We start from the raw sequence: 115,343 nt of genomic DNA on the forward strand, positions 1-115,343 counted from the left end.
CAGGCACCAATTGATCTCTGACCCATCGAGATCCTTGGTTTTCTAAGTTTCGATCCCGTACCTTGTTGAAGGGTGCGGGATTTTTTCTTGCCTGAAGGGTTCGCTTCGCCCTGGCGGCGCGCTGGCAGATCGCGCTGTGCCGGTTTTGATCGGCTTCTGGAAAATCCGCCGGAAATCACGCCTTCGAGCGGCCTCGAAAACGAAAGTGGGTGGCGGGAGTTCTCTCCCGCCACCCACTTTCTGATGCCGGCGAGGGTGCCGACGTGACCGCTATCGGTCTTCTCAGTCCTTGAGGTCGGCCGGGACCTTGCCGCCGTTCTCTTCGAGCTTCTTGATGACCTGCTTGTGCAGCCAGATGTTCATCGAGGCCGAGTCGTTCTTGTCGCCGGTGTAGTGCAGCTCGTCGGCGAGCTGCTGGCGGGCGTGCAGGCTCGAATCGAGATCGAGCAGCTTCATCAGATCGACGATCGAGCTGCGCCAGTTCAGCTTCTGCGAGTTCTTCGCGGCGAGGTCGTTGAGCACGGCCTCGACATCGACCTGTCCGCCCGACGACGTTCCGCCGCTGGTGGGCGTGGAGGCCGGGGCGCTGCCGCCGCCGGAGGACGGCTGGGCCTGCGTCTCGGAGGGCTTGGCGGACGACTCGCTGGCCTTCGCCTCCGACGAGCCGAACGGGTTGAGGATCTTGCTGACGATGCTGCCGAGAAGGCTCATGGCGTAGGGTGTCCTGTCGTCTGTCCCGCGGCGTGGATGCCGCTTTCGGCTGGGTAAACGGCAGGAGGAACGGGGCCGTTCCGTCGCAGGCCGGCAAAGCTTCGTCGCCCGGCGTGCTGCTGCCGTGCGACGCTGGTGTGGAAGCGCGATTGGAAGATGGCGCCCGCTGTGCCATGGGGAACGCCATCCGGCACCCCTGGAACCCGTTTCGATGCGCAATCTGTTCAAGGCCTTCGGCCTGATCGCGGGGCTTCTCGCCCTTCCCGTGCCCTTCGCGGTCCCGCTCGCCGCCCAGACCGTGCCCGTGCGCATCGGCGTCATTCCGGTGATCGGCGCGGCACCCGTCTTCGTCGCCAACGGCGAGGGTTGGCTCAAGGAAGCCGGGCTGGCGCCGGCCTTCACCACCTTCGAATCCGGCCCCAACATGATCCAGGCGCTCGCGTCCGGCACCATCGACGTCTACGTCGCCGGCATCGCGCCGCTCGCCGTCGCCCGCACCAAGGGCATCGACGTGCGGGTCGTGGCCGCCACCGCCATCGAGGAGATGGTGTTCGTGGCAGCCCCCAAGCTCGCCCCCTACTTCGCGTCCGCCCCGAGCAAGGCCGAGGCCTTCAAGCAATTCAAGGCCAAGGAGGGCCGCCCCGCTCGGCTCGCCACGCAGCCGCCGGGCTCGGTGCCGAACACCACCCTCCAGCACTGGCTCTGGCAGGTGGTGAAGGCCGACAAGGCCGATGTCGAGATCGTCGCCATGGGCATCGACGCGACCCAGCAGGCGCTGCTGGCCGGTGCCGTCGACGGCGCCTCGATCCGCGAGCCGGCGCTCACCATCGTCCAGGGCCGCAACCCGAAGATTACGCTGATCGCCACCGGCGGGGAGATGTTCCCCGATCAGCCGGGCACCGTGGTGGCCGTCTACGGCAAGTTCGCCGACGCCAACCCGAAGGCGGTGGAGGGCCTCGTCTCGGCACTGGTCAGGGCAACCGACCTCTTGAAGACCGATCCGGCGCGCGCCGCCCCGCCGGTCGAGGCAGCGCTCGGCAAGGGCATCACCGACGTCGCCACGATCCAGAAGGCGCTCTCCTCGCCGGCCGCGAAGTTCGTCGCCGACCCGCGCACGATCATCGAGGCAACGAAGAAGATGCAGGCCTATCAGGTCTCGATCGGCACCCTCGACAAGGAGGCGCCGACCGACGGCCTGTTCGACGCCAAGCCGTTCGACGCGGTCAAGAAGCCCTGATTTCCACGATCATGACGCCATGACCTCGTTCCGCTCGGCCGCCCTGGCGGTCGTCGGGCTTGCCGCCTTCCTCGCCCTGTGGGAGGCCGCACCCCGGCTCGACCTCATCAACCCGGCCTTCTTGCCGCCGCCCTCTTCCATCCCGGCGGCCTTCGCCCGGGAGATCACCAATGGCGCCTGGCTGACCGCGGTCGTCGAGAGCCTGAGCCACTACGTGGTCGGGCTCGGCGCGGGCGCGCTCGCGGGCGTCGCCCTTGGGCTGGCCACGGGCATGTTCGCTTGGTTCGACAGTCTGACCGCGGGGATCGTGCGGCTGCTGCGCCCCATTCCCGGCCTCGCCTGGGTGCCCTTCGCCATCATCTGGTTCGGCGTCCAGCCCTCGGCCGCCGTGTTCATCATCGCCATCGGCGTGTTCTGGATCGTGTTCTTTGCCACCCAAGGCGCCGTGCGCCACGTCGATCGCGACCTGATCGAGGTGGCCCAGGCCTTCGGTTTCCGCGGACCCCTTGCGCGGCTCACCAAGATCCTCCTGCCCGCCGCCACGCCGGGCATCCTCGTCGGCCTGCGCACGGCGCTGGGACAGGCCTGGATGGCGGTGGTCGCCGCCGAGATCTTCGGCGTGCCCGGCATCGGCGCGCGGATGATGCAGGCCTCCTCGCTCCTCTCCACCGACATCGTGGTGGTCTACATGCTCACCATGGCCGGGCTGTACGGCCTGTTCGATACCGGCTTCGTCGCCCTGCAGGGCTGGCTGCTGCGGTGGCGCGCATGAGTGGTCCCATCATCGACATCCGGGGCTTAAGCCTCGCCTACGAGCGCAACGGACGGCGCACCGAGATCCTGTCCGCCCTCGATCTCGCGGTGCCGCGGGGGCAGTTCCTCGTCATCGTCGGCGAATCGGGCGTCGGCAAATCGACGCTCCTGCGCGTGCTGATCGATCTGGCCAAACCCAGCGGCGGCACGGTCCATCTTGGCACCGATCCCCAGAAAACCCGCACGCCGATGGCGCTGGTGTTCCAGGACGCGCGGCTGCTCCCCTGGCGGCGGGTGATCGACAACGTCGCCTTCGGCCTGGAGCGGCACGGCCTGTCGAAGCCCGAGCGCCGCGAGCGGGCGGCGGCGATGCTCAAGCTCGTTGGGCTGTCCGATTTCGCCGGCCGTTGGCCGCACCAGCTCTCCGGCGGCCAGCGCCAGCGCGTCGCCATCGCCCGCGCCCTCGCGGTCGAGCCCGAGGTGCTGCTGATGGATGAGCCGTTCTCGGCGCTCGACAGCTTCACCCGCGAGGGCCTTCAGGACGAGATCCAGCGCATCAAGGCGCAGACGGGCAAGACGGTGCTGTTCGTCACCCACGACATCGACGAGGCGGTCTACCTCGCCGACCGGGTCGTAGTGCTGGCGGGCAGCCCCGGCCGGATCGCGGCGGATGTCACCCTCGCGCCGCCCCGCCCGCGCCAGCGCCGGGATGCAGCCCTGGTCGAGGCGGCGCGCCACCTGCGGGCGGAACTATCGCGGCGCTCGGCGGAACTGTGAGGGATCCGTCAAGCTTGCCATCTTGACGGTTCTCTGCCTGCGTTGGAACCATCGGCGCTAGGGTGGCGCGTAGGCTAGTACGTTTGGGGCCGGGCGCCTGGGGGATTGCAAGATGGGGTTTTTTCAGGACGCCCTTGTCCGTTTTAACCGGGTGGTGATGTCCTACGCCGGCGATTCCGTTTTCATGCAGGCGGCGGTCTCCGCCGCGGCCAACGTGATCGTCGCCGACGGCGACACCGATGACGAGGAGATCGAGGCGGCTCTCGTCAGCATGCGGGCCAACCCGATCCTTCAGAAATCCTACGACACGCTCACCCTGGAACAGGCGCTGTTCGAAGCACTTGCCCGTGCGGAGCTGCGCGCCGGGCGCCTGGAGAACAGCCAGCACGTCGCGGCCATCGCCGACCGTCCGCTGGAGCAGCGCCAACACGTCTTCCTGATCGCGGCGGACGTGGCCGACAAGGGCGGCATCACCGAGAGCGAGCACGCGGTGCTCGACGAACTGGCCCGGGCGCTCGACGTGGACAAGGCGGCGCTGCTCGTCTGAGTCGCTGCGCGGGAGCGCCCCGCTCTCAACATCGTCCCGAAAGGTGGTCACCGGCTTTCGGAAAAGACGATGCTCGGACCAACCCCTTCTTTCGGACGGCACCGAGCCTATACTTCACGGCTCGGACAGGAGCGCGGCCATGTACAAGGTAACCGGCACAGATCCCGCCGGCCGCACGCTGTCCTTCGCCTGCGGCACGGACGAGCAGGCTCTCGAGAAGACCTGGGAGCTGGCCGGACGCGGCTTTCGCAACATCTCCGTCGCCGACCCGAAGGGACGCGAGATGAGCGCCACCGCCTTCGAACGCTCGCTTGATTTCGACTACGACTGAGCTGACTCGAAGGGCCGATCGAGCTCCAGCACCGAGCGCTTCTATCCGACGGCTTGCTCAACCCACTCCCGCAACCCTAAGTGTCGCCCTCGATAAGAGGGCTCCAGGGATCGCGCGACGTCCGGAGCCCTCCTTCGAGGCCGCTCCGCGGCATCTCAGGATGGGGAAAGAGTTGGATGGCGGGGTCGGGAGACGCCGCTTACGCCGCCCGCTTCTGGTAATCCTTCACATCCGTGAACCGGATCTTCTCCCAGCGCTCCTCCTCGTAGCGGAGTGAGAAGGCGGTGGTGGCCATGAAGACCGGCGCGCCGTCGAGGTCGCTCGCCATGGCCGAGCCGTGGGCGTTCACGAACCGATCGATCTCAACCTCCGATTCCGCCTCGATCCAGCGGCAGACCGAGAACCGCGTCGTCTCGTAGTCGATCGGCAGGCCGTATTCCGCCTGGAGCCGCTCTTTCAGCACGTCGAGCTGCAGCGCGCCGACCACGCCGACGATGGCGGGCGAGCCGTCCTGCGGGATGAAGACCTGCACGACGCCCTCCTCGCCCATCTGTTGGAGCGCTTCCCGCAGCTTCTTGGCCTTCATCGCGTCGGTGAGCTTGATCCGCCGCATGATCTCGGGGGCAAAGCTCGGCACGCCGCGGAAGACGATCTCCTCGCCCTCGGTCAGCGTGTCGCCGATGCGAAGCGTCCCGTGGTTGGGGATGCCGACCACATCGCCGGCATAGGCCTCGTCGGCGATGGCGCGGTCCTGGGCGAAGAAGAATTGCGGCGCCGAGAGCGACATCGGCTTGCCCGTGCGCACCAGCTTGGCCTTCATCCCGCGCCGGAGCTGGCCCGAACAGACCCGCATGAAGGCGATGCGGTCGCGGTGGTTCGGATCCATGTTCGCCTGGATCTTGAACACGAAGCCGGTCATCTTCGGCTCGGACGGCTGCACGGCGCGCTTGTCCGCCTCCTGGCCGCGCGGGGGCGGCGCGAAGCGGGCGAGCCCGTCGATGAGGTCGCGCACGCCGAAATTGCGCAAGGCCGAACCGAAGAAAACCGGGGTCAGGTGTCCCTCGCGAAAAGCTTCGAGATCGAAGGTCTTGAGGCCGCCCTCGGCGAGCTCCACCTCCTCGCGCCACGCATCGGCCGCGCCGTTCTCCGTCAGCAGCGTGTCGAAGAGCGGGTCGCCAAAGCCCGAGACCGGGATCGTGCCGGCATCGTCCGCCGCGTCGAGCCGGCGCACGCGGTTGCCGCCGAGTTCGTAGGTGCCGGCGAAGTTGCGCCCGAGCCCGATCGGCCAGGTCACGGGCGCCACGTCGAGGGCGAGCGTCTTCTCGATCTCGTCGAGCGTCTCGAACGGGTCGCGCGCCTCGCGGTCGAGCTTGTTCACGAAGGTGACGATCGGGATGTCGCGCAGCCGGCACACCTCGAACAGCTTTCGCGTTCTGGCCTCGATGCCCTTGGCGGCGTCGATGACCATCACGGCCGAGTCGACGGCCGTCAGGGTGCGGTAGGTGTCCTCCGAGAAGTCCTCGTGGCCCGGCGTGTCGAGCAGGTTGAAGACGCAATCGCCGTACTCGAAGGTCATCACCGAGGTGACGACCGAGATGCCGCGCTCCTTCTCGATGCCCATCCAGTCGGACCGGGTGGAGACGCGGTTGCGCTTGGCCTTGACCTCGCCCGCGAGCTGGATCGCGCCGCCGAACAGCAGCAGCTTTTCCGTGAGCGTGGTTTTGCCCGCATCCGGGTGCGAGATGATGGCGAAGGTGCGCCGCCGCGCGACCGGATCGGTCTTCGCATCGGCGGATTTGGCGTCTGTTTGCATCAGCATGGCGGGCACCGGCCGCCGCGGGGCGGTCGGCCGCTCGTCTCGAAGGGGGACCGGGCGGTGTTCCGCTCTCTACGCGTTCCGCGCCGCCTACGCAAAGCCGCCTTCCCTACCCTCGCCCGACGAAGGGCATGTTCGTCGCCATCACGGTCATGAACAGCACGTTGGCCGAGAGCGGCAGGCCGGCCATGTAGACGACGGCCTCGGCGACATGCGTCGCCTCCATGTAGGGCTCGGGCCGGATCGAACCGTCGGCCTGCCGCGCGCCCTGCCCGAAGCTTTGCGTCATCTCGGTCTCGGCATTGCCGACATCGATCTGACCGCAGGCGATGCCGAAGGGGCGCCCATCCAGCGCGGTGGCGCGCGTAAGGCCGGTGATGGCGTGTTTCGTGGCGCTGTAGGGCGCCGACATCGGCCGTGGCGCGTAGGCCGCGATCGAAGCCGTTGTTGATGATGCGCCCTCCCCTGGGGTCCTGCTTGCGCATCATCCCGAAGGCGGCGCGGGTGCAGAGGAAGGTGCCCGTGAGGTTGACGTTGACGCTGGCGAGCCAATCCTCGACCGCGATCTCGTCCACCGTCGCGGCGGGGGTGAAGATCCCGGCATTGTTGAACAGCAGGTCGAGCCGCCCGAAGCGCTCGCTCACCGCGGCGAACAGGGCCTCGACGGCACGCGGATCGGACACGTCGGTCGGCACGCATAACGACGGGCCCGGCAGTTCTGCCGCGACCCGCTCCAGCGCCTCGCCCCGCCGTCCGGCGAGCACCAGCCGCCACCCGGCCTGCGCCAATCCCAGCGCCACCGCCCGCCCGATGCCGGAGCCCGCCCCAGTCACGACCGCCACCCGATCACTCATCGCCATTCCTCTGCCGTCCCGCTCCCGCCATCGAGCCTCAGAATAAGCGGTCGCATCGATCCGGTGCAGGGGCGCCGTGCACGCTCGGCCAATCGCAGGAGCCCAAGTGATCCCCTCACAAACGCGCGCCGGTGCGAGGCGGAGGCCTCCAACCCAGTTGCCAGTCCCGCCCGGCCCGTCTAGAGATCCGGCGGCTTGAAGCCGATGGGGCGTCGCCAAGTGGTAAGGCAGCGGTTTTTGGTACCGCCATTCCCAGGTTCGAATCCTGGCGCCCCAGCCAAGTCTCTGCTAAGTCGTTCAATGGCAACGACTTATATCCCGGACATTTTTCTCCGCACTCAGGCGTAACCGTTAGCACCCTGCCATGGCCGGGCAAGGTGCGTCCTCAGAAAAGGCGCGCTGGATGTTCGGCGCCGGCCTGGAGTGTGCCGGATCGAGCCTGAACCGGTCGTGCCGTTTCGCCCATGTCCGGCAGACGAAATCAAAGAGCGTCCGGCCGAACAGGGACTTGAGCCGGCGCCCGTATCTGTAGGCCTCCACGAACATCGCCGGTGATGGCGCACGCCCCGTGGCTGGCTTTGGGGTGCGCCAGCCATCCGGCGGCTGTGAATCGGGCTGTCTCGGGTTCAGATGGGACGACGGTACGGCGGCCGAACCCGATCCTGGCGTTCCGCGGAGGCGACCAGAGCCGCGGCAAGGCCGGCGGCCATCAGATCCTCGGCGAGCCCCCGCGCGAGGCCGAAGGGTGCGCCCGTGCCGGGGCCCCGCGCCGCGCGACCGAGCAGCGTGCCGGCGACGGCGCCCGCGACGCCGGCCAGTGCCCCGGCCTCGGGCGAGGCGCGGCGCCCCGCGAACATCCAACCACCGACTGCGCCGATCGCGAGCCGGACGGCGAATGAAGGAGGAATGCGCCGGTCGGGCGCGAACGGCATCTTGTCCCCGGCCATCTCGGCAAACGCCGCCGTGGTGGCGACAGTCCGCGCAACGGGGCCGGCGGGGATCGCTGCGCTCCGGGTCCGCCCGTCTGCGGCGGCCCAACTCAGCGCGGCGCAGGCCGACATGGTGCGCAACCCGGCCAAGAACCCGATCCCGGCCGAGGTCCCATAGTCCTGCATCGCGCCTGCCCTCCGTCGGATGGAACGCCCATACCGAACGGGCAAGACGGCAGCGCCGGCCGGTGTTCCAACGGACATCACCGGATCGGCGCGGGCGCGCGCGGCCTTGTCGGAGACGTTGCGAAAGGCCGCAGGTGGCGTCGGGAGCCCTCAGTTCGGGCGAGCGTTGACCGGGACTATCATGAATCGCGGTGGTCGAGCCCCCCGGCTCCCAGCCGCGAGCGCGCCGGCCGCTGCGTTCGCCCCGTTCGCCTGCGGCCGGCGCGTCCCCTCATCGCGGGCGCAACTCACTTCGACCGACTGCGGGACCGGTCCGAGGAGTGTGGCGCGGCCGGCATCGATTCCTGGGATTGAACGGGCGCTTCACGTGGCTCGGCACGGTGCGGTTCGGGAAGGGCGAATGCTTCTGCTTCGTCGCACCCGATCCGTACGAAACGTTCGACGGGATCCGCCCACGCATAAGAAGCTTCGACGACGACTAGGAGCTGAAGGCCACCTATGACGAATGGCGCGGTCGCCGCTTGGCCTTCCAGGCGCGCGTCGCTGCGGGCAAACCGGACGCGGTCCGCGCGGGCTGGCAGCGCGATTACATCGCCGGGCGCGATCCGGCCGACCGCGAGGGACCGACATTCCACCGCACCAAGCGGATTTTAGCCCAAGCCCGTCCGGTCGGCGCCGGGCGGAGCCGATGCCGCGCTATGGGACATCGCAGCTTTCGTCGCGCCGCCGCGCCTGAAAACGGGCCCTCGCGCCGCCGCTGCGTTGGTCGCGCACATGCCCGGAACATGAGCATCGAGCGCGCGTTCTCTGCGCACTTCCTGAATAATCGCTCGCCAACAAGGCAACTCAATGCGCGACGTCAACAAGTCGAACGGCACGGCTATGCTTGCGACGTGGAAGCGTAGCGGCAGAACCGCTCCTGCGATGAGCAACGCTGGACTGGCAAAGTCGGCACCCATCACCACGACAAGTCACGCCCCCCACGGTCAGCAAGGCTCGCCGGCCAACCGCGTTTCTCGCACAAGCGATTTTGAGGGCTTCGGATCCTTCTCGAGCTGAGTGGCCGGATACGGGATCTTCGGGTTCGGCTGGCCCCTCCCAGAGGCCCAGGGCGGGGCCGCCGACACCTGAAAGGTACGATGCGGGAATCGCGATGGCGCTGAAGCACTTCTTGCGGATCACCCTGCTGTTCCGCCTGTGAGATCGGGCTCTCCCGTCAGAAGGCTCGTTCCGGTGGTCGCCGCGACGCTCGAATGACCCGTGCCGCCGATCAACAGGCCTCTAAGAGCGCCGTGGCCATCGCCAGCGGCCCGAAGCCCACGGCATGCACGAAAAAAGGGCCGGCGCGCAGCGCCGGCCCTTTTCATATCGTCCAATCGAGGCGGGCGCACGAGTGAGACCCGTGCGCCCGATCCCGAAAAGAGATCAGTCGTTGATGGCGGCGACGACGCCGGCACCGACGGTGCGACCGCCCTCGCGGATGGCGAAGCGCAGCTTCTCTTCCATGGCCACCGGCACGATCAGCACCACGTCCATGGTCACGTTGTCGCCCGGCATCACCATCTCGGTGCCATCAGGCAGCGTGCACACGCCGGTCACGTCCGTCGTGCGGAAGTAGAACTGCGGGCGGTAGTTGGTGAAGAACGGCGTGTGGCGGCCGCCCTCTTCCTTCGTCAGGATGTAGGCCTCGGCCTTGAACTTCGAGTGCGGCTTCACCGAACCCGGCTTGCACACGACCTGGCCGCGCTCCACGTCCTCGCGCTTCGTGCCGCGCAGCAGCACGCCGACGTTGTCGCCCGCCTGGCCCTGGTCGAGCAGCTTGCGGAACATCTCGACGCCGGTCACCGTCGTCGTCGTCGTCGGACGGATGCCGACGATCTCGACCGACTCACCGACCTTGACGATGCCGCGCTCGACGCGACCCGTCACCACCGTGCCGCGGCCCGAGATCGAGAACACGTCCTCGATCGGCATCAGGAACGGCATGTCGATCGGACGCTCCGGCTGCGGGATGTACTCGTCGACCGTCGCCATCAGCGCCAGGACGGCTTCCTTGCCGATCTTGGGCTCCTTGTCCTCGAGCGCCATCAGGGCCGAGCCCTTGGTGATCGGGATGTCGTCGCCGGGGAAGTCGTACTTGGAGAGGAGCTCGCGCACCTCCAGCTCGACCAGCTCCAGGAGCTCCTCGTCATCGACCATGTCGACCTTGTTGAGGAACACCACCAGCGCCGGCACGCCGACCTGACGGGCGAGCAGGATGTGCTCGCGAGTCTGCGGCATCGGGCCATCGGCGGCGGACACGACCAGGATCGCGCCGTCCATCTGGGCGGCACCGGTGATCATGTTCTTCACGTAGTCGGCGTGGCCGGGGCAGTCGACGTGCGCGTAGTGGCGGTTGGTCGTCTCGTACTCGACGTGGGCGGTCGAGATCGTGATGCCGCGCGCCTTCTCTTCCGGCGCCTTGTCGATCTGGTCGTAGGCCGTGAAGGTCGCCCCGCCCGACTCCGCCAGAACCTTCGTGATCGCCGCCGTCAGCGACGTCTTGCCGTGATCCACGTGCCCGATCGTGCCGATGTTGCAGTGCGGCTTGGTACGGGAGAACTTTTCCTTGGCCATCGTGCAATCCTACCGCGGGACCGGCCATAAGCCGGGCGTAAAGGCGCGGACCGATTAGAGGCTTGTGCGACGATGATCAAGCGGCAGGTTTGCCGGCAGGGCGGATCGCGCCGAATGAGGGGTCAGGACGCGGCCTCGCCGACCTGCTCGTAGAGCCGCTGCGCCTCCGGGGCGCCGCCGCGGCGCTCGCCGAGATCGAGCACCCGCACCAGCATCGTGCCGTGGGGGGCGGCGACGGTGAGCACGTCGCCGCAATGAATGGCCTTGGCCGGCGCGTCGGTACGGGTGCCGTTCACGCGGACATGCCCGTCGCTCACCAGCCGGGCCGCCATCGAGCGGGTCCGCGCAAAGCGCGCGAACCACAGCCATTTGTCGAGGCGCTGGCGCCCCGCGCTCATCCGGCGATCACGATTGCCGGAGCCGTCACGGCGCCAGCTCTCCGAAAAGCCGGCAACCGCTTGTCGCGCGGACGCGTCAGCGCTTGCCCCCGTCCGATTCGAGCTTCGCCTTCAGCGCGGCGAGCGCCGCGAAGGGCGAATCGGGATCGGGCTGGCGCTCGCGGCGCGGCGGGCGCTGCTCGGGGTTCGGGCGGCGGTTCTCGTCGCGGCGGTCGGGGCGGTTGCGGCCGCCCTGATGCTCGCGGCGAGGGCCGCCCTCGCCCTGGCCTTCCCGGCGGCTGTCGCCCCTGCCGTCGGCACGGGCCGGACGTCCGCCCTCCGGACGGTCCTCGCGGGGACGGCGCGGGCCGTCGTTACGCCGACCATCTTGGCGACCGTCCTGTCTGCCCTCTTGCCTTCCGTCCTGGCGCCCCTCCGGCCGTCCCTGGCCGCGGCCGGGCCGCGGACCGGTGTGACGCTGCGGACGGTGCAGATGCCAGACCTCGACGGTCTCGGGCGCGGCCGGTTCGGCGGCTGCATCCGCCTCCGTGGAGGGCTCATCGGCCGGAATCGCCGAATCGGCTGCGTCCACCGCCTCGACCTCTCCGGTCGCCGCAGCCGCCTGCGCGGCGTCGGCGGTCTCGGCCGGCATCGGCGCGGCGGCTTCGGGAGCGGCGTCCGCCGTCTCGGCCCCGTCCGGTGCCGTTTCCTCGATCGGGGCAACGGCTTCGACCGGTGCGGCGGCCGCCTCTTCCGCGGCGGGCTCGGCTTCGGCGGCGACCGTCTCGGCTTCGCTCCCGGCCTCGGACGTCGCCTCGGCAGGCGCCGCCTCGTCGCTCGGCTCGGCCGTGGCACCGACGTCGGTCGCGTCCTGCGACGGGGCCTGAGCCGTACCCTCGGCTGAAGTCTCTTCGACCGATGCCGCCTCGCCGGCTGTCTCTTCGCCCGCCGGCTCCTGCGGTGCGGCCTCGGCGGTGCGCGCGGCGGGGACGGTCGGTGCCGCCGCGACCAGGGGCACCGTGATGGCCGGGCCGGGACGGTTCTGCGCGACGTAGCCCAGCGACTTCAGGATTGAGGCGAAATCCTCGCCCGAGCAGCCGACGAGCGAGGTCATGTTCACGGTGGCCACGAAGCCGTCGCCGTCCGCGGTGCCGGCCGGCGGCTCGCCCGGGGTCGTGCCGGGGCGGTAGGCGATGGCCGGGCGGATCAGGTCGGCGAGCCGCTCCAGGATATCGACACGCACCGCCCGCTCGCCGCAGACCCGGAAGCCGGCGGCGCGGTAGAGGCCCTTGGCGATGTTCTGATCGACCTTGATCGAGGTGCGGCCGGAACTGGCCAGATGCGCGATCTCGTCGAGGCCGGGCTGGTCGAGGCCGCCGTTTTTCAGCGCCCAGAGCTGGGCGGCGAGCGTGCGCGGGGCGGGCTTCAGCAGCGCGGGCAGGAAGATATGGTAGGCGCCGAAGCGCACGCCGTGACGGCGCAGATTCGCGCGCCCATCCTGATCGAGGGTGCGCATCTCATGCGCCACCTTGGCCCGCTCCAGCACGCCGAGCGCCTCGACCACCTGGTAGCCGATGCCGCGGGCGAGCCCGGTGAGGTCGGCCGCCGTCTCGATCTCCATCAGCGGCCCGAGCAGGCGCACGACGTGCGCGCGCAGCCATGCGGCCAACCGCGTCTCGACCTTCTCGCGCGCGGCGCCGGACAGGCTGTCGTCGGCGATGAGGCGGATGCCGGGCTCGAACAGCTTGTCGCCCGGCGTCAGCTTGGCGACGGGATCGCCGGTCCAGCGGATGATGCCGTCATGCGAGAGCACCAGCGAGGCGTCGGCGGCCGAGGCGAAGCGGTCGGCCCGCGCCTCGATCTCGCCAGCTAGCGCCTTGTCGGCGGCAGAGCGCAGGGTCTTGGCTTCGTGGCCCTCGGCTTGCGGGTCGGGCACGAATTGGAAGCCGTGAAGACGGCCCACATGTTGACCCTCGACGGTGACGTCACCGCCGGAGGTGATTTCGGCTTCCAGCATCGTCTTCTCTCTCAAGCGCCGCATCAGGACGCTGGTGCGCCTATCGACGAAGCGGCTCGCGAGGCGCTCGTGCAGGGCGTCGGACAATCTGTCCTCTACCCGACGCGTCTCGCCCTGCCAATGCAGAGGATCGAGCAACCAGTCAGGCCTGTTTGCCACGAAGGTCCAGGTCCGCCCTTGCGCGATGCGCTGGGACAGGGCGTCGATGTCGCCGTCGGTGCGGTCGATCATCGCCACATGGCGGGCGAACCAGTCGTTGGGGATGCGCCCCGCCATGCCGCGCATCAGAAAGCGGTAGAGCTGGGCCACGAGGTCGGCATGGGTCTGCGGGTGGACCTTTCGATAGTCCGGCACGCCACAAGTGTCCCAGAGGCGGCGCACCGCCGCGGGGCCCTTGGCCATGTCGCGGATGTCGTCCTCGCGCATCAAGATCTCAAGCGCCTGCTGGTCCTCGCCCATCGGCGCGCGGGTGAGGCCCTGCTCGTGCGGATGCTCGTCGAGGCTCGCCTGGAGCCGTTCCAGCGAGGCGAATTCGAGGTCCGGGTTGCGCCATTGCAGCATGCGCACGGGTTCGAAGTCGTGCGTCTCCAGCGCCTCGACCATCTCCGGCTCGAAGGGCGGGCAACGCCCCGTCGAACCGAACGTGCCGTCGGCGATATGGCGCCCGGCGCGCCCGGCGATCTGGCCCATCTCGGCCGGGGACAGCTTGCGGAACCGGGTGCCGTCGTATTTCCAGTTCGCGGCGAAGGCGACGTGATCGACATCGAGGTTGAGCCCCATGCCGACCGCGTCGGTGGCGACGAGGTAATCGACGTCGCCCGATTGATAGAGTTCGACCTGGGCGTTGCGGGTGCGGGGCGAGAGCGCGCCGAGCACCACCGCCGCGCCGCCGCGCTGGCGCCGGATCAACTCGGCGATGGCGTAGACCTCCTCGGCCGAGAAGGCGACGATCGCCGTGCGGTGCGGCAGCCGCGAAATCTTCTTTTCGCCCGCGAAGGTCAGGCTCGAGAGACGCGGGCGCGTCGTCGTCTGCACGCCGGGGATCAGCGCCTGCACCAGCGGCAGCATGGTCGAGGAGCCGATCAGCAGCGTCTCCTCGCGGCCCCGCCGGTAGAGCAGGCGATCGGTGAAGACGTGGCCGCGGTCCATGTCGGCGGCGAGTTGGATCTCGTCGATCGCGACGAAGGCGACGTCGAGGTCGCGTGGCATCGCCTCGATGGTGCAGATCCAGTAGCGCGGCCGGTCCGGCTTGATCTTCTCTTCGCCGGTGATGAGGGCGACGTTCTCGGACCCGACCTTGGCGACCACGCGCAGGTAGACCTCGCGGGCCAGGAGCCTGAGGGGAAGGCCGATCATGCCGGTCGGATGCAGAAGCATCCGCTCGATGGCCATGTGCGTCTTGCCCGTGTTGGTCGGGCCGAGCACCGCCGTGACCCCGCGCGCGCGGGCCTCGCGGTGAAGGGTGCGGAGCGTCATGCGGGGGCGGCGATCCCTACGGCGCTGAGGGCCGTCGGCGGAGCGGAGGGCAGCCGGGCGCTGGGCCCTGCATCGGAAGTCGGCCGCTCGAGCACTGTCTCAGATACCTGATCCGGGACGGTGCTCGAGGCTCTTGCTTTTGCATCATCTTTTTTCCGAAAGCCGGCAACCACCTTTCGGGACGACGCTCTAGCGGTACGGGGCGAGCCGCGGCGACCGTCCCTCATATGGGATGCCGGGGCCCTGCCCGCCAGCCGGGGCGCCGACGCTCGGATAGGCGTAGATGTCGATCCGGGGTTGCGGCTGCTGCGGCGTGAGGTCGGTGCAGAGGGTGTCGGGCATCGCCGTGAGCGGGCCGCGGCGGGGGGCGCGGTGCTCGATCACCTGGGCGCTGGAGAACGCATCGGGGCCGCAATCCGGCCCGGTCGTGAGGGGGCCGTCGGCCTGAGCGGCGCCGGAGACGAGGAGCGGTAGGGCGAGGCAGACGATCCGCAGAGCGTTCCTGGGGGTCGAAGCATTTGCGAACCGACGCATGGTTGAGCCTCCTAACCGCATCGGAGCTACTTCGATCTTCGTTCGGTCCCGCCCGGCCCCTCATCCTGAGGTGCCGACGCGCAGCGGCGGCCTCGAAGGATCTTCCAGGGACCGCGCGAGATCTGGAGGATCCTTCGAGGCCCGCTGACGTGGGCACCTCAGGATGAGGGTGAGGCAGGGATTCTCGGGGCGAAGAGACGCTTGGTCCGAAGAACTACTGCTGCGACAGGCTCGCATCGGCGACGACGCCCGGCTGGGCTTCGCCGCCGCTGGCGGTTGCGGTGCCGGTCCGCGTCCAGCGGGTCGCCTCGATGATGTTGGTGCCGAGCGTGGTGCGCACGGCGATCCGCAGCGGCACCAGCACCCGCGTTCCCTCGACGGGCGCGAGCCAGACCGACATGTCGCGGTTGTCTTCCATGAACTTCACCCCCGGCCGGTCGGGCCGGTGGCCGGCGATGGCGACGTAGCGGGCGTTGCAGACCAGAACCGGCCCGCTATAGCCGGGCTTTTCCACCTGCCGGGTCTCGCCGTAACTCAGGACCACGTTGAAGCGGGTGGCGCCGTCGAAGACGGGAAGCGTGCGGTTGCAGTTCTCGGGATCGGTGAGGTCGGCGCGCGCGCGGGCCGGCATCATCAGCGCGCTTGCGGGATCGATCACGCCGCGCTTGGCCGCGGCGGTGACCGGCACCCGGTCGCCGGTATCGAGCAGCGGCGGGGTCACCTCGGCCTGGGTGACGTTGCCGTTGGCCAGCGCCATGCGCACGGCGATGCCCGAACTGCTGGTGCGGGTGGCGATCGAGAAGGCGCTCGGCAGCGGCGCCGCGGCGATGCTGCCCGAGGAGCGGGCCGAGCCTTGGCCGCCGGTGACCGCGCCGACGAGGCCCGTCAGCACCGCCGAGACATCCATGCGGTAGCGCGCGCCGTCGAAGGCGCCGGTGAGCTGGGCGTTGCCGATCGGGATACCGGCGAGGTTGACGCTGTAATCGACGGCGACGCCCGCGGGGGCCGACTTGGCCCTGTGGGCCCGCGGCGCGGCCTGCGTCCCGGCCGGAAGGGCGAGCGCCCCGGCGAGGAGAAGGAGGTGGGCGCGAAGGATGGGCTTGGCGCGCATGGTCTGGACTCTGGGCGGCTCCACGCTCCCGCGCCGCTCGGGACGAGACGGCTGGGACGAGGAAGCTTAGCGCCTGCCATGGTTAACAGACCGTTCGGGCGACGCCAGGGGGCTTTCGGGCAACGCTGCTACCGGGCGTGCCGACGCACGCCCTACGAGAGCCATGACACCAGCCTGACAGCAACCGGCCTTTGTATAAAATTTAATGCAATCGTAATTCCTGTGGGCGAGCGTCTTATCATAGATCAGGCGCGGTGGGTTCTTATGAAGGGCGTCGTTTTTACGGAGTTCCTGGACTTCGTGTCCGAGGCGCTCGGTTCCGACGTCGCCGACGACATCATTGATGACGCGGACGTCCCGAACGGCGGGGCTTACACGGCGGTCGGGACCTATCCGTATACCGAGATGCAGGCCCTGGTGACCGCCCTGTCGCGCCGCACGGGCAAGCCCGTGCCTGACCTGCTGACGCTGTTCGGCCGCCATCTCTGCCGACGGTTCGCGGTGCGCTATCCCGAGTTCTTCACGGTGCAGACATCGCTGTTCGACTTCCTCGAAAGCGTCGACGCCTACATCCACCGCGAGGTCCACAAGCTGTACCCCGACGCCGAACTGCCGGTGTTCCGCCTCACCCGCTACGGCTCGGATGCGATCGATCTCGATTACGAGAGCTGCCGGCCCCTTGAAGCGCTGGCCGAGGGCATGATCCACGGCGCGGCCGACCACTTCCGGCAGCCCGTCGCCATCGCCAAGCTGAGGGTCGAGCACCCGGCCGGCCCCTTCGTGCGCTTCTCCATCAAGCACGCGGCCTGACGCCGTGATGCCGGAACCGGACGAAGGCCCGACGGTCACGGCAAGCCCGGAACGCGACGAGCGCATCCGGCGCCTGGAGCGGCGCGTCGCCCGCGAGCGGAGCGCCCGCGCCGAGGCCGAGTCCCTCCTCGAAGCCAAGTCCCGCGAGCTCTACGCCCTCAACCAGCAACTCTCCCGCTTCGCCGCGGATCTGGAACTGCGGGTGGACGAACGCACGCGCGAACTGGCCCTGGCGCGCGAGCGCGCCGTGGCGCTGGCCGAGCGCGACCAGCTCACCGGCCTGGCCAACCGCACCCGCTTCGCCCGCGTCCTCGGCGCCGCCGTCGGCCGGGCGGGCCGCGGGACGGGCAGCGAGCGCTTCGCCCTGCTCCTGCTCGACCTCGACCGTTTCAAGGAGATCAACGACAGCCTGGGCCACGAGGCCGGAGACGTGTTCCTCCAGCATGTCGCCCGCCGCCTGAGCGGAACCATCGGCCAAGGGGCGGTGGCGGCGCGCCTGGGCGGCGACGAATTCGCGGCTATCGTTCCGCTCGGCCCTCGCAGCGATCTTGCCCGTCTCGGCGAGGCCGTGGTGGCGGACATCCGCCGGCCGGTCGCCTATCGCGGGCGGATGCTGGAGGCGTCCGCCTCGCTCGGCATCGCCGTCTTCCCCGACGATGCCGCGACGGGCAGCGACCTTCAGCGCTTCGCCGACATCGCCCTCTACCGCTCGAAGGCGGCCCGCGCCGCTTGGACCCGGTTCGACCCGCGCATGGGCCGGGAGATCGAGGAGCGGCAGGCCCTGGGGGCCGATCTCGGCGCGGCAATCCGCTCCGGCGCGATTGAGCCATGGTTCCAGCCGATCGTCGACGGGGTCACCCGCTGTCCCGTCGGGGCCGAGGCGCTGGCGCGATGGGTTCATCCGCAGCTCGGCTTCCTCGCCCCGGCTGCCTTCCTCGGTCTCGCCGAAGAGCGCGGAATGATGCGCGACCTGTTCGCGGGGATGATGCGCCGCGCCTGCCCGCCGGCGCGGGGCTGGGTCCGGGCAGGGGCGATCCGCACCCTGTCGGTGAACCTCTCGCCGAGTCAGTTCAAGCTCGGCTCGGTCGCCGACGACGTCATCGCGCTCCTCGCCGAACTCGACTTCCCGCCCGAGGCGCTGACCGTCGAGATCACCGAGGAGGTGCTGCTGAACGATCTCGATCGCGCACGGGTGCAGTTGGAGCGGCTCGCCGCCCATGGCGTGCGGATCGCGCTCGACGATTTCGGGGTCGGCTACTCCAACATCGCCTATCTTCGCCGGCTGCCGATCCAGACGCTGAAGCTCGACCGGCTGCTCACCGTGGACGTGGCGCAGGAGCACGAGGCCCGCTGCATCCTCGGCGCGATCGTCCAGATCGCCCGCGCCCTCGACCTGCGATTGGTGGCGGAGGGGGTGGAAGATCCAGGCCAAGCCCTCTGGCTCAGCCATCTCGGCTGCCGCCACCTCCAGGGCTACCTGTTCGGCCGGCCGATGCCGGCGGAGGCCTTCGCCGGCTATCTCGGCTTTGACGGGGCGCGGCGCATCGCCTGAGGTCCTGCCGCGCCTTACGTCTGCGGTGTCCAGGCATGCCCGTGATAGACGAAGCGCTCGCTTTCACTCGCCAGTGCCGCGAGGCCGCTGAAGGCGGGATCCTTCACGGTGATGACGCTGGTGGGGATGGTGCGCATCTGCTCGGCGAAGGGCGCCTTGCGCTCGAAAGCCTCGCGGAACGCGCCCTCCCGCAGGACGGAGACGATCCGCGGGGCGATGCCGCCGCCGATATAGACCCCGCCGGTGGCAAGGAAGGTCAGCGCCAGATCCCCGCATACCCGGCCCAGCAGCTTGCTGAACAGCGCGAGCGCGGCGTGTGCATGCGGATCCTCGCCCGAGAGGCCGCTGCTCGTGATCTCGGCCGGATCGCACAAGGAACCGTCGCCGCCCGCCCGCACCGCGCGGATCGCCGCGCAGATCCGGGCGAGACCGGGACCGGAGAGCAGCGTCTCCACCGTGACCCGCCCCTCGACACGCTCGACCGCCGGCCAGATCTCGAACTCCTCCGCATCGGTCGGCCCGAGATCGGTGTGGCCGGCCTCCGTCGAGACGATGGCGAGGCGGTCCTCGTAAGGGATCAGGGCGGCGGCGCCGAAGCCGGTGCCCGGCCCGAGCACGAGGCGCGGCCCGCTTGCGTCACCGCGACTTGGACCGATCGGCGTGAGGTCGTCGGGCGCGATGCCGGCCGCGCCCGCGGCGACCGGCACGTAATCGTTGACGAGGGCGACCCGCGCGAGCCCGAAATCACGGGCGATCGCGGCGGCGTCCACCAGCCAGTCCGCGTTGGTGAGCTGGACCGCCGGCGCATCGACCCGGCCCGCGATCGCCAGGATCGCCGAGCGCGGCGCGGGCCCGCCGCCCTGCGCCAGGGAGGCCCGGATCGCCGCGCTCGGATCGGGATGGCCGTGCGTCGCCTCGCGCGAGAGGAGGCGGGGCGGCGCCCCCCGCGTTTCGATCAGGCCGAAGCGGGCATTGGTCCCGCCGATATCGCCGATCAGCACCGGGAATTCGAACATCCGCCTCTGGCCTCTCGTGGTGCTTTGCCGCGACCTTAACAGAGGGTGCGTCGGCCGTTCGGCAAGCGGTGAACGAAGCGGTGAACGATGTCAGGCGGCGGGCAGCGTGTCCGGGTCGATCGGCGCGCCCTCGGCCCAGGCGGTGATCAGCGCGCGCACATCCGCGGGTGTGGCGATGCGGCGGCCGGCCACGGTCTCACCGTCGCCGATGCGCACGCTGATGCCGCCATCCTCGTTGACGGAGGCGAAGGCGATCTCGTCGGTGCGGTCGTCGCCGAGGAAGATCGCGCGCCGGCCGGCATAGGGGGCCGCTTCCAGAAAGGCGCGGATCGCGTGGCCCTTGGTGGCGTCGGCCGGCACGATCTCGCCGACCGCCTTGCCGAGTTGGAGCCGGTAGGCGGAGCCGAGATCGGCCGCCACCGCTTTCACGATGGTTTCGGCCGCCTGCGCGTCGCCCGGCGTGGCGAGCCGCCAATGCACGGCGACCGAGGCGCCCTTGTCCTCGATCAGTACGGATTCGTAGCGGGCCGTCTCCGCGTGCAGCCGCTCGACGCCCGCGCGCAGGTCCGGATGATCCTCCGGCCGTCCGCCGCTCAGATGGCCGTCCACCCGGCGCTCGACGCCGTGCAGCCCGGCCACGTCGAATTGGGCGGGGCTCAGGAAATCGTCGATTACCGCGACCGGCCGTCCGGTGACGACGGCGAGCGCGCCCCCGAGCCGTTCGCGCAACCGCTCCAGCGCGGGCACGAGGGTGGGATCGACCTGCACCGCGTCGGGGCGCGGGGCGATCTCGACCAGGGTGCCGTCGAAATCGAGGAACAGGGCGTAGTCTGCGGTCTCGCTCACGGCGTCGTCCTTCTCTCGGGCTGCCCATGCGCTAGCATGAGGGGCGGTTGCGACAAACCGCTGATGCGACACCAACGGAGGCGCCCGTGCGGCCCATCCCCGTCCGCCCCGGCCCGGGCCAGGAAAGCGTCTGGGACTATCCCCGCCCGCCCCGGCTGGAGCCGGTGCCAGAGCGGCTGACCGTCATCCTCGGCGGCCGGCCCATCGCCGCGACCACGGCCGGCTTCCGGGTGCTGGAGACGAGCCACCCGCCGACCTACTACGTCCCGCCCCAGGATATCGCGGAGGGGGTGCTCGGACCTCCGCGCCGGGCCGGAATCTGCGAGTGGAAAGGCAGGGCCGTGCTGTTCGACGTGACGGGCGGCGCAGAACGGGCGCCGGGGGCGGCCTGGGCCTATCCCGATCCGACGCCGGGCTTCCGGCCCATCGCCGGCTACGTCGCCTTCTATGCCGGGCCGATGGATGCCTGCCTCGTCGGCGACGTACGGGCCGAGCCGCAGCCTGGCGGCTTCTATGGCGGCTGGATCACGCCGGGGCTCGTCGGCCCGTTCAAGGGCGGGCCCGGCACGATGGGCTGGTGACGGTTTTCGGGCTGGCGCCCAGGGCCATCGCTTGAAAGCGATCACCCTGATTTTTTCCTGGCCTCAGTCGTCGGCGCCCGCCTCCGCGGATCAGCCTCGGTTCCTTGGGCTTCCTCTCCGCTCGACGCTTTCCGAGGCTCACGCCTCGAAAAGGTCGCGCCGCAAGCCGCTCTTGCGGCTTCGACCGACCGCCCAGGGGCTGGCGCCCCTCCGTGCGAGGCCGCTACACGGGCCTTGGACACGAACGCGAGGAGCCGCGCATGCAGGTTGAGACCGATCCCCGAGACGTCGGCCTCTGTCCCGACCGCCTCGAACGGATCGATGCCTGGATGCGGGGCTACGTCGAGAGCGGGCGCCTGGCCGGTCTCTCGGTGAGCGTGCTGCGGGGTGGCCAGACCGCCTTCTTCCGCGCCCACGGCCATGCCGACCTCGCGCGGGACAGGCCGTTCGCCGCCGACACCATCACCCGCATCTACTCGATGACGAAGCCGCTGACCTCGCTCGCGGTGCTGATGCTCTACGAGGAGGGCCGCTTCCAGCTCGATGATCCGGTGGCGCGCTTCCTGCCCGAATTCGCTGAGATGCGAGTAATGACCGGCGGCAACCGGGCGAAGCTCGAGACCGAGCCGGCGCTTCGCGCCATCACGATCCGCGACCTCCTCACGCATACCAGCGGCCTGACCTACGGCTTCATGGAGGCGACGCTCGTCGACGCGCTCTACCGCCAGAACGAGATCGACTTCCAGACCTCGACCCTGCCGCTCGCCGACCTCGTGGCCAAGCTCGCGGGGCAGCCGCTGCTGGCCCAGCCGGGGGCGGAGTGGAACTACTCGGTCGCCACCGACGTGCTCGGCCATCTCGTGGCGGTGGTGTCGGGGACCGACTTCGCCGAGTTCATGCGTGCGCGCATCCTGCACCCGCTCGGCATGGACGACACCGACTTCTTCGTGCCGGAAGAGAAGCAGGCACGCTTTGCGGCGAACTACGCCTTCGACCGCGCGGGCAAGCTGCGCCTCTACGACGACAGCGTCGGCAGCCGCTTCCTGGCGCCGCCGCCGCTGGCCTCGGGCGGGGGCGGGCTCGTCTCCACGGCCGTCGACTACCTGCGCTTCTGCCGGATGATCCTGAATCTCGGCGAACTCGACGGTGTGCGGCTTCTCGGGCGCAAGACCGTCGAGCTCATGCTGATGAACCACCTGCCCGGCGATCTCGCCGCCATGGGTCAGCCGCGCTTCGCCGAATCGTCCTATGCCGGCATCGGCTTCGGTCTCGGGGTTTCGGTGATGCTCGATCCGGCCCGCGCCCAGATCCTCGGTACGCCGGGGGAGGTGTCCTGGGGCGGGGTGGCGAGCACCTCGTTCTGGATCGATCCGGACGAGGACATGGCGGTGCTGCTGCTCACCCAGCTCGTCCCCTCCTCCGCCCTGCCTCTGCGCCGCGAATTGCGGGTGCTGACCTACGCCGCCATCGAGAGCTGAGGTTCTTCACCGTTCCGGACGGGTCCCGGGAACGGAAGCGAGGCCATTAACATATGTCGATGAGCCTTTTCTCGGCATCGGAGCGGATCGCCTTCGCGCCGATGCCGTGAGCCTGTCTGCATCCGCCGCGACCGGATCGTTCGAAGACACCAAGGGAAGCCCGTCCGGACATGAACGATCTCAACGACCGGAGCCCTCTCGGTCGACGCGGCCCGAGGATGCAGGTCAACCCGCCGGTCTTCTTCACCTCGGCCGGGCTGACGCTCGCCTTCGCCGGTCTCAGCGCGCTGTTTCCCGCACAGGCCAAGTCGATCTTCGACAACCTGCAAGCCGCGATCGTGCACGAATTCGGCTGGTTCTACATCGCCGCCGTCGCCGGCTTTCTCGGCTTCGCGATCTTCCTGATGCTGAGCCGCTACGGCGACGTGAAGCTGGGGCCGGACGACAGCGAGCCCGACTACAGCTACCTGTCGTGGTTCGCGATGCTGTTCAGCGCCGGCATGGGCATCGGCCTGATCTTCTTCGGTGTGGCCGAGCCGCTTCAGCACTATGCCACGCCCCCCGTCGGCGAGGGCAAGACCATCGAGGCTGCGCAGCGGGCGATGGTGCTGACCTTCTTCCACTGGGGCGTGCATGCCTGGGCGATCTACATCGTCGTGGGACTGGCGCTGGCCTATTTCGCGTTCCGCCGCGGGCTGCCGCTGACGGTGCGCTCGGCCCTCCATCCCCTCATCGGCGACCGGATCAACGGTCCGATCGGGCACGCGATCGACATCTTCGCGGTGCTCGGCACGATCTTCGGCGTCGCGACCTCGCTCGGGCTCGGCGTGCTTCAGGTCAATGCCGGTTTCACCCACCTGTTCGGCGTTCCGAACAACACCTTCGTGCAGATCATCCTGATCGCCGCGATCACCGGCTGCGCCACGCTCTCGGTCGCCTCGGGGCTCGACAAGGGCGTGAAGGTCCTGTCCGAACTGAACATCATCCTGGCCGTCGTGCTGCTCGCCTTCGTGCTGATCACCGGCTCGACGGTGTTCCTGCTCCAGGCCTTCGTTCAGAATCTCGGCGCCTATCTCGGGGCGGTGGTCGAGCGCACGCTCCAGACCTACGCCTACAAGCCCAATGAATGGCTCGGCAGTTGGACGCTGTTCTACTGGGGCTGGTGGATCGCGTGGTCACCCTTCGTCGGGATGTTCATCGCCCGGATCTCGCGCGGGCGCACCATCCGTGAATTCGTCACCGGCGTCCTGCTGGTGCCGGTGCTGTTCACGTTCTTCTGGATGACCGTGTTCGGCAACACCGCCATCGAGATGGATCGCGCCGGCGCGGTGCCGCTCGCGCAGATCGTCAAGGACAACATGCCGGTCGCCTTGTTCGAGATGCTCGGGCACCTGCCGTTCGGCATGATCGCCTCGGGACTGGCGACGCTGCTCGTGATCTTCTTCTTCGTCACCTCGGCGGATTCCGGAGCGCTGGTGATCGACATGATCACCTCGGGCGCAGCCGACAACCCGCCGCTCTGGCAGCGGGTGTTCTGGGCGGTCAGCAGCGGCGCCATCGCCGCCGTGCTGCTCGTGGCGGGCGGGCTGGAGGCGCTCCAGACGGCGGCGATCGCCAGCGCCCTGCCCTTCTCCATCGTGATGATCTTCATCTGTTACGGCCTGCTCCGGGCCCTCCAACTGGAGGGGCGTGCCGGCGGCCTCGACCTGTCCTCGGCCGCCGCCGGGCCGTCGGGCGGCCTGTCCTGGCAGGAGCGGCTGGCGGCGATCACCCACTCCTACCGGAAGGAAGACCTCAAGACCTTCCTCGACGAGACGGTCGCGCCCGCGCTCGAAGCGGTGGCCGGGCAGATGCGCGAGAGCGGCTTGTCGCCCGAGGTCGTGCGGTCGGCCGAGCGCATCGATCTGATCGTTCCCTACGGGGACCGTGGCGCCTTCCGCTACGGCATCCGCGTGCGCGGATTGCGGAATCCGAGCTTCGCCTGGGCCGAGAATCCGTCGAAGTCGTCGGATGAGCGCCATTATCGCGCCCTCGTTCAGACCTCCGAGGGCGACCGCCCGCACGACGTCACCGGCTACGGCCGAGATCGGGTGATCGACGATCTCCTGAAGCGTTACGCACAGTTCCGGGCGGTCCGGGGCGCTGCCTGAACCGATTGCGTCGGATAGGCCGAGGCCGGAGTCCGCCGGTCTCGGCGGGCATCGCTGCGAGGCGCTTCAAGCGCACAGCAGGACCGCGCCGCCTTCCGTCCGCAAACCCTGCCGCGCCGTCATCGCAGGCGGCGCTATGAGCCTCGGCGATCGTAGCCGCGTGCTGCTGAAGCGATGGACACCCCATCGACGCACAGACACGGACCGCGTGCCCGAGACGGCAGCGGGGCGTCCGAAGCATCCCTCATCTTACGTCCGCTACGATCGCGGAAATACCGCTTTACGTTGTTCCGAGCGCCTCTAACCCGATGGCCTCGAAGAAAATTTTTCGCCGCTTCAAAAAAAGTTTGAACCGCCGTTGAGCGGATGATGCACTGCAACTGACTCGTTTTGATCGAAGATTTTTGTCAAACCACGAGACTGCTTGATTGAACTTTAGTGCCGGCCCTGTTTGGATCCGGCCTTAGAACAAAACCAAGTTGGGCAGGAAACGATGGTCAGTCCCGAGCCTTGGAACGCGACCCGCGCGGCTGCAATCGTCGCCGGGCTGCAATCCCTGGAGGGCGCGACTCTCCCTATATTGCATGCTCTGCAGGAGGCGTTCGGCTACGTCGACGCGCAGGCGGTGCCGATGATCGCCGACGCGCTGAACCTGTCGCGCGCCGAAGTGCATGGCTGCCTGACCTTCTACCACGACTTCCGGCGCGAGCCGCCGGCCGGGCGCCACCATGTCAAGTTGTGCCGGGCCGAGGCCTGCCAGGCGATGGGCTCCGACCGGCTGCACGGCGAGATCCTCTCGCGGATGGGCTGCGACTGGCACGGCACCAGCGCCGACGGCGTGACCGTCGAGCCGGTCTACTGCCTCGGCCTCTGCGCCAACGCGCCCGCCGCCCTGGTCGATGACGAGCCGCTCGCTCGCCTCTCCGCCGAATCCCTCGACGCCGCCCTCAAGGAGGCCCGCGCGTGAGCATCACCGTTTACGTCCCGCAGGACGCCGTCGCCCTCGGGCTCGGTGCCAACCGCGTCGCCCGGGCGATCTTCGCCGGTGCCGAGCGGCGCGGTCTCGACGTGCGCATCGTCCGCACCGGCACCCGCGGCCTGCTCTGGCTCGAGCCGATGGTCGAGGTCGCGACCCCTGAGGGCCGCATCGCCTACGGTCCGGTGACCCCGGCCGATGTCGAGGGCCTGCTCGATGCCGGGCTCACCGAGGGGGGCGAACACGCGCTCCGCCTCGGCAAGCCGGAAGAAATTCCGTTCCTGGCCAAGCAGCACCGGCTCACTTTCCACCGCTGCGGCGTGGTCGATCCGGTCTCGGTCGAGGATTACCGGGCCCATGGCGGCTACCGTGGTTTGGAGGCCGCGCTGAAGCTCGACGCCAAGGGCATCGTCGCCCAGGTGCGCGATTCGGGACTGCGCGGGCGCGGCGGTGCCGGCTTCCCGGCCGGCATCAAGTGGAACACGGTGATGCTGGCCCAGTCGGACCAGAAATACGTGGTCTGCAACGCCGACGAGGGCGATTCCGGCACCTTCGCCGACCGGATCATGATGGAGGGTGACCCCTTCAACCTGATCGAGGGCATGACCATCGCCGCCGTCGCGACCGGCGCCACTCGCGGCTACATCTACTGCCGCTCGGAGTACCCGCAGAGCTTCAAGACCCTGCGCGACGCCATCGCCAACGGCGTGCGGGCCGGCGTCCTCGGCGACAACATTCTGGGCTCCGGCAAGAGCTTCCACCTGGAAGTGCGGCTGGGCGCCGGCGCCTATATCTGCGGCGAGGAAACCTCGCTGCTGGAGAGCCTTGAGGGCAAGCGCGGCATCGTCCGGGCCAAGCCGCCGATCCCGGCGCTGAAGGGCTTTCTCGGCAAGCCGACGCTGGTCAACAACGTCATGACCTTCACGGCCGTGCCGTACATCCTGGAGCACGGCGCCAAGTCTTACGCCGAGTACGGCATGGGCCGCTCGCTCGGCACCCTGCCGATCCAACTCGCCGGCAACATCCGGCAGGGCGGCCTGATCGAGTACGCCTTCGGCATCACCATCCGGCAGGTGATCGAGGATTTCGGCGGCGGCACGGCCTCGGGCCGGCCGGTCCGCGCGGTGCAGGTCGGCGGCCCGCTCGGGGCCTACTTCCCCGACGACTTGCTCGACACGCCGCTGGATTACGAGGCGATGGCGGCCAAGAAGGGCCTCGTCGGCCATGGCGGCATCGTCGTGTTCGACGACACCGTGGACATGGCCAAGCAGGCTCGCTTCGCCTTCGAGTTCTGCGCCACCGAATCCTGCGGCAAGTGCACCCCCTGCCGGGTCGGCGCCACCCGCGGCGTCGAGACCATGGACAAGGTCATCTCCGGCATCCGCCCGGAGGCCAATCTCAAGCTCGTCGAAGATCTCTGCGAGATCATGACCGACGGCTCGCTCTGCGCCATGGGCGGCCTGACGCCCATGCCCGTGATGAGCGCGATCACCAACTTCCCCGAGGATTTTCGGCGCGCGGGCGATCTGCCCGTCGCGGCCGAGTGAGGAGGCCGTCGCATGACCCTCATCAAGGAAATCGACTACGGCACGCCGATCCGGCTCAATGAGCAGACGGTGACGCTGACCATCGACGGCGAGAGCGTGACCGTGCCCGCGGGCACCTCGGTCATGGCCGCCGCGATGCATATGGGCACCAAGATCCCGAAGCTCTGCGCTACGGATTCGCTCGAGCCGTTCGGCTCCTGCCGGATGTGCCTCGTGGAGATCGACGGCCGCCGCGGCGCGCCCGCCTCCTGCACCACCCCGGCCGAGAATGGCATGGTCGTGCACACGCAAACCGACAAGCTGCATCGGCTGCGCAAGGGCGTGATGGAGCTCTACATCTCCGACCACCCGCTCGACTGCCTGACCTGCGCCGCCAACGGCGATTGCGAGCTGCAAGATACTGCAGGTCAGGTCGGCCTGCGCGAGGTGCGCTACGGCTATGACGGCGACAACCACGTCAAGCCGGCCTCCGACCGCTACCTGCCCAAGGACGAGTCGAACCCCTACTTCACCTACGATCCGTCGAAGTGCATCGTCTGCAACCGCTGCGTCCGCGCCTGCGAGGAGACGCAGGGCACCTTCGCGCTGACCATCGAGGGCCGCGGCTTCGACAGCCGCGTGGCGGCGGGCCCGACCAACTTCATGCAGTCCGAATGCGTGTCCTGCGGCGCCTGCGTGCAGGCCTGCCCGACCGCGACGCTGCAGGAGAAGACGATCCACCAATACGGCCAGCCGGACCATTCCGAGGTCACGACCTGCGCCTATTGCGGCGTCGGCTGCGCCTTCAAGGCCGAGATGCAGGGCGACAAGGTTGTCCGCATGGTGCCCTACAAGGGCGGCAAGGCCAACGAGGGCCATAGCTGCGTCAAGGGCCGCTTCGCCTACGGCTACGCCACCCACAAGGACCGCATCACCAAGCCGATGATCCGTGAGAAGATCACGGATCCGTGGCGCGAGGTGTCGTGGGAGGAGGCGATCAACCACGCCGCCTCCGAGTTCAAGCGCATCCAGGCGACGTATGGCCGCGACTCGGTCGGCGGCATCACCTCGTCGCGCTGCACCAACGAGGAAGCCTACCTCGTCCAGAAGCTGGTGCGCGCCGCCTTCGGCAACAACAACGTCGATACCTGCGCCCGCGTCTGCCACTCGCCGACCGGCTACGGCCTGATGTCCACGCTCGGCACCTCCGCCGGCACGCAGGACTTCAAGTCGGTCGAGGAATCCGACGTGATCCTCGTCATCGGCGCCAACCCGACCGACGGTCACCCCGTCTTCGGCTCGCGGATGAAGAAGCGGCTGCGTGAAGGCGCCCGCCTCATCGTCGCCGACCCGAGAAAAATCGACCTCGTGAAGTCGCCCCACATCCGGGCCGACCATCACCTGCCGCTCAAGCCTGGCTCCAACGTCGCCTTCATCAACGCCTTCGCCCACGTCATCGTCACGGAAGGGCTGATCGCCGAGGACTACGTCCGCGAGCGCTGCGATCTGGCCGAGTTCGAGTCCTGGGCCCGGTTCATCGCCGAGGAGCGCAACTCGCCGGAGGCCGCGCAGGCCATCACCGGCGTCGATCCGCAGGAGATCCGCGCCGCGGCCCGGCTCTACGCCACCGGCGGCAAGGCGGCGATCTACTACGGGCTCGGCGTGACCGAGCACAGCCAGGGCTCGACCATGGTGATGGGCATGGCCAACATCGCCATGGCCACCGGCAATATCGGCATGGTGGGTGCGGGCGTGAACCCGCTGCGCGGCCAGAACAACGTGCAGGGCTCCTGCGACATGGGCTCGTTCCCGCACGAGCTGCCGGGCTACCGCCACGTCTCGGACGACGCCACCCGCGAGAGCTTCGAGGCGATCTGGGGGGCCAAGCTCGACAACGCGCCGGGCCTGCGCATCACCAACATGCTGGACGAGGCCGTCGGCGGCAGCTTCAAGGGCATGTACATCCAGGGCGAGGACATCGCGCAGTCCGACCCCGACACCCATCACGTCACCTCCGGCCTCAAGGCCATGGAGTGCATCGTGATCCAGGACCTGTTCCTGAACGAGACCGCCAAATACGCCCACGTCTTCCTGCCGGGCGCCTCGTTCCTGGAGAAGGACGGCACCTTCACCAATGCCGAGCGCCGCATCTCCCGCGTGCGCAAAGTGATGGCCCCGATGGGCGGCTACGGCGATTGGGAGGGCACGGTGCTGCTCGCCAACGCGCTCGGCTACAAGATGGAGTACACCCACCCGTCCGAGATCATGGACGAGATCGCGGCGCTCACCCCGAGCTTCGCCGGCGTCTCCTACGACAAGCTGGAGGAGCTGGGCTCGATCCAGTGGCCGTGCAACGAGAAGGCGCCGCTCGGCACGCCGATGATGCACGTCGACCGGTTCGTGCGCGGCAAGGGCCGCTTCATGATCACGGAATACGTGCCCACCGACGAGCGGACCACGGGCAAGTTCCCGCTGATCCTCACCACGGGCCGCATCCTCTCGCAGTACAATGTCGGCGCGCAGACGCGGCGGACCGAGAACTCCCGCTGGCACGAGGAAGACGTGCTGGAGATCCACCCCTTCGACGCGGAGATGCGCGGCATCGTCGATGGCGACCTCGTCGCCCTGGAGAGCCGCTCGGGCGACATCGCGCTGAAGGCCAAGGTGACCGAGCGGATGCAGCCGGGGATCGTCTACACGACGTTCCACCACGCCAAGACCGGCGCCAACGTCATCACCACCGACTATTCGGACTGGGCGACCAACTGCCCCGAATACAAGGTGACGGCGGTGCAGGTGCGGCGCACGAACCGGCCCTCCGACTGGCAGGCGAAGTTCTACGAGGAGGACTTCTCGCTCACCCGCATCGCCGAAGCGGCGGAATAGTCTTCCAACGGGGCGGGTTTCGGCCCGCCCCCAGACGTCCGATCCTGTCCCTCAGGATGAGGGAGCAGGAGGGCGCGCTTTCCAATCAGACACAGCCGAGTGCGGGCATGAGCGCAACGACCATCAACGACCGACTGGTGCGGATGGCCAACCAGATCGCCCTGTTCTTCCGGTCCTACCCGGAGGAGGAAGCGGTCTCGGGCATCCACAAGCACATCGTGGCGTTCTGGACGCCGAAGATGCGCCGCGACCTCGAAGGCTACGCCGAGGAGGCCGGCGAGCGGCTCGACGCGCTCGTTCACCGCGCGCTTCACGAGGACCCGGCGGTCGAGAGCCCGGTGCGTCCGGCCACCCGCAATCCGCAGCTCGTGGGCGAGGGGGCCAGCGACGCGGGGTAAATGCCGGCGGCCTGCGGCTTGAGAAGCCGGCCGCAATCGGCCTACCACGGCGGCAGCCCGCCCTCTCAGCGGGTGCCGGGGCGGCGCATCCGTGATCGACAAGCTCGAATTCCTCCTGGCGCTCGCCCGCGAACAGCATTTCGGGCGCGCGGCAGAGACCTGCGGCGTGACCCAGCAGACCCTCTCGGCGGGGGTGAAGAGCCTGGAGGACCGTTTCGGCGTGCGCTTGGTTCAGCGCGGCTCGCGCTTCCAGGGGTTCACGCCCGAGGGGGACCGGGTGCTGGCCTGGGGCCGCCGCATCGTCGGCGACGCCCGCGCCATGCAGGACGACGTGGCGGCGCTCCGCAAGGGGCTGTCGGGACACCTGCGGATCGCCGCGGTGCCGACGGCACTGCCGATGGTGGCCGCGCTGACCACGCCCTACCGCGCACGCTACCCGAACGTGCGCTTCAGCGTCCTGTCCACGACCTCGGAAGAGATCTTCTCGCTGATCGACAACCTCGAGGCGGATGCGGGTCTGACCTATCTCGACAACGAGCCGCTCGGGCGCGTGATCGCCGTGCCGCTCTATACCGAGCACTACCAGCTCCTGACCGCGGCCGGCGGCCCCTACGACGACCGGGCCAGCGTCACCTGGGCGGAACTGGCGAAGATCCCGCTCTGCCTGCTGACCCCCAACATGCAGAACCGCCGCATCATCGATCAGCAGATACGGGCCGCGGGCGGCGAGGCGGCGCCGACGCTCGAGTCCAATTCCATGGTCGTGCTGATGACCCATGTGCGCACCCTGCAGTGGGCGAGCGTGATGCCGGCCATCCTTGCCGACGCGCTGGGGCCGACCGAGGGCCTGCGGGCGATCCCGATCGTGGAGCCGGATCTGCGCCACGCCATCGGCCTCGTCGCCCCGCGCCGCGACCCGGCGACACCAATGGTGACCGCTCTCGTCAACGTCGCCCGCGCCGTAGCCCGGACCCTGGACGGCGAGGATCAGGTCTCGCCCGTGCCGCACGGGTCCGGACCAGGTTGAGATCATGAGATCCCAAAGGGATCATCCCTTTGGCGGGGCGCGGGGCAGCGCCCCGCTTCAACGTCTGGCAGCTCAGGCGCCAGGGCGCTGGATCACGGCGCAGAGGGTGAGCGGACCCTGCTCCTTGCGCATGACGGCGCAGGTGACGCGGGCGCCGTCCACCTCGACCGTGCTGTGGCGCTTGTCCTGCGCGCTCGCGCGGGCCTGCCGAGTGGCGTCCCGCAGCCGATCCGGTGCGATCCCCGTGATGGCATGGCCCGCCTGTACGAACAGGGTGTCGTAGGCCTCAGGCGGGGTCTCGCCCTTGTACTGCGCGCCGACGGAGGACGCGTTGGCGCCCGCGCAGGAGAGCGTCAGCGATGTCTGCGGCCCGGCCTCGAACCGGGCGAAGTCGGCGCTCCGCTCGGCGACCGTCGCGCTCGTGGCCCGTTGCACCCGGTCGATCAGATCGCTGCAGGAATCCTCCGCCATGGCGGGGGAGGCGGCGAGGGCGAGGAGGAGGGCGAGGGTGCTGCGCATGCATCCGATGTAGGGCAAACCAGCAAATCCCGTCGCCGGTCTGGACTGAGGCGTAGCGCCGCTGCGCTCACGGTTGCCAGGGCTCGGCGGGTTGCGCCTCCGCTTCCTCTGCGCCCTGCGTATCGAGCTGGGCCTGGATCGCGCGCAAAGCCTCCTGTACCCCCTGCCCCGACGCGGCCGAGAGCACCAGCGGCTTGCCGCCCGCCGCCCGCTTCAGCCGGGCGAGCTGCTGCTTGAGGGTGTCGGCATCGAGCGCGTCCGCCTTCGAGAGGGCGACGATCTCGGGCTTGTCGGACAAGCCCTCGCCGTAGGCCTCCAACTCGCGCCGCACCAGCTTGTAGGCCTTGCCGGCATGCTCGCTCGTGCCCTCCACGAGGTGGAGCAGAACCCGGCAGCGCTCGACATGGGCGAGGAAGCGGTCGCCGAGGCCAACGCCCTCATGCGCGCCCTCGATCAGGCCGGGGATGTCGGCGAGCACGAACTCGCGCTCGTCCGAGCGCACCACGCCGAGACCCGGATGGAGGGTGGTGAAGGGATAGTCGGCAATCTTCGGCTTGGCGGCGGTGACGGTCGCCAGGAAGGTCGATTTGCCCGCATTCGGCAGGCCGACGAGGCCGGCATCGGCGATGAGCTTGAGGCGCAGGATCAGCCACATCTCCTGGCCTTCCAGGCCGGGATTGGCGTGGCGCGGCGCACGGTTCGTAGAGGTGGTGAAGTAGGCGTTGCCGAAGCCGCCATTGCCACCCTTGGCGAGCCGCACCCGCTGGCCGACCTCGGTCATGTCGGCAATCAGCGTCTCGCCGTCCTCGGCGAAGACCTGCGTGCCCGCCGGCACCTGAAGCACGGCGTCGTCGCCCTTGGCGCCGTGGCAGTTCGAGCCCATGCCGTGCTCGCCCTTCTTCGCCTTGAAGTGCTGCCGGTAGCGGTAGTCGATCAGGGTGTTGAGACCCTGCACGCATTCGATCCAGACATCGCCGCCCCGTCCGCCGTCGCCGCCGTTCGGCCCGCCGAACTCGATGAACTTTTCCCGCCGGAACGAGACGCAGCCGGGACCGCCGTCGCCGGAGCGGACGTAGACCTTGGCTTCATCGAGGAATTTCACGGTGCTTCGCCTTGGATTCTGGACCGGGAGGGCCGGTCAGCTTTCTGTGCGACGGCACTGGCCGTCGAGATTGAGGTACTGGATGCTGCGCAGGCCCGCCTCGAACCATCCGCCGGCATCCGGCTGGCGGCCGTTGGCGCCGCCATCGCCGTAGAGGTTGATCTGGATCGCGCCGTCGGGCGAGCGCAGGGTCGGCGCCTCCCCGTCGCGAGCATAGGTCCAGGTCGGCCGTTCGTCGAACAGGGTCTGAGACCCGTCCGCCTCCCGCTGGAACAGTTGCCCGTACGCGGTTCCGCCACCCGCAGGGCTGGCGAAGTAGAACCCGACCTTCGGGGTGCGGCCGGCGAAATTGTAGAACTCACAGTAGAGCCGGGTCTCGCCCCGAGGTCTCGGGGCCGGCGCCGCCGCGGCTTCGATCGGCGGCGGCGGCACCTCGCGGGTGATCGCGAAGATCAGGCTGCCGAGGGCGATCGCGGTGAGGCCGGCCCCGAGGCCGGCGACCGTCCGTGTCCTCATGCCAGGCGGCCTCCCGCGGCCGTCCCGCGCCGGTCGAGCCATTCGGCCCGATCGAGCCGGAAGTTGTGGCTCGGCACGGCACCGCCCCGCGCCTCGAAGACCGGTGCGGATTCGCCGGTGAGGCGGAACCCGCACTTCTCCAGCACGCGCCGCGAGCCAGGATTGCCGATCATCGCCGACGAGGCGAGCGCTCGCTCCCCGGCATAGGCGAAGGTGGCGTCCACCAGCGCCTCGGCCGCCTCGGTCATCAGCCCTTCGCCCCAGAACGGGCGCCCGAGCCAGTAGCCGAGATGCGGTTCGGACGCGTCGGGCCGGTTCTCGACCGAGACGACACCGATCAGGTTCGCGGGCGCCGCCCGCCGGCACAGGGCCATGATCAGCCCCTCCCCGGCCGTGTTCATCGCCCGCGCCTGGATCACGAAGCTTTCGGCCTCGGGCAGCGGAAGCGGGCTCGAAATCCGCGCGGTCATCTCGGCCACGGCCGGATCGCCGGCGAATCGCGAGACGGCCTCGGCGTCGCGGGCCGTGGGCCAGCGCAGCCAGAGCCGGCGCGTCTCGATGCGGAAAACGTCGTCGCGGGTGAGATCGGGGAACATCGTGAGCCGGTCATGCGAGGGCGCGCGAAGGCGCCGTCCGGGACGACGAAGGGGAGGATGGTGCCCCATCCTCCCCCGTGTTCCGATCCGCTCGAAGCTTCGCGTGAAGCCTTCAGCGATCGTCCGCCGGTTCGGTGTGGGACACCGGCGGGACGCTCGCTTCGTCGTCAGCGACAAGCGTCCGCCGTTACTCCGCGGCCTGGGCCAGCGGCACTACGGTTACGAAATCGCGGCCGCGCCGGGTCTCGAACTGCACCTTGCCCGGGACGAGGGCGAACAGGGTGTGGTCCTTGCCCATGCCGACATTCGTGCCGGGGTGCCACTTCGTGCCGCGCTGGCGCACGATGATGTTGCCCGGAATCACGGCCTCGGAGCCGAACTTCTTGACGCCGAGGCGCCGGCCGGCGGAGTCGCGGCCGTTGCGGGACGAGCCGCCTGCTTTTTTGTGTGCCATGGGATTGCTCCGGAATTCTGCTGGATCTGCGTTCGGACGGGCGGCTGATTACTCAGCGGCGGCCGGGGCGGACTCGGCGGCCGGCTCGGCCTTCCGGGTCTTGCGCGGCTCGGCCTTCGAGGTCTTGCCGCCGGCGCTGATCTCGGTGATGCGCACGACCGTGAAGTCCTGACGGTGACCGCGGCGGCGGCGCGAGTTCTGGCGACGGCGCTTCTTGAAGGCGATGACCTTCCGCGTGCGGCCGTGCTGGACGATCTCGCCGGTGACGCCGATACCCGACAGGAGCGGGGTGCCGACCTGGGTGGCATCGCCATCGGTGAACAGCAGCACGTCGCCGAAGGTGACGGCGGCGCCGGCCTCACCCTCGAGGGTGGCCACGGTGATGACGTCGTTGGCGGCAACGCGATATTGCTTGCCGCCTGTCTTGATGACTGCGAACATCGTTGTCTCTCGTGTTCTGTGCCGGCCTCCGGCGCCGTGAGGGCCTGGGCCGTCTTCTTGTTCAGGTCATCCGCGCAGATCAGGCTAGGCCGTGAGCGCACGAACGCGAAACGCGCGGACTTCGTCGAGGAAGCCGCGCGGTGCCGGCCGGATAGTCGGGAGCGGGGCTTCTGTCAAGGCAAGACGAAGACCGGCCTACCGCTTCGTCAGCCCGCCCAGCACATTCCGCAGGATCGCGTCGCCCACCTCCGTGCCGACCTTGCGCGCCATGGAGCGGGCGGCGTTGCCGATGACCTGCTCGGCCAGACTCGGCGGCGGGCGGCGGGTGCGGCCGGTTCCCTTGCCAGCCCCTTTGCCCTTCAATGCCGCTTCCTCGCCGCTGCCGAAGATCCCACCGAGCCAGCCGCCGAGCATGCCCGAGAGGCCGCCTTCGCTCTGGCCCGCGGCCTCCGCCGGGGCGGAATCGAGGTGCTTGCGCTGGGCCAGCATCTCGTAGGCGCTCTCGTTGTCGATCGCCTCGTCGTATTTTCCGCGCAGGGGACTCTGCCCGATGATCGCGGCGCGCTCGGCCGGCGTCAGCGGCCCCACCCGCCCCTGCGGCGGGGCGATCAGCGCCCGTTCCACGACCGAGGGCGTGCCCTTGGCTTCCAGAAAACTCACCAGCGCCTCGCCGACGGCGAGTTCGGTGATCGCCTTGCCGACATCGAAGCCGGGGTTCTGGCGGAAGGTCTCGGCGGCGGCGCGCACGGCGCGCTGGTCGCGCGGGGTGAAAGCGCGCAGCGCGTGCTGCACCCGGTTGCCGAGCTGGCCGAGCACCGTCTCCGGCACGTCGAGCGGGTTCTGCGTCACGAAGTAGACGCCGACGCCCTTCGAGCGAATCAGGCGCACCACCTGCTCCACCGCGTCGAGAAGGGCCTTCGGCGCGTCGTTGAACAGCAGGTGCGCCTCGTCGAAAAAGAACACGAGCTTGGGCTTGTCGAGGTCGCCGACCTCGGGAAGCTGCTCGAACAGCTCGGAGAGCATCCACAGCAGGAACGAGGCGTAGAGGCGCGGCCGCTGCATCAGCTTGTCGGCGGCCAGGATGTTGACGAAGCCTCGGCCCTCCCGGTCGGTCCGCATGAAGTCTTCGAGGTTCAGCGCCGGCTCGCCGAGGAATTGGTCGGCGCCCTGGTTCTCCAGCACGAGCAGCGCCCGCTGGATCGCGCCGATCGAGGCGCTCGAGACGTTGCCGTAGGTGGCCGACAGCTCCTTGGCGTTCTCCGACAGGAAGGTGAGGAGCGCGCGCAGATCCTTCAGGTCGATCAGCGGCCACTGGTTCTCGTCGGCGACGCGGAAGGCAATGTTGAGCACACCCTCTTGGATGTCGTTGAGTTCGAGCAGGCGGGCGAGCAGGAGCGGACCCATCTCGGTGACGGTGCAGCGGATCGGGTGGCCCTGCTCGCCGAACACGTCCCAGAACACCGTCGGGAAGCGGTCGGGCTCGTAAGAGATCCCGAGTTCTTCCGCCCGCTTGACGAAATGCGGCTTGGCCTCGCCCGCGGCCGCCAATCCGGAAAGATCGCCCTTGATGTCGGCGGCGAAGACCGGGACGCCCGCGTTGGAAAAGCCCTCCGCCAGCACCTGCAGCGTCACGGTCTTGCCGGTGCCGGTGGCGCCCGCCACGAGGCCGTGGCGGTTGGCCAGCCGCAGGCTCAGCACCTCGGGCTTCGGTCGCGGCCCCGTGCTCCGGCCGACCAGAATCGTCCCCTCGCCCGCTGTCATGCCGTCCTCGTCCGATCCGTCGCCGTTGTGCAGGTGTCGTGACGGACAGGGTATGGCGCCCCGCCCGCCCGATCCAGGGCCGGGACGTTGGCAACCCTTGATTTCGCCGTCGCCGCATCGGACAGACACGCATCTGCTAAGGAGGAAGCGTTTCATGGAAGAATTGATTGCCCGTGTGACCAACCGGACCGGGCTCGACGCGGGGACCGCCAAGACCGCGATCGGACACATCCTCGCCTTCCTGCAGAAGGAAGGGCCGGCCACCGAAGTGGGCCAGTTGATGGCCGCGCTTCCGGGCTCCGAGACGGCGATCGCCGAGGCCAATGCCGGCGAGGGCGGCGGCGGGCTGATGGGCATGCTCGGCGGCATGATGGGCGGCGGCGTGATGGCGCTTGGCCAGAAGCTGATCTCGGCCGGCGTGCCGATGAACCAGATGCAGCCGCTCGGCCAGGAACTCTTCGCCTACGGCCGCGAGAAGGCCGGTGAAGACGTCATGGGTCCGATCGTCGGCTCGATCCCGGGCCTGAACCAGTTCGTCTGAGACGGCAGGATCCTGCCCTAAACTCCTGTGATCGTTAGCCGGTTTTCATTCGCTGGCTACCATGGGCACTTCGCGCGAAGCCTGGCAAAGGCTTCGCGCAAGTCTCTGTCAAGGCACGAAGATCTCCGTCATAAAAGCGTGCGGCCTTCGTGATGTTGTCGCCGCGCAAGAGGACGCATCGCGCGGCCTCCCGCGACGGGATCGTGTCGATCATGCTGCCGAATTTTTCCCCGCGCGAGGCCACGGCCGCGTGGAAGGCCGGCTGGGAGACCAAGGTTCAGGCGCCCTTCGCCCGCTTCCGCCAGACCTTCGAGGGCGGCGACCTCGCCCTGCCCGGCGGTGCGCCGATCCTGCTGAAGAACCGGGCCAAGCGCCCGCTGCTCGAACCGGGGCTCGACGCCAGCCTCGGCCGGATCGGTGCGCTCGAAGTGCGGCTCGCCACCACCAAGTCCGAGATCCGCCGGGCGCAGCGCCTGCGCTACCGCGTGTTCTACGAGGAGATGTCGGCGGTGCCGACCGGCATGGCCGCGCTCAAGCGCCGCGATGTCGATGCCTACGACGCAATCTGCGACCACCTCCTCGTCATCGACCACGCGGCGACCGACGCCAAGCCCTTCCGCAAAGCCCGGCCGAAGGTGGTCGGCACCTACCGGCTGCTGCGCCAGGACCGGGCGGAGGCGCATCTCGGCTTCTACTCCTCGGGCGAGTACGACCTCGCGCCGCTGCTGGAGCGCCATCCGGGCAAGCGCTTCCTCGAACTCGGCCGCTCCTGCGTGCTGAAGCCCTACCGCACCAAGCGAACCGTCGAACTCCTGTGGCACGGCATCTGGGCCTATGTGCAGCACCACCGCATCGACGCGATGCTCGGCTGCGCCAGCCTGGAGGGCACCGATCCGGAGCGTCTCGCGCTGCCCTTGAGCTTCCTCCACCACCATGCCCGCGCCCCTGAGGCGTGGCGGGCCCGCGCCCTACCGGAGCGCTACGTCGCGATGGATCGGCTGGCGAAGGAGGCGGTCGATCCGAAGGCCGCGCTGATGGCGCTGCCGCCGCTGGTGAAGGGCTATCTCCGGGTCGGGGCGACCTTCGGCGACGGCGCGGTGGTGGACCGCCAGTTCGGCACCACCGACGTGCTCGTGGTGCTGCCGGTCTCAGGCATCGCCGCGCGCTACATCGGCCATTTCGGCGCGGGTGCGGATCGGCACGCCGCCTGACCGCGCCGGGTTGCGGGGCGGGGTGAAGCCGGTTCAGGCCGAGCGCCCCTCAACCCTCGCGCGTCGTTCGAAGGTCATGCTCGCCGTCTCCGCTCATCCCTCCGATCGTGACCGCCTCGGCGCGATGACGGCCGCGATCACCTGCGTGGCGGTGGTGGGCACGGGGCTCGGCCTGTCGATCCCGCTCTTGTCGCTGGAAATGGCGCGGATGGGCGCGTCGAGCGTCGTCATCGGCCTCAACACGGCGGTGGCGGGGTTCGCGGCGATTCTCACGGTGCCGTTCGTGCCGCGGCTCGCCGCGCGGGTCGGCGTGGTGCGCCTGCTGATCCTGGCGATCGTGCTCGGCGGGCTGTGCCTCTCGGCCTTCAAGCTCTTCCCGAACCTCATCCTGTGGTTTCCCCTCCGCTTCGTCTTCTCGACGACGATGGGCGTGCTGTTCGTCCTCTCCGAGTACTGGATCAACGATGCGGCGCCGCCCGAGCGGCGCGGGCTGGTCATGGGGATCTACGCGACGGTCCTGGCCATCGGCTTCGCCATCGGGCCGACCCTGCTGACGCTGCTCGGCACCGACGGATTCGCGCCGTATTTCGCCGGCTCGGCCCTGTTCTTCCTCGGCCTCACCCCGCTGGTGCTGGCCCGCAACCTCTCGCCCGATCTCGGGCACGACGAGGGGGCCGGCATCCTGGCCTACCTGCGCCTCGCGCCGCTCGCGGTGCTGGCCGCCGCCCTCTACGGCGCGGTGGAGGCGGGCGCCTTCGCCATCCTGCCGCTCTACGGCCTGCGCATCGGCCTCGACGCGACGATTTCCGCCGCCCTGGTCAGCGCGGTGGCGCTCGGCAACGTGCTGTTCCAGATCCCCGTCGGCCTCCTCGCCGACCGGGTGGACCGGCGCCTCGTCCTCCTCGGCGCGAGCCTCGCCGGGGCGCTCGGGGCGGCCCTGATCCCGGCGGCCTCCGCCTCGCTGCCGCTGCTCTCCGCGCTGCTCTTCGTCTGGGGCGGGATCGTCGGTACGCTCTACACGGTGGGGCTCGCCCATCTCGGAGCCACCTTGCGCGGGCCGGATCTGGCCGGCGCCAACGCCGCCTTCGTGATGCTCTACAATGCCGGGCTGATGCTCGGGCCCCCGCTCATCGGCGGCGGCATGGACCTCCAGCCGCCGCAGGGCTTCGCCGTCGCCCTCAGCCTGCTCTTCGCGCTCTACGCCGTGCCGGTGGTCCGGAGTCTCGTTCGCGGACGCGCGGGCTGACGATCGGTTGCGACGGGGTACGGAACGCCGCCGCCGCGGTGCTCGTTATCTCGTCGAAGCTGCACCGTTGCCCGTCCTCGCGACGTGAAGGAACCCGACCCATGAGCCTCATCGGACGCCTCGTCACCAAGCTCCTCGGCACCGACGACCGCGTCGTCGCCCGCGACGACCGCAACGCCGGATCGAGCTCCCCGATCGGCCGTCTCGTCACCAAGCTCCTGCGGAAGTAGGTCGCGCTACAGGGCGTGAGCCAAGGGCCGGCGGCTCGGAAGGGCCGCGCGGCCCTTTTTCATGCCGGTTTCTCGTCGGTTGCCGGGATCGCCGCACGGGATTGCAACCCTGGGGACCGGCCTGTGGGGTGGCCAATGTGGGGTGGGGCCTTTATGCCCCTGGCGCTTCCCGGTCTCGAATCCTCACAGGTAAAGGCTCGGGTTCCTGCCCCGGTTCACGTCACCGGGCCGCGCGACCCGATCTGCAATCATGTCCTCATTGTACGAAGGTGCCCCGGCCGCCCCATCCCCGGCGGTCGACGTCGAGGCGAGCCGCGGCTTGCCGACCTACATCGTCGGCCAGGATGGGCACGGCCATTGGGTCGCCCTGGAAAGCCAAGGCCTCGGCGGCGGCTATTTCCGCAGCCGCGAGGCGGCGTTCCAGTACGCGGTCGGCGAGACCGGACGCCGTGCGGGCGCGGTGCGCCTCAGCGCCGAGCCGCTGCGCATCGCCCTGTGACCCTAGCGGCGTTCAGCGCGCCGCCACCGCCTCCCGGACCACGTTCTTGACCAGCGGCGCCGCCGGCACGCTCGGCTGCCAGAACTGACCCGTGCGCCCGGCCTCGTAGCCGAACTGGTAGAGGCTGCGCATGTAGGCGGTGTCGAAGCCGCGCGCCGTCGTGGTCTGCGGCGCGCGCTCGTCGATATAGGTCAGGTTGAAGCCCATCCCGTTGCGACGGGCGAACACGTCGGTGGCCACCAGCGTCGCCCGCGAGCGGGCGCGACTGGCGGTGGTGAAGGACTTCTCGACGATCGACAGGGTGTTGTTCTTGGTCACCTCGAATTCCGGTTCGAGGCGGCCGTTGATGACCACGTAGATGTCGGCCTTGCCCGCGCTGCGGAAGCGCCCGTCGCGCACCAGGAAGGATTGCGGGAGGGTGAAGACCGGCGTCACCACCGAGCCGTCCACGTGCATTTCCTGGAAGGCGCGGCCCTCCGCCTGCACATCGAGAAGCTGAGGCGGGAACACCGCCGGGATGCTCGCCGAGGCGGTGAGCACATCGGTGAACAAGGACACCGCGTTGGGCGCGCCGCTCGCGGCGATGGCGCCCATGTTCCAGATCACGGCGCGCTGCGTGTCGAGATTCGTCGTCACCACGAGCAAGCGGCGGCCCTTGGCGTGCTCCTCCGCCACGGCATGCAGCAGCTCGGGCGTGACGTAGCGGGCGATGAGGTTGCGCAGCCGCCCGTCGCCGAACAGGCCGGAGCCGAATAGCACGTTGGCGATGCTCGGGCTCTGCACCAGCGAGTCGGCGATGCCGCTGGTGTAGATATCGGTGAGGTAGGGATCGTAGGCCGGTCCGAGGAAGGCGAAGGGCGCGATCAGGGCGCCGGTCGAGACGCCGGAGACGATGGTGAATTCCGGCCGCTTGCCCGAGGCGGTCCAGCCGTTGAGCACGCCCGCGCCGTAGGCACCGTCACCCCCGCCGCCCGAGAGCGCGAGATAGGTGAAGGCCTGACGCTTCTTCTGCGGGCCGGCGGCCATCGCCACGAAATCGGCGGCGCCGGCATCGGCATAGGCCCGCACACCGACCATCCCCGGCACGGTCGCGGCTTCCGCCTCGCTCTCCGTGTAGTTCGTCCGCGGCAAGGAAGAGCAGGCCGCTGCCTGCCCGGCAACCGCCGCGGCAAGGAGAAGGCGCGACCAGCGGAAACCTTTTGGCATCGACATGACCCGAACAAGCCCGATGGAACAGGGCAAGCTTACACGAAACGAGCTTGGCCGTATTGCGTTCCCGCACACACGTGTTGCGCTCAAACGCTGGCTGATGCCGTGTTGCCACAACGTGAGCGAGCGTAGTCGCGCAGGTTCGCCTCTCGAGGTCCCCTGTTGCACGGGTACGCTTGCGCCGGACTGTCGCGGCGGCCCGGCGCGGTCTGCCGCAGGGCGGCGTGCCTCAGAGCCGCATTTGGCCCCATTGCATCCGTTCGGCGTCTCTCGGTCTTTGCTTTGACGCGCTTTCTTTCGCCGAACCGGCGTCCATTGCGTCGGAAAGCGCTCTCATCTCTCGAATTTGTCATATGTTCGCGCCGTGCCAGCACGTTAGGATCCCACCAATGTCCGGAGCCGAGCACGAGACCCCAACCGCCTCCTGCGCCCGCGTTGCGGGCGGGCGGCGCCCATGCTGAGCGGGTCGGCGATCCTGAGGGTTCTCCTCCTGATCCTGGCGGCGGCGGGCTTGGCCTGGATCATCCAGTCGGTCTGGCTGCACGGCCCGGATTCGGAGGCCGCTGCGCCAGCGGCCGCGACGGTGACACCCGGCCGGCCGTCGGGCGCTGCATCCGCGCTGCCTCCGCCCGCACCAGTGCGCGTGGTGAGGCCGGCCGAGCCGTCACCGGAGCCGCCCCGACCGGTCGCCGAGGCGCCGCCTCAAGCCCTACCCACCTCGCCGCCGGCCGATCCCGCGCCGTCACCCGCCCCCGTCGCGCGGACGGCGCCGCCGGAATCCGATCCGGTGGCCGAGGCGGAGGAGAACGCCCCACCGGCCGCGGTCTCCTTGATCGACCTCAACACCGCCTCTCTCGCCGAGCTGAACGGCCTGAAGGGCGGCGGTGCCATCGGCCGGACGATCGTCCAGCACCGTCCCTACGCCTCCGTCGACCAGCTTCTCAGCAAACGCGTCCTCAACCGCGCCACCTACCAGCGCATCAAGGATCAGGTCTCGGTGCGGTGACCGGGTTGCCGTGAGGTCGCCGCCGAAGGGCGCATGCGGGTCGCAGAAAACCGTCGATCGAGAGACAACCAAGCGACAAGTGCGCTTTGAAGAAACCGGCGGATCGCTTTTCCGACCACCGGACCCTGCATCCAACCCTGGCACAGCGCGCGCCGAGGCCCTAAACAGGGCGGACGATCCCGAAAAAAGGCCGAGGCGGCTCCATGCAAACGACATCCGGCGCACCGATCCTCCGCCAGGATCTGGGCGTCGAGGAGACGGCGGAATCCGACAACATCGTCCGTTGGGATGGTGAGCGGCTCTACGTCGAGCAGGATATCTACCACAACGGCCAGCTCGTGCACCGCAAGTACCGGCGCACCATCACCGAGCCGGTTGCCCGCGCCCTGCAAACGATCCTCAAGCGCTCGCAGCAATGAGAGCGGCGGCGCTGGGCCTGCTCGCGGTGCTGGCCGCCGCGCTGTCTATGCCCTTCGCCGTCTCGCCCGCGGCGGCGCAGGTGCGGGTGACCTTCGTGGCACCCGAGCGCTACACCGATGCCCAGAACCGCTTCGGTTCGGGCCTGTCGCCGCGGGTCGTGCTGGCCGAGATGCGCCGCCTGTTCGAGACGCTCGGCAATCAAGTTCTGGCGCCGGGCCAGACCCTGGACATCGCGGTGCTCGACATCGACCTCGCCGGGCTCGATCAGCCGAGCTTCGGCGCGGCCCAGGGCGTGCGGGTGGTGACCGACATCACCCCGCCCCGTTTCCGCCTGCGCTACGCCCTGAAGGAGCGTGGCCGCACGGTGCTGGCGGCGGAGGAAGTCGTCAGCGACATCAACTTCCTGCTGCGCGCCAACCGCCTCTCGTCCGGGCAGACCTTCTTCTACGAGCGCGAGGTGCTGCGGGACTGGTTCCAGGCGCGCTTCGTCCAGCGCCGCCCGCCGCCGGGCTGATCCCGCTTTCGTCACACGCCCGACGCCCGAGCCTGTCATCCCCGCGCCGTCGGGATGCGGGGGAACGCCGGGAGACATGCGGATCGTCCTCGTCGCCAACGCCGCGTCGGGCGCTTTCGCCGATGGCCTGACGCCGGACGCGATTCGTGCGCGGCTGAGGACGGCGGGCCTCGACCTTCTCCCTGAGCCGGACGACAGCCTGCCCCTGCCCGAGCGCCTGCGGGCGGCCCTGCGCATGGAGGGCGTCACGGCCGTGGCGGTGGCGGGCGGGGACGGCACGCTCAACTGCGCGGCCGGAATGCTCGCGGGCAGCGGCGTGGCGCTCGGCATCCTGCCCCTCGGCACCATGAACCTGCTGGCCAAGGATCTCGGCATCCCGCTCGACCTCGAAGGGGCCATCGCGGTGCTCGCGGCGGGGCAGACCCGCGCCGTCGATGTCGGCCGCGTCAACGGACACGTCTTCCTCATCAACTCGGTGCTCGGCATGCCCGCCCGCATGGTCCGCCACCGCGAGGCCTTTCGCGGGCGACGTCTCGGCATCCCGGCGCTGCTACGGCTCTCGGCAGCGGTGCTGCGCCATCTCGGACCCTATCCGCGCCTCTCGGCGGTGCTCTCGGCCGGCGGGCGGCGGACGCGGTTGCGCGTGCGCCTGCTCGCGGTGGTCAACAACGATTACGCGGAGGGGCCGGGAAAGATTCTGGAACGGAGCCAGGTCGATGGCGGTGAGTTGACGCTTTACATCGCCCGCCGGCTTTCGCCGTGGCGCCTCGCCCGGCTGGCGCTCGGGTTCGGGCTCGGTCGCTGGCGCGATGAGCCGGGCCTGGAGCGCCGTGCCGCGGCCCGCTTCGTCGTCTCCGCCCGGAGGCGCGCGTTACGGGTGATGAATGATGGAGAGGTTCGCTTGATCGCCCCGCCCCTGCGCTACCGCCTGATGCCCCGTGCCCTCACCGTGATCGTGCCGGAGCCGCTCCGGTGAGACGGGTCGCCCACATTTCCGACCTGCATTTCGGACGCACCGATCCAGCGGTGGTCGAGGCGCTCGTGGCTGAGCTGAACCGCGATCCGCCGGACCTGATCGTGGCATCCGGCGACTTCACGATGCGGGCGCGGCGCAAGGAATACGTCGCGGCGCGCGCCTTCCTCGACCGGCTGACCGCGCCCTGGATCGCGGTTCCGGGCAACCACGACATCGCCTATTTCAAGCTCCTGACCCGCTTCTTCCATCCGTTCGGTCGCTACCGCCGCTTCATCGCGAAGGACACCGAACCGACCTTTCTCGACGACGAGATCGCGGTGGTCTGCCTCAACACGGTGCGGACCTGGGCGCCGGAAACGGATTGGTCGCAAGGGAAGATCACCCGGGCGCAGATCGCCCGCACCGAGGAGCGGCTGGCGGCGCTGCCGGATCACGTCTTCCGGATCGTGGTCGGCCACCATCCGTTCATGCCGCCGCCCTGGGATGCGGAGGCCCGCCTCGTGGGGCGCGCCGACGAGGCGCTCGACGCCTTCCGCCGCCACAATGTCGGGCTGACGCTCGCCGGCCATCTCCACCGCCACTATTCCCGCTTCGCCGAGGCGCCGGAGACCGGCACCGAACCCGACTTGGTGAGCGTGGATCGGGGCATGGCGCGGGCGGGCGGTGCGCGGCTGCTCGCCGTGCAGGCGGGCTCGGCCACCTCGACGCGGCTGCGCGGCAACGAGCCCAACGCCTACAACCGCATCGTCATCGAGGACGGGCGGGCCACCGTCACCGTGCGGGTCTGGACCGGGTCGGCCTTCGAGGATGTGCGGGAGGACGGATCCGTGCCCGCTCCGACGGAGGCGCAGGCGGGCGAGGCGGAGCCGGCCGGGCGCTGACCGCCCGGCCTCCCCCCTTCCGGGGCTCAGGACAAAGCCGTCTGCCGCGTGCGCTTGCCCGCCAGGCTGACGGCGAAGGCCACGGCGAGGTTGAGGGCGAGTGCCACCACGCCGATGTTGAGATCCTGCACCGGCCCCGGCAGGCCGGGGAAGAGCTTGGCTAGCGTGTAGCCGCCGAGCACGGTCACCGCCACCGCGGCCACCCCCGCCAGGATGCCGGCCATCGCCCCCGCCCGCGTGAGCGGGTTGTGGGTCCACAGGCTGAAGAAGAAGGCCGGGAAGAGCTGCGTGACGACCGCGTAGCCGATCAGCAGGAGCTGCACGATGGTCTCACCGCCGTAGAGGGTGAAGCCGACGCAGGCGATCGCCAGCAGCGGCGCGATCCCCTTGGCGAGCTTACCCGTGGTGGCGTCGGTCGCGTTGCGCGCCAGCGGCCGGTAGAGGTTCTGCGCGATGAGCGTCGAACCCGCGATCAGGATCATCGAGCCCGGCACCAGGGCGGTCAGCACGCCGGTGGCGCCGATGACGCCGACGAACCACGGCGGGAAGGTCTCGAGCGCGATCCTGAACAGCGAGAGATCGACGTCCGGCCCGGTCAGCCCCGGCACCTGCAGCACGGCCGCGAACCCGGCGAAGAACACGAACAGCAGCATGAGCTGGTAGAGCGGCAGGAACACCGCGTTGCGCCGAAACGTGCGTGCATCGCTCGCGGTGTAAATCGAGGCGAAGATGTGCGGGAACATCCAGCCGCCGAGCGCCGTGAGCAGCGTGGTCGAGGCGAACCACGTCGCGCTCTGGCCCCGGTCCGGCAGCGCGAGGAAGCCGGGCTTGGCCGTATCGATGGCCTCGAACATCGGGCCGATGCCGCCGTAGTAGTGATACGGCAGATAGATCCCCAAAAAGATCACCACGAACAGGATCATGAAATCCTTGAGCACGGCGGTCCAGGCCGAGCCGCGCACGCCGGAGACCATCACGTAGACGGTCAGCACCGCCGCGCCGATCCAGATCGCCAGCGTCTGCGAGATCGCACCGTAGGAGGCAGTGGCGACGATGATGCCGAGCCCCTTGAGCTGAAGCACCATGTAGGGGACGAGCGCCACGATCCCGACCAGCGCGACCAGGATGCCGAGGCTGCGGCTGTCGTAGCGCGCCGCGAAATAATCGGGCTGCGAGAACAGGTTGCGCTCCTTGGCGAAGCGCCAGGCCGGCGGCAGGATCCAGTAGGAGATGACGTAGATCAGCGTCAGGTAGCAGAGGATGTAGTAGGTCGGCCCGCCCTTGCCGTAGGCCCAGCCCGAGCCGCCGAGGAAGGTGAAGGTGGTGTAGATCTCGCCTGCCATCAGCAGGAAGACGAGCAGCGTGCCGAAGCCGCGCTTGCCCACGCTCCACTGCTCCATGTCCATGTCGTGGCCCGACCGCGCCCGCAGGCCCAGGCCGAGCGCCACCACGACGGCGAGCGCGATGATCGCAAGGGCGGCGTTCATGGCCCCTCCTCCGGTTCCCGGTTGGCGGGATCGGTGAGGTAGATCAGCCCCATGATCGCCGAAGTTGCCACGGTGCAGCCGACGAGCCACGCCAGCAGCAGCGGCATGCCGAGCACCATGGGCTCGACCCGGTTGAGGAAGAACGGCCCGGCCAGCATCCCCAGGGCGGGCAAGGCCGCAAGCCATCGAAGCTGCTTCATCGCCGGGCCCTCCCCGGTGATGGCTTGCGGAAATGTCGTCTCGCTCGGGTCATGCGCTCCCCATCCTTGGCCTCGGGAGCATGAGGCAGAATTCGCACCAGCGCGAGAGCTGCCGCGAGGGTCGGCGCCGACTTTCCCCCTTAAGCGGCCCGCAGACCGCCGCTCAAGCGGCCTCCTCCTGGCGGCGGTCCAGCAGAGCCGGCAGGGCGCGCAGGTTTAGCGGCTTGGGCAGGAAGCCGTCGAAGCCGGCCGCGGAGGCCGCGTCGACATCCTCGCGGCCGGTATTGGCGGTGAGCGCCACGAGGTGGAGCGGGGTCGCGCCGGTCTCGGCCTCGCGGGCGCGGATGCGGCGGGCGGTCTCCAGGCCGTCGAGGCCGGGCATGCGGATGTCGATCAGCGCAAGGTCGAACGGCCCCTGCCCTTCCGCCGCCGCCAGAGCCTCGAGCCCGTCGCGGGCGTGGATCACCTGTGCGCCGAGTCGCTCCAGCGCCTTGGTGGCGAGCAGCGCGTTGATCGGGTTGTCCTCCGCCAGCAGCACCCGGCGGCCCGGCGCGGCGGTCTTGGTGGGTGCGGTCTTGCCCGATGCAGTCTTGCCCGATGCAGTCTTGGCCGGACCGGGCTGGGCCGTCGCGTCGGCCGGGCTGCGGGCCGGGGCGGGCCGCGGCTCCAGCAGGCGGTCGAACAGCGAGCGGGCGCGCACCGGCTTGATCAGGTAGCTGTCGAAGCCCGCCGCGTTCGGGGCTCCGAATTCCCGCCGGTCGAAGGGCGAGAGCAGGATCAGGCTGCAGCGCACGCCGCAGCGGGCGGCCTCGGCCGCGAGCCGCCGCACGGCGGCGTCGCCGAGGCTGCGGTCGGCGATGAGCGCATCGAAGGCCACGCCCGACAGCGCATCGAGGGCGGCCTCCGCGCTGTTCACGACCACCGCCGCCGCCCCGGAGCGGCTGAGCCGCCGGGCCAGGAACGGCGCCTGATACGGCGAGGCCGCCACGATCAGCACCTTTCGCGGCGCGAGGCTCGGTGTCTCGGGGCTCATCGCACCCTCCGCCGCCGGCAGCGGCAGCATGACCCGGAAGGTCGAGCCGCGCCCCACCGTCGAGCGTGCCTCGATCGTGCCGTTCATGCGCTCCACGAGGCGGCGGGTGATGGCCAGACCGAGGCCGGTGCCCTCGTGGCTCGCGCTGTCGTCGCCCTGCTCGAACTCCTCGAACAGGATCGGGATGCGCTCCTCCGGAATGCCCGGCCCGGTATCCTCGACCGTGAGGACGAGCCCTTCCCCCTGCCCCTCCCCCGACCGTGCGAGGCTGACGCCGACACCGCCGGTCTGCGTGAACTTGATGGCGTTGCCGGCCAGATTCACGAGGATCTGCCGCACCCGGTCGGCATCGCCCACGCGCAGGGCGGCGAGGTCGTCGGCGATGTCGAGGGCGATTTCCAAGCCCTTGTCCTGCGCACGTGGCGCCAGCAGCTCGACCACGCCCTCGACCAGGGCGGCGACGTCGAAGGGCTCGGCGGCCAGATCGAGGCGGCCGGCCTCGATCCGGGAGAAGTCGAGGATGCCGTCGACAAGGCCGAGCAGCGCCTTGCCGCTGGTGCGGAACGCCTCGACATAAGTGCGCTGTTCGGGGTCGAGCCGGGTGTCGAGCAGCAGGTCGGCCATGCCGAGAATGCCGTTCAACGGCGTGCGCAGCTCGTGGCTGACGGTGGCGAGGAAGCGGGATTTGGCGACGTTGGCGGCCTCCGCCCGGCTCTTCGCCTCGTCGAGGACACGCGCTGCCTCGACACGTGCCGTGACGTCCTGGCCGGCCCGCAGCCAGTTCGGACCATCAACGCTGCCGGAGACTGGCATCTCGATGAAGGAGAACCAGCGCGGCAGGCCGTCCACCGGCACCAGACGCTCCTCGACCACCCGCACGCCATCGGCGCGCTGCTCGCTCGCGCCGCGCTCGATCACCTGCGGGCTCAGCGTCGAGCCGATCAGCTCCAGCGGCTTCATACCGAGCAGCGCGGCAAACCCCGCGCTGGCGAAGGTGATCCGCCCCTGCCCGTCCCGTTGAACCACGGCCTCGGTCGTGGCCTCGACCAGCACCCGGTATCGCTCCTCGCTCTCGGCGATCTGCCAGAGCCGGTCCTGGAGCGCCTCCGTCATGTCGGATTCCGGCACGACGGGCTCGCGGCGGCGGAGCGACACCAGGATCAGCGCCAGCATCGCGGCCGCGATGCTCAGGCCCATCACGCTCACCGCAAGGGTCATCGGTTCCACGTCGGTCCCCCAAAGTCCGGCCGAGGCCGGAAGCCGGCTCGTCAGGGGAGCGACAGTGCCAGCCGCGCGTGAAGCGGCGCTTGAGAAAGAAGCTTAAGGGGGGATGAGCGGGACCGGTGATTTTTCGGCGATCCAGTGCCGCAGGGATTCCCCCTCACCCCGCGTACGGGGAGAGGGGATGGTCGGACCCCGGCTCACACCTCCGGAAACCGCTTCAGCAGCGCGTCGCCGTTGAGCCGGAGGGCGGCGCCGACCTCGGCCAGGGCCGCGTGCTCCTCGCGGCCGATACCCTCGTGGTCGGCCACATCGGCGGCGATGAGGAAGACGTTTCGGCGCTGCTCCTCCGGCCGCTCGGCGATCGCGCCGATCCGCACGAGGTTCTCCGCGCGGCCGGCACGGGTGCGGGCGCGGCCGAGCCCCTCGTAGAGCGCGTGTTCCAGCATCAGGCTGTCGTAGCCCTTCTCGATGATCGGGTTCGCCCGGATGCCGGCGAGCGCCGTCTCGAATTCCTCGGTCATCAGCTCGCCGTCGGCGACCGCGACGTTGGCGCAGGCCGAGACCGCCGCCTGCATCAGCGTCTCGTCGCCGGCATAGGCCTTGAGGGTGGTGCGGAAGCGCTCGACCGCGTCGTGAAGAAGGCCCATGGCGTGAACGAAACCCTGCCCGATAAACCCTGTCTCAGAGCCCCGACAACGGGGATGCCGGTCAAACGATCCGCGCGCTGTCCCGCACCCGCGCCTCGGCGGCCTCGATCGCCTCCGGCGTGCCGACATGCAGCCATTGCCCATCGAGGCGCAGGCCCTGGAGCCGGTTGCGTTTGATCGCCCGGTCGAACAGCAGGGTCAGGGAGAACGACCCCTCCGGCGTGTCGGCGAACAGCTCCGGCTTCAGGATCGCCACGCCGGCATAAATGAAGGGCGCGACCTCGCGCTCGCCGCGCCAGCTCAGCCGGCCGTCGGAGTCCATGTAGAAGTCGCCCGCCCCGTCGTAACCGAGGCTCGTCGCGGTCGGGGCGACGAGGAGCAGGATGTCCGTCGTGTCGGGATCCCAGGCTTCGATCAGCCGGCCGAGATTGGGCCGCGGCCCCTCCAGCCAGAACGAATCCGAGTTGAACACCACGAAGGGCTCACCGTTGAAGTGGTCGAGCGCCTTCTTCACACCGCCGCCGGTCTCCAACAGCGCGTCCCGCTCGTCGGAGACGACGATCGCCGGCGCGCCGGTGCGGTGGGAGAGATGGCCCTCCATCAGGTCGGCGAGCCAGTGGACGTTGACCACCGCGGTCTCGATGCCGCCCGCCGCCGCCCGGTCCAGGGCGTGGTCGATCAACGCCTTGCCGGCGACCTCGACGAGGGGCTTCGGCACCGTCGCGGTGATCGGGCGCATGCGCTTGCCCAGGCCCGCCGCGAGCACAAAGGCGCGGGTGACGTTTTTGGGGGTGGGTTCAGCGCTCATGCCGCCTCGGCCGGTCCGGTTGAAAAGAAGCGTTCAGGACGCGGCGGGATCGGCGTCCGGCCGCGGGGTGACGAGGCTCGGCAGGTGAGTCTCGTGCCACGCCCGCACCGCGGCCAGCGCCGGATGGGCGAGGTTGCGCGCGAGATAGCCCTCGATCCGCGGCAGATGGGCGAGGTAGCCCGGCTTGCCGTCGCGCTTGTCGAGCCGGGCGAAGATGCCGAGGATCTTGGTGGCGCGCTGGGCCGCCAGCACCGCGTAGGCGCGGGCGAAGGCCTGCATGTCGAAGCCGATATCCCGACCGCGGCGCTCCCGGATGTAGAGGCCGAGCAGGCGCAGCTCGAAATCGGCGCTGGCATCGACCCGCGCGTCCTGGAGCAGCGAGGCGACGTCGTAGGCCGGATGCCCCATCACCGCGTCCTGGAAGTCGATGACTCCGACCCGCTCCAGCCCGGTCCGCTCGGGGAGCCAGATCAGGTTGGGCGAGTGGTAGTCGCGCAGGGTCCAGGTGGCGGGCTCGGCGATTAGGTCTTTCAGCGCATCGGTCCACAGCTCGCGGAAGGTGCTGCGCGCCTCCGGTGACAGGGTCGTGCCGCGGATTGCGGCGGCGTACCACTCGGGCAGCAGCTCCGCCTCGAACAGCAGGGCTTCGAGGTCGTAGGGCGGGATGACGTGGTCGATCCCCTCGCTCACCGGCACGGCGCTGGGCAGATCCGTGGCGTGGAGCTTGGCCAGCAGCCGGACGGCTTCCGCGTAGCGCTCGGGGCGCGGCGTGCCGTTCTCGGTCACCGGCTCGGCGCCGAGATCTTCCAGGATCAGCAGGCCGGCATCGAGGTTCTCGCCCAGGATCTTCGGCGCGGAGAAGCCGATCGCGCGCAGCGCCCGGTCCATGCCGACGAATGCGTGGACGCTCTCGGCGAGCTTGACCACGGCGCTGTAGGGCTTCCCGTCCTTCACCGGCGGCCCGTCTGGGCGGGGCGGCGAGATCATCAGCACAGCGGTCTCGCCACTCGGCTTCACCAGCCGCTCGTAGGCGCGCGACGAGGCATCGCCCTGCATCAGCACCCGGTCGGCCTCGTCCCATCCGCTGCGGGCGAGCAGGGCCCGGACGGCGCGGGCGCGTGCCACCCGCTCGCGCATCTCGGGCGTACCGTCGATCCGCACGAGGCGGGCCTCCTCGCCGAACTCGGCCCGCAGTGACAGCTCGACGGTGAGCGTCGGGTTGTCGCGCGCGCCCAGGCGCTCGGGCCACTCGACCAGGGTGATCGCGGTCTCGGAGAGTTCGTCGAAGCCGAGTTCCACCAGCTCGTCCGGGCCGCGCAGGCGGTAGAGGTCAGCGTGGATCACCGCGCCGCCGGAGCGGGTCTCGTAGGGCTGGATCAGGGTGAAGGTCGGGCTCGGCACTTCGAGCCGCGGGTCGCCGGCCAACTCGCGGATCATCGCGCGGGCGAGCGTGGTCTTGCCCGCGCCGAGCCCGCCGGACAGGGCCACGAGGTCGCCGGGCCGGAGGATGCCGGCGAGGAAGGCGGCCATGTCCTCGGTTGCGCCCTCCTCGGGCAGCAGCACCTCCCAGGCCGCGCGACGCGGCGCCGCTGGTGTTTGGACCTCGCCCTGCGACGGGCCGGGCTGCGGGCTTCCCGCCATGCCGTCCGGATCCTCGCTCACCGCCCCAATCCTCCGCAACACCGCGAACGGCCACCCCGATCAGGGTGAAGCCTCCGCCCTTCTAGAGCCGTATCCGACCCGATTGCATCCGGCCGGCGTCTCTAGCCCCTTGTTTCGACGCGCCTTCTTTCGACGAACTGGTGGTCACGTCGTCGGAAGGCGCTCTAGCAGGAGATGTTTAACCATTTTTGGCGGCTCCGGTGAGCCCTGCCCCCTCGGCGGCGGCCAACCTGATCCCGATCCCGTGAGCGCCCGGTCCTACTCGGCGGCCTCGGCGAGCCCGCCATTGCCCGGCGGCGGCTCAACCGGGAACAGGCAGGTGACGCGGGTGCCCGTGCCGGGTGCCGAGTGGATCTCGACCCTTCCGCCGTGCAGCTCGACGAAGGAGCGCACGATCGAGAGGCCGAGGCCGACACCGCGATGCTTGGTGCCCAGCGTGTTGCTCTCGAACCGGTCGAACACCCGGTCGATGACCTCGGGCGCGATGCCGCGGCCGCGATCGGTCACCGTCAGCCGCAGCTCCCGCCCCTCGCGCCGCGCCTCGACGCGGACCTGCTGGCCGGGCGCGGAGAAGCCGACCGCGTTGGAGAGCAGGTTGAACAGGATCTGACGCACCCGCTTGCCGTCGGCGAACACGCTGCCGACACCCTCCGGCACGTCGAGGTCGAGGCCGATATCGGATTCCGCCAGCCGGTCCTCGATGCCGCGGACGGCGGCTTCCACGGTGGCGCGCACGTCGATCGTTTCGCGCTGAAGTTCGAGCGAGCCGGCATCGATCGAGGCGAGGTCGAGGATGTCGTTGATGATGACGAGCAGCGCGGCCGACGAGCGCATGATGTGCTCGGAATATTCGCGCTGGCGCTCGTTCAGGGCGCCGACCGTCTCGTCGCCGAGAAGCTGGGTGAAGCCGATGATGTTGGTCAGCGGCGAGCGCAGCTCGTAGGAGACGTGGTGGACGAAGGTGTCGCGCAGTTGCGAGGCGCGCTCCAGCGCGTCGTTCTTCTCGGTCAGCGCCCGCTCCACATTGGCGCTCGCGGTGACGTCGATGAAGGTCAGCAGCGTCGCGCCGAGCGGCAGCGGCTGCGAGGAGCAATCGAGCACCGTGCCGTCGTTGATGTCGAGGCGGCAGCCATGGCCGCTGCGGGTCTCGGACAGGCCGGTGACCGACTGGCGGATGCCGGCCCAGGGGCTCTGGTCCGGCGTCAGCGCCCGGCAGGCGGCGATCACCGCATCGACATGCGGTTTGCCCGCCAGCGTGGCCGGGTCGAGGCGCCAGGTCGCGGCGAAGGCGCGGTTGGCCACCGTGAGGCGCCCGTCGGCGCCGAACACCGCCACCGGCTCCTTGAGGGCTTCCAGGGTCTCGGCCTGCTCCTTCATCAGCGCGTCGTAGCGCGAGGCGAGCTTCATGCTCTCCGAGACGTCGTGGTAGAGATAGGTCAGGCCGCCCTGCGGGTTGGGGTCGGCGACGACGCGCAGCGTCCGCCCGTCGGGCAGGTACCAGGGCGTGTCGGTGGGCTCGACCGCGCGGTAGGCGGCCAGGACATCGGTCTTCCACGAACGGAAATCGGCCTGCTCGGGCAGTTTGCGCGCGGCGCGCAGGCGGTCGAGGATTTCGCCGTCGAGCGGGCGGCCTTCGAGGAAGGCCGGGTCGAGATCCCACAGGCGCTGGTAAGCGGCGTTGTGGAAGATCAGGCGCTGGCGCGCGTCGAACATCGCTACCGCGGTCGGCAATTGGTCGAGGGTGCGGACGTTGGCGTCCATCTGGCGCTGCAGGTCGGCCCGCACACTCTCCAGCTCCGAGACATCGACGGCGATGCCGACCCGGCCGGCTTCCAGCGTGCTCTCGCTGACATCGAGGGTCCGGCGCGCACCCGCCACCACCGCCGAGAGGCGCAGGGCCTGGGCGGGGAGACCCGGCCGGCGCGCCTGCCGGACGATCTGCTCGCGGGCGCTCCGGTCGAGCAGTTCGAGGCCGTGGCTGAGGGCGGCCTCGCGGCTCGGGGCCTCCACGGCGGCGGCGTAGGCCGCGTTGACGAAGGCGAGCGCCCCGTCCGGGCTCCGGTGCCAGATCGGCTGCGGCAGCGCATCGAGCAGGCCCGCCAGCGCGGACAGGCCGCGTTTGGCCTCCTCCAGGGTGTGGCGCAGCTCGATCAGCTCGCGGCGCTCGTCGGTGGTCTCGCGCAGGCGCAGCAGCGCCCGCCCGCCGACCGCCTGACCCTGCGCTTCGATGTAGCGCCCGGCGAGGCTGCGCAGGTTCATCCGGAAGCCTGTGCCGCGCTCGCGCAGCGTCGCGACGGCGGAGTCGAGCAGTTGCGCGTCCTGCGGCGCGAGCCACGTGCCGAAAGCGAGCAGATGCCGGGAGCCGCCCTGAAGCCCGCGCGAATCCTGGCCGCGAAGATCCTGATTTCGAAGATCTTGGTTTCGAAGATCCTGGGCAAAGCCCGCATCGCCGACGATCGACGGCTCGCCGCGCCCAGCCCAGGCGACGAGAACCTGACGCTCGGAATGGAGCAGCATCTCGGCGCGGTCGTGCGCGCCGCGAAGATGGGCGAGTTCGTCTTGAAGCGCGCGCTCCTTGCGCGTCCAGCCGACGCGCTCGCGCAGGTAGACCAGCGACAGGATGGTCGCGAACAGGATCAGGCCGAGGACGACGGCGAGGCCGGCAACGTTGTGCGTCTGCATCGCTCCCAGCATCGGCCTCGCTTCGATGGACGGAGCGCCCTCGGCGAGTGCCGCGACCGGTGCCGCGACGACGAGGACGCCAACGCGCGACAGGGCGCGCGCCGCCCGTTCCAGACCCATGTCCCGCCCCCACCCCAAACCCGGCACACTCCGCAGGCCGTCGGGCCCACGCCTGGAAAGCTCCCGGACCGCACCGGGCAAACACCCGCTGCCGCGACCGGCTTGCCGCCGCCGCGCGGGCACCTGCTTCCGAAGATTCGCGCCACTGTAACGCGGGGTCGATTCCGCCTGGAAGCGCCATTATGGCCCGGAACCCGTCGGCCCTGCATTCCGGCGCCACACAGCACCCAAAAGCCACACCACCGAAATCGGGACTTGACGAATTTCGAAGACTTTCAAGGCGCCGGGCCACGGCCGGAATCTGACTTCGCGCGGCGCCGGCGACCGCCAAAACAGGTTCGCGGCGACGCCTGTCGCCCGCCGCCCCAGCGGCCGATGTCGCGCAAACGCAAAGAAGCCCGGCCATGGGCCGGGCTTCCTCGCGAATCTTGAGCTCAGCGGCACCGGGCCTCCGACTTCCTGCGCGGAAGCCGGAGGCCCGACGACCGATTAGTAGCGGTAATGCTCGGGCTTGAACGGGCCGGTCTGCGACACGCCGATATAGGCGGCCTGATCGGGGCGGAGCTTGGAGAGCTTCACGCCGATCTTCTCGAGGTGGAGCGCCGCGACCTTCTCATCGAGGGCCTTGGGCAGGGTGTAGACCTGACGCTCGTACTTGCCGGGGTTCGTCCAGAGCTCGATCTGGGCGAGCGTCTGGTTGGTGAAGGAGGCCGACATCACGAAGGACGGGTGGCCCGTCGCGTTGCCGAGGTTCACCAGGCGGCCCTCCGAGAGGAGGATGATGCGGTGGCCGTCGGCGAACTCGATCTCGTCGACCTGCGGCTTGATGTTCTGCCACTTGAGGTTCTTCAGGCCGGCGACCTGAATCTCGTTGTCGAAGTGGCCGATGTTGCAGACGATCGCGCGGTCCTTCATGGCCCGCATGTGCTCGATCGTGATGATGTCCTTGTTGCCCGTGGCGGTCACGAAGATGTCGGCGCGGGGTGCCGCGTCTTCCATCGTGACGACCTCGTAGCCTTCCATCGCCGCCTGCAGGGCGCAGATCGGATCAATCTCGGAGACGAGCACGCGGCAGCCGGCGTTGCGCAGCGAAGCGGCCGAGCCCTTGCCCACGTCGCCGAAGCCCGCGACCATCGCGACCTTGCCGGCCATCATGACGTCGGTGCCGCGGCGGATGCCGTCGACCAGCGACTCCTTGCAGCCGTAGAGGTTGTCGAACTTCGACTTGGTGACCGAGTCGTTCACGTTGATCGCCGGGAAGAGCAGCTTGCCCTCCTTGGCGAGGTTGTAGAGGCGGTGCACACCCGTGGTGGTCTCCTCGGAGACGCCCTTGATCGAGTCGGCCAGACCGGCGAACCAGCCCTTCGGCTTCTCGGCGAGCTTCTTCTTCAGGAGCGCGAAGAAGACCTCCTCCTCCTCGGATTCCGGCTTGTCGAGGAAGGCGGTGTCGCCGTTCTCGGCGCGCAGGCCGAGGTGGACGAACATGGTGGCGTCGCCGCCGTCGTCGAGGATCATGTTCGGCATGCCGCCGTCATGCCAATCGAACAGCTTCGAGGTGTAGTCCCAGTACTCGGTCAGGGTCTCGCCCTTCACGGCGAAGACCGGAATGCCGGCGGCGGCGATCGCGGCGGCGGCGTGGTCCTGGGTCGAGTAGATGTTGCACGACACCCAGCGGATGTCGGCGCCGAGCGCCTTCAGGGTCTCGATCAGCACCGCCGTCTGGATCGTCATGTGCAGCGAGCCGGCGATCTTGGCGCCCTTGAGCGGCTGCGACGCGCCGTACTCGGCGCGGGTCGACATCAGGCCGGGCATCTCGGTCTCGGCGATCGAAATTTCCTTGCGGCCGTAATCGGCCAGCCCGATGTCCTTGACGATGTAATCGTTGGCAACTGCCATCTCGGTATCCCTTTTCAGTCGTGGCCGGCGCGAAACGGCCAATCGTTCCGGCGCATCGGCCGGTTCACCCGGCCGGGTCGGCCATCCCTGTAGCAGGGCTCTCGCTAGGGAGCAATCAAGACATAAAGATGTCTTTATGCGTTTAATTCCAGGGTGGAGCGCAGGTGCCAGCGCGGCCGCTGCGGCGCTCGCGCTGAAACCGGTCGCGTCGAGCTGGACCGGGCATGAGCGTCTGTCGCCAGCCGCAGCTTCCTCGCTGGGGCAGGGTTGATTCCGGCAGGGAAAATGCCCGCGCGCTCGCGATATTTAGTGTGCTGCCAGATTGCCTGAGTGCCTCCACTCGAGCCGTGGCAGACCGAAAGAGCCGTTCAAAGACAATTAGATGTCGATCAGTTGCGCTCTCGCGATATGATTTTGCTGGATTGTCTGCATATTTGATTCGTAAAAAAAGCAATTTTGTCGCACTTTTAGTTTCATATCGAGGATTTGCCTTTTAATTTCTCAATAAATCATCTATACTAATACATATTTTTATAATATACGAAACTAAAAGAATGGTCATTGTGATAATGGCGAATTTGTCAAAAGCGTCGATCTCAAGAGCGATTACGCGGCGAACTGTGTCAAATACGGGTAATGCTACGATTAGCAAAATTACAGAAGTTCGTGGGTCATTGTATTTTTTCATTACATTACGAAATTTGCTGATTTTGGACGGCGAAGTGCCTTCTGTGGCGCCAATTTTATCGGCTTGTTCTTTCGACCTGATGCTAAAAAGAATTAAAAGAAGTGCTATGCTTGATGCAATTAAGTATGCGTCCGGGATAAATCTACTTAATATAAATAAAAATATAGCAATAAGAGCGCTCAAATCCGCGGTAAAACTGAGTAGTATTTTTCGTCTGCAATTAATCATGAGGCTCGCGCGTCCCTGCCTGAGTTCGTTGGCGGCGTGCAAAATTGCTACCTAAATAAGCCGTAGGGCAATTTCGTAAACTACCGGTTGAAGATTGATTGATAATCCTGCCTAAGACGGCCAAGGCTCTAAGGTGCATCCCGGTATGTCTTAGTATGCTTCAATTTGACCGAGCTCGAATTTAGGCCGGCTCGTCCCGCAACTGCCGCCGGATGATCTTGCCGCTGGTCGTCATCGGCAGGGTGTCGCGAAACGCGAGCGCGCGCGGCACCTCGTGGGCGGAAAGCCGGGCCTTGGCGAAGGCGAGGATTTCGGTGGCCAGCGCGTCGGAGGGCGAGAAGCCCGCGCGCAGGGTGACGAAGGCCTTCACGGTCTCGGTGCGCAGCGGATCGGGTACGCCGACCGCGGCGGCGAGGGCCACCGCCGGATGGGCGCAGAGGCAGGCCTCGATCTCCGCCGGGCCGATCCGGTAGGCGGCGGAGGTGATGAGATCGTCCTCGCGGCCGACGAAGCGGATGTAGCCGTCGGCGTCGCGCCGCGCTTGGTCGCCAGTCATCCACCAGCCGTCGCGAAATTTCTTGGCGGTCGCCTCGGGCTGGCGCCAGTAGCCGAGGAACAGCACCGGATCGGGCGCGCGCACGGCGATCTCGCCGGACTCGTCCGCATCCGCCTCGGTCCCGTCCTCGCGCAGGACCGCGACGCGGTGGCCGGGCACCGGCTTGCCCGTGGCGCCGGCCCGCGCCACGCCGATCCGGGCGCTGGAGGCGAGAACGAGGTTGCACTCGGTCTGGCCATAGGCCTCGCCGATGGTGAGGCCTAGGGCGTCACGCGCCCAATCGAAGGTCTCGGCCCCGAGCGCCTCGCCGGCGGAGGCGATGTTGCGCAGGGCTGAGAGGTCGAATGTTTGGCGCGGATCGGCCACCCCGCGCAGCATGCGCAAAGCCGTCGGCGGCAGGAAGGCGTGGGTGACGCCGAGATCCGCCATCAGCCGGAACGCCGCCTCTGGCTCGAACCGGCCCGAGGCCTTCGCGACCACCGGCATGCCGAGGCGCAGGGACGGCATCAGCACGTTGAGCAGGCCCCCGGCCCAGGCCCAGTCGGAGGGGGTCCACATCAGCCCGGTTCCCTCGGGAGGGAAGCCGTGCATCACGCTCCAGCCCGGCAGGTGGCCGAGCAGGACCCGGTGGCCGTGCAGTGCCCCCTTGGCGAGACCGGTCGTGCCGGAGGTGTAGATCATCAGGGCCGGATCGTCCGGCCCGGTCGCCCGCGTTGCGAACCCGTCCGGGGCGCTCTCCAGAGCCGCGAAGAAATTCTCCGCGGCCTCCCCTGCCCCATCGACCGAGAGGATCGTGGCGAGATCCGGCAGGTCGGCGCGCAGCCGCTCCAGCTTGGCCAGCCCGGGCGCGTCGGTGACGACGGCGCAGGCGCCGGAATCGGCGAGGCGATGGCGCAGGGCCGCCTCACCGAACAGGCCGGCAAGCGGGAGTGCGATCGCCCCGAGCCGGTAGGCGGCGAAATGGGTCACCACCACCGCCACCGATTGCGGCAGCAGCACCGCCACCCGGTCGCCCGGCCCGACGCCGCGCGCGGCCAGCGCCGCCGCGAGCCGCAGCGAATCGGAACGCAGGCGGCCGTAACTCACCGGCTCGGGCCGGTCGTCGGGGCCGAGCACGAGGAGCGCGGTGCGGTCGGGCTCGCTCAGCGCCCAGCGGTCGCAAACATCGGCCGCGATGTTGTAGCGCTCCGGGATCTCCCAGCGGAAATCCCTGACGAGCGTCTCGTAGCGATCGGCCCGCTCCGGCACGGCAACTTCCTCGAACTTGCGGCGGCGCTCGGCCGGTGCCGCCTCTTCCTCCCGGGCGCGCTGCATCCGAGCGCGTCCGGGTGTCTCTCATCCATCCCCGTGCAAGCCGGGACAATCCGCGTTCTGCACGCGGCCGTGCGGCTCAGTCCTGGCGCTGCGGGAAGCCGCCGCGGAAGGCGAAATCGGTGATCGGGCGGCGGCCGTTCGGGCGCTCCTTGGCTCTCTGCTCCTCGCTCAGCTCCGCCCAGGGCGTGGCGCGTCCGACCCCGTAGGCCGCCTCGACCCGGTGATGCTCGGGGACGTTCAGCGCGGCGGGCGCCCGCTCCCGGTCGAAGCCGCCCATGCCGTGGACGTGCCAGCCCTGACGGTTGGCCTGGAGCGCGAAGGCGAGCGAGGCGGCGCCCGCATCGAGCGAGTGGCTGGCGGACGGCTTGAGCTCGTCGCCGACCTTCATCCGCTCGCTGGAGACGAGGAAGACGAGGGCGCCGGTGCCCTCGGCCCATTTCTGGTTGCCGGGCACGAGGAGGTCGAAGAACGTCTGCCATTCGGGCGTGCCGCGCAGCGCGTAGAGGAAGCGCCAGGGCTGCGAATTGTAGGATGAGGGCGACCAGCGCGCCGCCTCGAACATCCGCAGCAACTCGGCCTCCGGCACCGCCTCCCCGGTGAAGACGCGCGGCGACCAGCGCTCGGCGAAGATCGGCTCGATGGCGTGGTCGGGCTCGCGGGTGGTGGGGCGGGTGGTCTCGTCGGTCACCGGGGGCGGTCTCCAGGCTGGCAGGGCTTTGGTGCAGCGCACGGTATGGCACCGCACAAGAGCGGGCTAGAGCGCATTCCGACGAACTGGGAACCGGTTCGTCGAAAGAATGCGCGTCACAACAAGGACCGAGAGACGCCGGCCTGATGCAATGGGGTCGGATACGGCTCTCGGGGGCGGCATTGCCGCGCTTGTCATGGCGCGCGAAAACAAGGTGAACCACATCGCCGCGACGAGGATGCTCATGGGCGAAGCCGGCACGAACCCTCTCCTGCTGCGCGAGGACCGCGACGGCGTCGCCACCCTGACGCTCAACCGGCCGGGCGCCCGCAACGCGCTTTCCTTTGCCCTGCTCGAAGCGCTGCGCGCGACCTTCGCCGACCTTGCGGGGGACGACACGGTGCGGGCCGTGGTGCTGGCGGCCGCGGGCCCCGCCTTCTGCGCCGGCCACGACCTCAAGGAGATGACCGGCTACCGCAGCGACCCCGACCGCGGCGCGAAACGGTTCGAAAAGCTGTTCGCGCTGTGCTCAGACGTGATGATGGCGATCCCCGCCCTGCCCCAGCCGGTGATCGCAGCGGTGGAGGGCGTCGCGACCGCGGCCGGTTGCCAGCTCGTCGCCTCCTGCGATCTGGCCGTGGCGGGGGCGCAAGCGCGCTTCGCCACGCCGGGCGTGCAGATCGGCCTGTTCTGCTCGACGCCGATGGTAGCGCTCTCGCGCAACCTCTCGCGCAAGGCGGCGATGCGGATGTTGCTGACCGCCGACATGGCGGATGCGGCGGAGGCCCGGCGCCTCGGTCTTGTCAACGACGTGGTGGAGGCGGGCGGCGCTCTGGCCGCCGCGCAGGCGCTCGCGGCAGGGATCGCCGCGCGCAACCCCGACACGGTGCGGGTCGGCAAGCGGGCCTTCTACGAGCAACTGGAGATGCCGCTGACGCAAGCCTACGCCCATGCCGGCCGGGTGATGACGGAGAACATGCTGGCGCGGGCGGCGGAAGACGGCATCGAGGCTTTCCTCGACCGCAAGAGTCACGGGCGGAATCACGGGCAGAATTAGCGGAAGGACCTCGGCAAGGCGCAGTGAGGCGCGAACCGATCCGCGCTCCGCGCATTGCCTCCCCGCCGCCCTGAAGCCGTCACGTGACCCGGGCAAACGGACTGCCATGCTCCTCAGACGTCCCCCTCCGATCACCGCCGAGCCCGGTCCGAACACGAAAAAAATCGTGAGCTGGAACCTGCTGCGCCGCACCGGCGCGGCGGTGGATTGCCTCGTGGCGTTGATCGAGCAGGAGCGGCCGGACTTCCTGCTGATGCAGGAGGCGACGAAGGAGATCGCGGCGCTGACCAAGCGCGTCGGTGGGGTCTATGCCTGGGCGCAGTTGCCGGGCCGCATCCACGGTCCGGCGATGTGGAGCCCGACGCCGTGGCCCAACCCGCCCGAGATCGTCACCCTGCCGCCGGGTGTGCTGATCGACCGGGTCTGCCAAGTGCTCGACACCGGTGAGTTCGGCGTCGCCAACGTGCATCTCTCGCACGGGCAGGTGCTGAACCGGCGCCAGTTGCGGCGGATCGAGAGCCACCTGCCGCCGCGCGCGGCGGTGCTGGGCGACTACAACATCGTCGGCCCGGCCCTGCTGCCGGGTTTTCGCGATGTCGGCCCCCGGCGGCCGACCCATGCCATGGTCGATGTGCTGCCGCTGCGGCTCGACCGCTGCCTCGTGCGCGGGCTCGTCTGCCATGAGCGTATGGTCCTGCCCCGCGGGCTCTCCGACCATCACCCGATTGTGGTGCACCTCTCGCCCGCGCCGGAGGGGGTCCCCTCGCTCGGCCGGCTCAGAGGTATGGCAGAAGCAGTCGGACGGCTGCGTCGCGCAGGCGCACGGGGAGCGAGCGGGCGTCGAGGTCGGCCAGGCGCAAAGGGGTCTGAAACTTCGTCGCAATGAAGGCTTCGAGCGCCCGGGCCAGCGCCACGTCGTAGACCTCCACGTTGAGCTCGAAGTTCAGGCGGAAGCTGCGCGAATCCCAGTTCGCACTGCCGATGAAGCACCATTGCCCATCGACGGTCATCGCCTTCGAGTGATCGAAGGGCGGCTCGTCGATCCAGACCCGCACGCCGCTCTTCAGGAGCGGATCGATATGGCCGTGGGTCGCCCAATCGACGAAGCGGTGGTCGCTCTTGCGCGGGATGGCAATATCGACCGCGATCCCCCGCGCCGCCGCGAGGCTCAGCGCGTTCAGCACGAGTTCGTTGGGCAGGAAATAGGGGGTCGTCAGCCGGATCGACTCCTTCGCGCAGGCGATCGCCTGGAGCACCACGGTCGCGATCTTCTCGATGTCGGCGTCCGGGCCGGAGGTGACGACGCGAGCGGTGACCGTGCCAACCGGCGCCAGCCGCGGCAGCCACGCCTCGCCCTCCAGCTCCTCGTCGCTGACGAACAGCCAATCGGCGATGAAGGCCTGGGTCAGGTGCTCGACCACCGGGCCCTCGATCCGGAAATGCGTGTCGCGGATCGGAAAGTCCGGCTTCTCCGAGACCCGGTTGCCGTCGGCGATATTGACGCCGCCGGTGAAGGCGACCCTTCCGTCGACGATCAGCAGCTTCTTGTGCGTGCGCAGGTTCAGGAACGGCATCCGCCAGGGCAGGACGGAGTGCATGAACAGGCCGGCCGGCACCCCGAGCCGGCGCAGATGCCGCCATGCGGCCGGAAAGAAATAGCCGCTGCCGATGCCGTCGAGGATCACGCGCACCTCGGCGCCGCGATCCTGCGCCGCCTTCAACGCAGTGCAGAACGCCCGGCCGGTGGCGTCGTCGCGAAAGATGTAGCTCGACAGGGCGACGCTGCGGCGGGCCTCGCCGATCGCTGCCAGCATCGCCGGATAGGCCTCGTCGCCGTTGCGGAGGAGCTCGAACCGATTGCCCGCCACCGTCGGCAGGCCGGTCACCGCCTGCACCGCCAAGTCGAGGGCGTGGTAGTCCTTGGGCACGTGGGCAGAGGGCTGCGGCGTCTCGTCGATGGTCTGCGAAGGGCGCCGCTTCAGCCGGCGGGCGCGCCGCTCCACCCGGTTGATGCCGAAGGTGAGGTAGAGCAGCGTGCCGAAGACCGGCGCCAGCCACGCCAGTCCGATCCAGCCGATCGCCGCGCCCACCACCCGCTTGCGCAGCAGAACGTGGACGCTGACGCCGAATGTGAGCACCAGGCCGATGGCCGCGACGATCTCGGTGCGGAGCGACGCCGTCGTGCCGAGCCATCGAGTGAGGACTTCTTCCACCGGTCCGCCTGCTGCACTGCCCTGTCCGGGAACGGCGCAGGAGATAAGCCAAGCCTGGTGTGACGAACAGGCAGCCCTCCACAAATCGCCGTTGCATGCTAGAACAAAGATCGAACGGTGGGCGGAGCGGCCGGGGCCGGCCCCTGCCTCTTTTCGAAAGCCTTCACCATCTTGCCCTCAGGTGGTCGGTCACGACCGCAGAGCGTCAGGTTCAAACCGTCGAGCATGTCCGCCAGCGCCGCCCCCCGCGTCTTCACGATTCCCCCCGGTGCGCCGTTCCTGCCGACGCTGGCGGACGCGCTCGTGTCGGGCCGCCTCGTCGGCGCGGTCGGCGGCGATCCCTTCGCGCTCGCCTCGGTGACGCTCTATTTGCCGACGCAGCGCGCGGTGCGCGCACTCTCGACCGTGCTGGCGCAACGCCTCGGCGGAGCGGCCCTGCTGCCGCGGATGATCCCGCTGGGCGAGGCCGACGAGGCGGAGCTCGACCTCTCGTCCAACACGCTGCTGGAGACGCCGGAAGACCTGCTCTACCCCTCCATCCCCGCGCTGGAGCGCCGGCTGATCCTGGCCCGGCTCGTCCAGAAATGGGCGGAGACGGTGGACCGCGAACTCCTGCCCATCGACGACGAGGTGCCCTTCCTCGTCCCGTCCTCCCCTGCCGACGCGGTGGCGCTCGCCGCCGACCTCGAAGGGCTGATGGACGCGCTCACCGTCGAGGGCCTGCCCTGGAGCGAGATCGCCGCGGCGGTGGAGGCCGAGCATTCGCGCTATTTCCGCCTCACCCTCGACTTCCTGAAGATCGCCGCCGAGCACTGGCCCGACATCCTTGCCGCCCGCTCGCTCGCCGACCCCACCGCCCGCGCCCGCCGCCTCGTGCTCGCGGAGGCCGACCGGCTGTTCCGCGAGCGGCCGGGCGATCCGGTGATCGTGGCCGGCTCCACCGGCTCGGTGCCGGCCACCGCTCGGCTAATCGCGGCAGTGGCCCGCCTGCCCCGCGGCGCGGTGGTGTTGCCGGGGCTCGACCTGCACCTCGACGCGGAGGGCTGGGAGGCGATCGACGGCGCCGGCGGCAAGCACGACGAGATCGCCCACGGCCATCCGCAGGCGATCCTTCGGGCGCTGACCGGACCGAGGGGCTTTGCCGTCGAGCGTCGGGATGTCGAGACGCTGGGGGATCTCTCACCCGAGGCGGTGGCGCGGGAAAAGCTGCTGTCGCAGGCCCTGCGCCCGGCCGAGACCACCGATGCCTGGGCCGGGCTCGACGCGGCCGAGCGGATGACCCTCGCGCGGGAGGGCATGGCGGGCCTTGCCGTGGTCGAGGCGGCGGACGAGCGCGAGGAGGCGCTGGTCGCCGCGCTCGCCCTGCGCGAGACGCTGGAGACGCCCGGCGCCACCGCGGCCCTCGTCACGCCCGACCGCGGGCTGGCCCTGCGCGTCTCGGCCGAACTCGCCCGCTGGGGCATCGCGGCCGAGGATTCGGCGGGCTTGAGCCTGGCGCGCTCGCAGGCCGGACGCTTCGCCCGGCTCGTCGCCGAACTCGCCGCCGAGGTGGCGCCGGCCCGCGTCATCGCGCTCCTCGCCCACCCCTTCGTCCGGCTGGGGCTCACCCGCAGCGAGGTCGTGCGCGCGGCCGCGGCCCTCGAGATCGGCGGCCTGCGCGGCCCCGCCCCGATCCCGAAGAACAGCTTCGATGGGATGCGGGCGGCGGTGGCGCTGCAACGCAACGCCACCGAGCGGGTGCCGCGCGCCAAGAAGCGGCTGAAGCCGGTCGATTGGGATCTCGCCGAAGACATTCTGGACCGGCTGGAGATCGCGCTCGATGCGTTCCGCACCGACCTGCAGCCCGAGATCGGCAACCTCGTGGCGCTCGCCGCCGGGCACCGCGAGGCCTGCGAGCGGATGATGGGCGAGGCCGACGAGGGTGACGCGGACGAGACCGACGATCCCTCCCTCGACACGCTCGACGGCCTGTTCGACGATCTCGAATCCGCCGAGCAGGAAGAGCTGCCGGGCCGGTTCTCCGACTACGCCGCCTTCTTCACCGCGCTCTCCCGCGACCGCACCGTCGCCTGCGCGCAGCGGAGCGCGCATCCGCGCCTGCGCATCCTCGGGCCGCTCGAAGCGCGCCTGCTCTCCGTCGACCGCATCGTGCTGGGCGGGCTCGACGAGACGGTCTGGCCGGTGCGCCAGACCACCGACGCCTTCCTCAACCGGCCGATGCGCGGGGACGTGGGCCTGAGCCCGCCCGAGCGGCGGATCGGACAGGCCGCCCACGACTTCGTGCAGGGCTTGGGCACCCATGATGCCGTGGTCACCCGCGCGGCCAAGCGCGAGGGCTCGCCGACCGTGCCGTCGCGCTTCCTCCAGCGCCTGCGCGCCTTCGGCGGCGATGCGGTCTGGGCCGATGCTATCGCCCGCGGCCAGCGCCTGCGCGGGCTCGCCGCGCGGCTCGATCGCGGCCAGGAGGCGCCGCCGCCGCGCCTCAAGCGCCCGGCGCCGAAGCCCGACCCGGCTCTGTTCCCGGAGCGTCTCAGCGTCACCGAGATCGAGACGCTGGTACGCGATCCCTACTCGATCTACGCCCGGCATATCCTGGGCTTGGAGGCGCTGGAGCCGATCGCCGTGGTGCCGGGCGCGGCCGAGCGCGGCAGCCTGATCCACAAGGTCCTCGGCGATTTTTCCGCAGCCCATCCCGGCGCGCTGCCCGCGGACGCGGAAACCCTGCTCTACGCGATCGCCTTCGACGCCTTCGGCCCGCTGCAGGACCAGTACCCGGAGCTCTATGCCGAGTGGTTTCCCCGCTACGAGCGCATGGCGGTCGCTTTCCTCGAATGGGAGGCGAGCCAGCGCCAGGGCTTGCACACGATCCACGCCGAGCGCTCGGGCAAAGTGACGATTCCCCTGGGCGAGCGAACCTTCACGCTCTCGGCCCGTGCCGACCGGATCGAGGCCCGCGCCGACGGCAGCTACTGCATCGTCGATTTCAAGACCGGCACGCCGCCGAGCAACCGCACCGTCTTTGCCGGTTTCTCGCCCCAGCTCACCCTGGAGGCGGCGATGCTGATGCATGGCGCCTTCGAGGGGCTGAAGGCCGCCTCCCCGCCGGACCTCCTCTACGTCTACGCCTCGGGCGGGCGCGAGCCGTTCCGGCCGATCCCGGTCAAGCCGCCGCCCGGCGATGCGCGGGCGGTGGAGGCCGTCGTCGAGGAGCATTGGCAGCGCCTGCGCGGATTGATCGCCCGCTACATGACCGGCGAGGCCGCCTACCTCTCGCGCCCCTATCCGCAATACGAGCGCGCCTACAACGAGTACGATCACCTCGCCCGCGTGCTCGAATGGTCGCTGGCCGGGCAAGGAGAAGCCGCGTGAACGCCCCGTTGACCGGCTTCACCGTCGATGATCTGACCAAGGCGGCACAGCGCCGGGCCGCCGACCCGCGCCTCTCGGCCTGGGTCTCGGCCAATGCCGGCGCGGGCAAGACCAAGGTGCTCACCGACCGGGTGCTGCGCCTGCTCCTCGACGGCGCGCCGCCCGGCCGCATCCTCTGCCTCACCTTCACCAAGGCGGCGGCTGCCAATATGTCGATCCGCGTGTTCCAGCGCCTCGGCCGCTGGGTGACGCTGGACGACGCGGCGCTGACCGCGGAACTCACCGAACTCACCGGCGAGCGGCCCGCCCGCGACACCTTGCGGCTGGCCCGCCGCCTGTTCGCCCGCGCCGTCGAGACGCCGGGCGGCCTCAAGATCGAGACGCTGCACGCTCTGTGCGAGCGGCTGCTGCACATGTTCCCGTTCGAGGCCAACGTGCCGGCCCGCTTCGTCGTGCTCGACGACAACCAGTCGCGCGAGGCGTTCGAGATCGAGACCGACAACGTGCTCGCCGACGCGATCCTCGGCGGCAACCAAGCGCTGTCCGACGCGCTCGCCGTGGTCGGCGCGGAAGCCTCCGGCGACACCCTGCGCGACGCGATCCGCTCGGCCATGCGGACGCGGGCGCTGTTCTCCGACCACCGCGCCCTGGAGCCGGCGCTCGCCCGCCTGCCCCGCGCCCTGGCGCTGCCGGACGGCGCCAGCGTCGAGACCATCGAGGCGGAGATCCTGGAGGGGAGCAGCCTCGGCGATTGGCGCGAGATCGCGGGCCGGCTGCGCACCGGCAAGGCGACGGACGAGAAACTCGCCGACGGGCTCGTGGAGGCGCATGCCGCCCTCGGCGCGGGCAAGGCGCTGGCGCCCTACCGCTCGGTCTTCTTCACCGACAAGGATGAGCCGCGCGCGGCCAAATCCTTCGGCACCAAGGCGGTACCGGAGGACATCAAGCAGGCGCTGCTCGATGAGCAGGCCCGGCTGATCCCGCTCTTCGACGCGCTACGCGCCGCCCGCGCGCTCGCCCGGACGCTGGGCCTGTTTCGGCTCGCCGCCGAGATCCACCGCCGGGTCGAGGCGCAGAAGACGCGTCTCGGCGCCCTCGATTTCGACGACCTGATCCACAAGACCCTCGACCTGCTCTCGCGGGTCGGCGCCTCCTGGGTCCTGTACAAGCTCGACCGCGGCGTCGATCACGTCCTCGTCGATGAGGCGCAGGACACCAACCCGCAGCAATGGGAGATCCTGCGCACGCTCACCGCCGAGTTCGCGGCGGGCGAAGGCGCGCGCGGCCTCACCCGCACCCGCTTCGCCGTGGGCGATCCGAAGCAGTCGATCTACAGCTTCCAGGGCGCCGACCCGCGGGAATTCGAGCTGACCCGCCGCGCCTGGGGCCGGGCGGCGGAGGGCGCCGGGCACGACTTCGCCGATGTCAGCCTGCGGCTCTCCTTCCGCACCGCGAGCCATGTGCTCGCCGCGGTCGATGCCGTGTTCGGCGTGCCGGATCATTTCGCCGGCCTCTCCTTCGATGCGGGCGCGCCGGGCACCGTCCACGCCTCCGCCCGCGCCGGCGTGCCCGGCGCGGTCGAACTCTGGGGCATCGAGGAGCCGGCGGAAGCCGAGGAGCCCGATGCCTGGGCCGCCCCGGTCGATGCGCCGGAGCCCAACGCGCCGGCCATCGTGGTCGCCCGCCGCATCGCCCGCGCGGTGAAGACTTGGACGACGAAGGGCGATGCCTGCGGCCGGATCTGGCGGCCCGGCGATGTGCTGATCCTCGTGCGCAAGCGCTCGGCCGCGTTCGAGGAGGTGATCCGGGCGATGAAGGGGCTCGGCGTGCCGGTGGCGGGCCAGGACCGGCTCGAGGTTGCGGGCCACATCGCCGTGCTCGATCTCGTCGCGGTCGGCCGCGCCGGGCTGCTGCCCGCCGACGACCTGACGCTCGCCACCGCCCTCAAGACCCCGCTCGTCGGCCTCACCGACGACGACCTCACCCGCATCTGCGCCCGCCGCCCCTTCGCCGAGACGCTGGAAGACGCACTGACCCGCCACGCGCAGGCCGGTGACGGGGCGGCGATCCGCGGCCTTACGGCCCTGCGGCTCTGGATCCAACTCGCGGCGGAGAACGGCCCGTTCGGCTTCTACGCCGCCCTGCTCGGGCCCCATGGCGGGCGCAGCCGGCTGGTGGCGCGGCTCGGCGGCGAGGCGGGCGATGCCATCGACGTGTTCCTGGCCCAGGCCGCCGACGCCGAGAACGGGGGCGACGCCCCCTGCCTCGACGCCTTCCTCGCCGATTACATCGTCCGACCGGGCCGCGGCCGAAGTGGTCTCTCGGTCAAGCGCGATCTGGAATCGGGCCGCAACGAGGTGCGGGTGATGACGGTTCACGGCGCCAAGGGCTTGGAGGCGCCGGTCGTCGTCGTCATCGACGGCTGCGAGCCGCTCGGCCGCAACGACCCGCCGCTGCTCGGCCTCGACTCCACCGCCGACGGGCCGCTGCCGCCGGTCTGGACCGGCGGGCGCACGCAGGATTGCGCGGCGACGCTGGCCGCCCGCTCCGCTCTCCAGGCGCGGGCGCGGGAAGAGCATAACCGCCTGCTCTACGTCGCCATGACCCGGGCCGCCGACCACCTCGTCATCGCGCCCTATCGCGGCGCGACCCGGGAGACGCCGGCCTCGTGGTGCGAGATGGTCCGCATCGGCCTGGAGCGGGGGCTGGGGGACGGCGAAGCGGTCGAGACCGATCACGGGCCGATCACGATCTGGCGCGACGGTTCGGCCGCCTCGCTCGCCGCCGCCGCAGCGGACACGGCCCCGCCGGAGCCCGAAACCGTGCCGGACTGGCTGTTCTCGGCTGCCGCACCCGAGGCCGAGGCCGCGCCGCCGCTCAGTCCCTCGGGCGCGCTCGGCGCTGCGGACGGGCAGCGCCAGCCCCGTCGGCGCCTCGGCGATGCCGAGGCCCGCCGCCGCGGCGCCCTGGTCCACTCGCTTCTCGAACACCTGCCGCGGATCGAGCCGGCCCGGCGGGCCGAAGCCGCCGACCGCTTCGCCCGTGCCCGCGCGCCCACTCTGGAGGAGGCCAAGCGCAAGGATCTCGTCCGCGCGGTTCTGCGGCTGATCGAGGCGCCGGACCTCGCGCCGCTGTTCTCAGACCAGGCCCGCGCCGAGGTCGCGCTCTCGGGGCGGATCGTCGTCGAGGGGATCGAGCGCGACGTCACCGGCCGGATCGACCGGCTCGTCGTCGAGGACGGCCGGGTGATCCTCTGCGACTTCAAGACCGGCCGCCCGCCCGCGGACGATGCGCCGCTGCCGGAGCGCGAGGCGGCTCAGGTCAGCCTCTACGCGCGGCTCGCCGCCGCGATCTGGCCCGAGCACGCGATCGTGGCGCTGCTGGTCTGGACCTCGGGCCCGGTGGTGCGGCGGGTGGAGGGGGCTCTGCTCGGACAATGAGCGCTGCCCGATGATCGAGCACCATGAGACGCACAGTCCCTCCCCCCGCACAGCGGGGAGAGGGGGGAGCCTCGGCGAGACCCACTCCGTCTTCCTCAGCTGCCCTTCTTCGGCGTCAGCTTGACGATCTGGCCGTCATCCTCGGTGACGGCGTAGACGGCGCCGTCGGGGCCGACCCGCACGTCGCGGACGCGGTGTTCCAGCGGGATGCGCTCCTCGGTGACGACCTTATCGCCGTCGAGCTTGAGCGCGACGATCCCGGTGCTGACGAGGCCGCCGATGAGGAACTGGTTCTTCCAGGCCGGGAACGCGTCCTTGTCGTAGAGCGCCATGCCCGAGGGGCCGATCACCGGATCCCAGTAATAGACCGGCTGCACCGTGCCGCCCGCCTGGGTCTGGCCGTCGCCGATCTTCTCGCCGGAATATTCGATGCCGTAAGTGACCACCGGCCAGCCGTAGTTGAGGCCGGGGCGCGGGCGGTTCAGCTCGTCGCCGCCGCGCGGCCCGTGCTCCACGGTCCAGAGACGGCCCTGGTTGTCCAGGGCGGCGGCCTGGACGTTGCGGTGGCCGTAGGACCAGATCTCGGGCTTGGCCTTCTCGCCGCCGGTGAAGGGATTGTCTTTCGGGGCGTTGCCGTCGGTGTCGATGCGGAAGACCTTGCCGAGCCCGCTCGTCAGATCCTGCGCCTGCCCGCGGGTCTGCTTGTCGGAGCGCTCGCCTACGGTGACGAACAGCTTGCCGTCCGGCGCGAAGACGAGGCGCGAGCCGAAATGCTTGTCGCCGTCATAGGTCGGCATCTGGCGGAAGATGACTTTGACGTCGTCGAGCTTGGCCTTGCCGTCGCTCTCGACCAGCTTGGCCTTGGCGACCGTGGTGCCGTTGCCCTTGTCGCGCGGCTCGCTGTAGCTGAAGTAGATCGTGCGATCCGCGGCGAAGCTCGGGCTCAGCGCGACGTCGAGAAGACCGCCCTGCCCCTTGGAATCAACCTTCGGCACGCCCGCCACCGGCTGGCCCACCGTGCCGTCCTTGGCGATCAGGCGGATCTTGCCGGCCTTCTCGGTCACGATCATGCGGCCATCGGGCAGGAACTCCATCGCCCAGGGGCTTTCCAGGCCCTTGGCTACGACGGCGGTTTCGAACTCGGTCTTCTGCGCGGGCTCCGGCGCACGGGTCTGGTTGGGCAGGAGCGGCTTGTACTCAGTGTTCGGCGCTTCCTTCTCGGCGATCGATGTGCCGGCACTCGGCGCGGCCGGCGCCTGGAACGATTCACCCTCGATGCGGGGCGAGCGCGATTCCTGTCCGGCCGGCTGCTGAGCGAAGGCTGGGGCATCGAGGCCGAGGGCCGCAACGGTGGCGAGCAAGAGGGAAAGGGTGCGCGTCACGTCGATTGATCCTTGTGCGGGTCGCCGATCTTGCTCGCCAAATGGGGCGCAGGTGGCCCACGGCGAGGGTTGGGCCGCGCGAGGAGACGGACTCGCCACGTGGTTCGTCAGGGGCAAGGCGCTGGGCAATGCTCTTGGCAAGGTGCTGGGCAAGGCCGCCGGCAAGCCGCGTGTGGGGGGATTGCGGGGACGAAGGCAGGCTTATCCATGTGGGTTCGGCGTGCCAGACCCGCGGCCGGGGCGGGATGCCTTGACCGGGCGGTCGGGCGTCGCCAATTCTCGCGTCACCGTGAGGCGCCGAACCCGCTCTCGGTGCCCTCTGCGCAGGGGCCCTCCATGCACCCGCGTGGGACCCGCGTGTCGAAAGGACCTACGATGGCGACCGTGAAAGTGACCGATGCGAGCTTCGAGCAGGACGTTCTGCAGTCCGCCGAGCCCGTCGTAGTGGATTTTTGGGCGGAGTGGTGCGGCCCCTGCCGGCAGATCGGCCCGGCGCTGGAAGAGATCTCCGCCGATCTCCAGGGCAAGGTGAAGATCGTCAAGGTCAATGTCGATGAGAACCCCGGCATCGCCTCGACCTACGGCATCCGCTCGATCCCGACCCTGATGATCTTCAAGGACGGCAAGCTCGCCAGCCAGAAGGTCGGCGCCGCCCCCAAGGGCGATCTCTCCCGCTGGATCCAGGCGAGCGCCTGACCCGACCCGAATTCGGGCCGAACGACCCGAGACAGCCCGGCCGCGAGGCCGGGCTTTTTTCATGCCTTGCTTCGCTCGCGATGGGCCCTGAAACGCAAGAAGCCCGGCCTTGCGGCCGGGCTCCCTGGTTTCGAGACCCTGTTATTGAAGGTTCGGCTTAGTAGCTGCCGAACTTGTAGTTCAGGCCGGCGCGGACGACGGCGAACTCGGTGTCGTTGCGGCGCGAGGGCCGGAAACGACGATCACGCCCGGGCTGGTCGTGCCGATGACGGCGCCGGCATTGTTCACCGCGAAGGCGCCGTTGAGGGCACCGCCGCCGCGATCGAGGTTCACGTACAGACCTTCCACCTTCAGCGTGACGGCCGAAGAGCGGAAGAAGTTCAGGAACGAGTCGGTCGGGAGAGCGTACTCGACACCACCGCCAGCAGCGTAGCCGGTGCGGAAGTCGTCGGAGGAGCTGTTCGGCAGACCGAACTGACGGCCGCCGCCGGCGCCGTAGGCGAAGCCGCCGGTGCCGTAGAACAGGACGCGGTCGAAGGCGTAGCCGAGGCGACCGCGAACGGTGCCGAAGAAGTCGAGGCTGGACAGGCCGTTCGGGTTGAACACCTGCTGAGCGGCGACGCCCGGGAAGGCCGGGTTGCTGTTCGCGACCGCGAACTGGTTCCGGTCACGGCCGAAATCGACGTACTGAGCGTCGGCCTCGATACCGATCACGACGCCGGAGCCCGGGGTGAACTGGTAGTTGTAGCCGATCTGACCACCGCCGACGAAGCCGTCGCTGCGGCTGTTGCCGCCGAAGGCGATGACGGCAGTCTGGCCGGGACGCACGAGGCCGGTCAGGCTGTTCACGCCGACGACCGGAGCCGCACCGTTGTCATCGACGCCGAAGCCGTAGCCAGCGTTGAAACCGGCGTAGAAACCGGTCCAGGTGAACACCGGGATGGGCGTGAAGACCGGCGGCGGAGCAGCGCGGCGCGGCAGGTCGGCGGCGGAGGCCGCCGCGGTCAGCGCCGTGAAGGCGGCGAGAGAGGTGAGAAGCTTTTTCACTTGTTGATCCCCAGCAGAAACCCGATCGCCCACAAGCTAGACCATTTCCCTGGCCTGAGATGTAGCGAACAGGCCACACCCGGGGGGCCACAATCGACCCGCCGAGCGGTTACATTCGGTGCGCGGGGAGGCCGAAACCAGTTTTGCGTAAATCAGGCGGTCAGGATGCGCCGATCGACGGGACGGCGCGCAGACACCATCGCGTCGGTTGCATGATTCGACAGGTCACGGGCCGGACGACGGAAGGTCGATGAAGGTCTTTTGCCGCGCGGCGTGACGCGCGAATCGCTTCCGGCTCGTGTGGTTTGACCAGCGATGGCCTTGCGGCGCGAATCTCTGGCCCTCGCGCCGCACCCGTCGAATGTCCGCTTCGATCAGGCGGGCGCCGTCAGACCGGGATCGTGCCGTTGGCTTCGAGCACGGCGCCCGCGAGATAAAGCGAACCGCAGATGAGGACCCGCGGCGGGCGCTCGAAGACCGTGTCCGCCAGGGCCGCCAACGCCGCCTCGACGCTCGGAGCGACCTCGGCCGAGAGGCCGACCTCACGGGCGATCTCCGCCACTTCCTCGGCGGGCCGCGCCGCCATCTGGCCGGTGATCGGCACCGCCACAAGTGAGCGGGCAAGGCCGACGAAGTTCTTCAGGAAGCCTTCGGCATCCTTGGTGCCGAGCAGCCCGACGATCAGCACCAGCGGCACGTCGCTGCGCTCGCCGAGATCGGCCATGGCGGCGGCGAGGATCCGCCCGCCATCGGCGTTGTGGCCGCCGTCGAGCCACAGCTCGGCGTCCTTGGGCATCCGCTCGGCGAGCGCCCCGCGCACGAGGCGCTGGAGCCGGCCCGGCCAATCGACGTTGCGCAGGCCGGCTTCGAGGGCGACCGTGCCGATGTCGCCGAAGCCCGCCGCGCGCAGGGCCGCGATGGCGGTGCCGGCATTGGTGAGCTGGTGGCGCCCGGCGAGGCGGGGCCGCGGCAGATCGAACAGGTCGATCTCGTCCTGGTAGACGAAGCGCCCGCTCTCCTCGTGCACGGAGAAGTCCTGGTTGCCGATCCGCACCGGCACCGCGCCGATCCGCTCGGCCTGGCGGCAGAGGACGGCATCGGCCCCGGCATAATCCTGGGCGGCGATCACCGCCGGGCAGCCGCGCTTGAAGATGCCGGCCTTCTCCATCGCCACCGCCTCCACGGTGTCGCCGAGATATTCGGCATGGTCGCGCCCGATCGGGGTGACCACGGCGCAGGCCGGGTGGTCGATGACGTTGGTGGCATCGACCCGGCCGCCGAGGCCCACTTCCAGCAGCAGCACGTCGGCGGGGCATTCGGAAAACAGCAGCAGGGCGGCCGCCGTGGTGATCTCGAACACGGTGATCGGATCGCCCTTGTTGGCCGCCTCGCAGCGGGCGAAGGCGTCGGCGAGCCGGTCTTCGGCGACGTAGTGACCGCCGCCGATGCCCCCTAAGCGGATGCGCTCATGGAAGCGCACGAGGTGGGGCGAGGTGTAGACGTGGGCGGCCAGGCCCCCCGCCTCCAGAATTGCCCGCATGAAGGCGATGGTCGAGCCCTTGCCGTTGGTGCCGGCGACGTGAATCACCGGCGGCAGCCGCCGCTCAGGATGATTCAGGGCCGCGAGCAGGCGCTGGATGCGCCCGAGCGACAGGTCGATCGTGCGCGGATGCAGGGCGAGGAAGCGCGCCATCAACGCGTCGGAGGATTCCATCTCGCGCGGAGACCTTCTGTCGCGGATTGAGTTCAGGCCGCGTTCGGCAGGGGTTCGGGTGTGGTCGGCTCGGGGGCGGTGCCGGGCTCGGGCGTCCGGCGCACGTCCATCAGCAAGCCGCAGAGCCGGCTGATCGTCTCTTTGAGCTGATGCCGGTGGACGACCTGATCGACCATGCCGTGCTCGCGCAGATACTCCGCCCGCTGGAAGCCGTCGGGCAGCTTCTCGCGGATCGTCTGCTCGATGACGCGGGGGCCGGCAAAGCAGATCAGCGCGCCGGGCTCTGCCAGATGCACGTCGCCGAGCATGGCGTAGGAGGCGGTGACGCCGCCGGTGGTCGGGTTCGTCAGCACCACGATATAGGGCAGCCGCGCGGCCCGGAGCCGGCGCACGGCGACCGTGGTGCGGGGCATCTGCATAAGCGAGAGGATCCCCTCCTGCATCCGCGCGCCGCCGGAGGCCGCGAACAGCACATAGGGCGTGCGCTTCTCGAGCGCGGTCTCGGCCCCGCGGACGAAGGCCTCGCCGCCGGCCATGCCGAGGGAGCCGGCCATGAAGCCGAATTCCTGAGCCGCGATCGTCATCGGCAGGCTGCCGACCCGGCCGAAGCCGATCTTGAACGCGTCGGGCATCCCGGTCTTGGCCCGCGCCTCCTTGAGACGGTCGACGTAGCGCTTCTCGTCGCGGAACTTGAGCGGGTCGGCCGGCACCTCGGGCAGCGGCACGTCGATCCAGGTGCCCTCGTCGAACATCATCTTGAGACGCGCCGTGGCCGACATCTTGAGATGGTGTTCGGAACCGGGAATGACCCAGTGGTTCTGCTCGACTTCCTTATGGAAGACCATCTGGCCCGTGTCGGGGCACTTGACCCAGAGGTTCTCCGGCGTCTCGCGCTTGAACAGCGTCTTGATCCGGGGCCGTACGACCTCCGAGATCCAGTTCATCGGCTCGACCATGGCGTCAGACTCCCTGTCCTAGCGCGTTCACTTGCCGCGTTCCCTTGCCGCATCGATATCGGATCGCCGCCGCCTCGATCCCAGGGGATCTCCCTGCTGAGCGGCTGCGGTCAGGGCCCGGCCGGCGCCTTGGCGGCGCTGCGGACCCCCTGCGCCAGTTCGCGCACCAGGGAGGTGACCGCCTCCACCGTGCCGTTCCCGGCCCGGTCGCCGGGCTCGAGGCTGCGGGCCAGCGCATCAACGAGGGCCGAGCCCACCACCACGCCGTCGGCGCCGCGGGCAATCTCGGCCGCGTGCGCGCCGGTCTTCACGCCGAAGCCGACGACGACGGGTAGGTCGGTATGCGCCGTGATCCGGCTGACCGCCTGCGACACCCGGCCGAAATCGGGGGTCGCCGTGCCGGTCACGCCGGTGATCGACACGTAGTAGACGAAGCCCGCGGTGTTCGCGAGAACCGCCGGCAGGCGGGCCTCGTCCGTGGTCGGGGTCGCGAGGCGGATGAAGGCGAGCCCCTTCGCGAGCGCCGGCAGGCAGAGCTCCTCGTCCTCCTCCGGCGGCAGATCGACGACGATCAGACCGTCGATGCCGGCCGCCTGCGCATCCTCCAGAAAGTGGGGCACGCCGTAGGTATGGATCGGGTTGTAGTAGCCCATCAGAACCACGGGCGTCCGGTCGTCGCCCTCGCGGAAGCGGCGGACGAGGGCGAGGGTGCCGCGCAGATCCTGGCCCGCCTTCAGCGCCCGCAGACCCGCCGCCTGGATCGCCGGCCCGTCGGCCATGGGATCGGTGAAGGGCAGGCCGAACTCGACGATGTCGGCCCCCGCCTTTGGCAGGGCTTCGAGCACCTTGAGCGAGGTCTCCGGATCGGGATCGCCGGCCATCACGTAGGTGACGAGGGCGGCACGTCCTTCCGCGCGGCAGCGGGCGAAGGCGGCATCGATGCGGGCGGTCATGGTTCTCGCTCCCGGCGGTAGGTCCGGCCTTGAGGCCCGGGGCACGGTTCCCCCGGAACCGGGCCGCCGCGCAGGGCCCGACTTCCCCGGCCAATTCCTCGACCGGTTTCCCGGCCAAGTGGGGGCGCCTACACCATCCGCTCGCGTCCGTGAAGCGCGAGCGCGCTCGCCTTACGCCGTCGAGTCCGGCGCAGGGCCAATGACACCGTCCAGCCAGTCGCGCAGCAGCAGGTGGGCGATGGCGGTGGCCGGCGGCACGGTCAGGCCCTCCGGGTGGTTGCCCTCGATCATCCGCGCAACGTCCGGGCGCGAGAACCAGCGCGCATCCTCCAACTCGTCGGGATCGGTCCGGATGTCCTCCGAGACGGCCTCGGCCACGCAGCCGATCATCAGAGAGGCCGGGAACGGCCAGGGCTGCGAGGCGTGATAGGCGACGGCGCCGACCGCGACGCCGGTCTCCTCCCGCGTCTCGCGGCGCACGGCGTTCTCGACCGTCTCGCCGGGCTCGATGAAGCCGGCCAGGCAGGAATACATCCCCGGCTTGAAATGCGGGCCACGCCCCAGCAGGCAGGTCTCGCCCCGCCGCACGAGCATGATCGCCACGGGATCGGTGCGCGGGAAGTGGTGCAGCCCGCACGCCTCGCATTCCCGGCGGAAGCCGCCGGCGGCGATGGTGGTCGGGCTGCCGCAATTGGCGCAGAAGCGGTGCCGCGCATGCCAGGACAGCACCGATTTGGCGGTGGCGATGAGCCCCTGCTCCTCGCGGGCCACCGCGCCCTCGGTCGCGAGCGTCCGCAGGTCGAGGGCGCGGTGGCCGGGCTCGGGGAAGAGGAGGGCCGCCTCCCCCGGGACGGCGCCGGCGAAGACCGGCCGCCCCTCGACCCGTCCGAGGTAGATTTCGACGGCGCGTTCGCCGGCCCGGCCGGCCTCGTCCGGCGTGAGCAGGGCCGTTCCGGTCTCCGCCGGGGGGGCGCGCAGGATCACCGTCTCGCCCGCCATCAGCACGAGGCGGGCATCCGCTCCGGCATCCGTCAGGGCGGGGGCCGGGCCGAATTCGGCGGAGTGTCGCACGAGGCGGCTCGCGGCATAGGCGAGCGCATCCCGGCCGGGCGTGGTGGGCGAGCCTGTCATGCGGGGCGCCTCACGCGGCCATGAACAGGGCGGCGGCCCGTTCGAGCAGGGCGGCGCGGGCATGCGGCGGATAGGGCTTGCGCTCGCCGACGCCCCAGACCGGCCCAGGCCAGGCCGGATCCGAGCGGAACCGGGCCACGACGTGGATGTGAAGCTGCGCCACCACGTTGCCGAGGCTGGCGACGTTGACCTTGTCCGGCTGGGCGAGCGCCTGCATGACCCTGACCGCGATTCGCGTTTCCTCGAAGGCGAGGCTCGCATCCTCCGGCGTGAGGTCGGTGAGTTCGCTCAAGCCCGGCCGCCGCGGCACCAGAATCAGCCACGGGAAGCGTGCATCGTCCATCAGCAGGACGGAGCAGAGGGCGAGATCGCCCACGGCATGGGTGTCGGCGGCGAGGCGCGGATCGAGGGGGAAGGCGTCGGTCATGCCGGGAATCTAGCGCGCCGGGCCGAAAAGTGGGGCCCGGTTTCCGCGATCGGCTCGGCCGCGCGAAGGTTGATCACGCCGTGTCAAATTTCGGTTAACCATATTCTGGCACGCAGGGGGCGGTGATCGGGAGTCGGCGGGCGGCGGGCCGCGCCGGGATCGCCGTGGATGACGCGATGACGGGCGGCGCGCAAGGAAGCGGTGAGCGAAGCCGGGACGCGGTGGTCGCCATCGTGGCGGCGCGGACGCCTGCTCCCCTCGTCCTCGCTTTGCGCGGGCAGCCCTGCAGCGCCCGCATCCTCGCGGTCTCGGGCCATGTGATCGACGACCTGATCGCCGAAGCCCCCGAGGTGATCGTGCTGGAGGCCGAGCCCGAGCGCTTCGACGCTCCGGCCCTGATCCGCGCCCTACGGGAGCAGGAGAGCCTCATCCGCACGCCGGTCCTGCTGGTGGCCGGCGGCGACGCCCGCACCTTGCGCCGGATCGGTCGCGAGGCCGGCGCCACCGACACGCTGTCCAAGCCGTTCGACGCCCTGGAGTTTCAGGACCGGGTCGGTGTTCTGATCGAACTCGCCCTGGCGCGCCGGGAGAGCGACGATCGCGCGCGCGCCATGCGGCGCGACGCGGCACGGGCGGTGGCCGATGCCTCGGCACGCGAGCGCGAACTGATCCGCCGCCTGATGCTGGCCGCCGAGTTCCGCGACGACCGGGCCGGCGACCATCTCACCCGCGTGGCCGGCTGCGTCATCGCGGTGGCCGAGGGACTCGGCCTGTCGTCGGCGGAGGCCGACGACGTGGCTCTGGCCTCGACCATGCACGACATCGGCAAAATCGCGGTCCCCGACCACATCCTGATGAAGGCCGGCCCCCTCACCCCCGACGAGTGGGAGGAGATGCGCCAGCACGCCCTGCGCGGCTATCACATGCTGCACGACAGCCCCTCGCGCCTGCTCCAGATCGCCGCCGAGATCGCGCTGACCCACCATGAGCGCTGGGACGGCAGCGGTTATCCCCGCGGTCTCAGGGGCGAGGAGATTCCCCGCTCCGGCCGGATCGTCGCGGTGGCCGACGTGTTCGACGCGCTGATCTCCGTGCGCAGCTACAAGCCCGCCTGGTCCCTGGAACGGGCGCGCGCTCATGTTGAGGCGGAGGCAGGCCGGCATTTCGATCCGGACTGCGTCACCGCCTTCCTCTCGCGCTGGGACGACATCGTCGCCCTGGTGGAGGAGCGTGCGGCGTAGGACGCGCTCGGCCGATCCGCCGTCATTGGGCGCGGCGATGCCGTCGAGAAGCGCCCGCCCCTGGAGCGACTGGGACTGGTATCGGCGACGACCGGCTCCGGTGTAGGCACAGGGCGGGATATCGTCACGAACCGTCAACTTGAGGCGATCCTCTCGAAAAGGCTGGGGCATCCGCGCCGGTTCGCCCGCGTAATCCGCACCGTGCAACGCCGCTGCGCGGTGCAGGTAGTGGTCTCCGCGCCCGGTTGGCGTTAGAAACGGCATCCGAATTCCGATCCGGCCGTCTGCCGGTTCGCGTGTACCGGTGCGAATGCGCCGGTTCTTAAGGCGCATCTCCCTTGCCATTTCCGTCTCTGCCCTCCCCCCTGGCGCGGGCGCTCACCGAGCGCAACTATGCCGAGCCGACACCCGTCCAGCAGGCGGTGCTCGATGCCGTCCCAGAGCGCGACCTGCTCGTTTCGGCTCAGACCGGATCGGGCAAGACCGTTGCCTTCGGTCTCGCCATCGCCGGTACGCTGCTCGGCGAGGACGAAACGCTGCCGCCGCCCGGCGCGCCGCTGGCGCTCGTCATCGCTCCGACCCGTGAGCTGGCACTCCAGGTGCAGCGGGAGCTGACCTGGCTCTACGCGCAGACCGGCGCGCGCATCGTCCCTTGCGTCGGCGGCATGGATCCGCGCCGCGAGGCCCGCGCGCTGGAGGCCGGCGTCCACATCGTTGTCGGCACGCCGGGGCGCCTGCGCGACCACATGGAGCGCGGCCGGCTCGTCACCGAAGGTCTTCGCGCCGTCATCCTCGACGAGGCCGACGAAATGCTCGACATGGGCTTTCGCGAGGATCTCGAATTCATCCTGGCATCGACCCCGAAGGACCGGCGCACCCTGCTGTTCTCGGCGACCCTGCCGAAGGCCATCGTCGCACTCGCCGAGAGCTACCAGCGCGACGCCCTGCGCCTCGCGGTCGCCGGCGAGACCCGCGGCCATGCCGACATCGTCTACCGCGCGGTGCGGGTGATGCCGCGGGAGGTCGAGCACGCCGTCGTCAACATTCTGCGCTACGTTGATGCGCCGGTGGCGATCGTGTTCTGCAACACCCGTGACGGCGTGCGCCATCTCCAGGCCTCGCTGACCGAGCGCGGCTTCTCCGCCGTGGCGCTCTCGGGCGAACTCGGCCAGGGCGAGCGCAACGCCGCGCTCCAGGCCCTGCGCGACGGCCGCGCCCGTGTCTGCGTCGCCACCGACGTCGCCGCCCGCGGCATCGACCTGCCGGGCCTCGACCTCGTCATCCACGCCGACCTTCCGCACGATGCCGAGGTGATGCAGCACCGCTCCGGCCGCACCGGCCGCGCCGGCCGCAAGGGGACGAGCGTCGTGCTCGTGCCGCCGGCCAAGCGGCGGCGGGCCGAGCAGATGTTCGCCATCGCCAAGGTCAGTCCCGATTGGAGCGGCCCGCCGAACGCGGACGAAATCCGCATCCTCGACCGCGAGCGGATGATGTCCGATCCGCTGCTCGCCGAGCCCGAGACGGAAGAGGACCGCGAGTGGGAGCGGGAATGGGCCGAGGCGCTGATGGAGCGCTGCCCGCCCGAGCGTCTGGCCGCGGCCTTCGCCCGGCTCTACCGCTCGCGCATCCCCGTGCCGGAGGAGGTGAGCGATCCGGCCTACGAGACGAGCCGGCGTCCGGATTCCCGCAGCAGTGTGCCGGTTGGCGCGTCGCGGGTCGGTGACGACGAGCCGGCGGCGTGGTTCCGGCTCAATCTCGGCCGCCGCGACCGGGCCGAGCCGCGCCGCCTTCTGCCGATGCTGACCCGCCGTGGGCAGATCGGCCGCGGCGATATCGGTTCCATCCGGATCTTCGACAACGAGACGACCTTCGAGGTCCGCGCCAGCGCGGCGGACGACTTCGCCGCGTCCTTCGCCCGGCGTGGGCCCGCCGATGTCCGCGTCGAGCGGATGCAGGGGGATGGACCGGCCGCCGCCAAGGCGCCGAAGAGCCCCCGCGCCCAGCGCCATCGCCGCGAGGCGACCAAAACCGGCCGAGGCGGCTGAGCCGCTTCGCGACGGTGCCGGGGCAAGAAAGCCGCCCCGGCGACGGTTTCGGGTGTGCAAACGTAATGGCGGCGTTCGGCTCGTTCGAGCCCGGCCTTACTCGCCGCCGGACTTATTCGCCGCCGGACTTGCCGCCGAGCAGGCCGCTCACGGCGGCATCCCAGCCGTCGCGGATCTGACGGCCGCCGGGAATCTTGACGCCGAGCAGTTCCGGCTCTTCCGCCGCGTCCTGTGCCGGTCGCGCGGCGGGTGCTTGCGCCGAGGCGGTCTGCGTCGGCCGCGCTTCCGTGGCGCGGTTGCGGACGACGGGCGCGGGCTTCCGGCTGGGATCGGGCTTCGCCGGCTCAACCTTGGCGGTTTCAGCCTTGGCTGTGTCAGTTTTGGCTGTCTCGGTCTTGGTTCTGGCCTCGACCTTGGCTTCGGTCTTGGCGATCTCGGGTTTCGTCTTCGCGGGCAGCGACACGAATCGCGCCGGCTGCTCCGTCTTCGCCTGCACCATCTCGCTCCGGCTCGGAGGCAGTGGCACCGTGACTTTGGCGGGGGCGAGCGCGGCCGCCGTGCGGGCTGCGGCCGGAACCGTGGGTGCGGGCTCGATCGGCAGGGTCGCCCGTGTCGGCGGCGCAATTTCCGGCGCTGCAGCCGCCACCGGCGCGGGCGACGGCGCTGCGGCCGGTGCGACGGGTTCTGCAGCCGGCAGGCTGGCCCGGCGCGCTTCCGGCAACCCGACGGAGGCCGGCGCCAGCGCCGGAACGCCGTCCTTCAGGTCGGGCCATTGCGAGGCGACGGGTGCGATCCGCGCCGGCCGGCTCCTGGGATCGGCGAGATCGGAGAAGAACGCGAAAGCCCCCACGGCGAAGACGAGGAGGGCAGCGCTCCCGCCCGCGGCGCCGAGGATGACGGGCAGCCGGCGACGGGCCGGAGCCCTGCTCTCGGCCGGCCGGGTTTGAGATGGGTGAATCGTCACCGACATGCGGTCGGCCTCTTGCACGTTGTAGCCCTGCAACAAGACGGCCTCGGCAATGCGGCGGCAAGATGTCCGGCGTCGCCTGTTGAGAATTCAGGCGCCGTCCACCCACACGAATCTGGCGGAAACTCCAGGGCGGCCGGATCTGATCGGGACAGGCGCGCCCCGGACAAGTCTCGTCGCGATGAGTTCTCGCGATCGACCTTAGCCGAGCCGGTTTAACGGAGCGTGTAACCGGATCGATGCGGTGCGCGGGTGGTCGTCCGGCGATCATAAGAAAAACATCAGTGTGCCGCGCGACCCTGCGGCGCGGCCCCGGCATGGACAATCATCCGGCGATCGGCCACGGTGCCGCCGTGCCGAAAGAGTAGAAATCTGAGCCTTTTAACCGATGGCGGTTTGCCGAATGGTCCCGGATCTGGACTGCTCGTGTCGGCGTATGGCGGACTGATCGACCGCGAGGGCCCGTGCCGATTCCCGCCGCGACGCAAGCTTCCCCGACGCCCCTGATGGCGCAAAGCGTGGCCGATCCCAACCTCGACAAGGCGCAGGATCGGGCCGACGGCACAGGGCTGCCGTTCTGGGCCGGCTGGCCGACGCGCACGCGGCTCATCCTGGTCGTGCTCGCCATCGACATCGTTGCCGCCCTCGCCTCCTGCGGCGTGATCGTGCTGACCGCGCGCAGCGCCGTGCAGGTCGAGACCGCGGCCGGTCTCGCTACCGTCGAGCCCTTGGTCGCCGACACCATCCGCTCCCTGCGCAGCCCGAGCCCCGAGAGCGTGCTCCACACCCTCGACCTGCGCTTTCAGGCCCTGCGCCACGTCCGCGTGACCATCCTCGATGCGGACGGCAAGCGTGTCGGATTCGGTCCCTCTGAGCAGGCGCGCGAGCAGCGGACGGCGCCGCGCTGGTTCGTCCGGCTGATCGCCCCCGAGCCGCGCCAGCACGATCTGCCCATCGTCGTGAAAGGCGAGCGGATCGGCACCGCCGCGATCACGACCCAGCCCCTAGACGAGATCGAGGAGGTCTGGGGCTATGCCCGCTCGCTGGCGCTCGCCAGCCTGATCTTGAACCTCGCGGTGCTGGCTGCCCTCACCCTGGCGCTCGGGCGCATCCTGCGGCCGCTCGGGCGCCTCGCGGACGGGCTGAACCGGCTGGAGCGGCACGACTACACCGCCCATCTCGACCCGCCCGCCTCCCGCGAACTCGCGGTGATCGCCGAGCGCTTCAACCGCGTGGCCGGGGCGCTCTCCGACGCGCGGGCCGCCAATGGCCGCCTCAACCGCCAACTGCTGACGGCCCAGGACGACGAGCGCGCCCGCATCGCCCTCGAACTCCACGACGAGTTCGGCCCGTGCCTGTTCGCGCTGGAAGCGAACGCGGCCTCCGTCGCCCGGCTCGCCGCCAGCCCCGGCGAGATCGACCGCGGCCGGCTCGCGTCGCGGGCCGGCGACATCGGCAGCATCGTCGGCCAGGTTCAGGTCCTCAACCGCGACCTTCTCAACCGCCTGCGCCCGCACGGGCTCGGCGAGGTGCCGCTGACCGATTGCCTCAACCTGCTGCTCCGCGACTTCCGACGGCGCCATCCCGAGACCGCCTTCGATGGCGCGTTCGAGGGCTTGGCCCGCGGCTACGGCGACATCGTCGATCTCACCGTGTTCCGCTGCATCCAGGAGAGCAGCACCAACGCCGTGCGCCACGGCGCCGCCCGCCACGTCCGGGCCCGCGCGACGGAGGAGACCGACACCGCCGGCCTGACGGTCCTGCGGGTGAGCGTCGAGGATGACGGCACCGGGATCACGCCCGGCCACCGTGTCGGCCTCGGCCTGTCGGGGATGCGCGAGCGGGTCGAGGCGCTCGGCGGTCATTTCAGTCTCGATACGGCGTCTCTTGACAACAAAGCCTCCGGAACCGTTGTCCGGATCACCCTCCCGATCGATCCCGAGCGCGACGGCAGCGAGGTTCCGCCTCCGCCCGTCGCGCCGCAACCCAAGTGATGCGTGTACGATGAACGCGCCGGTCAGCAGCCCCATGATGAGAGCAGCGTCGAGCAAGGGTGCCGCCACCCCCGTCCTGGTCATCGACGATCACCCGATCGTCCTCCAGGGCTGTCGCCGCGTGCTGGAGGATGCCGGAATCGAGACCGTGGTCGAGGCGACCGGCGTCGTCTCCGGTTACCGCGCCTTCCACCGCCTGCGCCCGCCGGTGGTGATCTGCGATCTCACCTTCCAGGGCAGCGGCCTCGCCGGCCTCGCCCTGATCCGGCGCATGCGCGCCATCGAGCCCGAGACCCGCGTGCTCGTGTTCTCGATGCACAACGACCCCGTCATCGTCTCGCGGGCGCTGGAGGCCGGGGCGCTCGGCTACGTGCTCAAGGATCACGCCTCGAACGAGCTGTTCCAGGCGTTCGAGCGGGTGCGTGCGGGCGAGGTCTATCTCGACCGGCGGCTCGCCACCGAGGTCGCGATGCTGCGCGCCGACCCGCGCCGCACCCCGGAGACGCAGCTCACGCCGCGCGAGCAGCAGATCCTGGCGCGCCTCGCCCAGGGCAAGTCCTACGGCGCGATCGCCGCCGACCTCTCGGTCAGCTACAAGACCGTCACCAATGCCTGCTCGCAGATGCGCCAGAAGCTCAGGGTGCGCACGCTGGCCGAACTGATCCACGTCGCGGTGACCCAGGCCCAGCGGCAGGGTTGATCCTTTTCACAAGACGGAGCGCCGTCCTTGGCTGAACAACTCTCTGCCGGGCGCTTCTCGCAGGAAGCCTGGGCCCGCAATCTCGCGGCCTTTGAGGCGATCCGCACGATGCCGTTCAACGCGGAACTCGCTGACGGCTCCCTGAGTCGCGAGCGGTTCCGCCGCTACATCGTGCAGGACGCGCATTACCTCATCGGCTTCGGCCGGGCGCTGGCGCTCGCCGCCGCCAAGGCGCCGCATCCCGACCGGATCGTGCAGTTCGCCCGCGGCGCCGAGACCGCCATCGTGGTCGAGCGCGCGCTGCATGGCGGCTTCTTCCAGGAATACGGCATCGATGCCGGGACGTTTGCCGCAACGCCCCTCTCGCCGGCTTGCGACCACTATGTCGCGTGGCTGATCGCGACGGCCTATGCCGAGCCCTACGAAGTCGTACTCGGCGCGCTTCTTCCCTGTTTCTGGATCTACGCCGAAGTCGGCCGCGACATCTTCGCCCGCGCCAAGCCCGACAATCCCTACCGCGCTTGGATCGACACCTATGCCGGCGAGGAGTTCGGCGAGGCGGTGGCCGCGATGATCGCCGCAACCGACGAGGCGGCCGCCGACGCCTCCCCGGCCCTGCGCGCCCGCATGCACGCGGCCTACACTCACGCGACCCGCCTCGAATTCGGCTTCTGGGACAGCGCCTACCGGGATCTCACCTGGGCGCTGTGAGCTGGGACCCCGGCGCGGCCGCTTCGCGTGACAGCTTGGCCGGGTCCTTGCACTGCAATGTCGCCTGAGGCCGTTGCGCCCGCGTCGGTTTCACGATTCATCTGTGTGAGAATTCGGCCGCTCCGTCAGAGGAGTTCGGCCGGTACGAGGGGGTTGGGGCAGATATGGCGTCAGGCTTGGCGAGTGACCTTTTCCGGATCAAGACGCTCGAACGGCTCAACGCCGACGCCGAATCCGGCGAGAACAAGCTGGAACGCCATCTCGGCCCCTGGAGCCTGATCGGCCTCGGCATCGGCGCGGTGATCGGGGCGGGCCTGTTCTCTCTCACCGGCATCGCCGCGGCCGAGCATGCCGGCCCGGCGGTGACGCTCTCCTTCGCCATCGCCGCGATCGGCTGCGCGCTTGCGGGCATGTGCTACAGCGAGCTCGCCGGCATGATCCCGGTGGCGGGCTCGGCCTACACCTACACCTACGCCACGATGGGCGAGTTCATCGCCTGGATCATCGGCTGGGATCTCGTGCTCGAATACGCGGTCGGGGCGGCCACCGTCTCGGTGAGCTGGTCGCGCTACGTCGCCCGCTTCATGCGCGACACCTTGGGCATCAACCTGCCGGGCTCGCTCGTGCACTCGCCCTTTGAGACCTACCAGCTCGCCGACGGCACGCTGGCGCACGGCATCGTCAACGTGCCGGCGATCCTGATCGTGGTGGCAGCCTCGACCCTGCTGATGATCGGCATCCGCGAATCCGCCCGCGTCAACGGCGCGGTGGTGCTGCTCAAGCTCGCGGTGGTGGCGATCGTGATCGGGGTCGGCCTGTTCTACGTGAAGGCGCAGAACTATGACCCCTTCCTGCCGGCCAATACCGGCACCTTCGGCGAGTATGGCTGGAGCGGCGTGATGCGCGCGGCCGGCGTGGTGTTCTTCGCCTATGTCGGTTTTGACGCGGTCTCGACCGCGGCGCAGGAGGCCAAGAACCCCCAGCGCAACATGATGATCGGCATCCTCGGCTCGCTGGCGATCTGCACGGTGCTCTACATCGCCTTTGCGGGCGTGCTGACCGGCCTCGTCCACTACGAAGCGATGCGCGGCGATGCCGCCCCCGTGAACACCGCGATCGCGGCGACGCCCTTTCCGTGGCTGAAGAGCCTCGTCACCTTCGGCGTGATCTGCGGCTTCTCGACCGTGATCCTCGTGCTGCTGCTCGGCCAGAGCCGAGTGTTCTACTCCATGTCGAAGGACCGGCTGCTGCCGGGCTTCTTCTCGGCGATCCATCCGAAGTGGAAGACGCCCTACCGTTCGAACCTGTTCTTCATGGTGTTCACGAGCGCGCTCGGCGGCTTCCTGCCGATCTCGCAACTCGGCCACATGACCAGCATCGGCACGCTGCTCGCCTTCATCCTCGTCTGCGCCGGCGTCGTCATCCTGCGCCGCACCCAGCCCGACGCGCCGCGCGCCTACCGCACCCCGCTGGTGCCGTTCGTGCCGATCCTCGGCGCGCTGTTCTGCCTCGGTATGATGGTCTCGCTCGATGGCGATACGTGGCTGCGCCTCATCATCTGGCTGGCGATCGGCCTCGTGATCTACTTCGCCTGGAGCCGCAAGCACAGCCGCATCGGCCGCGAGGAAGGGGCGAACGCGACCTCGGCTCTGTAAGGGTGCCGATTGCGGCCGCTCTCCCGCCTGGGAGAGGGGTCGCGCCTGCCGGGCAATGGATGCTTCCGGCGGCGGCGTCGGGCCGTTTCGGCTTCGCTACGGATCGACGTCTCGCCGATCCGTCATCGCCATACGCGGCAAGGCAACCCATCCCCCTAGAGGTGACAGGGCCGGCGCCGAGATCACGGGCTGTCGGGCCGCCTCAGGCCCGGCGTGCCAGCGCCACCACCGGCGGTTCGGCGAGGCCGACGAGCGGCCAGCCCACCTCGATCGACTGCCGCTCGCGGGCGATGAAGGCGGTGGGCATCTCGGCCTGCATCTCGGCCTCGACCGAGCGCAACTGCACGTCCGAATGGCAGGGATGGAGGTGGATGATGGCGAGCGCCTTGGCGCCCGCGCCCTTGGCCAGTTCCACGCCCTTCTGCCACGTCGAGTGGCCCCAGCCCTTGCAGCAGGGATACTCGCCCTCCGTGAACATGCCGTCATAGACGAGGAGGTCGGCCCCCTCGACGAAGCGGCACAGGTCCGGATCGGGCCAGTTCACGCCGTGCTCGATGTCGCTGATGATGCAGAGCCGCTTGCCACCATGGTCGAAGCGGTAGCCGGTCGATCCCTGCGGGTGGTCGAGCAGAATCGTATCGACCCGGATGCCGTCGGCAAAGGTGAGCGGCTCGCCCGCGCGGAAGCCGTGATGCGCGAAGGAACAGGGCAGCACGTCGAGCGTGACGGGAAAGAGAGGCGGCGAGAACAGCCGGCCGAGGGCGTCCTCGGCGCTGGCCCCGTCGAGATTGCCGCAATAGGTGTGGATCGTGCGGGCGCCATCCAGAACAGCCGGTTTGAAGAACGGCAGACCCGCCGTGTGATCGAGATGCAGGTGGCTGAACAGCAGGTCGATATCCTGCGGCAGACTCTCGCAGCAGTTGCGCCCGAAGGCGCCGAGGCCCGAGCCGGCATCGATCACGAACAGACGTTCCCCGCAGCGGATCTCCAGGCACGGCGTATTGCCGCCGAACTCGGCGTTCTCCGGGCCACTGACCGGCGTAGAGCCGCGGACGCCCCAGAAACGCAGGACGAGGGAATCGTCCTTGGCTGGATATGGCAGGGTCATGGATCGGTACCAATGCTCGGCCTCGGGCCGGGCTTTCTCTGGTGGTAGTGGTGCCGCCGCACGCATCCGCGCTATGGATCCGCGGCTGTTCTTCGGCCCCTCTTCAGGCTCCGAGTGTACAGTGCGGAGATGGGGGGCCGCCATTCGGGTTTGTGTGCGTGCTCGCACACGCCGTTTTGAGCGGCTCCAAGTCAGCGCTGAGCCAGTTTCTCAATCGGGGGTTGCGAAGGGGCGAGGTCGGGCGGCGGCAGCGTACGCTCGATCGCCGCGCGAGCGAAGCTCGGCCAGGTCTGCGCATAGCGCGTGACCGGTGCCGTGATGCGGGCGGTGGGAGCGACGTAGGGCGGCACGAAACCCGCGGTCCGCACGGTGAGCGACGGGCTGGCCGTGCCGATCCAGGCCGCCCATAAGGCGTCCGGTACGGGCGGCGGTGGCGGCGCCCTGCGGCGGGCGGGGATCAGCACGACCTCTTGGCCGGCATAGGCCAGCGCCTCCGGCCGGCTGATATCGCCCACCGGATGACCCTGAAGGATCCGCGCCGCCCAGAAGGCGTGCTGGCCGCCGTCGGAATAGGTCGTGCGCACGGCCGCCGCGCCCTCCTCCACTAGGGCGGCGATGCGGTCGGTCTCGTCCTTGTGCAGGGCGGTGAAGGCCGCCTCCTTGGCCGGATCGCGCGAGGGCGCGAAGGTGTAGCGGCCGCCCGCGACGCTCACGGCCGGCTCCTCGCCGGTCGCCTCGAAGCGGTCCGAACCCTCCTTCAACTGGCGCCAGAAGGCGATGTTCGGGTCGGTCCGGTGCCGGGCCATGTTCGCGGCGGTCATCCGGAACGGGAAGGACTGAAACTGAAACGCGCCCTGCCCGCCGGCGAACGCCTCGCGGGCGATCGCGAACAGTTCGCCCGCCACCGCATCCGTCATGGCAAAGCAGCCCATCGACGAGCAGACGCCGTGCACCATCACCGCCGAGCCGGTGGAGCCGTGTGCCCGGTCGTAGGCGTTGGGGTAGCCGACGTCGAAGGAGAGGTAGTAGCGCGAGTTCGGGTTCATCTGGCTTTTCGCCACCGTGTAGAACCCCTCCGGCGTCTGCCGGTCGCCGCTCTTGGTCTTCGGCCCGAGCTGCCCCGACCAGCGGCAGATCGGATAGGTCTTGATCGGCACGTAGCGCCCGCTGGCGTTGCGCTTCCAGACCTCGATCTCGGATTCCTTCTTGTAGGCCCGCAGCACGATCGGCGAGGCGGCGTTGGTGCCGCGCGCGGCCATCAGCGCAAGCGTCGCGGCCGGGATCGGCGCATTCGCCTTGTCGGCCCGGGCGAGCGTGTTCGACGCGGTGAGGATCGCCAACCCGACCAGCCCCGGAATCAAGGTTCTGAGGAAGGATCTCACAGAGCCTCGAGAGCGGTTCGGGGGAAGCATGCACCGTCTCGATCGAGGCCGACCGGCGGTGCCCGCGGGCGACGGAACCGGATCGTGCACAAGCTTTGGGGCGGTTTTGCGGGAAAGGGAAGCGCTCAGACGGTCACCGCCTCGGTTTCCTGCGGATCGCCGGCCACCACCGTGTTGCGCTCCACCCGCAGCACCGCGTCGAACGGCGCCTGCCGGTTCAGGGTGTCCTCGTCGGGCAGGCAGACGATCAGCGCCGCCCCGGCGCGCAGCGCCCGCAGGCGCTCGATCCGGGCGGTGATCTCGTCGGGCTTGCGGTCGTCGAGGGAGAGGCCGACCACGAGGATGTCCGGGCGGCGCACGAGGCAGCGCACGAACTCGATCGCCACCCGCTCGCGCGGGCCGATGGCGCCCTCCCCCAGGATCGCGCGCTGGCCTTGGCCCGCCACCGCGACGCCCGCCTCGATCCGCGCCGCGAGGCCGAGCCGGTAGACGGTGGGCTCCAGCCCCTGCTCGGCGAGCACCCGGCGCACCAGAGCGCGCACCCGCCCCTCGGCGCCCGCCTCGCCTTGGGTGATGCGCCCGAACAGCAGGTTCTCCTCCAGGCTCGCGGCGGCGGTGAGCCGGGAGGGATCGTAGAACTCGACCTTCTCGCGATAGCGCGGCGGCAGCATCGCCGCGAAGGAGTGGCGGGCGGCGACCAGACGCTGTTCGAGCGCCTCGTCGATCAGGCCGAAGCGGTGGCGGGTCTCGCTGTAGCGCAAAGCGAGCCCGATCAGCCGCTCGCGGTCGCGGTGCCCGGCCGGGCCGCGCCGGAAGCCGCGGGACTCGGGCTGGCGCGCGACCAGATCCTCGAAATAGCCCCGCTCGGCCGCCGGAAACAGCGAGAACGTCTCGAACAACGGGTGGTCGTCGGGCAGGTCGGCAAAGATCTCGACGGTGGAGCGCGCCACTTGCAGGCCGACATCGACCAGGGTTCGCGTGAGATCCTCCGCCTCCAGCACGGCGCGCAGGTAGGGGTGGGCCGCGAGCCGCGCTTGCGAGAAGGCCGGGCTCACCGCCTCGCCGAACAGGATGTTCTCGCCAATATCGGCCTGATGGTTGTAGCGGGCCGGATCGAACGGCTCGACGAGCCGGGCCATGCCTTCGCTCGCCAGCGCCTCGCGCACGGCCCAGCGGGCGGCGACGACCGCCGCGGCGGTGGCGGGATCGTCCTCGGGATCGACCGAGGCCTCAAGGCCCCGCTCGTAGACGAAGGCGTCGAGTCCGGTGAGCTTGAGGATGGCGATGCGCTCGGCCAGTCCCGATGCCTCGCGGTCGCCGCTGCGGGCGCCGTAGAGCAGGTTCTGGCGCAGCGTCCCCTCGATCAGGATCGCCTCCGAGCCGGCCAGCGCGATCCGCCGGGCGCGCTCGGCGGAGTCGAAGGCGCGCAGGTCGGTGCCGCCATAGGTGACGGCGCCGGCGGTGGGCTCGATCTGTCCGGCGAGCAGGGCGGCGAGCGCCCGCGATCCGCTGCCGCGGTGACCCACGATCGCCACATGCGCCGGCATCGGCAGGGCGAGATCGACGCCCGTCAGCCGCTCGCCGCTGCCGGGATCGTAGGCGCCGACGCCCTTCGCGACGAGGGCGCCCGCCGCCGGGAACGGGACCGCCTTGCGCGACCGGTTCCCCGGTAGGCGGGGGCTCAGGGCGTCGAGCGTCTCGGCGATGGTGCGGAACAGCGGGGCGGCCGCCCGATACTGGCTCCACAGCCTCAGGCTGATCGCGACGAGGGTTGCCGCTAGGGCGAAGGCGCCGGCCGCGGCGACCAGGGCTCCGGGCAGGACGTTGTCGGCCTCCGTGGCGGCCTCGCCCTGCCACAGGGCGGTGGCCACGAGGAGGGCTGGCAGGATCACGACAAGCGCGAGCGCCGGGGCCCGCGCATAGGCGAGCCGGGCCTCGGCCCGCACCAGCGCGCTGCGCGCCGCCCGTGCGCGCAGCCCCAGGCGGCGTCGCTCGAACGCCGCCGCCCCGTGGGCGCGCACCGCCGGCATCCGCCGGATCAGGTCGCGCAGGCCCGCCTCCGTCGCGGCGGTGTCGGCGAGGCGCAGGCTGCGCCGGGCGGCGGTGCGGCTGGCGAGCAGGACCCGCGCCAGCCCGACGGCGGCGAGCAACAGCGCGATCACCGGCACGAGGCGCGGGGCCGCGAGTTCCGCCATGACGAGGGCCAGCAGGATCGCGGCGAGCGTCAGGCCGGGCACGACGATGCCGACCGCCGCGAGCGGGCCCATCCGCGCCAGCGCTTGGCCGATGAGGCCCGGCAGCGCCCGGAGATCCTCGCGGGCACCGGGCGGCGAGGCGAGGATCGCCTCGGTGGCCCGCGCCCGCAGCCGCGCCGTGGCCCGGGCCTGGACGGAGAAGCAGAGATACGCGACCGCAGCCCCGAGGGCGGCCAGCAGCAGGGCTGCGGCGGCGAGCGAGGTCAGCGCGATCAGCGGCAGTTCCGTCGGCGGCAGGCTCCAGCCCGGGAACAGGATCGGCGCTTCGTGTCCGTGATGGCCCGGCAGCGGCAGGGCGATCCGCAGGAAGGGCAGGAAGTCCGGGCTGCTGCGGGTCAGCACCGAGATGAGATCGCGCAGGCACAGCAGCACGAACAGCGCCAGCGGTCCGCCGAGGCCCACCGCCAGCGCGAGCGCCGCCGCGTGCCGACGCGGCGACGAGGCCCAGGCGAACAGGACGGGATCACGCTCCATCGGCATTCCGGGCGCCCGGCCAAGCCGTGGCCGACGAATTCGCGGCGGTGGGGTGCGGCATCGGAGAACGGTTTCGGCGCTGTGAAGGACGATCCGGCGGGCCGGCGCGTGAGGAGGCCGTCACGGATCGTCCTCTTCGCCGGATCGTCCTCTTCGCATGGAAACGCCGCGGCGCAAGCCCGCGCGGCCGGCGCGTCGCATTGCATTCCCGCCGCGGCATTGCTCTTTGGTGCGGGAGAGCACATGGCGGGCGATCCGCGTTCGAGTCCGTGGGCGGAGGGCCTGCCTTTCCCGCATTTCCCAGCCATCCCGTTCGGCAGCGCCCTTCCCCACCCTCCCTTCGGACGAGACCGGATGGCCGTGCGAGACACACCATCGCCCGCCTTTGTCCTTCAGGATCGAAGTCGCGCGCAGCCCGCGGCCGACCGTTGAGCCGATGACCGAACGCGCGTTTCAACCTGCCGCCGAGACCGTTCCCCTCTACGGCGCGCCGGTGATCGGGCCCGACGAGACGGTCGCGTCGATCGCTGCCGCGCTCGCGGGGAGCGTGCTGGCGCCGCCCGGCCGCCTTTGGCGGCTCGCCGTTGCCGGAACGCTCGTCCCGATCCTCGTCTGGGCCGGTCTGCGCTCGACCGTGCCGGCCGCGTTCGGTCCGGCCGCCGCCGCGTGGTGGATCGGGCTCGCCGCGGGGTGCCTGCTGATCTCGGGGCTGCTGCTGCTCGCGGGCGTGGCCTGGCGCTGCGGAATCGGCCGCCTGGCGCAGACCGCTGCCCTGCTCTGCGCGGGTCTCGCTGCGCTCTACCCGGTGCCGGTCCATCCGGTGAGCCTCGGGGCCTTGCTCCTGGCGAGCCTCGGCCTGTGGGCGGCGGCGCTCCTGCCGGATCTGGCGGTGTTGCGCGACGCCGCGGGGCCGGATCGTCGACGCGCCCGTCTCTACCGAATGCTGTCCGCCGGCTGGTGCGGCTCGGCGCTGCAATGGCTCGCCTGGGAGCGGGCCAGCCGGGGGTTCGGGCTGCTCGGCATTCTCGCGGCGGTGGCGGTGCTGATCGACCTTGCGCTGGCGGCCGCCCTTCGCACCGACCGGCATGACACCCTGCTTCCGGTCGCCCTGCTGGTCGAGGCGGTGCTCTCGGGCGCCGGGCTGATTGCGGCGCTCGCCATGACCCTGCGCCGAAGCCGCGGGCTCGACGGCCTCATCACCGGCCGGCACCTCGATATCCTGGGGCGGCTGCTGCTCGCCTTCGGCCTGGCCGCCCTCTATTGCCACGTTACCGAGATCGTCACCGCCCTTCTCTATGGCGACGCGGCCGAGCGGGCGCGCCTGACGCGCCGGCTCCTCGGCGACGAGGCGCCCGCCTTCTGGATACTCATGCTCGCCGGGCTTCTCCCCACGCAGTTGTTCTGGATCCCTGCCATCCGCCGCAGCGCCCTCGCCCTCGGTCTGATCGGCGCCCTCGTCGCCATCGGCCTCGGCGCGGATCACGTGCTCGCCACGCGAATCGGGGCGATAGGGGCGGCCCTCGCGGATCTCCTCACCGCGGGGATCGCGACCCTCGGTTCCGCCGGGCTGTTCGTCCTCGGCCTGTTGCTTCTCTTCCGCCTCGTGCCGCCGGTCGGAATCGCCGAGACACGCCAACTCGCCCTCGCCCAGAACGTGCACGCCGCACCGCGGGTGCCAGAGACCGCGCCGGACGCCCGGCCGGGCCCGTTCGCCGTGCAGACCCTTGCCCAACCGCCTGGCCAGCCCCCTGGCCTCATCGCGATCTTCGCCTCGGAGGCCGGGCTGGCCGAGGCGGCGCGTGGGCTCTCGGGGCCCCGGGCGCCGCGCCTCGACGCCTTCGGCCCGGTCCCGATGCCGGAGGCCACCGCCGCCCTGCATCGGGAGGAGCGGAGCCTGAACCGCCTCGCACTGTTCGGTGCCTTTCTCGGATTTGCGGCTTTCGTTGCCATCCGCATCGCGGGCCTTGCCGGGGACATGCCGGACGGGCCGGCGAGCGTGGCGGCACTCCTCGCCCGCCCGCTCTCTTGGCCCGATTCCTGGCCCAATTCCTGGTCGACCGCTTGGCCAACGCCTTGGCCGGCCGCGTGGCCGTTATCCTGGGCCATGGCGGCGGTGCCGGCTCTCTCCGCGGCGGCGGCGGGCGGCGTGCTCGGCCTTGCGGTCGCGCTCCTGTCCGTTGTGAGAGCCGGGCGGGCCGGCCGCCTCCCTCCCGCTGCCCTCGCCGGACATTTCATCCTGACGATCGAGTCCTCCGGCGCGCCGTTCATTCCGGCGGCCCTCGCCCGGCGCCTCAACGCCCTGCCGGCGGATGCGGGACGTCCCCTCGCCCTATACGGCCTCGCCGCCGGGGAGCCGCAGCGGTGAGCGCGGAGGAGAAGGGCGGCGCCGCCCGCAAGGCCACGGGGGCGAAATCCGCCAGCGCCTATTTCCGCGATCCGGCCCGCCGCCCGGCGGCGGCCTTCGCGGCCGGACTGGCCTGCCTGCTGCTGGCGTTCCACCATGCCGGGCTGCCCCGGCTCGCGCCGTCCTATCTGGCTGCCTGGACCTGCCTCCTCGCGCTGCCGGCAGGCGCGCTGCCCGTTGTCATCATGATCGAGCGGGCCGATGCGTGGCGCCCGCAGCCCGAGACCGCATTGCTGGAGACCCTGCGCGGCCTTCTCGTGCTGATGCCGGTGGCCGCGATCCTCGCTCTGCCGATCCCGGTGGCCGCCCTCCTGCTCTACCCGGCGCCGGAAAGCGCCGGGCCGAATGGCCCGCTCGCCCTGCTCGGAGCCGCACCGCCGCTGCTCGCCGCCCGCCTCGCCCTCTACTTCGCGCTCTGGACCGGGCTCGCCCTGCTCTTCGCCCGCCGCGGCGGCGAGCCCTGGGCCAAGGCCGGCCGGATCGACGACGGGCGCGCCGTGCTCGGCCTCGGACTCCACACCGTGGTCGGCACGTTGGCCGCGGACGACCTCGTCATGTCGGTCGGAACCGATCCCGGCCTGCGCTTCCATGCCAGCGCCTTCGGCCTGCTGGTGCTGGCGGCGTGGTCGAGTCTGGCGCTCGCCGCCGCGATCCTCGTCGCGCCGCCCGATGCGGGGCCTGCCCGGCGCCGCCACGATCGGCTCACGCCGCTCGCCGTGCTGCTGCTCGTCTGGGCCGGCCTGCACGTCGTGCAGTTCCTGATGCTCGGCGCCGCCGCCGATCCGGGGGCCGCCGCGTGGTACCGGTTGCGCGCGGGCTTTTCCGGCCGCGCCTTGGCGCTGTCCGCAGCCGTCGTCGTCGGGCTTGCCGCCATCCTGACCCTGCGTCCCGGCGAGAACCGCACGCGGCTGGTGGCGGCGCTCGCCGTCGCGGTCCATCTCGCCGAACTGTTCTGGTTCGTCACGCCCGCCTTCCGCGGCCACTTCCGCGTCGGCTTCACCGACCTGTTGGCGCTCGCCGGAATGATCGGGCTCGCCCTGGGATTGGCGCCCGCGGTCCGTCGCCTGACTCCAGGGCTCGCCGTCACCCCCGTCTGGCCGGGCCGCGAGCGCGCGCGCGGGAGACCGGGCGCGGCGGCGGGGGACATGCACCGCAAATCGGTTGTTCCGCCCCCGAAGCTTCCTAGTTTCCCCTCCCCGCCTCTGTCGATCCTACCGCGCGCGACGCAGAAGACCCCGGCCACCATGTGCGAACTGCTCGGAATGAGCGCGAATGTGCCGACCGATATCCGCTTCTCCTTCGCGGCTTTGGCCCGGCGCGGCGGCGAGACCGGCCCGCATGCCGACGGCTGGGGCATCACCTTCTACGAGGGGCGCGGCTGCCGCTCCTTTCACGACCCCGAGCCCAGCGCCCGCTCCGAACTCGCCAAGCTGCTGCGCCGCTATCCGATCAAGAGCCGCATCGTCGTCGCGCATGTCCGCAAGGCCAATCGCGGGCGCGTCAGCCTGGAGAACACCCACCCCTTCTCCCGCGAGCTGTGGGGCCGGCGCTGGACCTTCGCCCATAACGGCCAGCTCAAGGGCGTGAAGCGGCTGCCGCTCGGCCGGTTCGAGCCGGTCGGCACGACCGACAGCGAACACGCCTTCTGCTGGATGCTGTCGCAGCTCCAGGAGCGCTTCCCCAAGCCGCCCCGCGCCGCGACCCTGGAGGCGGCGATTGCGGGTTACGCCCTCATCCTTTCGGAGCGCGGCGTCTTCAACATGCTGCTTTCCGACAGCCGCGTGCTCTACGCCCATTGCGGCAAGCGGCTCTGCTACCTCACCCGCCGGGCGCCGTTCGGCACGGCGACGCTGATCGACGAGGATTGGCGGGTCGATTTCGCTCAGGAGACCACCGAGACCGATATCGTCACCATGATCGCCACGCGGGCGCTGACCCGGGACGAGACCTGGACCGAGCTGGAGCGCGGCGACACCCTCGTTCTCACCGACGGGGTGGTGCGGGTGCGGAAGGGCGCGACGCGGCGGCGCGCGCGTCCGATGCCGGAGATCCACGGCGCAGCCTGAGGGCGATCGATCGGGAAAGGCGGAGGGGCCTGCCGATTTGCCGCATTCAAGCGACAGGATCGGCGAATCATCTCACTCTTCGGGCGACAGACTACCGTCTGGTGTGCAAGCGTGGCAGTATTTCGCGTGGCGCGGGTGTGCGTGATCGGGCCGATGCGCTACAACTATGTTAAGGGCCGTACCGGGGCCTGCCCCGTGTGCGGCACTGCGCCGGCATTGCCGAAAAGTCCCGATCGCGAAGAGCCCGATGCGTAACGATACCGAAGCGACCCTGGATCGTCCCGCGATGACAGACGGCCGTCCCAAACTTTCCGACTCGATCCGCAGCCATCTCGGCGATCATCTGCGCAGCGTGTACGACACGCTCGGCGCGGGCGAGGACACACCGTCCCGCTTCTCCGAGCTGATCGGCAAGCTCGAAGCGGCCCTCAAGGCGCAGGGCGAGCGGATCGATCCTGAATTCCGCAACGGCCTGCTCTCCGCGGTGCCGTCCTTGCGCGCCTTCGCCCTATCGCTGACCTCGAATCCGGCGCGCTCCGACGACCTCGTTCAGGACACCCTGCTCAAGGGTTGGCAGCACCGCGCCCGCTTCCAGCCGGGCACGAACCTCAACGCGTGGCTCTTCACGATCCTGCGCAACATCTTCTACTCGGATCACCGCAAGCGCGTGCGCGAGGTCGAGGATCAGGACGGCTCCTACGCCGCCCGCCTCGCCACCGCGCCGCATCAGGGCGACCGGCTCGATGTCGAGGATCTGCAGACGGCGCTCGCCAAGCTGCCGCCGGACCAGCGCGAGGCCCTCGTGCTGGTGGGCGCCGAGGGCGTCTCCTACGAGGAGGCCGCGACCATCATGGGCTGCAAGGTCGGCACGGTGAAGAGCCGCGTCAGCCGCGCCCGCGGCCGTCTCGCCGAACTCCTCGGGTATGACGAGGAGGACCTGTCCTCCGACCGTCTCATCCAGTCGGCGATGCCCGACGCCTGAACGTTGGCTCGAAGGACGCCGGAACCGTCTCGCCATCGAAACGGTGGCGACGGATGCGGTAAAGGCCGAGCGGTTTGCTCGATGATTGGCAGCCGAGTCCGACTTACGGGACTTGGTGATACGGCCCGCTTTCCGGTGTCGAACCCGTATCTGCTTCCGTGCAGCGGGTTCCGGTCACGACCGTAGTTGGGGACTTGGATCTCGCAGCGTCGATTTCTGAATGCCGTTGGCCATCGTGCCGGACGATGCTCTGAATGACGCTTCGGAGGCAGCCCGATCGTATCCGTGGGGCCGACGTACCGACTCTTGATCATGTCGGGGTCGTTGCGCGAACGCGAACCTCTGACGGCCCTTGGCGGGGAGCTGGAAACCCCGCGGGCGTCCCGTCGCGAAAATCCGACGTTGGACGAAGCCCGCCGAGCTGAATGCGACTGGCTCGCGGGGCCTGTCTCTGGGGGAGCCCGTCTTCGCGAGATGGCGCAGGCCGCATCGGGATGCGGCGCCTTGTGAGTGCGTCTGCGGTGAGCAGATGGCTACACAGGCCGTCAGCGAATAGAGAGCGCGCGAGCGGGGAAGCGCTGCCGCTACGAGCCATTTGCAGCGCATCGACAATGGTCAGCCGGCCAGGTGGCCTTGAGATCGGCCCGGACTTCGACTGCGCGGACCCTATCGACTCGCCGTATCGGAGCCGGCCAGCGGAGTCCGATGACTCCGCCAACGCGGCATCGATCCTCAGGCGGCCTTGCGGCGCCCGCCGGTCTTGCGGCCTTCGCCGGCAGCGGTCTTGCGGCGCGGCTCGGGTGCAGCTTCCGCCACCACCTCATCGACCGGCTCCGCGGCCTTCGCCGAGGATTTGCGGCGCTGCTGGCCGAGGCCGAGATCCTTGGCGAGCGCCGAACGCGCGGCCGAATAGTTGGACGAGACCGTCGGATAGTCGGCCGGCAGACCGTAGCGGCGGCGGTAGCCGTCGATGTCGAGGCCGTGCGTGGTCAGGTGCCGCTTGAGCGTCTTGTAAGGCTTGCCGTCGATGAAGGAGATCAGGGCATCCGGCGTGATCGACTTCTTGATCTGGGCCGGTGTCGCCCGCTCGACTTCTTCTTCCTTGGGCGCCTGCGGTGCCGACAGGGCGACCAGGGCCGCATGAACCTGAACAATCAAGCCCGCGAGTTCAGGCGACGGCAGAGAGTTGTTGGAGACATAAGCCGAGACGAGATCGGCCGCGAGTTCGATACGGTCGTGTTGCGTGACCTGATTGGTTTCCGACATTGTACGTGATCCTATTTGCCCCTCGTTCTTGTGAGCTAAAAGGATCTGAAAAAGATTCAAGTCCGGTTCTAGCCATTTTCCCGGAAAACGACTGCAAAATCGAGAAAAAACCACGATCTGGCTGCTATTGCGAACGATCAGTCCGGATCAGACACCAGGTTGCGATCGCTCCAGGTGGTGCACACAAGCTGAGGTTCGATCAAGCGCACGATGAAGGGCGCTTGATTCGTCCGTTCAACAAACTGTGAGAGGTCAGTCCGAGCTGAGCGCCTGTCTCGGCAGGTCGAACAGGCCGACTTCCATGAATCACGGCAGGTCCGGGATGGTTCGCCCCGCCATGACGGCGCAACTGTATCGGTCGGAGCCTGCCGTTAGAGGCCCGGCAGCATGGCCTCATCGTCGTCGCGCTGGCTGGCGGGACGGCGTTGCCCGCTCGGCGTCGGCAGAGTGCAGCGATAGACCACCGCGTCGGGCGGTCCGAGGGCGGCGTTGAGCGGGACCGTGACGGTATCGCCGGAGAAGCGCCAGTGTCGGGTGCCGCGATCCCAGTAGAGCCACACGGTGGTTTCGTGGCCCTTCACGTCGAACACGGCGGCCTTCTTCGAGAGCGCCCGGAGGGTTCGCGGCTCGTAGAGGCCCTTGCGGCGATAGGCGGCGCGGGACTCGGCGTCCTGGCGATCGACGAAGGTGTTCTGGACGATCTGCAGGGTCGCTCCGGGTTTGCGGAGGAATTTCTTGAAATCGCTCAGGGATCGCAAGACCACGGGCATGGTGTCCTTCCAATCGTCAAGTCACGGACGCATCCTGCATTGTGCGACGGCACCTTAGTTCCGCCGAGATGACAGTTATCCCTCACGCACAAAGGTGGTGTCGGGCGATATCCACGGGAAAACGGCGCTGTCCACAGGAGTCGAAGACTCTTGAGCTCGGCTGTTCGGCGCCTGCGGCTTGGCCCGGACCCGGCCTCGGCTTGACCTGCGGGCCGGGCTCGGGCGTTTAGGCCTCATGCTGCTCCAATTCTTCACGGGCCTGCGCGAGGCCCGCGTGCCGGTGTCCCTGCGCGAATACCTCACGCTGCTCCAGGCGATGGAGAGCGACCTCGCGGACAAGCGGGTGGAGGAATTCTACTTCCTCGCCCGCACCGTGTTGGTGAAGGACGAGTCGAACCTCGACCGGTTCGACCGGGTGTTCGCCTCGGTCTTCAAGGGGCTGGAAACGCTGGGCGAGGCGGTCGAACCCGCCGCCATCCCCGAGGAATGGCTGCGCAAGCTTGCCGAGAAGTATTTGACCGACGAAGAGAAGGCCGAGTTGAAGGCGCTGGGGTGGGACAAGCTGTTCGAGACGCTGAAACAGCGCCTCGCCGAACAGAAGGAGCGTCACCAGGGCGGGTCGAAATGGATCGGAACCGGGGGCACCTCGCCCTTCGGCGCCTACGGTTACAATCCGGAGGGAATCCGCATCGGCCAGGACGGCAACCGCAACTTCCGGGCGGTCAAGGTCTGGGACCGGCGCGAATTCAAGGATCTCGACGATTCACGCGAACTCGGCACCCGCTCCATGCGGGTGGCGCTCCGCCGCCTGCGCCGCTTCGCCCGCACGGGGCGGCCGACGAACTCGACCTCGACGGCACCATCCGCGAGAGCGCCCGCAAGGGCTTCATCGACGTGCGGCTGCGCCCGGAGCGGCGCAACGCCGTGAAGGTGCTGCTCTTCCTCGATGTCGGCGGTTCGATGGATTGGCATGTGGAGCTGGCCGAGGAGCTGTTCTCGGCGGCGCGCTCCGAGTTCAAGCACTTCGCGCATTTCTACTTCCACAACTGCCCCTACGAGGCGGTGTGGACGGAAAACCATCGCCGCCACGACGAGCGTATCCCGCTCCTCGACGTGATCCGCACCTATCCCTCCGACTACCGCGTGGTGTTCGTGGGCGACGCCTCCATGAGCCCCTACGAGATCGCCCATCCCGGCGGTTCGGTGGAGCACTGGAACGAGGAGGCGGGCGAGGTCTGGCTCGGCCGCGTGCTCGATCATTTCCCGAAGGCGGTCTGGCTCAACCCGATTCCGGCCGAGCACTGGGGCCACACCCACTCGATCGGCATGGTCCGCCGGATCTTCGCGGACCGGATGTTCCCGCTGACGCTCGAAGGGTTGGACGGGGCGATGCGGGCGCTGCTGCGCTAGAGCGCTTTCCGACGACAGGTTCGTGGCGAGGACGGCCAGCGGCGGGAGCCCGCAGAGGCTGCCGACCAAGACAGGCTCCGGTTGGAACCGTGCCTCGGTCTGCTCGGCGCCGCAGGGCGAAAGGCCGAGCCGCAGCGTATCCTGTACCGGGCGGCGTTCATCAGCAGGACGAGCGCGGCGAGTCCGCCCGGAGCGAGGCAGGCCCCCGCGCGGCGTCGCCTCAGCCCTGGCGGGCCGGGGTCGTCACGATGAGGCCGTCGAGTTCCGGCGTCACGCGGATCTGGCAGCACAGGCGCGAGGTCGCGCGCACGTCCGAGGCGAAATCGAGCATGTCCTGCTCCATCGGCTCGGCCGGCCCGACCTTGTCGGCCCATTCCCCGTCCACATAGACATGGCAGGTGGCGCAGGCGCAGGCCCCGCCGCACTCGGCATCGATCCCCGGAACGTTGTTGCGGATCGCCGTCTCCATGACGGTCGAGCCAACCTCGCCGTCGATCGTGCGGGCCGTGCCGGCGTGATCGACGAAGGTGATCTTGGGCATACCTTGCTCCGGGACGTGTCGGCGTCCGCCTGCGATCCTTCAGGGGGGCGGCGTGGCGCCTGCTTGCGGGCGGCCGAGTGAGAAAGCAAGCGCCAAGCCGGCGCTTTTCCGTCGCGCCACCGGTGCGGATGCCGCGTGTCCGTTCGCCGAGAGGTCGGGCCGGCGCGGCGGCGGTCTTACGTCGCGGGCATCGAGCGAGCCTGACAGGCGGCCGCTCACATCTCCAGGCCGAGGGCGGCGAGCGCCGCCAGCGTCTCGGCGACGGCGCTCCCCAACGCTTCGAGATCGGCCTCGCCGACGGTGCGAAGCCGGGTTTCGACGGTCGTGCTCGCCTCGGCCACCTGCATCGCTCCGACGCCGAGTGCCGCCCCCTTGAGCGTATGGGCGAGATCGGCCCGTTCCTCCGCCGGACGGCTCGCCTCCGCCATCGCGGGCAGGAGCCGGCGGCACTGATCCTCGAACAGGCTCAAAACCTCCCGGGCGAGGTCGGCATCGCCGAAGGTCTGCGCATCGAGGTGGGCGTGATCCAGCAGAGGGGCGAGCTTGTTCTCGAGGTCCACGTCCGTCCTTATCGTCTGCTTGATCATCGTTGTTCGGAATGAAACGGCCGCTCCATCCGCCCGGTTCTGGGTAAAAGCGCTCGCCGCGGCGACCTGCCTGTGGGTGGCGCCGGCTATCCACAGCGCAGGGCCGCCGGGGGCGTACCCGTTTAAGGCTGCAAGCGTCAGAACTTGGGGCGAATGCCGGATCACGGGACCCGGCTTGGTAACCATTCCGTTAAGGTTTCTTGGGTGCGCCGGGCCGATCGGGTATCGGGGGCATCATCCGAGGGACTAAGATCCCGTGAGACGTCGGGTAAATCCGTCTCCATTGCGGAGGGCGCGAGCTCTGCAATGGACGGCGATGCGTACGAGGGTTGCATGGCCACCGAGAAGAAGCTGAAGGATCCGGCAGAGGCGGCCCTCTCCGCGATCGAGCAGGCTTTGAATCTGGACATTCCGGCACCGGGCGACACCGCCCGCGTCGAGCCGCGGCTGCCCGATGTCGGCGACAGCGATCCGCTGGCCGATCCGTTCTCCGAGGCCGGGGGACGCCGCACCCCGACCCTCGACATCGATCCCGCCGCGTCCGATCTGCCGCTGCCCGAGCGGGGGCGCTCGCGCCGCGAGGGCGGGCTTCTGCCGCCCGACCGCTCGCTGGTCGCCAACGACGATCGCCAGAACATCGGCATCCTGCAGCAGACGCTCCGGGTGCGGCCCTCGCGCAAGCCCTACCTCGTCGCGGCCATCGCCTCGTTCCTGTGGCTCGACGGCCTCGTGGCGCTCGCCTGGAACCAGTCCGGCGGCGATCTGAAGACGTTCATCACCGGGCTCACCGCGCTTCAGGCGGCGGTGGTGGCCACCGCCATCGCCGGGCCGATCGTGCTGTTCCTGATCACGGCGATGCTGGCCGTGCGCGCCCACGAGATGCGCCTCGTCGCCCGCGCCGTCGGCGAGGTGGCAATCCGGCTGGCCGAGCCCGAGAGCTTCTCGACCGACGCGGTGCTGACCATGTCGCAGACCGTGCGCCGCGAGGTTGCTGCCGTCGGCGACGGCGTGGAGCGGGCGCTCGCCCGCGCCGGTGAACTCGAAACCCTGGTGCGCGGCGAGATCTCGACCCTGGAGCGCGCCTATTCCGACAACGAGATCCGCATCCGCAGCCTCGTCGATGAGCTGATTGCCCAGCGCGAGTCCATCGTCGGCAGCGCCGACCGGGTGCGCGGCGCGATCGCCGGCTCGCACGAGAACCTGTCGAGCGAGCTGGAGGGCGCGGCCGAGCGCATCGTGGCCGCCATCAACGGCGCGGGCGAACGCGTCACCGGGGCACTCGATGCCCGCGGCACCGCGATCACCGAGGCGCTCGGCGAGGTCGGCGAACGGGTGGTCGGCAACGTCTCGACCCGCGGCGACGACCTCGTGCGCCAGCTCACCGCCACCAGCGAAGGCGTGCGCGGCGGCCTGGAAGAGATCGGCACCACCCTTACCAGCGCGCTGCAGCAGCGCGCCGACGAGGTGACGCAGGCGTTCGAGCGCACCGGCGGGGCGCTCACCCGCACGCTGGCCGACAATGCGGGCGCCGTCGCCCAATCCCTGTCCGAGACCGGCACCGGCCTGATCGAGGCGCTCGACCGCCAGGGCGGCGCCGTGCGCGAGACCTTCGAGCGCTCGACGAGGGGCCTGGAAGAGGCCTTCCTGTCGCGCGGGACCGAGCTGACCGAGCGTTTCGCCCAGACCGGCGGCGCGATCACCGCCCGCTTCGCCGAGACCGGCGAGGGCTTGAGCCGCAACTTCGCCGCCACCGGCGCGGCGATCTCCGAGGACATCGCCGTTCGCGGCGCCTCGCTGCGCACCGAGATCGAGGCCGCCGGCACCGGCGTCTCCGAACTGATCGAGGGCCGTGGGCGTGACGCGCAGGCCGCCCTGGCGCTTGCCGCCGGCAGCGTCGCCGACGACTTCTCCACCCGCATCGACCGGGTCCGCGACGCGTTCCTGGCGTCCGCCACCCGCGCGGCCGAGACCATGGACGGTCGCGGTCTCGAACTCGCCGCCCGCATCGAGGCGGCGGCGTCCCGCGTCGATGATGTCATCGCCGTCCAGGGCGGGGCGCTCGCCTCGAACCTCGATACGGCGGGCGAACGGGTCGTCGGCCTGATGACCGAGCGGGCGGCGCAGGCCGCCGCCACCGTCGAGCAGGCTCTGGCCGGGCTCGGCGCCAGCTTCGCGGCGAACGCGAACGGCACCGCCGAGAGCCTGGGCGAGACCGTGGCCCGTCTGGGCCAGGATCTCGATGCCCGCACCGGCGCCGCCCAGGACGGCATCCGCCGCAACGCGGAGACTGCGACCGCATCCGTCGGCGCGAGCGTCGAAGCGCTGGAGCGCCGTCTGCGCGAGGCCGCCGAGGCCATGAGCGGCCTGCTCGCCGAGCGCGCCGTGGAATCGACCGCGCGGATGCTGCACGTCGCCGAGGAGACCTCGGGGGCCGCGCAGGCGCAGAGCGCCGCCGTCACCACCCGCTTCGCCGAAGCCGCCGAGGCGCTGCGCCGCGCGGCCGACGAGGCCGCCGCCGCCGTCGAGAGCCGTTCGGACGACGTGGTGGGCCGCTTCCAGGCCGCCGCCGACCGCGTCGGGGGCGAGCTGGGCAGCCGCAGCGAGAGCGCGTCGCAGGCCCTTCACGCCGCGATCCAGCGGATGGCCGACGAGCTGTCGGCCCGCAGCGCCGAGGCGACCGGCGCCCTGGCGCTCGCCGCCGCCCATGCCGGCGGCGAGATCGACAACCGCACCAACCAGTCGATGCACGCGCTTCAGGATCTCCTGCGGCAGGTGGCCGACGAGATCTCCGTGCGCGGCTCGGAGGCCAGCGTCGCCCTGTCGCTGGCGGCGGCTCAGGCCGGCGGCGAGATCGGCAGCCGTGCCGACCAGTCGGCGCAGGGCCTGCGCGACCTGCTGCGGCAGGTGCAGAACGAGATCGACGGCCGCAGCGCCGAGGTCACGGACGCGCTGGCGCGGACCGCCGAGCGGGTCGGCGGCGAAGTCGGTGCGCGCACCGAGGAATCGCTGCGGAGCCTGCGTGAGACGCTGGGCCGGATCGGCGAGGAGCTGTCCACCCGCGGCGCCGAGACCAGTGCGGCCCTGGCCCGCGCGGCCGAGCAGGCCGGCGGCGAGGTCAACAGCCGCACCGAGGCGTCGCTGCGCAGCCTGCGCGACGCCCTGGCCCAAATGGGCGACGAGCTGTCGGCCCGCAGCGCCGAGGCCACCGCTTCCCTCGCCCGTGCGGCCGAACAGGCCGGCGGCGAGGTCGGCGGCCGCACCGAGAGCGCCCTGGAGGCCCTGCGCGAGACGCTGCGCCGGCTCGGCGACGAGGTTGCCGCCCGCGGCGAGGCTACGACGCGCGCGCTGTCGCGCACCGCAGAGGACGTCGGCACCGAGCTGGAGACCCGTCTGGGAACCCTGGAGGACAGCTTCGGCCGCCACGGCCGCGGCGCCGCCGCGCTCATCGCCAGCCAGTCCGACGAGGCTCAGGCCCGCCTCGAAGGCGCCAGCCGCGAGGTCGTGCTCGCCATTGCCGGCCATGTGTCGCAGGTCGGCGACTCGCTGCACCGGAGCCACGCTGCCTTCGTCGAGACCGCCGACAGCCGCACCCGCGCGGTGGAGGAAGCCCTCGGCAACCGGCTCGCCGCCCTTCAGGAAACCATCGCCCGCGGCGACATCCTCGCCGACCGGATCGCCGGCAACGCGCAGACGCTCGGCGACACCCTGGATTCGCGCCTCACCGAGATCGACCGGATCATCGCCGTGCAGGGCAATGCGCTCGCCGACTCCCTGGCCGAGCGTGCGCGTCTTGCCAGCGAGACCGTCGAGACCCGCATCGGCGAGATGGAATCCCTCTCGGCCCGTCGCGCCGCCGAGATCGGCGAGAGCTTCGCGGCCCTCGTCGGCCATGTCGACACGCGGCTGGGTGCCCGCGCCAACGCCCTCAATGAGGCGCTGGTGCTGCGCAGCTCCGAGATCGCCCGCACGCTGGATGAGGGCAACCGCATCCTCACTGACGCCCTCGACCGGCGCATCGAAGGCTCCGCGCAGGACATCGCCGACCGCGGACGCTCCGTGGGCGACGTTCTCGCCGCCCGCGCGGCCGAGATCGCCGAGCGGCTCGAGCGCACGACCCAGGATCTCGCCCGCCGCCTCGACGAGGGCGCCGAGCGTCTCGATACCGGCGTGGTCGCGCGTCTCGATGCCCTCAGCGGCACGCTGGAGGAGCGCACCCGCCACCTCGACGAATCCTTCGGCATCCAGGCGCTCGAAGCGGTGCGCCTGATCGAGAGCCGCACCCGCACCATCGACGGCGAGCTGACCGGCCGCATCCGCGACCTCGTCGCCCTGCTGGAGCGCCGTAGCGGTCTCGCCGTCGAGGCGCTGGGCGGCCATGTCGAGGCCATCGCCCGCCTGTTCGACGAGCGGGCCGAGAGCCTCAACCACCTGTTCGATGAGCGCGGCGGCGCGCTCGCCGCCGACCTCGACCAGCGCGGCCGCGTGGCCGTCGAGGGGCTTGAGGGACGTCTCTCCGACATCACCCAGGCCCTGGAACAGGGCGGCGCTTCGCTCGGCGCCCTGCTCGACCGCCGCGGCACTGCCTTGCTCGCGACCCTGCGCGACCTCATGGGACAGGTCGACGGCCTGCTCGGCGAGGGCACCGGCCGCCTCGGCCACGCCTTCGAGACCCAGGCGAGCGAGATTCGCACCCTGCTCGACAGCCGCGCGGACGATCTGCGCGGCCTGATGGAAGGCAGTGCCGGCCGCGTGCGCGGCGAACTCGAAGCCGGCCTCGGCAGCTTCGAGACGGTGCTGGACGAGCGCCTGCGCACGGTGCGCGACCTGCTCGACGCCCGCAGCGCCGAGATCCGCGACACCTTCGATCACCGCACCGACGACCTGCGCGGCCTGATGGAGGGCGGTGCCGGACGGGTGCGCAACGAGTTCGAGGCGAGCCTCGGCGCCCTCGACACGACGCTGGCGGAGCGCGTCCGCACGGTGCGTGACCTGCTCGATGCCCGCAGCGCCGAGATCCGCGACACCTTGGATCACCGCACCGACGATCTGCGCGGCCTGATGGAAGACGTCTCCGGCCGGGTGGGCGGCGCGTTCGAGGCGAGCCTCGGCAGCCTCGATACGACGCTGGAAGAGCGCATCCGCATGGTGCGCGAGTTGCTCGATGCCCGCAGCGCCGAGATCCGCAACACCCTCGACAGCCGTACCGGCGAGCTGCGCGGCCTCGTGGATGGCAGTGCCGGCCATGTCCGCGGCGAGTTCGAGACCGGGCTCGGCACCCTGCGCGCCGCCCTGGAGGAGCCGGCCCGCACGGTGCAGGACCTGCTCGACAGCCGCGCGGGCGAGATCCGCACCATGCTCGATGCCCGCAGCGATGATCTGCGCACGACCCTGGAGGAGCGGGCCCGCACGGTTCAGGACATCCTCGACCACCGCACGGCCGAGATCCGCGGGCTGCTCGACGGCCATGCCGGCCGCCTCGACGAGGGCTTCCAGGGCCGCATCCTGCCGCTCCAGGCGGCGCTGACCGAGGGCGCGCGCCTGTTCGTCGAGACGCTGGAAGCCGGCATCGGCCGCGCGGCCGGCGAGGTCGATGCCCGCACGCGGGGTCTCGCCTACCTGTTCGACGAGCGCCTCGGCGTTCTCGGCGACATCGTCGACGGGCGCGGCCAGCAGGTCGCGCAGACCGTCGAGAGGCGGTCGCAGGAGCTGCGCGCCCTGTTCGACGAGATCCACGCCACCCTCGGTGCCCTGGTCGATGAGCGCTCGACGGCGCTGACCGGACGTCTCGAGGCCCAGACCCAGGCGCTGGCGACGGTGTTCGACGAGCGGATGCGGAGTCTCGACGGGCTCGTCGAGAGCCGCGGCGGTGAGTTCGCCCGGCTCGTGGAGAACCAGGCGGCGAGCCTGTCGCAGACTGTCGAGGCCCGCAGCGAGGACTTCACCGCCCGCATCGACGCCCGCCTGCGCGCCTTCGCCACCGTGGTGGCGAACCGCGCCAACGCCCTGGCCGACGCCTTCGACGAGCGCCAGGACGCCTACACGGCGCAGATCGACGGGGGCACGGCTCGCATGGTCGCGACGCTCGATGAGCGCGCACGCCAGCACGCGGCCCAGTTCGAGACAGTCGAGGAGCGCCAGAAGGCCGTCGCCGCCTTGATCGAAGAGGGGACGGCCCGGATCGCGGCGACGCTGGACGAGCGCGCCCGGCAACAGGCCGCCTTTGCCGAGGCCTTCGACGGCCAGCGGGAATCCTATGCGAGCGTGATCGAGCAGGGCACCGTCCGCATGGTCGCCGCGCTCGAGGAGCGGGCGCGCCGCCACGCCGCGCAGGCGGAGACGGTGGAGGAGCGTCAGCGGGCCGTCGCGGCGCTGATCGAGGAGGGCACAAGCCGAATGGTCGCGGCTCTCGACGAGCGGGCCCAGCGGCAGGCCGCCCTCACCGAGACCCTCGACGGGCAGCGGGATGCCTATGCGAGCGTGATCGAGGAGGGCACCGCCCGGATGGTCGCAGCTCTCGATGAGCGGGCCCAGCGGCAGGCCGCGCTCACCGAGGCGTTCGACGGGCAGCGGGACGCCTATGCCTCCCTGATCGAGCAGGGCACCGCCCGCATGGTCGCCGCACTGGAAGAGCGGGCCCGCCGCCACGCGGTGCTGGCCGAGGCGTTCGACCGCCAGAAGGAGGCCTACGCGGCGCTCATCGACGGCGGCACCGCCCGGATGGTCGCGGCCCTGGACGAGCGTGCCGAGCGGCAGGCCGCCCTGGCTGAGACCTTCGACGAGCGCCAGAACGCCTACGCGGCGCTCGTGGACGACGGCATCGCCCAGATGGGCCGGATGCTGGAGGAGCGCGCCCGCCGTCACGCGGCCGAGGTCCAGGCCCGCGCCGACGCGCTGGCCGAGACGATGGATCAGCGCAACGGCGCGCTGGCCCGCATGATCGACGGACCGGCCGCGGCCCTGGCCGACGCCCTGGCCGAGCGGGAGCAGGCCCTCGACCGGCTCATCGCCGACAAGGGTGCACCGCTGGTCGAGGCTCTGCGCGAGCGCACCGACGCCATCGTCGTCCGCACCGTCGAGTCGGCCAAGGCCCTCCGCGTCGCGCTGGACGAAGGCGCGGCGGCCTCCGCCGACACCGTCGCCCAGGCGCATGAGCGGGTCCGCCGCGACGTCGCCGGCTTCCTCACCCGGATCGAGAACGCCAATGACGGGTTGAAGGATCTCGTCGGCGGCGCCTCGGAGAACCTCGGTGCCATCGAGCAAGGGCTCGCGGCCCGCGTCGAGCAGATCCAGTCGGCCCTCGACCGGGTCGCCGCCGACACGGCACAGGCCTCCGACCGGGTCTCGACCCAGGTCGTGGCGCTCCGCGAAGCCTCGCAGGGAGCACTCGCCCAGGCGTCGAGCCTGGCCGAGACCCTGGATGCCCGTGGCAAGGCGCTGGTGGAGCGCACCGGCACCCATGTCGGCGCGCTCGAAGCGGCCGCCGGCAATCTGGAAGCGGTGGAAGGTCGTCTCGCCGAGAGCCTGTCGAGCCGGCAGGCCGTGGTCGAGGCGGTGCTGTCCCGCCTCGAGGAGCGCAGCCAGGCCATCGAGGCCCAGACCGGCCGCTTCGGCAGCGTGATCGAGGAGACGCTGCGTGCGGCCGAGGCCCGCGCCCGCGAACTCAGCGAGAGCGTCGCCCGCGTGGCCCGCGAGGCTGGGACCGCCGTGGCGGGCGACTTCGAGCGCCTGCGCAGCGGCGCGGATGCCGAGAGCGCCCGCACGGCGGAAGCGGTGCGCAGCGCCATCGAGGAGGCCTCCGCCAAGATGATGCAGAGCTTCGCCGCCGCCTCCGGCCAGTTCGGCGACTCGGTCACGCGGATGAATGCGATGGCCGCCGAGATCCGCCGCGAACTCGACGCCACCCGCGCCGACCTGCAGCGTGGCGTTCTCGACCTGCCCCGCGAGACGCAGGATGCCACGAGCGAGATGCGTCGCGTCGTGGCCGAACAGATCGACGCACTGAACGAACTCTCCGCCCTGGTGGCCCGCTCGAACCGCTCGGTCGATGTCGCCCAGCCGGCGGCGCAGGCCCGCGGGGCCGAGCAGCGCCGCACGGCCGAGGCCGGCCGCGCCGTGTCAGCGGCCGCGCCCGCACCGGTCTCCGCGCCGGCGCCGGTCCGCAATGCGGCCCCGGCGGCGGGCCGGTCTCAGCCGGCATCGGCCCCCGTGCGTCCGGCGAACCCGGCCGCTGTCCCCGGCCAGGTCCAGGGGCGGCCCGGCACCCGCGACAACCGCGGCTGGCTGTCCGATCTCCTGACCCGTGCGTCGCTCGACGATGACGGCGCCGAGGCGGTCCCCGCCCCGGCTCCGGCCGCCGCGCCCGAGGCGAAGGGGCCGGTGGAGCGGATCTCGCTCGACGCGATCTCGACCGACATCGCCCGGATGGTGGATCATCAGGCCTCGGTCGAGTTCTGGCAGCGCTACCGCCAGGGCGACACCAACCTGTTCGACGGCCGCCTCTACACGGTCCAGGGGCGCCAGACCTTCGAGCAGATCCAGCGCCGCTACCGGGCGGATGCCGAGTTCCGCCGCACGGTCGATCGCTATGTCGGCGAGTTCGAGCGGCTGCTCGGCGAGGTGACGAAGAACGACCGCGACACCAAGCGCGCGGACGCCTACCTCACCTCGGAGACGGGCAAGGTCTACACCATGCTCGCCCATGCCAGCGGCCGGTTCGACGAAGCCTGAGACCGACGATCGGAGGAGGCGGGTTCGGTGTCACCGAACCCACCTCACGATCCGATCGAGTAGGCTGCCCCATGAAAAAGGCCCCGTCGCTGGCGAGCGACGGGGCCTTTTTCGTACGATGTCGCTCCCCCGAGGGAACGGCGGGCGCCGGATTACTCCATCACGGCGGCCTTCATGATCACGACCATGGTCGCGCGGCCGGGCGCGTCGCCGAGGCAGCGGATGCTGTGGGGGCGGTCGCAGCGGTAGCGTAGCGTCTCGCCGGCATTGGCCCGCTGCACCTCGCCGGCCACATCCACCTCGAAGCTGCCCTCCAGCACCGACAGCGACTCGACCGAGCCGCGCTGGTGCGCGTCGGATTCGAGCACCCCGCCGGCATCGGCGGTCACATCGTACCATTGCAGCCACTCGACGGTCTTGATCCAGCCGATGATGGCCAGCCGCACCTTGCCGTCGTCGGAGACGAGCCGCGGGGTGTCGGCGCGCGAGAAGCGCTCGATGAAGGGTTCTTCGTCGGAGGTGGCGAGAACCCGCTCGATCGACACGTCGAGCGCCTGGCTCAACCGCCAGATCGTCGCCAGCGTCGGATTGGTCTCGTTGCGCTCGATCTGGCTGATGATCGACTTCGCCACGCCCGATTGCTCAGCGAGTTCGGAAAGGGAGAGGTTGTAGGCCTTGCGCAGACGCTGGATCGTCTTGCCGAGCTGGCCCGAAAGCACCTGGGCGCCGCTGACGAGATCCTTCGGCCGTCCACGTTCGAGGCTTGCCGCTATGTCCTGCATCACGTCGGTCCGCTGAAAGTGCCCGACAAAATCTTCGCGCGCCGGAAACACCCTCGCGGGCGGATCGGATCACGAAATCGTGTGCGGGACACCGAAAGGCGTTCCGTTATCCGAACGAGCGTTTGATCTGTCAAACGCAAAAGGCGGAAAGGGGCTGATTTCGCCTAGGCGAGCGCCTATCGCCAGAGCGCGAAAAAGTGGTGGAGCGGGCCGTGGCCATGGCCGACCGGCACCGTGTCCGCCGCGCGGATCGCCCCCGTGACGTAGGTCTTGGCGCCCCCCACCGCCTCGGCGAGGCCCTGGCCGCGGGCGAGCCCCGCCGCCACCGCTGCCGAGAGGGTGCAGCCGGTGCCGTGGCTGTTGCGGGTCTCGATGCGCGGCGCCGCGAACCGGCGCAGGGTTCCGTCTGCGGCGATCAGGTGATCGGCGCTCTCGCTGCCCTCGCCGTGGCCACCCTTGATCAGCACCGCCCGCGCGCCCCGCGCCAGCAGCCGCCGCCCCTGCGCCACCGCCTCGTTCTCGTGTCCCGCTTCCCCCTCGTCGAGCAGGGTCGCGGCTTCGGGCAGGTTGGGGGTGATGATGGTGGCGAGCGGCATCAACTCGGTGCGCAGGATCTCGACGGCTTCCTGCGAGATCAGCCGGTCGCCGCTGGTGGCCACCATCACCGGGTCGAGCACCACCGGTATACCGGGCGCGTGCCGCCGCAGACCTTCGGCCACCGCCCGGATGGTCTCGGGCCGCGAGAGCATGCCGATCTTCACCGCCCCGACCGCGAGGTCGGAGAACACCGAGTCGATCTGCGCGGCCACGAAATCGGCGGGCACATCGTGGATCGCCTGCACCCCGCGGGTGTTCTGGGCCGTAAGCGCCGTGATGACGCTGGCGCCGTAGACGCGCAGGGCGGCGAAGGTCTTGAGGTCGGCCTGGATGCCGGCGCCCCCGCTCGAATCCGAGCCGGCGATGGTCAGGGCGATGGCGGTCATGGGCGTCTTCCCTCGTCTATTTTTTTGATGGTCCGCTTCTTCCGGCCTTAACGCGTGCCCGTGCTCCCGCGCTGGCCCAGCGCCTCATCGACCCGTGCAAGCAGATCCCGCGCCTTGGCCTCGGTCGCACCGCCCTTGAACAGAGCGCCGATCAGAGCCACCCCGTCGGCACCGGCCCGGATGACGGAGGCGGTGTTGCTGGCGTCGATCCCGGCGATCGCGCCGAGCGGCAGGCTCTGGCCGCGGGCGAGCCGGGCGCGGAACACGATCCGCTGCAACCCGTCGAGCCCGACCGGCGGGTCGGGGTTGTCCTTGCTGGTGGTGGCGAACACGCCGCCGATGCAGGCGTAGTCGATGGGAAGCCGGTAGAGTTCGTCGGCCTGGGCCCCGGTCTTCACCGTGAGCCCGATGATGGCGCGCGGGCCGAGCAGGCGGCGCGCGTCTTCGGGGTGCAGATCCGACTGGCCGAGATGCACGCCCTCGACGCCGGCGGCCAGCGCGAGATCGACCCGGTCGTTGACGAGGAGCGGCGCGCGGCCGGCGAGGGCCGCATGGATCGCCCGGATCCGTGCGAGGGCCGCGCGGGCGTCGGTCAGATCCTTGTCGCGGTACTGGAGCAGGGTGGCGCCACCGGCCACCGCCTCCGCCGCCAGGGTGGCAAGCGCGGTGGCATCGCCCCCCAGCACGCCGACATCGAGGATGCCGTAGAGGCGCAGGTCCAAGGCGACGCCCGCCGACGGCCGGGACAAACCGAGCCCTGTTCCGCTGCCCATACCCGCTCCCTTCGATGAATTCGCCTTTCGATCTAGCAGGATCGGCCTGCCGCGGCGACTGAGGCCAGCAAAGAACAAGGGCAATCGCGTTCGGGCGATTGCCCTGGATGAGGCCGGGGGCTCCGTTGACGGTGCCGGGGCCAATCCGGCAAGACCGGAATGCGGGCCGGAACCGCTTCCACCGCCGCGGGGATGCCCACGAAGAGGGGCTGAAGGCCGACGAACGCATGAGCACGGCCGAACTGGGTGTGACCGCCGCCGC

87 protein-coding genes, 1 tRNA gene and 4 pseudogenes (1 of these 92 cut by a window edge) are annotated in these 115,343 nt (G+C 70.0%); 44 read left to right on the forward strand and 48 right to left on the reverse strand.

Features of this window, described 5'->3' with window-relative positions; translation table 11 throughout:
- Positions 1 to 282: 282 nt before the first annotated feature.
- Positions 283 to 711, reverse strand: coding sequence for a DUF3597 domain-containing protein (locus tag MSPGM_RS22715; protein WP_003596240.1), 429 nt, complete (start codon positions 709 to 711; stop codon positions 283 to 285).
- 211 nt (positions 712 to 922) lie between these two features.
- Here MSPGM_RS22715 and MSPGM_RS22720 point away from each other — a divergent pair, with 211 nt between their 5' ends.
- The 5 genes from MSPGM_RS22720 (at position 923) to MSPGM_RS22740 (ending at position 4,356) form a co-directional block, all read left to right on the forward strand.
- The gene (locus MSPGM_RS22720) at positions 923 to 1,948 is read left to right on the forward strand and encodes an ABC transporter substrate-binding protein (RefSeq protein ID WP_003596244.1); all 1,026 of its coding nucleotides are present in this window, start codon (positions 923 to 925) and stop codon (positions 1,946 to 1,948) included.
- Positions 1,949 to 1,967: 19 nt separating this feature from the next.
- Entirely contained in the window at positions 1,968 to 2,720 is a 753-nt protein-coding gene (locus tag MSPGM_RS22725; protein WP_003596245.1) for an ABC transporter permease, read from the forward strand.
- The gene (locus MSPGM_RS22730; protein WP_015857518.1) at positions 2,717 to 3,478 is read left to right on the forward strand and encodes an ABC transporter ATP-binding protein; all 762 of its coding nucleotides are present in this window, start codon (positions 2,717 to 2,719) and stop codon (positions 3,476 to 3,478) included. Before MSPGM_RS22725 ends, MSPGM_RS22730 begins: the two co-directional genes overlap by 4 nt.
- 112 nt (positions 3,479 to 3,590) lie before the next feature.
- On the forward strand, positions 3,591 to 4,025 hold the full coding sequence (locus MSPGM_RS22735; protein ID WP_003596249.1) for a tellurite resistance TerB family protein: 435 nt from the start codon (positions 3,591 to 3,593) through the stop codon (positions 4,023 to 4,025).
- A gap of 139 nt (positions 4,026 to 4,164) precedes the next feature.
- Complete coding sequence (locus MSPGM_RS22740; RefSeq protein WP_003596250.1) at positions 4,165 to 4,356, forward strand: hypothetical protein; 192 nt, start codon at positions 4,165 to 4,167, stop codon at positions 4,354 to 4,356.
- 199 nt (positions 4,357 to 4,555) lie between these two features.
- Here MSPGM_RS22740 and MSPGM_RS22745 read toward each other — a convergent pair whose 3' ends face one another.
- Together MSPGM_RS22745 and MSPGM_RS22750 are read right to left on the reverse strand one after the other, a co-directional pair.
- Positions 4,556 to 6,175 (reverse strand): peptide chain release factor 3, encoded by a 1,620-nt coding sequence (locus tag MSPGM_RS22745; RefSeq protein WP_003596251.1) that lies wholly within the window; start codon positions 6,173 to 6,175, stop codon positions 4,556 to 4,558.
- A 106-nt stretch (positions 6,176 to 6,281) separates the two neighbouring features.
- A pseudogene (locus tag MSPGM_RS22750) lies at positions 6,282 to 7,032 on the reverse strand (SDR family oxidoreductase).
- A gap of 199 nt (positions 7,033 to 7,231) precedes the next feature.
- On the opposite strand from MSPGM_RS22750, the gene MSPGM_RS22755 reads away from it, so the two are divergent.
- Positions 7,232 to 7,306 (forward strand) — tRNA-Gln (locus MSPGM_RS22755).
- 346 nt (positions 7,307 to 7,652) lie between these two features.
- Here MSPGM_RS22755 and MSPGM_RS22760 read toward each other — a convergent pair.
- Positions 7,653 to 8,141 (reverse strand): hypothetical protein, encoded by a 489-nt coding sequence (locus tag MSPGM_RS22760; protein ID WP_015857520.1) that lies wholly within the window; start codon positions 8,139 to 8,141, stop codon positions 7,653 to 7,655.
- Positions 8,142 to 8,626: 485 nt separating this feature from the next.
- Between MSPGM_RS22760 and MSPGM_RS22765 the strand changes: the two genes are divergently transcribed.
- Positions 8,627 to 9,046: a DUF6065 family protein gene (locus MSPGM_RS22765; protein WP_261926417.1), complete on the forward strand. Its 420-nt coding sequence runs from the start codon at positions 8,627 to 8,629 to the stop codon at positions 9,044 to 9,046.
- 520 nt (positions 9,047 to 9,566) lie between these two features.
- Here MSPGM_RS22765 and tuf read toward each other — a convergent pair.
- From tuf to MSPGM_RS22790, 5 genes are all read right to left on the reverse strand, one after another.
- Positions 9,567 to 10,757, reverse strand: a complete 1,191-nt coding sequence (gene tuf / locus MSPGM_RS22770; RefSeq protein ID WP_003606924.1) for an elongation factor Tu — start codon at positions 10,755 to 10,757, stop codon at positions 9,567 to 9,569.
- A 122-nt stretch (positions 10,758 to 10,879) separates the two neighbouring features.
- Positions 10,880 to 11,155 carry an RNA-binding S4 domain-containing protein gene (locus tag MSPGM_RS22775; protein ID WP_003606923.1) on the reverse strand — a complete coding sequence of 92 codons (276 nt, stop codon included), beginning with the start codon at positions 11,153 to 11,155 and terminating at the stop codon, positions 10,880 to 10,882.
- 76 nt (positions 11,156 to 11,231) lie between these two features.
- Entirely contained in the window at positions 11,232 to 14,627 is a 3,396-nt protein-coding gene (locus tag MSPGM_RS22780) for a helicase-related protein (protein WP_209688178.1), read from the reverse strand.
- A 189-nt stretch (positions 14,628 to 14,816) separates the two neighbouring features.
- A complete protein-coding gene (locus tag MSPGM_RS22785) occupies positions 14,817 to 15,161 on the reverse strand; it encodes a hypothetical protein (protein ID WP_003605696.1) in 345 nt (114 codons plus the stop codon).
- A 214-nt stretch (positions 15,162 to 15,375) separates the two neighbouring features.
- Positions 15,376 to 16,272 carry a DUF3108 domain-containing protein gene (locus tag MSPGM_RS22790; RefSeq protein WP_003605695.1) on the reverse strand — a complete coding sequence of 299 codons (897 nt, stop codon included), beginning with the start codon at positions 16,270 to 16,272 and terminating at the stop codon, positions 15,376 to 15,378.
- Between the two features lie 264 nt (positions 16,273 to 16,536).
- On the opposite strand from MSPGM_RS22790, the gene MSPGM_RS22795 reads away from it, so the two are divergent.
- Complete coding sequence (locus tag MSPGM_RS22795; protein WP_003605694.1) at positions 16,537 to 17,082, forward strand: heme NO-binding domain-containing protein; 546 nt, start codon at positions 16,537 to 16,539, stop codon at positions 17,080 to 17,082.
- Positions 17,083 to 17,089: 7 nt separating this feature from the next.
- Positions 17,090 to 18,634 (forward strand): putative bifunctional diguanylate cyclase/phosphodiesterase, encoded by a 1,545-nt coding sequence (locus MSPGM_RS22800; protein WP_015857526.1) that lies wholly within the window; start codon positions 17,090 to 17,092, stop codon positions 18,632 to 18,634.
- Positions 18,635 to 18,648: 14 nt separating this feature from the next.
- Here the strand turns inward: MSPGM_RS22800 and MSPGM_RS22805 are convergent, their stop codons facing one another.
- The gene (locus MSPGM_RS22805; protein WP_015857527.1) at positions 18,649 to 19,650 is read right to left on the reverse strand and encodes a glucokinase; all 1,002 of its coding nucleotides are present in this window, start codon (positions 19,648 to 19,650) and stop codon (positions 18,649 to 18,651) included.
- 90 nt (positions 19,651 to 19,740) lie between these two features.
- Positions 19,741 to 20,496: a trehalose-phosphatase gene (otsB, locus tag MSPGM_RS22810; RefSeq protein WP_003604586.1), complete on the reverse strand. Its 756-nt coding sequence runs from the start codon at positions 20,494 to 20,496 to the stop codon at positions 19,741 to 19,743.
- Positions 20,497 to 20,582: 86 nt separating this feature from the next.
- Between otsB and MSPGM_RS22815 the strand changes: the two genes are divergently transcribed.
- From MSPGM_RS22815 to MSPGM_RS22850, 8 genes are all read left to right on the forward strand, one after another.
- Complete coding sequence (locus tag MSPGM_RS22815; RefSeq protein ID WP_003604588.1) at positions 20,583 to 21,077, forward strand: DUF427 domain-containing protein; 495 nt, start codon at positions 20,583 to 20,585, stop codon at positions 21,075 to 21,077.
- 260 nt (positions 21,078 to 21,337) lie between these two features.
- Complete coding sequence (locus MSPGM_RS22820) at positions 21,338 to 22,555, forward strand: serine hydrolase domain-containing protein (protein WP_209688177.1); 1,218 nt, start codon at positions 21,338 to 21,340, stop codon at positions 22,553 to 22,555.
- 170 nt (positions 22,556 to 22,725) lie between these two features.
- Positions 22,726 to 24,705 (forward strand): BCCT family transporter, encoded by a 1,980-nt coding sequence (locus MSPGM_RS22825; protein WP_003604591.1) that lies wholly within the window; start codon positions 22,726 to 22,728, stop codon positions 24,703 to 24,705.
- A gap of 493 nt (positions 24,706 to 25,198) precedes the next feature.
- Entirely contained in the window at positions 25,199 to 25,672 is a 474-nt protein-coding gene (locus tag MSPGM_RS22830; protein ID WP_003604593.1) for a formate dehydrogenase subunit gamma, read from the forward strand.
- A complete protein-coding gene (locus tag MSPGM_RS22835; RefSeq protein ID WP_003604595.1) occupies positions 25,669 to 27,228 on the forward strand; it encodes a formate dehydrogenase beta subunit in 1,560 nt (519 codons plus the stop codon). Before MSPGM_RS22830 ends, MSPGM_RS22835 begins: the two co-directional genes overlap by 4 nt.
- Positions 27,229 to 27,240: 12 nt before the next feature.
- On the forward strand, positions 27,241 to 30,093 hold the full coding sequence (gene fdhF / locus MSPGM_RS22840; RefSeq protein WP_015857531.1) for a formate dehydrogenase subunit alpha: 2,853 nt from the start codon (positions 27,241 to 27,243) through the stop codon (positions 30,091 to 30,093).
- A gap of 107 nt (positions 30,094 to 30,200) precedes the next feature.
- The gene (locus MSPGM_RS22845; RefSeq protein WP_003603083.1) at positions 30,201 to 30,491 is read left to right on the forward strand and encodes a formate dehydrogenase subunit delta; all 291 of its coding nucleotides are present in this window, start codon (positions 30,201 to 30,203) and stop codon (positions 30,489 to 30,491) included.
- A 91-nt stretch (positions 30,492 to 30,582) separates the two neighbouring features.
- Complete coding sequence (locus MSPGM_RS22850) at positions 30,583 to 31,518, forward strand: LysR family transcriptional regulator (protein ID WP_003603084.1); 936 nt, start codon at positions 30,583 to 30,585, stop codon at positions 31,516 to 31,518.
- Positions 31,519 to 31,590: 72 nt separating this feature from the next.
- Here the strand turns inward: MSPGM_RS22850 and MSPGM_RS22855 are convergent, their stop codons facing one another.
- The 7 genes and pseudogenes from MSPGM_RS22855 to MSPGM_RS22885 all read right to left on the reverse strand — a co-directional run bounded on the left by MSPGM_RS22855 (position 31,591) and on the right by MSPGM_RS22885 (position 36,907).
- Positions 31,591 to 32,037 carry a hypothetical protein gene (locus MSPGM_RS22855; RefSeq protein WP_003603085.1) on the reverse strand — a complete coding sequence of 149 codons (447 nt, stop codon included), beginning with the start codon at positions 32,035 to 32,037 and terminating at the stop codon, positions 31,591 to 31,593.
- 67 nt (positions 32,038 to 32,104) lie between these two features.
- Positions 32,105 to 33,139: a GTPase ObgE gene (obgE, locus tag MSPGM_RS22860; RefSeq protein WP_003603086.1), complete on the reverse strand. Its 1,035-nt coding sequence runs from the start codon at positions 33,137 to 33,139 to the stop codon at positions 32,105 to 32,107.
- A 36-nt stretch (positions 33,140 to 33,175) separates the two neighbouring features.
- Complete coding sequence (locus tag MSPGM_RS22865) at positions 33,176 to 33,655, reverse strand: hypothetical protein (protein ID WP_003603087.1); 480 nt, start codon at positions 33,653 to 33,655, stop codon at positions 33,176 to 33,178.
- Entirely contained in the window at positions 33,652 to 34,251 is a 600-nt protein-coding gene (locus MSPGM_RS22870) for a GNAT family N-acetyltransferase (RefSeq protein WP_003603088.1), read from the reverse strand. The genes MSPGM_RS22865 and MSPGM_RS22870 overlap by 4 nt, the downstream gene beginning before the upstream one ends.
- 187 nt (positions 34,252 to 34,438) lie before the next feature.
- A complete protein-coding gene (gene rpmA, locus MSPGM_RS22875; RefSeq protein WP_003603089.1) occupies positions 34,439 to 34,705 on the reverse strand; it encodes a 50S ribosomal protein L27 in 267 nt (88 codons plus the stop codon).
- Positions 34,706 to 34,837: 132 nt separating this feature from the next.
- A pseudogene (gene rplU / locus MSPGM_RS22880) lies at positions 34,838 to 35,146 on the reverse strand (50S ribosomal protein L21); the annotation flags it as partial.
- A 195-nt stretch (positions 35,147 to 35,341) separates the two neighbouring features.
- Complete coding sequence (locus MSPGM_RS22885; RefSeq protein ID WP_003603092.1) at positions 35,342 to 36,907, reverse strand: helicase HerA-like domain-containing protein; 1,566 nt, start codon at positions 36,905 to 36,907, stop codon at positions 35,342 to 35,344.
- 154 nt (positions 36,908 to 37,061) lie between these two features.
- Between MSPGM_RS22885 and MSPGM_RS22890 the strand changes: the two genes are divergently transcribed.
- The 5 genes from MSPGM_RS22890 (at position 37,062) to MSPGM_RS22910 (ending at position 40,634) form a co-directional block, all read left to right on the forward strand.
- Positions 37,062 to 37,448: a DUF2267 domain-containing protein gene (locus tag MSPGM_RS22890; protein WP_003603094.1), complete on the forward strand. Its 387-nt coding sequence runs from the start codon at positions 37,062 to 37,064 to the stop codon at positions 37,446 to 37,448.
- Positions 37,449 to 37,660: 212 nt separating this feature from the next.
- Positions 37,661 to 38,659: a GNAT family N-acetyltransferase gene (locus MSPGM_RS22895; RefSeq protein ID WP_261926418.1), complete on the forward strand. Its 999-nt coding sequence runs from the start codon at positions 37,661 to 37,663 to the stop codon at positions 38,657 to 38,659.
- A 76-nt stretch (positions 38,660 to 38,735) separates the two neighbouring features.
- Positions 38,736 to 39,905 (forward strand): MFS transporter, encoded by a 1,170-nt coding sequence (locus MSPGM_RS22900; protein WP_261926017.1) that lies wholly within the window; start codon positions 38,736 to 38,738, stop codon positions 39,903 to 39,905.
- A gap of 101 nt (positions 39,906 to 40,006) precedes the next feature.
- Positions 40,007 to 40,135 carry a hypothetical protein gene (locus tag MSPGM_RS22905; RefSeq protein WP_003603100.1) on the forward strand — a complete coding sequence of 43 codons (129 nt, stop codon included), beginning with the start codon at positions 40,007 to 40,009 and terminating at the stop codon, positions 40,133 to 40,135.
- 250 nt (positions 40,136 to 40,385) lie between these two features.
- Positions 40,386 to 40,634, forward strand: a complete 249-nt coding sequence (locus tag MSPGM_RS22910; RefSeq protein WP_003603102.1) for a hypothetical protein — start codon at positions 40,386 to 40,388, stop codon at positions 40,632 to 40,634.
- Between the two features lie 12 nt (positions 40,635 to 40,646).
- Here MSPGM_RS22910 and MSPGM_RS22915 read toward each other — a convergent pair whose 3' ends face one another.
- Entirely contained in the window at positions 40,647 to 41,840 is a 1,194-nt protein-coding gene (locus MSPGM_RS22915; protein ID WP_043707571.1) for a patatin-like phospholipase family protein, read from the reverse strand.
- 457 nt (positions 41,841 to 42,297) lie between these two features.
- Here MSPGM_RS22915 and MSPGM_RS22920 point away from each other — a divergent pair, with 457 nt between their 5' ends.
- The 5 genes from MSPGM_RS22920 (at position 42,298) to MSPGM_RS22940 (ending at position 45,640) form a co-directional block, all read left to right on the forward strand.
- Positions 42,298 to 42,849, forward strand: a complete 552-nt coding sequence (locus MSPGM_RS22920) for a ComEA family DNA-binding protein (protein WP_015857534.1) — start codon at positions 42,298 to 42,300, stop codon at positions 42,847 to 42,849.
- Between the two features lie 203 nt (positions 42,850 to 43,052).
- Entirely contained in the window at positions 43,053 to 43,268 is a 216-nt protein-coding gene (locus tag MSPGM_RS22925; RefSeq protein ID WP_003606358.1) for a hypothetical protein, read from the forward strand.
- Positions 43,265 to 43,783, forward strand: a complete 519-nt coding sequence (locus tag MSPGM_RS22930) for a DUF3016 domain-containing protein (protein ID WP_003606356.1) — start codon at positions 43,265 to 43,267, stop codon at positions 43,781 to 43,783. Before MSPGM_RS22925 ends, MSPGM_RS22930 begins: the two co-directional genes overlap by 4 nt.
- 76 nt (positions 43,784 to 43,859) lie before the next feature.
- Entirely contained in the window at positions 43,860 to 44,759 is a 900-nt protein-coding gene (locus MSPGM_RS22935) for a diacylglycerol/lipid kinase family protein (RefSeq protein WP_003606355.1), read from the forward strand.
- On the forward strand, positions 44,756 to 45,640 hold the full coding sequence (locus tag MSPGM_RS22940; RefSeq protein WP_003606354.1) for a metallophosphoesterase family protein: 885 nt from the start codon (positions 44,756 to 44,758) through the stop codon (positions 45,638 to 45,640). The genes MSPGM_RS22935 and MSPGM_RS22940 overlap by 4 nt, the downstream gene beginning before the upstream one ends.
- Positions 45,641 to 45,666: 26 nt before the next feature.
- On the opposite strand, the gene MSPGM_RS22945 is transcribed toward MSPGM_RS22940, so the two are convergent.
- From MSPGM_RS22945 to MSPGM_RS22990, 10 genes are all read right to left on the reverse strand, one after another.
- The gene (locus MSPGM_RS22945) at positions 45,667 to 47,127 is read right to left on the reverse strand and encodes a sodium:solute symporter (protein WP_003606353.1); all 1,461 of its coding nucleotides are present in this window, start codon (positions 47,125 to 47,127) and stop codon (positions 45,667 to 45,669) included.
- A complete protein-coding gene (locus tag MSPGM_RS22950; protein WP_003606352.1) occupies positions 47,124 to 47,327 on the reverse strand; it encodes a DUF3311 domain-containing protein in 204 nt (67 codons plus the stop codon). The genes MSPGM_RS22945 and MSPGM_RS22950 overlap by 4 nt, the downstream gene beginning before the upstream one ends.
- A 163-nt stretch (positions 47,328 to 47,490) precedes the next feature.
- Positions 47,491 to 49,578, reverse strand: a complete 2,088-nt coding sequence (locus MSPGM_RS22955; RefSeq protein WP_043766577.1) for an ATP-binding protein — start codon at positions 49,576 to 49,578, stop codon at positions 47,491 to 47,493.
- Positions 49,579 to 49,781: 203 nt separating this feature from the next.
- Positions 49,782 to 50,231, reverse strand: a complete 450-nt coding sequence (locus MSPGM_RS22960; RefSeq protein ID WP_261926018.1) for a tellurite resistance TerB family protein — start codon at positions 50,229 to 50,231, stop codon at positions 49,782 to 49,784.
- Positions 50,232 to 50,292: 61 nt separating this feature from the next.
- A complete protein-coding gene (locus MSPGM_RS22965) occupies positions 50,293 to 51,039 on the reverse strand; it encodes a nucleotidyltransferase family protein (protein WP_003606024.1) in 747 nt (248 codons plus the stop codon).
- A 33-nt stretch (positions 51,040 to 51,072) separates the two neighbouring features.
- A complete protein-coding gene (locus MSPGM_RS22970) occupies positions 51,073 to 52,701 on the reverse strand; it encodes a bifunctional tRNA (adenosine(37)-N6)-threonylcarbamoyltransferase complex ATPase subunit type 1 TsaE/phosphotransferase (protein WP_003606023.1) in 1,629 nt (542 codons plus the stop codon).
- A 258-nt stretch (positions 52,702 to 52,959) separates the two neighbouring features.
- Positions 52,960 to 55,503, reverse strand: coding sequence for a sensor histidine kinase (locus MSPGM_RS22975; RefSeq protein WP_015824520.1), 2,544 nt, complete (start codon positions 55,501 to 55,503; stop codon positions 52,960 to 52,962).
- Positions 55,504 to 55,992: 489 nt separating this feature from the next.
- The gene (gene ahcY / locus MSPGM_RS22980) at positions 55,993 to 57,399 is read right to left on the reverse strand and encodes an adenosylhomocysteinase (RefSeq protein WP_003606448.1); all 1,407 of its coding nucleotides are present in this window, start codon (positions 57,397 to 57,399) and stop codon (positions 55,993 to 55,995) included.
- Positions 57,400 to 58,496: 1,097 nt separating this feature from the next.
- Positions 58,497 to 60,119 (reverse strand): AMP-binding protein, encoded by a 1,623-nt coding sequence (locus MSPGM_RS22985; RefSeq protein ID WP_410007717.1) that lies wholly within the window; start codon positions 60,117 to 60,119, stop codon positions 58,497 to 58,499.
- Positions 60,120 to 60,261: 142 nt separating this feature from the next.
- On the reverse strand, positions 60,262 to 60,873 hold the full coding sequence (locus MSPGM_RS22990; RefSeq protein ID WP_003606470.1) for a nitroreductase family protein: 612 nt from the start codon (positions 60,871 to 60,873) through the stop codon (positions 60,262 to 60,264).
- Between the two features lie 151 nt (positions 60,874 to 61,024).
- On the opposite strand from MSPGM_RS22990, the gene MSPGM_RS22995 reads away from it, so the two are divergent.
- Together MSPGM_RS22995 and MSPGM_RS23000 are read left to right on the forward strand one after the other, a co-directional pair.
- Complete coding sequence (locus tag MSPGM_RS22995) at positions 61,025 to 61,930, forward strand: enoyl-CoA hydratase (protein ID WP_003606471.1); 906 nt, start codon at positions 61,025 to 61,027, stop codon at positions 61,928 to 61,930.
- Between the two features lie 106 nt (positions 61,931 to 62,036).
- Positions 62,037 to 62,816: an endonuclease/exonuclease/phosphatase family protein gene (locus MSPGM_RS23000; RefSeq protein WP_003606472.1), complete on the forward strand. Its 780-nt coding sequence runs from the start codon at positions 62,037 to 62,039 to the stop codon at positions 62,814 to 62,816.
- Here MSPGM_RS23000 and MSPGM_RS23005 read toward each other — a convergent pair.
- Positions 62,707 to 64,143: a phospholipase D-like domain-containing protein gene (locus MSPGM_RS23005; protein WP_003606473.1), complete on the reverse strand. Its 1,437-nt coding sequence runs from the start codon at positions 64,141 to 64,143 to the stop codon at positions 62,707 to 62,709. The genes MSPGM_RS23000 and MSPGM_RS23005 overlap by 110 nt on opposite strands.
- Positions 64,144 to 64,368: 225 nt before the next feature.
- On the opposite strand from MSPGM_RS23005, the gene addB reads away from it, so the two are divergent.
- Positions 64,369 to 67,512: a double-strand break repair protein AddB gene (addB, locus tag MSPGM_RS23010; protein WP_015857540.1), complete on the forward strand. Its 3,144-nt coding sequence runs from the start codon at positions 64,369 to 64,371 to the stop codon at positions 67,510 to 67,512.
- Positions 67,509 to 70,952, forward strand: coding sequence for a double-strand break repair helicase AddA (gene addA, locus MSPGM_RS23015; protein WP_015857541.1), 3,444 nt, complete (start codon positions 67,509 to 67,511; stop codon positions 70,950 to 70,952). The genes addB and addA overlap by 4 nt, the downstream gene beginning before the upstream one ends.
- A 95-nt stretch (positions 70,953 to 71,047) precedes the next feature.
- Here addA and MSPGM_RS23020 read toward each other — a convergent pair whose 3' ends face one another.
- Complete coding sequence (locus tag MSPGM_RS23020; RefSeq protein ID WP_003603561.1) at positions 71,048 to 72,334, reverse strand: PQQ-dependent sugar dehydrogenase; 1,287 nt, start codon at positions 72,332 to 72,334, stop codon at positions 71,048 to 71,050.
- Positions 72,335 to 72,709: 375 nt separating this feature from the next.
- Between MSPGM_RS23020 and trxA the strand changes: the two genes are divergently transcribed.
- On the forward strand, positions 72,710 to 73,030 hold the full coding sequence (gene trxA, locus MSPGM_RS23025; RefSeq protein WP_003603560.1) for a thioredoxin: 321 nt from the start codon (positions 72,710 to 72,712) through the stop codon (positions 73,028 to 73,030).
- 157 nt (positions 73,031 to 73,187) lie between these two features.
- Here the strand turns inward: trxA and MSPGM_RS23030 are convergent.
- The 6 genes and pseudogenes from MSPGM_RS23030 to MSPGM_RS23055 all read right to left on the reverse strand — a co-directional run bounded on the left by MSPGM_RS23030 (position 73,188) and on the right by MSPGM_RS23055 (position 79,258).
- Positions 73,188 to 74,077 (reverse strand): annotated as a pseudogene (locus MSPGM_RS23030) (outer membrane protein).
- A 388-nt stretch (positions 74,078 to 74,465) separates the two neighbouring features.
- Positions 74,466 to 75,791, reverse strand: a complete 1,326-nt coding sequence (locus MSPGM_RS23035) for a bifunctional folylpolyglutamate synthase/dihydrofolate synthase (RefSeq protein ID WP_003603558.1) — start codon at positions 75,789 to 75,791, stop codon at positions 74,466 to 74,468.
- Between the two features lie 32 nt (positions 75,792 to 75,823).
- Entirely contained in the window at positions 75,824 to 76,747 is a 924-nt protein-coding gene (accD, locus tag MSPGM_RS23040) for an acetyl-CoA carboxylase, carboxyltransferase subunit beta (RefSeq protein ID WP_003603557.1), read from the reverse strand.
- Between the two features lie 110 nt (positions 76,748 to 76,857).
- Positions 76,858 to 77,700, reverse strand: coding sequence for a tryptophan synthase subunit alpha (gene trpA / locus MSPGM_RS23045; RefSeq protein ID WP_003603556.1), 843 nt, complete (start codon positions 77,698 to 77,700; stop codon positions 76,858 to 76,860).
- 171 nt (positions 77,701 to 77,871) lie between these two features.
- A complete protein-coding gene (gene nudC / locus MSPGM_RS23050) occupies positions 77,872 to 78,831 on the reverse strand; it encodes an NAD(+) diphosphatase (protein ID WP_003603555.1) in 960 nt (319 codons plus the stop codon).
- Between the two features lie 10 nt (positions 78,832 to 78,841).
- Positions 78,842 to 79,258, reverse strand: a complete 417-nt coding sequence (locus MSPGM_RS23055) for an HIT domain-containing protein (protein ID WP_003603554.1) — start codon at positions 79,256 to 79,258, stop codon at positions 78,842 to 78,844.
- Positions 79,259 to 79,434: 176 nt separating this feature from the next.
- Here MSPGM_RS23055 and MSPGM_RS23060 point away from each other — a divergent pair, with 176 nt between their 5' ends.
- Both MSPGM_RS23060 and MSPGM_RS23065 read left to right on the forward strand, forming a co-directional pair.
- A complete protein-coding gene (locus MSPGM_RS23060; protein ID WP_190273141.1) occupies positions 79,435 to 80,499 on the forward strand; it encodes an HD-GYP domain-containing protein in 1,065 nt (354 codons plus the stop codon).
- 338 nt (positions 80,500 to 80,837) lie between these two features.
- The gene (locus MSPGM_RS23065; RefSeq protein WP_003603551.1) at positions 80,838 to 82,544 is read left to right on the forward strand and encodes a DEAD/DEAH box helicase; all 1,707 of its coding nucleotides are present in this window, start codon (positions 80,838 to 80,840) and stop codon (positions 82,542 to 82,544) included.
- Between the two features lie 112 nt (positions 82,545 to 82,656).
- On the opposite strand, the gene MSPGM_RS23070 is transcribed toward MSPGM_RS23065, so the two are convergent.
- Positions 82,657 to 83,514 carry a hypothetical protein gene (locus MSPGM_RS23070; RefSeq protein WP_015857543.1) on the reverse strand — a complete coding sequence of 286 codons (858 nt, stop codon included), beginning with the start codon at positions 83,512 to 83,514 and terminating at the stop codon, positions 82,657 to 82,659.
- A gap of 461 nt (positions 83,515 to 83,975) precedes the next feature.
- Here MSPGM_RS23070 and MSPGM_RS23075 point away from each other — a divergent pair, with 461 nt between their 5' ends.
- The 4 genes from MSPGM_RS23075 to MSPGM_RS23090 all read left to right on the forward strand — a co-directional run bounded on the left by MSPGM_RS23075 (position 83,976) and on the right by MSPGM_RS23090 (position 88,571).
- Positions 83,976 to 85,505: an ATP-binding protein gene (locus MSPGM_RS23075; protein ID WP_003605213.1), complete on the forward strand. Its 1,530-nt coding sequence runs from the start codon at positions 83,976 to 83,978 to the stop codon at positions 85,503 to 85,505.
- A gap of 10 nt (positions 85,506 to 85,515) precedes the next feature.
- Complete coding sequence (locus MSPGM_RS23080; protein ID WP_003605215.1) at positions 85,516 to 86,205, forward strand: response regulator transcription factor; 690 nt, start codon at positions 85,516 to 85,518, stop codon at positions 86,203 to 86,205.
- A gap of 27 nt (positions 86,206 to 86,232) precedes the next feature.
- A complete protein-coding gene (locus tag MSPGM_RS23085; protein ID WP_003605216.1) occupies positions 86,233 to 86,916 on the forward strand; it encodes a TenA family protein in 684 nt (227 codons plus the stop codon).
- 164 nt (positions 86,917 to 87,080) lie between these two features.
- Positions 87,081 to 88,571 carry an amino acid permease gene (locus MSPGM_RS23090; protein ID WP_003605217.1) on the forward strand — a complete coding sequence of 497 codons (1,491 nt, stop codon included), beginning with the start codon at positions 87,081 to 87,083 and terminating at the stop codon, positions 88,569 to 88,571.
- Between the two features lie 202 nt (positions 88,572 to 88,773).
- On the opposite strand, the gene MSPGM_RS23095 is transcribed toward MSPGM_RS23090, so the two are convergent.
- From MSPGM_RS23095 to MSPGM_RS23105, 3 genes are all read right to left on the reverse strand, one after another.
- Positions 88,774 to 89,679 carry an MBL fold metallo-hydrolase gene (locus MSPGM_RS23095; RefSeq protein WP_209688173.1) on the reverse strand — a complete coding sequence of 302 codons (906 nt, stop codon included), beginning with the start codon at positions 89,677 to 89,679 and terminating at the stop codon, positions 88,774 to 88,776.
- Positions 89,680 to 89,870: 191 nt separating this feature from the next.
- Positions 89,871 to 91,061 (reverse strand): murein L,D-transpeptidase family protein, encoded by a 1,191-nt coding sequence (locus tag MSPGM_RS23100; protein ID WP_244426814.1) that lies wholly within the window; start codon positions 91,059 to 91,061, stop codon positions 89,871 to 89,873.
- A 125-nt stretch (positions 91,062 to 91,186) separates the two neighbouring features.
- Positions 91,187 to 93,790 (reverse strand): ATP-binding cassette domain-containing protein, encoded by a 2,604-nt coding sequence (locus tag MSPGM_RS23105; protein ID WP_015857547.1) that lies wholly within the window; start codon positions 93,788 to 93,790, stop codon positions 91,187 to 91,189.
- A 436-nt stretch (positions 93,791 to 94,226) separates the two neighbouring features.
- Between MSPGM_RS23105 and MSPGM_RS23110 the strand changes: the two genes are divergently transcribed.
- The 3 genes from MSPGM_RS23110 (at position 94,227) to MSPGM_RS23120 (ending at position 99,242) form a co-directional block, all read left to right on the forward strand.
- On the forward strand, positions 94,227 to 96,155 hold the full coding sequence (locus tag MSPGM_RS23110; RefSeq protein ID WP_261926019.1) for a quinol:electron acceptor oxidoreductase subunit ActD: 1,929 nt from the start codon (positions 94,227 to 94,229) through the stop codon (positions 96,153 to 96,155).
- Positions 96,156 to 97,438: 1,283 nt separating this feature from the next.
- Positions 97,439 to 98,260 carry a class II glutamine amidotransferase gene (locus MSPGM_RS23115; RefSeq protein ID WP_003604686.1) on the forward strand — a complete coding sequence of 274 codons (822 nt, stop codon included), beginning with the start codon at positions 97,439 to 97,441 and terminating at the stop codon, positions 98,258 to 98,260.
- Positions 98,261 to 98,507: 247 nt separating this feature from the next.
- A complete protein-coding gene (locus MSPGM_RS23120) occupies positions 98,508 to 99,242 on the forward strand; it encodes a sigma-70 family RNA polymerase sigma factor (RefSeq protein ID WP_003604688.1) in 735 nt (244 codons plus the stop codon).
- Positions 99,243 to 99,974: 732 nt separating this feature from the next.
- Here the strand turns inward: MSPGM_RS23120 and MSPGM_RS23125 are convergent.
- Both MSPGM_RS23125 and MSPGM_RS23130 read right to left on the reverse strand, forming a co-directional pair.
- Positions 99,975 to 100,508, reverse strand: coding sequence for a MucR family transcriptional regulator (locus tag MSPGM_RS23125; RefSeq protein ID WP_003604689.1), 534 nt, complete (start codon positions 100,506 to 100,508; stop codon positions 99,975 to 99,977).
- 371 nt (positions 100,509 to 100,879) lie between these two features.
- A complete protein-coding gene (locus MSPGM_RS23130; RefSeq protein ID WP_003604690.1) occupies positions 100,880 to 101,278 on the reverse strand; it encodes a hypothetical protein in 399 nt (132 codons plus the stop codon).
- 235 nt (positions 101,279 to 101,513) lie between these two features.
- Here MSPGM_RS23130 and MSPGM_RS23135 point away from each other — a divergent pair.
- Positions 101,514 to 102,688: pseudogene (locus tag MSPGM_RS23135) on the forward strand (vWA domain-containing protein).
- 220 nt (positions 102,689 to 102,908) lie between these two features.
- Here the strand turns inward: MSPGM_RS23135 and MSPGM_RS23140 are convergent.
- Both MSPGM_RS23140 and MSPGM_RS23145 read right to left on the reverse strand, forming a co-directional pair.
- The gene (locus MSPGM_RS23140; protein WP_003604694.1) at positions 102,909 to 103,229 is read right to left on the reverse strand and encodes a 2Fe-2S iron-sulfur cluster-binding protein; all 321 of its coding nucleotides are present in this window, start codon (positions 103,227 to 103,229) and stop codon (positions 102,909 to 102,911) included.
- 215 nt (positions 103,230 to 103,444) lie between these two features.
- Complete coding sequence (locus MSPGM_RS23145; protein WP_015857550.1) at positions 103,445 to 103,789, reverse strand: Hpt domain-containing protein; 345 nt, start codon at positions 103,787 to 103,789, stop codon at positions 103,445 to 103,447.
- 360 nt (positions 103,790 to 104,149) lie between these two features.
- Between MSPGM_RS23145 and MSPGM_RS23150 the strand changes: the two genes are divergently transcribed.
- Positions 104,150 to 112,543, forward strand: coding sequence for a hypothetical protein (locus tag MSPGM_RS23150; RefSeq protein WP_261926020.1), 8,394 nt, complete (start codon positions 104,150 to 104,152; stop codon positions 112,541 to 112,543).
- A 152-nt stretch (positions 112,544 to 112,695) separates the two neighbouring features.
- On the opposite strand, the gene MSPGM_RS23155 is transcribed toward MSPGM_RS23150, so the two are convergent.
- From MSPGM_RS23155 to thiE, 3 genes are all read right to left on the reverse strand, one after another.
- On the reverse strand, positions 112,696 to 113,325 hold the full coding sequence (locus MSPGM_RS23155; RefSeq protein WP_003601851.1) for a helix-turn-helix domain-containing protein: 630 nt from the start codon (positions 113,323 to 113,325) through the stop codon (positions 112,696 to 112,698).
- A 176-nt stretch (positions 113,326 to 113,501) separates the two neighbouring features.
- Positions 113,502 to 114,308, reverse strand: a complete 807-nt coding sequence (thiD, locus tag MSPGM_RS23160; RefSeq protein WP_003601849.1) for a bifunctional hydroxymethylpyrimidine kinase/phosphomethylpyrimidine kinase — start codon at positions 114,306 to 114,308, stop codon at positions 113,502 to 113,504.
- A gap of 47 nt (positions 114,309 to 114,355) precedes the next feature.
- The gene (thiE, locus tag MSPGM_RS23165) at positions 114,356 to 115,081 is read right to left on the reverse strand and encodes a thiamine phosphate synthase (protein WP_003601846.1); all 726 of its coding nucleotides are present in this window, start codon (positions 115,079 to 115,081) and stop codon (positions 114,356 to 114,358) included.
- Between the two features lie 125 nt (positions 115,082 to 115,206).
- Between thiE and MSPGM_RS23170 the strand changes: the two genes are divergently transcribed.
- Positions 115,207 to 115,343, forward strand: partial view of an NUDIX hydrolase gene (locus MSPGM_RS23170; RefSeq protein WP_003601845.1) — the beginning only. It continues 970 nt past the right edge of the window; only the first 137 of its 1,107 coding nucleotides appear in the window; its start codon is at positions 115,207 to 115,209; its stop codon lies off the right edge, out of view.

Origin of the sequence: Methylorubrum sp. GM97, assembly GCF_024347855.1 — a bacterium.
Lineage (GTDB): Bacteria > Pseudomonadota > Alphaproteobacteria > Rhizobiales > Beijerinckiaceae > Methylobacterium > Methylobacterium extorquens.

Coding starts and splice junctions, on each gene's coding strand:
- MSPGM_RS22715 (WP_003596240.1), bottom strand. CDS start 711: ATGAGCCTTCTCGGCAGCATCGTCAGCAAGATCCTCAACCCGTTCGGC.
- MSPGM_RS22720 (WP_003596244.1), top strand. CDS start 923: ATGCGCAATCTGTTCAAGGCCTTCGGCCTGATCGCGGGGCTTCTCGCC.
- MSPGM_RS22725 (WP_003596245.1), top strand. CDS start 1,968: ATGACCTCGTTCCGCTCGGCCGCCCTGGCGGTCGTCGGGCTTGCCGCC.
- MSPGM_RS22730 (WP_015857518.1), top strand. CDS start 2,717: ATGAGTGGTCCCATCATCGACATCCGGGGCTTAAGCCTCGCCTACGAG.
- MSPGM_RS22735 (WP_003596249.1), top strand. CDS start 3,591: ATGGGGTTTTTTCAGGACGCCCTTGTCCGTTTTAACCGGGTGGTGATG.
- MSPGM_RS22740 (WP_003596250.1), top strand. CDS start 4,165: ATGTACAAGGTAACCGGCACAGATCCCGCCGGCCGCACGCTGTCCTTC.
- MSPGM_RS22745 (WP_003596251.1), bottom strand. CDS start 6,175: ATGCTGATGCAAACAGACGCCAAATCCGCCGATGCGAAGACCGATCCG.
- MSPGM_RS22760 (WP_015857520.1), bottom strand. CDS start 8,141: ATGCAGGACTATGGGACCTCGGCCGGGATCGGGTTCTTGGCCGGGTTG.
- tuf (WP_003606924.1), bottom strand. CDS start 10,757: ATGGCCAAGGAAAAGTTCTCCCGTACCAAGCCGCACTGCAACATCGGC.
- MSPGM_RS22775 (WP_003606923.1), bottom strand. CDS start 11,155: ATGAGCGCGGGGCGCCAGCGCCTCGACAAATGGCTGTGGTTCGCGCGC.
- MSPGM_RS22780 (WP_209688178.1), bottom strand. CDS start 14,627: ATGACGCTCCGCACCCTTCACCGCGAGGCCCGCGCGCGCGGGGTCACG.
- MSPGM_RS22785 (WP_003605696.1), bottom strand. CDS start 15,161: ATGCGTCGGTTCGCAAATGCTTCGACCCCCAGGAACGCTCTGCGGATC.
- MSPGM_RS22790 (WP_003605695.1), bottom strand. CDS start 16,272: ATGCGCGCCAAGCCCATCCTTCGCGCCCACCTCCTTCTCCTCGCCGGG.
- MSPGM_RS22795 (WP_003605694.1), top strand. CDS start 16,537: ATGAAGGGCGTCGTTTTTACGGAGTTCCTGGACTTCGTGTCCGAGGCG.
- MSPGM_RS22800 (WP_015857526.1), top strand. CDS start 17,090: ATGCCGGAACCGGACGAAGGCCCGACGGTCACGGCAAGCCCGGAACGC.
- MSPGM_RS22805 (WP_015857527.1), bottom strand. CDS start 19,650: ATGTTCGAATTCCCGGTGCTGATCGGCGATATCGGCGGGACCAATGCC.
- MSPGM_RS22820 (WP_209688177.1), top strand. CDS start 21,338: ATGCAGGTTGAGACCGATCCCCGAGACGTCGGCCTCTGTCCCGACCGC.
- MSPGM_RS22825 (WP_003604591.1), top strand. CDS start 22,726: ATGAACGATCTCAACGACCGGAGCCCTCTCGGTCGACGCGGCCCGAGG.
- MSPGM_RS22830 (WP_003604593.1), top strand. CDS start 25,199: ATGGTCAGTCCCGAGCCTTGGAACGCGACCCGCGCGGCTGCAATCGTC.
- fdhF (WP_015857531.1), top strand. CDS start 27,241: ATGACCCTCATCAAGGAAATCGACTACGGCACGCCGATCCGGCTCAAT.
- MSPGM_RS22845 (WP_003603083.1), top strand. CDS start 30,201: ATGAGCGCAACGACCATCAACGACCGACTGGTGCGGATGGCCAACCAG.
- MSPGM_RS22855 (WP_003603085.1), bottom strand. CDS start 32,037: ATGCGCAGCACCCTCGCCCTCCTCCTCGCCCTCGCCGCCTCCCCCGCC.
- MSPGM_RS22865 (WP_003603087.1), bottom strand. CDS start 33,655: ATGAGGACACGGACGGTCGCCGGCCTCGGGGCCGGCCTCACCGCGATC.
- MSPGM_RS22870 (WP_003603088.1), bottom strand. CDS start 34,251: ATGTTCCCCGATCTCACCCGCGACGACGTTTTCCGCATCGAGACGCGC.
- rpmA (WP_003603089.1), bottom strand. CDS start 34,705: ATGGCACACAAAAAAGCAGGCGGCTCGTCCCGCAACGGCCGCGACTCC.
- MSPGM_RS22885 (WP_003603092.1), bottom strand. CDS start 36,907: ATGACAGCGGGCGAGGGGACGATTCTGGTCGGCCGGAGCACGGGGCCG.
- MSPGM_RS22890 (WP_003603094.1), top strand. CDS start 37,062: ATGGAAGAATTGATTGCCCGTGTGACCAACCGGACCGGGCTCGACGCG.
- MSPGM_RS22895 (WP_261926418.1), top strand. CDS start 37,661: ATGCTGCCGAATTTTTCCCCGCGCGAGGCCACGGCCGCGTGGAAGGCC.
- MSPGM_RS22900 (WP_261926017.1), top strand. CDS start 38,736: ATGCTCGCCGTCTCCGCTCATCCCTCCGATCGTGACCGCCTCGGCGCG.
- MSPGM_RS22905 (WP_003603100.1), top strand. CDS start 40,007: ATGAGCCTCATCGGACGCCTCGTCACCAAGCTCCTCGGCACCGACGAC.
- MSPGM_RS22910 (WP_003603102.1), top strand. CDS start 40,386: ATGTCCTCATTGTACGAAGGTGCCCCGGCCGCCCCATCCCCGGCGGTC.
- MSPGM_RS22915 (WP_043707571.1), bottom strand. CDS start 41,840: ATGCCAAAAGGTTTCCGCTGGTCGCGCCTTCTCCTTGCCGCGGCGGTT.
- MSPGM_RS22920 (WP_015857534.1), top strand. CDS start 42,298: ATGCTGAGCGGGTCGGCGATCCTGAGGGTTCTCCTCCTGATCCTGGCG.
- MSPGM_RS22925 (WP_003606358.1), top strand. CDS start 43,053: ATGCAAACGACATCCGGCGCACCGATCCTCCGCCAGGATCTGGGCGTC.
- MSPGM_RS22930 (WP_003606356.1), top strand. CDS start 43,265: ATGAGAGCGGCGGCGCTGGGCCTGCTCGCGGTGCTGGCCGCCGCGCTG.
- MSPGM_RS22935 (WP_003606355.1), top strand. CDS start 43,860: ATGCGGATCGTCCTCGTCGCCAACGCCGCGTCGGGCGCTTTCGCCGAT.
- MSPGM_RS22945 (WP_003606353.1), bottom strand. CDS start 47,127: ATGAACGCCGCCCTTGCGATCATCGCGCTCGCCGTCGTGGTGGCGCTC.
- MSPGM_RS22950 (WP_003606352.1), bottom strand. CDS start 47,327: ATGAAGCAGCTTCGATGGCTTGCGGCCTTGCCCGCCCTGGGGATGCTG.
- MSPGM_RS22955 (WP_043766577.1), bottom strand. CDS start 49,578: ATGACCCTTGCGGTGAGCGTGATGGGCCTGAGCATCGCGGCCGCGATG.
- MSPGM_RS22960 (WP_261926018.1), bottom strand. CDS start 50,231: ATGGGCCTTCTTCACGACGCGGTCGAGCGCTTCCGCACCACCCTCAAG.
- MSPGM_RS22965 (WP_003606024.1), bottom strand. CDS start 51,039: ATGAGCGCTGAACCCACCCCCAAAAACGTCACCCGCGCCTTTGTGCTC.
- MSPGM_RS22975 (WP_015824520.1), bottom strand. CDS start 55,503: ATGGGTCTGGAACGGGCGGCGCGCGCCCTGTCGCGCGTTGGCGTCCTC.
- ahcY (WP_003606448.1), bottom strand. CDS start 57,399: ATGGCAGTTGCCAACGATTACATCGTCAAGGACATCGGGCTGGCCGAT.
- MSPGM_RS22995 (WP_003606471.1), top strand. CDS start 61,025: ATGGGGTCGGATACGGCTCTCGGGGGCGGCATTGCCGCGCTTGTCATG.
- MSPGM_RS23000 (WP_003606472.1), top strand. CDS start 62,037: ATGCTCCTCAGACGTCCCCCTCCGATCACCGCCGAGCCCGGTCCGAAC.
- addB (WP_015857540.1), top strand. CDS start 64,369: ATGTCCGCCAGCGCCGCCCCCCGCGTCTTCACGATTCCCCCCGGTGCG.
- trxA (WP_003603560.1), top strand. CDS start 72,710: ATGGCGACCGTGAAAGTGACCGATGCGAGCTTCGAGCAGGACGTTCTG.
- MSPGM_RS23035 (WP_003603558.1), bottom strand. CDS start 75,791: ATGGAATCCTCCGACGCGTTGATGGCGCGCTTCCTCGCCCTGCATCCG.
- accD (WP_003603557.1), bottom strand. CDS start 76,747: ATGGTCGAGCCGATGAACTGGATCTCGGAGGTCGTACGGCCCCGGATC.
- trpA (WP_003603556.1), bottom strand. CDS start 77,700: ATGACCGCCCGCATCGATGCCGCCTTCGCCCGCTGCCGCGCGGAAGGA.
- nudC (WP_003603555.1), bottom strand. CDS start 78,831: ATGACAGGCTCGCCCACCACGCCCGGCCGGGATGCGCTCGCCTATGCC.
- MSPGM_RS23055 (WP_003603554.1), bottom strand. CDS start 79,258: ATGACCGACGCCTTCCCCCTCGATCCGCGCCTCGCCGCCGACACCCAT.
- MSPGM_RS23060 (WP_190273141.1), top strand. CDS start 79,435: ATGACGGGCGGCGCGCAAGGAAGCGGTGAGCGAAGCCGGGACGCGGTG.
- MSPGM_RS23070 (WP_015857543.1), bottom strand. CDS start 83,514: ATGTCGGTGACGATTCACCCATCTCAAACCCGGCCGGCCGAGAGCAGG.
- MSPGM_RS23080 (WP_003605215.1), top strand. CDS start 85,516: ATGAACGCGCCGGTCAGCAGCCCCATGATGAGAGCAGCGTCGAGCAAG.
- MSPGM_RS23090 (WP_003605217.1), top strand. CDS start 87,081: ATGGCGTCAGGCTTGGCGAGTGACCTTTTCCGGATCAAGACGCTCGAA.
- MSPGM_RS23095 (WP_209688173.1), bottom strand. CDS start 89,679: ATGACCCTGCCATATCCAGCCAAGGACGATTCCCTCGTCCTGCGTTTC.
- MSPGM_RS23105 (WP_015857547.1), bottom strand. CDS start 93,790: ATGGAGCGTGATCCCGTCCTGTTCGCCTGGGCCTCGTCGCCGCGTCGG.
- MSPGM_RS23110 (WP_261926019.1), top strand. CDS start 94,227: ATGACCGAACGCGCGTTTCAACCTGCCGCCGAGACCGTTCCCCTCTAC.
- MSPGM_RS23115 (WP_003604686.1), top strand. CDS start 97,439: ATGTGCGAACTGCTCGGAATGAGCGCGAATGTGCCGACCGATATCCGC.
- MSPGM_RS23120 (WP_003604688.1), top strand. CDS start 98,508: ATGCGTAACGATACCGAAGCGACCCTGGATCGTCCCGCGATGACAGAC.
- MSPGM_RS23125 (WP_003604689.1), bottom strand. CDS start 100,508: ATGTCGGAAACCAATCAGGTCACGCAACACGACCGTATCGAACTCGCG.
- MSPGM_RS23130 (WP_003604690.1), bottom strand. CDS start 101,278: ATGCCCGTGGTCTTGCGATCCCTGAGCGATTTCAAGAAATTCCTCCGC.
- MSPGM_RS23140 (WP_003604694.1), bottom strand. CDS start 103,229: ATGCCCAAGATCACCTTCGTCGATCACGCCGGCACGGCCCGCACGATC.
- MSPGM_RS23150 (WP_261926020.1), top strand. CDS start 104,150: ATGGCCACCGAGAAGAAGCTGAAGGATCCGGCAGAGGCGGCCCTCTCC.
- MSPGM_RS23155 (WP_003601851.1), bottom strand. CDS start 113,325: ATGCAGGACATAGCGGCAAGCCTCGAACGTGGACGGCCGAAGGATCTC.
- thiD (WP_003601849.1), bottom strand. CDS start 114,308: ATGACCGCCATCGCCCTGACCATCGCCGGCTCGGATTCGAGCGGGGGC.
- thiE (WP_003601846.1), bottom strand. CDS start 115,081: ATGGGCAGCGGAACAGGGCTCGGTTTGTCCCGGCCGTCGGCGGGCGTC.